General features: G+C 51.7%; 102 protein-coding genes and 3 tRNA genes (1 of these 105 running past the window's edge). 45 read left to right on the top strand and 60 right to left on the bottom strand.

Annotation, left to right across the window (positions count from 1 at the left end):
* Window positions 1-56: the beginning of a bifunctional 2-polyprenyl-6-hydroxyphenol methylase/3-demethylubiquinol 3-O-methyltransferase UbiG gene (ubiG, locus tag Q0796_RS03060; protein WP_298440177.1), read on the bottom strand. It extends 661 nt beyond the left edge of the window; 56 of the gene's 717 nt are visible here — the first part of the coding sequence; it begins with the start codon at window positions 54-56; its stop codon lies off the left edge, out of view.
* A gap of 186 nt (window positions 57-242) precedes the next feature.
* On the opposite strand from ubiG, the gene gyrA reads away from it, so the two are divergent.
* From gyrA to Q0796_RS03005, 11 genes are all read left to right on the top strand, one after another.
* Window positions 243-2864 carry a DNA topoisomerase (ATP-hydrolyzing) subunit A gene (gene gyrA / locus Q0796_RS03055; RefSeq protein WP_298440175.1) on the top strand — a complete coding sequence of 874 codons (2622 nt, stop codon included), beginning with the start codon at window positions 243-245 and terminating at the stop codon, window positions 2862-2864.
* Window positions 2865-2920: 56 nt separating this feature from the next.
* The gene (gene serC, locus Q0796_RS03050; protein ID WP_298440172.1) at window positions 2921-3988 is read left to right on the top strand and encodes a 3-phosphoserine/phosphohydroxythreonine transaminase; all 1068 of its coding nucleotides are present in this window, start codon (window positions 2921-2923) and stop codon (window positions 3986-3988) included.
* A 65-nt stretch (window positions 3989-4053) separates the two neighbouring features.
* Entirely contained in the window at window positions 4054-5160 is a 1107-nt protein-coding gene (gene hisC / locus Q0796_RS03045) for a histidinol-phosphate transaminase (protein WP_298440171.1), read from the top strand.
* Between the two features lie 10 nt (window positions 5161-5170).
* On the top strand, window positions 5171-6463 hold the full coding sequence (gene aroA / locus Q0796_RS03040; protein ID WP_298440169.1) for a 3-phosphoshikimate 1-carboxyvinyltransferase: 1293 nt from the start codon (window positions 5171-5173) through the stop codon (window positions 6461-6463).
* A gap of 143 nt (window positions 6464-6606) precedes the next feature.
* Window positions 6607-7299 carry a (d)CMP kinase gene (gene cmk, locus Q0796_RS03035; protein ID WP_298440167.1) on the top strand — a complete coding sequence of 231 codons (693 nt, stop codon included), beginning with the start codon at window positions 6607-6609 and terminating at the stop codon, window positions 7297-7299.
* 96 nt (window positions 7300-7395) lie between these two features.
* Window positions 7396-9066, top strand: coding sequence for a 30S ribosomal protein S1 (gene rpsA, locus Q0796_RS03030; RefSeq protein ID WP_298440165.1), 1671 nt, complete (start codon window positions 7396-7398; stop codon window positions 9064-9066).
* 67 nt (window positions 9067-9133) lie between these two features.
* The gene (gene ihfB / locus Q0796_RS03025; protein ID WP_298440163.1) at window positions 9134-9415 is read left to right on the top strand and encodes an integration host factor subunit beta; all 282 of its coding nucleotides are present in this window, start codon (window positions 9134-9136) and stop codon (window positions 9413-9415) included.
* A 73-nt stretch (window positions 9416-9488) separates the two neighbouring features.
* Window positions 9489-9794, top strand: coding sequence for a LapA family protein (locus tag Q0796_RS03020; protein WP_298440161.1), 306 nt, complete (start codon window positions 9489-9491; stop codon window positions 9792-9794).
* Window positions 9794-10942 (top strand): lipopolysaccharide assembly protein LapB, encoded by a 1149-nt coding sequence (gene lapB / locus Q0796_RS03015; protein ID WP_298440159.1) that lies wholly within the window; start codon window positions 9794-9796, stop codon window positions 10940-10942. Before Q0796_RS03020 ends, lapB begins: the two co-directional genes overlap by 1 nt.
* A 43-nt stretch (window positions 10943-10985) precedes the next feature.
* Window positions 10986-11681 (top strand): orotidine-5'-phosphate decarboxylase, encoded by a 696-nt coding sequence (gene pyrF, locus Q0796_RS03010; RefSeq protein WP_298440157.1) that lies wholly within the window; start codon window positions 10986-10988, stop codon window positions 11679-11681.
* Window positions 11682-11851: 170 nt separating this feature from the next.
* The gene (locus Q0796_RS03005; RefSeq protein ID WP_298440155.1) at window positions 11852-13612 is read left to right on the top strand and encodes an acyl-CoA dehydrogenase family protein; all 1761 of its coding nucleotides are present in this window, start codon (window positions 11852-11854) and stop codon (window positions 13610-13612) included.
* On the opposite strand, the gene Q0796_RS03000 is transcribed toward Q0796_RS03005, so the two are convergent.
* Both Q0796_RS03000 and dacB read right to left on the bottom strand, forming a co-directional pair.
* On the bottom strand, window positions 13609-13929 hold the full coding sequence (locus Q0796_RS03000; RefSeq protein ID WP_298440153.1) for a hypothetical protein: 321 nt from the start codon (window positions 13927-13929) through the stop codon (window positions 13609-13611). The two genes, Q0796_RS03005 and Q0796_RS03000, sit on opposite strands and share 4 nt — an antisense overlap.
* Window positions 13930-14077: 148 nt before the next feature.
* Window positions 14078-15481, bottom strand: coding sequence for a D-alanyl-D-alanine carboxypeptidase/D-alanyl-D-alanine-endopeptidase (dacB, locus tag Q0796_RS02995; protein ID WP_298440151.1), 1404 nt, complete (start codon window positions 15479-15481; stop codon window positions 14078-14080).
* A 422-nt stretch (window positions 15482-15903) separates the two neighbouring features.
* Here dacB and pssA point away from each other — a divergent pair, with 422 nt between their 5' ends.
* The 9 genes from pssA (at window position 15904) to Q0796_RS02950 (ending at window position 25060) form a co-directional block, all read left to right on the top strand.
* Complete coding sequence (gene pssA, locus Q0796_RS02990; protein WP_298440149.1) at window positions 15904-17256, top strand: CDP-diacylglycerol--serine O-phosphatidyltransferase; 1353 nt, start codon at window positions 15904-15906, stop codon at window positions 17254-17256.
* A gap of 60 nt (window positions 17257-17316) precedes the next feature.
* On the top strand, window positions 17317-18516 hold the full coding sequence (locus tag Q0796_RS02985; RefSeq protein ID WP_298440147.1) for a methyltransferase: 1200 nt from the start codon (window positions 17317-17319) through the stop codon (window positions 18514-18516).
* Between the two features lie 21 nt (window positions 18517-18537).
* Window positions 18538-19212 carry an ATP-binding cassette domain-containing protein gene (locus Q0796_RS02980; RefSeq protein WP_298440145.1) on the top strand — a complete coding sequence of 225 codons (675 nt, stop codon included), beginning with the start codon at window positions 18538-18540 and terminating at the stop codon, window positions 19210-19212.
* Complete coding sequence (locus tag Q0796_RS02975; RefSeq protein ID WP_298440143.1) at window positions 19205-21541, top strand: ABC transporter permease; 2337 nt, start codon at window positions 19205-19207, stop codon at window positions 21539-21541. The genes Q0796_RS02980 and Q0796_RS02975 overlap by 8 nt, the downstream gene beginning before the upstream one ends.
* Complete coding sequence (locus tag Q0796_RS02970) at window positions 21538-22593, top strand: lipocalin-like domain-containing protein (RefSeq protein WP_298440141.1); 1056 nt, start codon at window positions 21538-21540, stop codon at window positions 22591-22593. The genes Q0796_RS02975 and Q0796_RS02970 overlap by 4 nt, the downstream gene beginning before the upstream one ends.
* Window positions 22594-22663: 70 nt before the next feature.
* Window positions 22664-23854, top strand: coding sequence for an amino acid aminotransferase (locus Q0796_RS02965; protein ID WP_298440139.1), 1191 nt, complete (start codon window positions 22664-22666; stop codon window positions 23852-23854).
* Window positions 23855-23972: 118 nt separating this feature from the next.
* Window positions 23973-24305 carry an Hpt domain-containing protein gene (locus Q0796_RS02960; protein ID WP_298440137.1) on the top strand — a complete coding sequence of 111 codons (333 nt, stop codon included), beginning with the start codon at window positions 23973-23975 and terminating at the stop codon, window positions 24303-24305.
* Window positions 24306-24460: 155 nt separating this feature from the next.
* A tRNA-Cys gene (locus Q0796_RS02955) sits at window positions 24461-24534 on the top strand.
* A gap of 205 nt (window positions 24535-24739) precedes the next feature.
* A complete protein-coding gene (locus tag Q0796_RS02950; RefSeq protein WP_298440135.1) occupies window positions 24740-25060 on the top strand; it encodes a MarR family transcriptional regulator in 321 nt (106 codons plus the stop codon).
* 67 nt (window positions 25061-25127) lie between these two features.
* Here Q0796_RS02950 and Q0796_RS02945 read toward each other — a convergent pair whose 3' ends face one another.
* Genes Q0796_RS02945 through potA form a run of 4 tightly spaced genes read right to left on the bottom strand, consistent with a single transcriptional unit; the run spans window position 25128 to window position 28928 of the window.
* Complete coding sequence (locus Q0796_RS02945; protein ID WP_298440133.1) at window positions 25128-26168, bottom strand: extracellular solute-binding protein; 1041 nt, start codon at window positions 26166-26168, stop codon at window positions 25128-25130.
* Window positions 26169-26207: 39 nt separating this feature from the next.
* Entirely contained in the window at window positions 26208-26984 is a 777-nt protein-coding gene (gene potC, locus Q0796_RS02940; protein ID WP_363322300.1) for a spermidine/putrescine ABC transporter permease PotC, read from the bottom strand.
* Window positions 26985-26986: 2 nt separating this feature from the next.
* The gene (gene potB, locus Q0796_RS02935; RefSeq protein ID WP_298440131.1) at window positions 26987-27832 is read right to left on the bottom strand and encodes a spermidine/putrescine ABC transporter permease PotB; all 846 of its coding nucleotides are present in this window, start codon (window positions 27830-27832) and stop codon (window positions 26987-26989) included.
* On the bottom strand, window positions 27822-28928 hold the full coding sequence (gene potA / locus Q0796_RS02930) for a spermidine/putrescine ABC transporter ATP-binding protein PotA (protein ID WP_298440129.1): 1107 nt from the start codon (window positions 28926-28928) through the stop codon (window positions 27822-27824). Before potA ends, potB begins: the two co-directional genes overlap by 11 nt.
* A 406-nt stretch (window positions 28929-29334) precedes the next feature.
* Between potA and Q0796_RS02925 the strand changes: the two genes are divergently transcribed.
* Together Q0796_RS02925 and Q0796_RS02920 are read left to right on the top strand one after the other, a co-directional pair.
* Window positions 29335-29985: a hypothetical protein gene (locus tag Q0796_RS02925; RefSeq protein WP_298440127.1), complete on the top strand. Its 651-nt coding sequence runs from the start codon at window positions 29335-29337 to the stop codon at window positions 29983-29985.
* 21 nt (window positions 29986-30006) lie between these two features.
* Window positions 30007-30780: a glucosaminidase domain-containing protein gene (locus Q0796_RS02920; protein WP_298440125.1), complete on the top strand. Its 774-nt coding sequence runs from the start codon at window positions 30007-30009 to the stop codon at window positions 30778-30780.
* 77 nt (window positions 30781-30857) lie between these two features.
* Here the strand turns inward: Q0796_RS02920 and ttcA are convergent, their stop codons facing one another.
* The 11 genes from ttcA to ccoN form a co-directional block, all read right to left on the bottom strand.
* A complete protein-coding gene (gene ttcA, locus Q0796_RS02915) occupies window positions 30858-31796 on the bottom strand; it encodes a tRNA 2-thiocytidine(32) synthetase TtcA (protein WP_298440377.1) in 939 nt (312 codons plus the stop codon).
* A gap of 116 nt (window positions 31797-31912) precedes the next feature.
* On the bottom strand, window positions 31913-32842 hold the full coding sequence (gene uspE / locus Q0796_RS02910; protein WP_298440123.1) for a universal stress protein UspE: 930 nt from the start codon (window positions 32840-32842) through the stop codon (window positions 31913-31915).
* Between the two features lie 113 nt (window positions 32843-32955).
* Window positions 32956-33738, bottom strand: coding sequence for an FNR family transcription factor (locus tag Q0796_RS02905; protein ID WP_298440121.1), 783 nt, complete (start codon window positions 33736-33738; stop codon window positions 32956-32958).
* Between the two features lie 17 nt (window positions 33739-33755).
* The gene (locus tag Q0796_RS02900) at window positions 33756-34445 is read right to left on the bottom strand and encodes a sulfite exporter TauE/SafE family protein (protein WP_298440119.1); all 690 of its coding nucleotides are present in this window, start codon (window positions 34443-34445) and stop codon (window positions 33756-33758) included.
* A gap of 2 nt (window positions 34446-34447) precedes the next feature.
* Entirely contained in the window at window positions 34448-34612 is a 165-nt protein-coding gene (ccoS, locus tag Q0796_RS02895; protein WP_298440117.1) for a cbb3-type cytochrome oxidase assembly protein CcoS, read from the bottom strand.
* Between the two features lie 3 nt (window positions 34613-34615).
* Complete coding sequence (locus Q0796_RS02890) at window positions 34616-36982, bottom strand: heavy metal translocating P-type ATPase (protein ID WP_298440376.1); 2367 nt, start codon at window positions 36980-36982, stop codon at window positions 34616-34618.
* Window positions 36983-36989: 7 nt separating this feature from the next.
* The gene (locus Q0796_RS02885) at window positions 36990-37466 is read right to left on the bottom strand and encodes a FixH family protein (RefSeq protein WP_298440115.1); all 477 of its coding nucleotides are present in this window, start codon (window positions 37464-37466) and stop codon (window positions 36990-36992) included.
* Between the two features lie 72 nt (window positions 37467-37538).
* The gene (ccoP, locus tag Q0796_RS02880) at window positions 37539-38897 is read right to left on the bottom strand and encodes a cytochrome-c oxidase, cbb3-type subunit III (protein WP_298440113.1); all 1359 of its coding nucleotides are present in this window, start codon (window positions 38895-38897) and stop codon (window positions 37539-37541) included.
* 6 nt (window positions 38898-38903) lie between these two features.
* Complete coding sequence (locus Q0796_RS02875; RefSeq protein ID WP_298440111.1) at window positions 38904-39062, bottom strand: CcoQ/FixQ family Cbb3-type cytochrome c oxidase assembly chaperone; 159 nt, start codon at window positions 39060-39062, stop codon at window positions 38904-38906.
* Between the two features lie 10 nt (window positions 39063-39072).
* Window positions 39073-39684 carry a cytochrome-c oxidase, cbb3-type subunit II gene (gene ccoO / locus Q0796_RS02870; protein WP_298440109.1) on the bottom strand — a complete coding sequence of 204 codons (612 nt, stop codon included), beginning with the start codon at window positions 39682-39684 and terminating at the stop codon, window positions 39073-39075.
* A gap of 12 nt (window positions 39685-39696) precedes the next feature.
* Window positions 39697-41121: a cytochrome-c oxidase, cbb3-type subunit I gene (gene ccoN, locus Q0796_RS02865; RefSeq protein ID WP_298440107.1), complete on the bottom strand. Its 1425-nt coding sequence runs from the start codon at window positions 41119-41121 to the stop codon at window positions 39697-39699.
* Between the two features lie 382 nt (window positions 41122-41503).
* On the opposite strand from ccoN, the gene Q0796_RS02860 reads away from it, so the two are divergent.
* Window positions 41504-41944, top strand: coding sequence for a hypothetical protein (locus Q0796_RS02860; protein ID WP_298440105.1), 441 nt, complete (start codon window positions 41504-41506; stop codon window positions 41942-41944).
* A gap of 64 nt (window positions 41945-42008) precedes the next feature.
* A complete protein-coding gene (locus Q0796_RS02855; protein WP_298440103.1) occupies window positions 42009-43343 on the top strand; it encodes a family 1 glycosylhydrolase in 1335 nt (444 codons plus the stop codon).
* Here Q0796_RS02855 and Q0796_RS02850 read toward each other — a convergent pair.
* Window positions 43340-46531 carry a mechanosensitive ion channel domain-containing protein gene (locus Q0796_RS02850; RefSeq protein WP_298440100.1) on the bottom strand — a complete coding sequence of 1064 codons (3192 nt, stop codon included), beginning with the start codon at window positions 46529-46531 and terminating at the stop codon, window positions 43340-43342. The two genes, Q0796_RS02855 and Q0796_RS02850, sit on opposite strands and share 4 nt — an antisense overlap.
* 290 nt (window positions 46532-46821) lie before the next feature.
* On the opposite strand from Q0796_RS02850, the gene Q0796_RS02845 reads away from it, so the two are divergent.
* The gene (locus Q0796_RS02845) at window positions 46822-46998 is read left to right on the top strand and encodes a hypothetical protein (protein WP_298440098.1); all 177 of its coding nucleotides are present in this window, start codon (window positions 46822-46824) and stop codon (window positions 46996-46998) included.
* Window positions 46999-47071: 73 nt separating this feature from the next.
* On the opposite strand, the gene Q0796_RS02840 is transcribed toward Q0796_RS02845, so the two are convergent.
* Together Q0796_RS02840 and Q0796_RS02835 are read right to left on the bottom strand one after the other, a co-directional pair.
* The gene (locus tag Q0796_RS02840) at window positions 47072-48253 is read right to left on the bottom strand and encodes a DEAD/DEAH box helicase (protein WP_298440096.1); all 1182 of its coding nucleotides are present in this window, start codon (window positions 48251-48253) and stop codon (window positions 47072-47074) included.
* A 608-nt stretch (window positions 48254-48861) separates the two neighbouring features.
* Window positions 48862-49050: a hypothetical protein gene (locus Q0796_RS02835; protein WP_298440094.1), complete on the bottom strand. Its 189-nt coding sequence runs from the start codon at window positions 49048-49050 to the stop codon at window positions 48862-48864.
* 149 nt (window positions 49051-49199) lie between these two features.
* Between Q0796_RS02835 and Q0796_RS02830 the strand changes: the two genes are divergently transcribed.
* Window positions 49200-49658: a hypothetical protein gene (locus Q0796_RS02830; protein ID WP_298440092.1), complete on the top strand. Its 459-nt coding sequence runs from the start codon at window positions 49200-49202 to the stop codon at window positions 49656-49658.
* A gap of 119 nt (window positions 49659-49777) precedes the next feature.
* On the top strand, window positions 49778-50824 hold the full coding sequence (locus Q0796_RS02825) for a tyrosine-type recombinase/integrase (protein ID WP_298440090.1): 1047 nt from the start codon (window positions 49778-49780) through the stop codon (window positions 50822-50824).
* 7 nt (window positions 50825-50831) lie between these two features.
* Here Q0796_RS02825 and Q0796_RS02820 read toward each other — a convergent pair whose 3' ends face one another.
* Window positions 50832-52112: a site-specific integrase gene (locus Q0796_RS02820; RefSeq protein WP_298440088.1), complete on the bottom strand. Its 1281-nt coding sequence runs from the start codon at window positions 52110-52112 to the stop codon at window positions 50832-50834.
* A 140-nt stretch (window positions 52113-52252) separates the two neighbouring features.
* Here Q0796_RS02820 and Q0796_RS02815 point away from each other — a divergent pair, with 140 nt between their 5' ends.
* Together Q0796_RS02815 and fabA are read left to right on the top strand one after the other, a co-directional pair.
* Window positions 52253-53980 (top strand): S16 family serine protease, encoded by a 1728-nt coding sequence (locus Q0796_RS02815; protein ID WP_298440086.1) that lies wholly within the window; start codon window positions 52253-52255, stop codon window positions 53978-53980.
* A gap of 67 nt (window positions 53981-54047) precedes the next feature.
* Window positions 54048-54584 (top strand): bifunctional 3-hydroxydecanoyl-ACP dehydratase/trans-2-decenoyl-ACP isomerase, encoded by a 537-nt coding sequence (gene fabA / locus Q0796_RS02810; RefSeq protein WP_298440084.1) that lies wholly within the window; start codon window positions 54048-54050, stop codon window positions 54582-54584.
* Here fabA and Q0796_RS02805 read toward each other — a convergent pair.
* The 20 genes from Q0796_RS02805 to Q0796_RS02710 all read right to left on the bottom strand — a co-directional run bounded on the left by Q0796_RS02805 (window position 54581) and on the right by Q0796_RS02710 (window position 84160).
* The gene (locus tag Q0796_RS02805; protein ID WP_298440082.1) at window positions 54581-55060 is read right to left on the bottom strand and encodes a glutathione peroxidase; all 480 of its coding nucleotides are present in this window, start codon (window positions 55058-55060) and stop codon (window positions 54581-54583) included. The two genes, fabA and Q0796_RS02805, sit on opposite strands and share 4 nt — an antisense overlap.
* Window positions 55061-55212: 152 nt before the next feature.
* Entirely contained in the window at window positions 55213-55389 is a 177-nt protein-coding gene (rmf, locus tag Q0796_RS02800) for a ribosome modulation factor (protein ID WP_298440080.1), read from the bottom strand.
* Window positions 55390-55591: 202 nt separating this feature from the next.
* Window positions 55592-57595 (bottom strand): DUF3466 family protein, encoded by a 2004-nt coding sequence (locus Q0796_RS02795; protein WP_298440078.1) that lies wholly within the window; start codon window positions 57593-57595, stop codon window positions 55592-55594.
* A gap of 10 nt (window positions 57596-57605) precedes the next feature.
* Complete coding sequence (locus Q0796_RS02790) at window positions 57606-59516, bottom strand: ABC transporter ATP-binding protein (RefSeq protein WP_298440075.1); 1911 nt, start codon at window positions 59514-59516, stop codon at window positions 57606-57608.
* Window positions 59517-59522: 6 nt separating this feature from the next.
* Window positions 59523-59750: a glutaredoxin family protein gene (locus Q0796_RS02785; protein WP_298440073.1), complete on the bottom strand. Its 228-nt coding sequence runs from the start codon at window positions 59748-59750 to the stop codon at window positions 59523-59525.
* On the bottom strand, window positions 59743-61842 hold the full coding sequence (rlmKL, locus tag Q0796_RS02780) for a bifunctional 23S rRNA (guanine(2069)-N(7))-methyltransferase RlmK/23S rRNA (guanine(2445)-N(2))-methyltransferase RlmL (protein WP_298440071.1): 2100 nt from the start codon (window positions 61840-61842) through the stop codon (window positions 59743-59745). Before rlmKL ends, Q0796_RS02785 begins: the two co-directional genes overlap by 8 nt.
* A gap of 160 nt (window positions 61843-62002) precedes the next feature.
* On the bottom strand, window positions 62003-62542 hold the full coding sequence (locus Q0796_RS02775) for a cell division protein ZapC domain-containing protein (protein WP_298440069.1): 540 nt from the start codon (window positions 62540-62542) through the stop codon (window positions 62003-62005).
* Window positions 62543-62706: 164 nt separating this feature from the next.
* Window positions 62707-63735, bottom strand: coding sequence for a quinone-dependent dihydroorotate dehydrogenase (pyrD, locus tag Q0796_RS02770; protein WP_298440067.1), 1029 nt, complete (start codon window positions 63733-63735; stop codon window positions 62707-62709).
* Between the two features lie 58 nt (window positions 63736-63793).
* Window positions 63794-68641 (bottom strand): NAD-glutamate dehydrogenase, encoded by a 4848-nt coding sequence (locus Q0796_RS02765; protein ID WP_298440065.1) that lies wholly within the window; start codon window positions 68639-68641, stop codon window positions 63794-63796.
* Window positions 68642-68872: 231 nt separating this feature from the next.
* Window positions 68873-71224 (bottom strand): MMPL family transporter, encoded by a 2352-nt coding sequence (locus Q0796_RS02760; RefSeq protein ID WP_298440063.1) that lies wholly within the window; start codon window positions 71222-71224, stop codon window positions 68873-68875.
* Window positions 71225-71239: 15 nt separating this feature from the next.
* Window positions 71240-72184 carry a YCF48-related protein gene (locus Q0796_RS02755; RefSeq protein ID WP_298440061.1) on the bottom strand — a complete coding sequence of 315 codons (945 nt, stop codon included), beginning with the start codon at window positions 72182-72184 and terminating at the stop codon, window positions 71240-71242.
* 104 nt (window positions 72185-72288) lie between these two features.
* Window positions 72289-73650, bottom strand: coding sequence for a DUF1329 domain-containing protein (locus tag Q0796_RS02750; RefSeq protein WP_298440059.1), 1362 nt, complete (start codon window positions 73648-73650; stop codon window positions 72289-72291).
* Window positions 73651-73663: 13 nt separating this feature from the next.
* The gene (locus Q0796_RS02745) at window positions 73664-75745 is read right to left on the bottom strand and encodes a DUF1302 domain-containing protein (protein WP_298440057.1); all 2082 of its coding nucleotides are present in this window, start codon (window positions 75743-75745) and stop codon (window positions 73664-73666) included.
* A 307-nt stretch (window positions 75746-76052) separates the two neighbouring features.
* Complete coding sequence (locus Q0796_RS02740) at window positions 76053-76280, bottom strand: DUF2835 family protein (RefSeq protein ID WP_298440055.1); 228 nt, start codon at window positions 76278-76280, stop codon at window positions 76053-76055.
* Between the two features lie 9 nt (window positions 76281-76289).
* Window positions 76290-78893, bottom strand: coding sequence for an aminopeptidase N (gene pepN / locus Q0796_RS02735; protein WP_298440053.1), 2604 nt, complete (start codon window positions 78891-78893; stop codon window positions 76290-76292).
* Window positions 78894-79069: 176 nt separating this feature from the next.
* Window positions 79070-80443, bottom strand: coding sequence for a sodium-dependent transporter (locus tag Q0796_RS02730; RefSeq protein WP_298440050.1), 1374 nt, complete (start codon window positions 80441-80443; stop codon window positions 79070-79072).
* 211 nt (window positions 80444-80654) lie between these two features.
* A complete protein-coding gene (prc, locus tag Q0796_RS02725; protein ID WP_298440048.1) occupies window positions 80655-82697 on the bottom strand; it encodes a carboxy terminal-processing peptidase in 2043 nt (680 codons plus the stop codon).
* 34 nt (window positions 82698-82731) lie between these two features.
* On the bottom strand, window positions 82732-83397 hold the full coding sequence (gene proQ / locus Q0796_RS02720) for an RNA chaperone ProQ (protein WP_298440046.1): 666 nt from the start codon (window positions 83395-83397) through the stop codon (window positions 82732-82734).
* Window positions 83397-83687: a hypothetical protein gene (locus Q0796_RS02715; protein ID WP_298440044.1), complete on the bottom strand. Its 291-nt coding sequence runs from the start codon at window positions 83685-83687 to the stop codon at window positions 83397-83399. The genes proQ and Q0796_RS02715 overlap by 1 nt, the downstream gene beginning before the upstream one ends.
* Window positions 83687-84160 (bottom strand): GAF domain-containing protein, encoded by a 474-nt coding sequence (locus tag Q0796_RS02710; protein WP_298440042.1) that lies wholly within the window; start codon window positions 84158-84160, stop codon window positions 83687-83689. The genes Q0796_RS02715 and Q0796_RS02710 overlap by 1 nt, the downstream gene beginning before the upstream one ends.
* A 170-nt stretch (window positions 84161-84330) precedes the next feature.
* On the opposite strand from Q0796_RS02710, the gene Q0796_RS02705 reads away from it, so the two are divergent.
* From Q0796_RS02705 to Q0796_RS02695, 3 genes are read left to right on the top strand one after another with little or no spacing between them, the layout of a single operon-like run.
* Complete coding sequence (locus tag Q0796_RS02705) at window positions 84331-84933, top strand: paraquat-inducible protein A (protein ID WP_298440040.1); 603 nt, start codon at window positions 84331-84333, stop codon at window positions 84931-84933.
* Window positions 84920-85525 carry a paraquat-inducible protein A gene (locus Q0796_RS02700; protein ID WP_298440038.1) on the top strand — a complete coding sequence of 202 codons (606 nt, stop codon included), beginning with the start codon at window positions 84920-84922 and terminating at the stop codon, window positions 85523-85525. The genes Q0796_RS02705 and Q0796_RS02700 overlap by 14 nt, the downstream gene beginning before the upstream one ends.
* A complete protein-coding gene (locus Q0796_RS02695; protein WP_298440036.1) occupies window positions 85515-88121 on the top strand; it encodes an MlaD family protein in 2607 nt (868 codons plus the stop codon). The genes Q0796_RS02700 and Q0796_RS02695 overlap by 11 nt, the downstream gene beginning before the upstream one ends.
* Window positions 88122-88130: 9 nt before the next feature.
* Here the strand turns inward: Q0796_RS02695 and Q0796_RS02690 are convergent, their stop codons facing one another.
* Window positions 88131-89360, bottom strand: a complete 1230-nt coding sequence (locus tag Q0796_RS02690; protein ID WP_298440034.1) for a spore maturation protein — start codon at window positions 89358-89360, stop codon at window positions 88131-88133.
* A 63-nt stretch (window positions 89361-89423) separates the two neighbouring features.
* On the opposite strand from Q0796_RS02690, the gene rsmF reads away from it, so the two are divergent.
* Together rsmF and Q0796_RS02680 are read left to right on the top strand one after the other, a co-directional pair.
* Window positions 89424-90836: a 16S rRNA (cytosine(1407)-C(5))-methyltransferase RsmF gene (gene rsmF / locus Q0796_RS02685; protein WP_298440032.1), complete on the top strand. Its 1413-nt coding sequence runs from the start codon at window positions 89424-89426 to the stop codon at window positions 90834-90836.
* A gap of 193 nt (window positions 90837-91029) precedes the next feature.
* A complete protein-coding gene (locus tag Q0796_RS02680) occupies window positions 91030-91455 on the top strand; it encodes a DUF2057 family protein (RefSeq protein WP_298440030.1) in 426 nt (141 codons plus the stop codon).
* Between the two features lie 189 nt (window positions 91456-91644).
* Here Q0796_RS02680 and Q0796_RS02675 read toward each other — a convergent pair whose 3' ends face one another.
* From Q0796_RS02675 to apbC, 9 genes are all read right to left on the bottom strand, one after another.
* The gene (locus tag Q0796_RS02675) at window positions 91645-92412 is read right to left on the bottom strand and encodes a YchF/TatD family DNA exonuclease (RefSeq protein ID WP_298440028.1); all 768 of its coding nucleotides are present in this window, start codon (window positions 92410-92412) and stop codon (window positions 91645-91647) included.
* Window positions 92413-92498: 86 nt separating this feature from the next.
* Window positions 92499-92825: a PilZ domain-containing protein gene (locus Q0796_RS02670; RefSeq protein WP_298440026.1), complete on the bottom strand. Its 327-nt coding sequence runs from the start codon at window positions 92823-92825 to the stop codon at window positions 92499-92501.
* Between the two features lie 20 nt (window positions 92826-92845).
* Complete coding sequence (holB, locus tag Q0796_RS02665) at window positions 92846-93742, bottom strand: DNA polymerase III subunit delta' (protein WP_298440024.1); 897 nt, start codon at window positions 93740-93742, stop codon at window positions 92846-92848.
* Window positions 93739-94356: a dTMP kinase gene (tmk, locus tag Q0796_RS02660; RefSeq protein ID WP_298440022.1), complete on the bottom strand. Its 618-nt coding sequence runs from the start codon at window positions 94354-94356 to the stop codon at window positions 93739-93741. The genes holB and tmk overlap by 4 nt, the downstream gene beginning before the upstream one ends.
* A complete protein-coding gene (mltG, locus tag Q0796_RS02655; RefSeq protein ID WP_298440020.1) occupies window positions 94353-95366 on the bottom strand; it encodes an endolytic transglycosylase MltG in 1014 nt (337 codons plus the stop codon). Before mltG ends, tmk begins: the two co-directional genes overlap by 4 nt.
* A complete protein-coding gene (gene pabC, locus Q0796_RS02650) occupies window positions 95363-96163 on the bottom strand; it encodes an aminodeoxychorismate lyase (RefSeq protein ID WP_298440018.1) in 801 nt (266 codons plus the stop codon). The genes mltG and pabC overlap by 4 nt, the downstream gene beginning before the upstream one ends.
* Complete coding sequence (dcd, locus tag Q0796_RS02645; RefSeq protein WP_298440016.1) at window positions 96163-96747, bottom strand: dCTP deaminase; 585 nt, start codon at window positions 96745-96747, stop codon at window positions 96163-96165. The genes pabC and dcd overlap by 1 nt, the downstream gene beginning before the upstream one ends.
* Window positions 96748-96771: 24 nt before the next feature.
* A complete protein-coding gene (gene udk / locus Q0796_RS02640) occupies window positions 96772-97416 on the bottom strand; it encodes a uridine kinase (RefSeq protein ID WP_298440014.1) in 645 nt (214 codons plus the stop codon).
* Window positions 97417-97474: 58 nt separating this feature from the next.
* Window positions 97475-98584 carry an iron-sulfur cluster carrier protein ApbC gene (gene apbC / locus Q0796_RS02635; RefSeq protein WP_298440012.1) on the bottom strand — a complete coding sequence of 370 codons (1110 nt, stop codon included), beginning with the start codon at window positions 98582-98584 and terminating at the stop codon, window positions 97475-97477.
* A 145-nt stretch (window positions 98585-98729) separates the two neighbouring features.
* Here apbC and metG point away from each other — a divergent pair, with 145 nt between their 5' ends.
* Together metG and Q0796_RS02625 are read left to right on the top strand one after the other, a co-directional pair.
* A complete protein-coding gene (gene metG / locus Q0796_RS02630; RefSeq protein WP_298440010.1) occupies window positions 98730-100787 on the top strand; it encodes a methionine--tRNA ligase in 2058 nt (685 codons plus the stop codon).
* A 272-nt stretch (window positions 100788-101059) separates the two neighbouring features.
* On the top strand, window positions 101060-102856 hold the full coding sequence (locus Q0796_RS02625; RefSeq protein WP_298440008.1) for a sodium:proton antiporter: 1797 nt from the start codon (window positions 101060-101062) through the stop codon (window positions 102854-102856).
* A gap of 16 nt (window positions 102857-102872) precedes the next feature.
* Here the strand turns inward: Q0796_RS02625 and Q0796_RS02620 are convergent, their stop codons facing one another.
* From Q0796_RS02620 to Q0796_RS02610, 3 genes are read right to left on the bottom strand one after another with little or no spacing between them, the layout of a single operon-like run.
* Complete coding sequence (locus tag Q0796_RS02620; RefSeq protein ID WP_298440006.1) at window positions 102873-103352, bottom strand: hypothetical protein; 480 nt, start codon at window positions 103350-103352, stop codon at window positions 102873-102875.
* A gap of 30 nt (window positions 103353-103382) precedes the next feature.
* Window positions 103383-104138: a Nif3-like dinuclear metal center hexameric protein gene (locus Q0796_RS02615; RefSeq protein ID WP_298440004.1), complete on the bottom strand. Its 756-nt coding sequence runs from the start codon at window positions 104136-104138 to the stop codon at window positions 103383-103385.
* A 7-nt stretch (window positions 104139-104145) separates the two neighbouring features.
* Entirely contained in the window at window positions 104146-105141 is a 996-nt protein-coding gene (locus tag Q0796_RS02610) for a 2-hydroxyacid dehydrogenase (RefSeq protein WP_298440002.1), read from the bottom strand.
* A 244-nt stretch (window positions 105142-105385) separates the two neighbouring features.
* Between Q0796_RS02610 and Q0796_RS02605 the strand changes: the two genes are divergently transcribed.
* Window positions 105386-105721: a hypothetical protein gene (locus Q0796_RS02605; RefSeq protein WP_298440000.1), complete on the top strand. Its 336-nt coding sequence runs from the start codon at window positions 105386-105388 to the stop codon at window positions 105719-105721.
* A gap of 36 nt (window positions 105722-105757) precedes the next feature.
* Window positions 105758-106570, top strand: coding sequence for a DUF1853 family protein (locus Q0796_RS02600; protein WP_298439998.1), 813 nt, complete (start codon window positions 105758-105760; stop codon window positions 106568-106570).
* Window positions 106571-106652: 82 nt separating this feature from the next.
* On the opposite strand, the gene rplT is transcribed toward Q0796_RS02600, so the two are convergent.
* The 4 genes from rplT to thrS all read right to left on the bottom strand — a co-directional run bounded on the left by rplT (window position 106653) and on the right by thrS (window position 109804).
* Window positions 106653-107012, bottom strand: coding sequence for a 50S ribosomal protein L20 (gene rplT / locus Q0796_RS02595; RefSeq protein ID WP_168659782.1), 360 nt, complete (start codon window positions 107010-107012; stop codon window positions 106653-106655).
* A 23-nt stretch (window positions 107013-107035) separates the two neighbouring features.
* Window positions 107036-107233, bottom strand: coding sequence for a 50S ribosomal protein L35 (gene rpmI, locus Q0796_RS02590; protein ID WP_168659781.1), 198 nt, complete (start codon window positions 107231-107233; stop codon window positions 107036-107038).
* 93 nt (window positions 107234-107326) lie between these two features.
* Entirely contained in the window at window positions 107327-107872 is a 546-nt protein-coding gene (infC, locus tag Q0796_RS02585; protein ID WP_298440375.1) for a translation initiation factor IF-3, read from the bottom strand.
* A 3-nt stretch (window positions 107873-107875) separates the two neighbouring features.
* The gene (gene thrS / locus Q0796_RS02580; RefSeq protein WP_298439990.1) at window positions 107876-109804 is read right to left on the bottom strand and encodes a threonine--tRNA ligase; all 1929 of its coding nucleotides are present in this window, start codon (window positions 109802-109804) and stop codon (window positions 107876-107878) included.
* A 286-nt stretch (window positions 109805-110090) separates the two neighbouring features.
* Here thrS and Q0796_RS02575 point away from each other — a divergent pair, with 286 nt between their 5' ends.
* From Q0796_RS02575 to Q0796_RS02565, 3 genes are read left to right on the top strand one after another with little or no spacing between them, the layout of a single operon-like run.
* Window positions 110091-110963: a fructosamine kinase family protein gene (locus Q0796_RS02575; protein ID WP_298439988.1), complete on the top strand. Its 873-nt coding sequence runs from the start codon at window positions 110091-110093 to the stop codon at window positions 110961-110963.
* Window positions 110947-111705: a pteridine reductase gene (locus Q0796_RS02570; RefSeq protein WP_298439986.1), complete on the top strand. Its 759-nt coding sequence runs from the start codon at window positions 110947-110949 to the stop codon at window positions 111703-111705. The genes Q0796_RS02575 and Q0796_RS02570 overlap by 17 nt, the downstream gene beginning before the upstream one ends.
* 3 nt (window positions 111706-111708) lie before the next feature.
* Window positions 111709-111915 carry a CPXCG motif-containing cysteine-rich protein gene (locus Q0796_RS02565; protein ID WP_298439984.1) on the top strand — a complete coding sequence of 69 codons (207 nt, stop codon included), beginning with the start codon at window positions 111709-111711 and terminating at the stop codon, window positions 111913-111915.
* Window positions 111916-111933: 18 nt separating this feature from the next.
* Here the strand turns inward: Q0796_RS02565 and Q0796_RS02560 are convergent, their stop codons facing one another.
* Window positions 111934-112548: a riboflavin synthase subunit alpha gene (locus tag Q0796_RS02560; RefSeq protein WP_298439982.1), complete on the bottom strand. Its 615-nt coding sequence runs from the start codon at window positions 112546-112548 to the stop codon at window positions 111934-111936.
* Window positions 112549-112593: 45 nt separating this feature from the next.
* On the opposite strand from Q0796_RS02560, the gene Q0796_RS02555 reads away from it, so the two are divergent.
* The 4 genes from Q0796_RS02555 to Q0796_RS02540 all read left to right on the top strand — a co-directional run bounded on the left by Q0796_RS02555 (window position 112594) and on the right by Q0796_RS02540 (window position 115235).
* A complete protein-coding gene (locus tag Q0796_RS02555; protein WP_298439980.1) occupies window positions 112594-113943 on the top strand; it encodes an MATE family efflux transporter in 1350 nt (449 codons plus the stop codon).
* 52 nt (window positions 113944-113995) lie between these two features.
* Entirely contained in the window at window positions 113996-114940 is a 945-nt protein-coding gene (locus Q0796_RS02550) for a DUF3080 family protein (protein ID WP_298439978.1), read from the top strand.
* A 96-nt stretch (window positions 114941-115036) separates the two neighbouring features.
* A tRNA-Val gene (locus tag Q0796_RS02545) sits at window positions 115037-115112 on the top strand.
* Window positions 115113-115159: 47 nt separating this feature from the next.
* Window positions 115160-115235, top strand: a tRNA-Val gene (locus Q0796_RS02540).
* Window positions 115236-115343: the final 108 nt, after the last annotated feature.

Here is a 115343-nt window from a genome sequence, read left to right as displayed (position 1 = left end):
GCTAATTGTTCAAATTTTGCCACTTCTTGAGGATCAACGTTTGTATTGTTATTCATATTGTTAGCGCCAATTCTTTATTAGTTAGGTCTAGCGCGATTATATCCGCGCCAGAAGGTTGGGGGAATCGTTAATCCGGCCTACTAATGCGAAATCCTTGTGTTATTATCCCAAACCACTGTTTTATCCGGTAGCACCGGGGCGGATTCCGTTGGGGAAACCGCTGTGAGGGGATCGCGCATTTTATGACTGATCTGGCCAAAGAAATCACGCCAATTAATATTGAAGAAGAGATGCGTACGTCGTATCTCGATTACGCAATGAGCGTAATTGTTGGGCGTGCTTTGCCTGATGTACGAGACGGCTTGAAACCTGTTCACCGTCGCGTACTGTTTGCAATGAATGAGTTGGGCAACGACTGGAACAAGCCCTACAAAAAATCTGCCCGTGTGGTGGGTGACGTAATCGGTAAATATCACCCACACGGTGATAGTGCCGTATACGACACCATCGTACGTTTGGCTCAGCCATTCTCTTTGCGTTACACCTTGGTTGATGGCCAAGGTAACTTCGGCTCCGTTGATGGCGACTCCGCTGCAGCGATGCGTTACACCGAAGTTCGCATGGACAAGATCGCTCACCAGCTGTTGGCTGATCTGGATAAGGATACCGTTGATTACGTACCGAACTACGATGGTACCGAACACATTCCAGCGGTATTACCAACACGTGTACCAAACCTGCTGGTCAACGGCGCGTCTGGTATTGCTGTTGGCATGGCAACGAACATTCCGCCACACAACTTGAACGAAGTGGTTGAAGGCTGTTTAACGCTGATCGAACGACCTGAAACCAGCATCGATGAACTTATCGAAGTGATCCCAGGTCCAGACTTCCCGACCGGCGGTATCATCAATGGCCGCAAAGGCATTTACGATGCGTACCGTACTGGCCGTGGCAAGATCTACGTTCGCGCCGTAACGGAAGTTGAAACCGATAAAAACGGCCGTGAAGCGATCATCGTTAACGAGATCCCTTATCAGGTAAACAAAGCCCGTTTGATCGAAAAGATCGCCGAGCTGGTTAAAGATAAGAAGATCGAAGGGATCAGCGGCCTGCGTGATGAGTCTGATAAAGACGGCATGCGCATCGTGATTGAACTGAAGCGCAACGAAGTGCCAGAAGTGATCTTGAATAACCTGTATTCGCAGACGCAAATGCAGACCGTGTTCGGTATCAATATGGTGGCACTGACTAACGGTCAACCTAAGGTATTTAACCTTAAAGAGACCTTAGAAGCCTTCATTCGTCACCGTCGTGAAGTGGTTACCCGCCGTACTGTGTACGAACTGCGTAAGGCTCGCGATCGCGCCCACATCCTTGAAGGCTTGGCGATTGCGCTGGCTAACATCGATCCGATCATCGAACTGATCCGCAACGCTGCAACCCCAGCAGAAGCTCGCCAAGGCTTGCTGAGCCAAGGTTGGGATCTGGGTAACGTTGCCTCCATGCTGGAAAAAGCAGGCGATGACGCTGCGCGCCCAGAGTGGTTGGAACCAGAGTACGGCATTCGCGAAGGCAAGTACTTCCTGACCGAAGAGCAAGCAAAAGCGATCTTGGATCTGCGTTTGCACAAGCTGACTGGGATGGAGCATGAAAGCATTCTGGGTGAATACCGTGAACTGCTGCTTCAAATCGCCGAGCTGCTGCACATCTTGGGTTCGACCGAGCGCCTGATGGAAGTGATCAAAGAAGAGCTTGAAGAAGTTAAGCAAAACTTTGGTGACGAACGTAAGACCGAGATCAGCGCCTCTTCTGCTGACATCAACATGGAAGACTTGATCACTCAAGAAGATGTGGTCGTGACCCTGTCCCATGAAGGTTACGTTAAGTACCAGCCGCTCAGCGATTACGAAGCTCAGCGTCGTGGGGGTAAAGGCAAAGCCGCAACCAAGATGAAGAATGAAGATTTCATTGAACGTTTGTTGGTGGCCAATACCCACGACACGATTCTGTGTTTCTCTAGCATCGGTAAAGTGTACTGGATGCGCGTATTCCAGTTGCCGTTAGCGTCTCGTACTGCCCGTGGCCGTCCGATCGTTAACTTGCTGCCTCTGGGTGAAAATGAGCGGATCACCGCCATCTTGCCTGTGGCCGAATACGACGCTGAAAAACACATCTTATTTGCTACCGCAAAGGGAACCGTTAAGAAGACCTCTTTGGCTGCGTACAGCCGCCCATTGTCTTCCGGTATTCGCGCCATCAACCTGTCTGAAGATGATCAGCTGATTGGCGTTGACATCACCAGCGGTGATGACGAAGTGATGCTGTTCTCTAACGCCGGTAAAGTGGTTCGCTTTAATGAATCAAACGTACGCTCTATGGGCCGTACCGCTACCGGTGTTCGTGGTATTTCACTGGACGATGCCGATCAGGTGGTGAGTTTGATTGTACCGCGTGGTGACGGTGCCATCTTAACCGTAACTGAAAACGGTTACGGTAAGCGTACCGCCCAGTCTGAGTACCCAACCAAGAGCCGTGCCACCAAAGGGGTTATCTCCATTAAGGTGAGCGAGCGTAACGGTGAAGTGGTCGGTGCTGTTCAGGTAAGCGAAAACGACGAAATCATGATGATCACCAACGGTGGTACTCTGGTTCGTACGCGGGTTTCTGAAGTTTCTGAAGTTGGCCGAAACACCCAAGGTGTGATTCTGATCCGTACCGGAGAAGATGAGCAGGTTGTGGCGTTGCAGCGTATCGATGAAATCGAAGAGAGCGATGAGCCGTTAGAACACGACGGTGAAGCAGCCGAAGGGGATGAAACCCCAGCGGCGGTAGATGACGCTACCGACACTGACGCAGAGTAACCTTTGCAAAATAACGGGCGCCTTAATGGCGCCCGTCTTGTTTCTAGGGAAAGAGGATGACCACTTATAATTTCTGTGCGGGCCCAGCCATGTTACCGACCGAGGTTATGGCACAAGCCCAACAACAATTACGCGATTTTAGCCAGCCAGGTGTATCGGTTATGGAGTTGTCGCATCGCAGCGCCGAGTTTATGCAGGTGGCGGAAGAGGCCGAGCAAAACTTGCGGGATTTGATGCAGATCCCCGATAACTACGCGGTGTTGTTTATGCACGGTGGTGCTCGAGGTCAGTTCTCGGCGATCCCGCTTAACTTGTTATCAGAAACGGGCACGGCGTTGTATCTGGAATCGGGCCAGTGGTCGGTATCAGCAGCAAAAGAAGCAGCCAAATTTGGCCGGGTTGAAGTGCGTGATATTCGCGATGCCAATAGCAGCATTGATCTGGCCAAAATTGGGGCGACTGCGGGTTATGACTATGTGCACTATTGCCCGAACGAAACCGTCGACGGGGTAAGCATTACCGCCGTGCCAGAATGTGATTCACCGTTAGTGGCCGATATGTCGTCGTGCATCTTAGGGCGTGATCTCGACGTGTCTAAATTTGCGCTGATCTACGCCGGCGCGCAAAAAAATGTTGGCCCTGCGGGACTGACGCTGGTGATTGTTCGCCGAGATCTGATTGGCCAGGCCGCGGCACACACTCCGGCCATCTTAGATTACCGCTTAGCCCAAGAAAACGATTCGATGTACAACACCCCACCGACCTTTGCTTGGTATCTGGCGGGGGAAGTCTTCAAGTGGATAAAAGCCAACGGTGGCGTGACTGCCATGAGTGCACGAAATCAAGCCAAAGCGGCTGCACTGTATCGGTTTATTGACGCAAGTGACTTTTATCGAAATGGGGTGAGCCCGATATTTCGTTCAGAAATGAATGTAACGTTCCAACTGCAAGATGCCGAGTTGAACCAACGATTTTTAGCGCAAGCGGAAAGCCACGGTTTGATGGCATTGAAGGGGCACCGTTTGGTTGGCGGTATGCGTGCCAGTATCTATAACGCCATGCCAATGGCCGGCGTAGAAGCACTCATCGACTTTATGGACAATTTCGCCCAGTCTCACCAATAAAAAGCCAGTCTGCCTCGCCTATCGGCAGTGCAGACTGCCAATAGAACGACAACGAGGACAAGGATTTGGCTATCGATATCAAAGCTCTGGCAAACCAGGGCGTTAACGGACTACACCCTTACCAACCGGGAAAGCCAGTTGAAGAGTTAGAGCGAGAGCTGGGGATCAGCAACATCGTCAAGCTGGCTTCCAATGAAAACCCACTGGGACTGAGCCCCAAAGCACAGGGCGCCATTGCGGCAGCCACCGCTGAATTGGCGCGCTACCCCGATGCCAATGGGTTTTATCTTAAGCAAAAGCTGTCGAGCTACTGCAACGTTAATGCCGATCAAATCACGCTTGGTAATGGCTCGAACGAAGTGTTGGAAATCCTCTTCCGTACTTTTATCAGCGGCGATGATGAAGTAATTTTCGATAAGCACGCCTTCATCGTTTACGCGCTGTTAACCCAAAGCATTGGGGCTACTGCCGTTGCCGTCCCGTCGGTAGAATGGGGGCACGACTTAGATGGTATGTTGGCCGCCATCACTCCCAAAACTCGGATGATCTGCATCGCCAACCCAAACAACCCAACGGGCACTTACTTGTCGCCACAACGATTGGCGGAATTCTTGGCGAAGGTGCCTGAAAATATCATTGTGGTGCTGGATGAAGCCTACTTTGAGTACGTACCACAATCTGAACGTGCAGATTCAGTTGCTTGGTTACAGCAGTACCCTAATTTGGCCATTAGTCGCACCTTCTCGAAAGCGTTCGGTTTGGCCGGTTTGCGTGTTGGGTACCTTTTGTCTAGCCCAGAACTTGCGGATCTATTGAATCGCGTGCGCGAACCGTTTAATTGCAATATGCTGGCCTTGGCTGCTGCAGAAGCAGTATTAGATGATACCGATTACGTTAATCGCGCGGTGGCACTCAATAAAACTGAGATGGCACGGTTAATGAGCTGGTGTGATAGCCAAAACATTGCCTACATCCCTAGCCACGGCAACTTCCTAACCATCGAAATCGCTGAAGCCCAAGCCGTTTATGAAGCATTACTGCATCAAGGGGTGATTGTTCGTCCGATTGGCGGCTACGGCATGCCTAACCACCTGCGGATCAGCATCGGTTTAGTCGCCGAAAATGATCGCTTTATGAACGCACTGCACCACGTTTTATCCTCAAAGAAGTAATAGGAACTGCATGAAGCAACTTACCCTCGATCCTATCGCCAGCGTTAGTGGCGACATTCGTTTACCAGGCTCTAAAAGTATCTCTAACCGCGCCTTGCTGTTAGCCGCATTGGCGAAGGGCACCACGGTGTTATCAAACCTGCTGGATTCCGATGATGTGCGTCATATGTTGGCGGCGTTGAAGTCTCTAGGGGTGCAATGGCGGTGGTTAGATCAAGCCAATGGTGAAATTGAGATCGAGGGTAAGGCCGGCGCGATTGCCGCATCCGCTCAACAACTTGAGTTGTATTTAGGCAATGCCGGCACCGCCATGCGTCCGCTAGCTGCGGCGTTAACTGTCGGCGAGGGCGTCTATACCCTTACTGGTGAGCCGCGCATGGCCGAGCGACCGATTGGTCATCAAGTCGATGCATTGCGAACTTTGGGGGCTCAGATCGATTACCTCGGTAACGATGGCTACCCACCATTGCAGATCACTGCCGGTCAGCTTCGCGGTGGCGAGGTCGACATTGATGGGTCAATTTCGTCGCAGTTTTTAACGGCCTTACTGATGACCGCGCCACTGGTTAATGAGGATGTCATCATCAATGTGGTTGGTGATTTAGTCTCAAAGCCTTACATCGATATCACCATCGCGTTGATGGCACGCTTCGGGGTAAAGGTCGAGAATAACCAGTATCAGCAACTGGTGGTGCGAGCTGGGCAGCAATACCTCGCTGCCGATCGCTTTTTAGTGGAAGGCGACGCCTCGTCGGCTTCCTACTTTTTAGCGGCCGGTGCCTTAGGTAATGGTCCAGTTACCGTGCACGGTGTTGGTAAACTGAGCTTACAGGGCGATAAGTATTTTGCGGATGTGCTTACGGCCATGGGCGCACAGGTCGAATGGCATGACGATCACATCACCTGTTCTGGTGCCGCATTAACTGGCGTTGATTTGGATCTAAACCACATCCCAGATGCCGCGATGACCATTGCCACAACGGCATTGTTTGCCCGTGGCACCACCACCATTCGTAATATTTACAATTGGCGGGTAAAAGAAACCGATCGTTTGGCTGCCATGGCAACGGAGCTGCGTAAAGTGGGCGCCATCGTGGAAGAGGGTGAAGACTACATCTCGGTAACCCCAGCACCGCTACACCATGCTGAAATTGACACCTACAACGATCACCGCATTGCGATGTGTTTTTCGATGTTGGCGATTGGTGGCCAGCGGATCACCATTAATGATCCCGATTGCACCGCAAAAACCTTCCCCGATTATTTCCAACAGCTGGCCCGGTTAAGTCAATCAACCGAGTAAAACTTCATAAGTTGGCTAAGCTGAAGCAAATTTGATTTTGGCGCGCGCAATTGCATGGCAGTTGTGTATAATGCGCCACGATTTTTCACGAGCGCTGCATCTCTTTGATGTGGCGTTTAATATTTTGTATTTGGAGGATAACTATGCCTGAACAGGCACCGGTTATTACCATCGATGGTCCAAGTGGCGCAGGCAAAGGCACCATCTGCCAACGCTTGGCGGATCGTCTTGGTTGGCACTTGCTCGATTCTGGCGCAACCTTTCGCGTATTGGCGTTAGCGGCTCTGCACCACAATGTTGATCTTGGCAACGAAGATGCACTGGCATTACTTGCCGCTCATTTGGATGTGCAATTTAACCCTAGCGATGATGGCGTGCGCGTCATTCTCGAAGGCGAAGACGTAACCCCAGAGATCCGCAGCCAAGAATGTGCGGATGCCGCCTCCAAAGTGGCGGTTTTCCCCCGCGTACGTGAAGCATTATTACGCCGACAACGAGCCTTCCGCCAATCCCCTGGATTGATCGCCGACGGGCGTGACATGGGGACCGTGGTATTCACTGATGCTGAAGCGAAAGTTTTCTTAACTGCCAGCGCAGAAGAAAGGGCAAAACGCCGCTTCGCTCAGTTGAAGGATAAGGGCTATGATGTTAGCATTGACCGCCTTTTGACAGAGATCCAAGATCGTGACTACCGCGATGCTAACCGTAAGGTGGCACCGTTGAAGCCGGCCGAAGATGCTCTGGAAATTGACACTACGTCGTTAACCATCGATCAAGTTGTTGATGCGGTATTTAACTACGTAGTAACCAAAGTGGATTGCGCCAAAACGGTGTGATCCCAACTGACCGTCTGCCTCAAGGATGAAGCGGGCAAAGGACACAACCCCACGTCCAGGATGGCCGTGGACGACCTAAATAAAGTTTGTATATTCATGACTGAATCATTTGCTCAACTGTTTGAAGAGTCCTTGCAACAACTGGAAACCCGTCCAGGTGCAATCGTTCAAGGTACCGTAATTGCAATCGAGAACGGCATCGTTCTGGTTGACGCTGGTCTTAAATCTGAGTCTGCTATCCCAGCTGACCAGTTTAAGAACGCCAAAGGCGAGCTGGAAATCGAAATCGGCGCTGTTGTAGACGTAGCTCTGGACGCAATCGAAGACGGTTTCGGTGAGACTCAACTGTCTCGCGAAAAAGCTAAGCGTCACGAAGCTTGGGTACGTCTGGAGAAGGCATACGAAGAGCAAGAGACTGTTATCGGTGTTATCAACGGTAAAGTTAAAGGCGGTTTCACTGTTGAGCTTGACGGCATCCGTGCCTTCTTGCCTGGTTCTTTGGTTGATGTTCGTCCAGTACGCGATACCGCGCACCTGGAAGGCAAAGATCTGGAGTTCAAGGTAATCAAGCTGGACCAGAAGCGTAACAACGTTGTTGTTTCTCGTCGTGCAGTTATCGAGTCTGAAAACTCTGTTGAGCGTGAGCAGCTGCTTGAGAACTTGGCTGAAGGCCAAGAAGTTAAGGGTATCGTTAAGAACCTGACCGACTACGGCGCGTTCGTAGATCTGGGCGGTGTTGACGGCCTGCTGCACATCACTGATATGGCTTGGAAGCGCGTTAAGCATCCTTCTGAAATCGTTAACGTTGGTGACGAAATCAACGTTAAGGTTCTGAAGTTTGACCGTGAGCGTACCCGTGTTTCTCTGGGTCTGAAGCAACTGGGTGAAGATCCATGGGTTTCTATCGCTAACCGTTACCCAGAAGGCGCACGCCTGACTGGTCGCGTAACCAACCTGACCGACTACGGTTGCTTCGTTGAAATCGAAGAAGGCGTTGAAGGTCTGGTACACGTTTCTGAAATGGATTGGACCAACAAGAACATCCACCCATCTAAGGTTGTTAACCTGGGTGACTCTGTGGAAGTTATGGTTCTGGACATCGACGAAGAACGTCGTCGTATCTCCCTGGGTCTGAAACAGTGTAAGTCTAACCCTTGGGAAGACTTCTCTCAGAACTTCGCGAAAGGCGATAAAGTTACCGGTAAGATCAAGTCTATCACTGACTTCGGTATCTTCATCGGCCTGGAAGGCGGCATCGACGGTCTGGTTCACCTGTCCGACATCTCTTGGGCTGCTAACGGCGACGACGCTGTTCGTGACTTCAAGAAGGGCGATGAAATCCACGCTGTAGTTCTGTCTGTAGATCCAGAGCGTGAGCGCATTTCTCTGGGCGTTAAGCAGATCGAAGAAGATCCGTTTAACAAGTACCTAGCTGACAACAAAAAAGGTGCTATCGTTATTGGTACCATCACTGCAGTAGACGCTAAAGGCGCTACCGTAGAGCTGGGCGAGAACGCTGAAGGTTACATCCGTGTAGCTGACATCTCTCGTGACCGTATCGAAGATGCGAGCACTGTCCTGAACGCTGGTGAGCAGGTTGAAGCGAAGATTATGGGCGTAGACCGTAAGAACCGCACTATCTCCCTGTCTATCCGTGCGAAAGACGAAGCTGAAGAGAAAGAAGCAATCGAAACTCTGAACCAGAAAGAAGAAACTGTGTTCTCAAGTGCGATGGCTGAAGCCTTCAAAGCTGCACGCAACGACTAATCGCCTGCAAAGTGGGGGGCATTAGCCTCCCACAGGCGACTGTATTTGGCTATTCAGGAGAGCGAGGATGACTAAATCCGAACTTATTGAACGACTTGCCAGCAAGCAGTCGCACCTTTCCGGCAAGGATGTGGAAGGTGCCATCAAAGAGATGATCGAGCAGATGGCGAGTTCTTTGGAGAGCGGGGATCGTATCGAAATCCGCGGATTCGGGAGCTTCTCACTGCACTATCGAGCACCTCGTGTTGGACGGAACCCGAAAACGGGTCAATCTGTTGAGCTTAACGGCAAATACGTTCCACACTTCAAACCCGGCAAAGAACTGCGCGAGCGCGTTAATAACGCTTAAGTTTGTTGTTCTAAAACCCCGCCCACAAAGCGGGGTTTTTTCTTATCTGTTAGTAGCTTGGCGTTGATTTTTGTTGGATAATCCGAGTTCTTCACTCTGGGTTAAAGGCAAAGTTGTGAAAGCATTCTTAATTACCGCAGTTATCGCTGCACTGTTCATCATCACCATGGCATTTGGTGCTCGTAACAACCAGTTGGTTGAGGTTAACTACTTCATCGCCCAAGGCGAGTTCGCCTTATCTTGGGTTATTGGCGCAGTGTTCCTCTCCGGTTTTGTGATTAGCTGGCTGCTGGCATTCGCTATCATCATTCGTCAAAAAGTTGCGTTACGTGGCTTAAAAGGGCGTTTGAACAAACATACGGAAGCTAACCAAAACTGATGCTTGAACTGCTTTTTTTGCTTCTGCCGATAGCAGCAGCCTATGGCTGGTACATGGGCAAAAGAAGCACACGCATCAATCAGCAGCGCAGCAGTGAAAGCCTATCGAAAAACTATTTCGAGGGGCTTAACTTTCTGCTTTCTGATCAACCGGACAAAGCGGTTGATCGGTTCATCGAATTGCTTCAAGTCGATTCGGAAACCTTCGATACACACCTCTCTTTAGGCAACCTATTCCGCAAACGCGGTGAAGTTGACCGCTCTATTCGAATTCACCAAAATCTCATTGCCCGGCCAAGTTTGTCATTAGCGCAAAAAGACATGGCGATGATGGAACTGGCTAAAGATTATTTGGCTGCGGGCCTGTTTGACCGTGCTGAAGAGATCTTATTGCAGCTGGTTAAAGATCCTGATCACAGTGACGAAGCTGAAAAACAGCTCCTGTCGGTGTACCAAGCAACCAAAGAGTGGTGGAAAGCCATTCATTTGGTGAAACGCTTTAAACGTGCCCGGCGTAAGCAGTTGGCGCCCCAAGTCGCCCATTTCTATTGCCAATTAGCGCAAGAGTCCAAGTCAGAAAAAGAGCAACAAGACTTTTGGCTGCAAGCACTTAAGCAAGATGAATGTTGTGGTCGTGCTTACTTAGCTCAATTTGATTTGGCCTGTGAGCAGCGACGGTTCAATGATGCGATTACCGCACTGGGTAGCATTGCCCAATTGGCCCCAGAGTGGTTTGCAGAAACGCTACCGCGAGCACAGCAACCTTTTACCGAGACGCAGCGCCGTGACGAATACGCCGAACTGTTGCAGTTGGTCTTGGAGAAACAGCCATCGGCAACCGTGACCTTAGCGTTGGCCGAAACCATGGCGCCAGAACAAGCAGAGCAGATGATCCTTGCTCACTTAAAGCGCCAGCCAACAATGAAAGGCTTCCATCGGCTGATGCAACTGCATGCTGATGCGATGGCATCGGAATCTAGCCGAGACAGTTTGATGTTGTTGAGCGACTTAGTTGGAAAGCAGATAAGATTGCGGCCTAAATACCGCTGTATACAATGCGGGTTTCCTGGCCATAGCCTTTACTGGCACTGCCCATCATGTAAATCATGGGGGCAAATTCAGCGGATCCAGGGACTCGATGGCGATTAAAACCAGTCAATAAAGAACTGGGATCACCCTACGGAGAATAACAATGACAAACGATCCAAAAATTTTGGTGGCGTTAGATTTTGATGACCAGCAGCAAGTGCTGGCATTGGTCGCTCAGCTGGATCCCAGCAAGTGTCGATTAAAAGTCGGCAAAGAACTGTTTACCTTATTTGGCCCTGAATTAGTTCGCCAGCTTATCGCCAAAAAGTTTGATGTGTTTCTTGATTTAAAATTTCATGACATTCCCAACACCGTTGCGAAAGCCGTTACCGCGGCCGCGGAGTTGGGAGTTTGGATGGTAAACGTTCATGCCAGCGGCGGTGGCAACATGATGCGTGCTGCAGCGAAGGCATTGCAGCCGTATGGTGACAAGGCTCCGCTGTTGATCGGAGTTACCATGTTAACCAGCATGACCGAGCCCGAGCTAGCAGAGCTGAACATCGATAAATCCGCCAATGATCACGTGTTATCGCTGGCCACATTGGCACAGCAGTGTGGGCTTGATGGGGTGGTGTGTTCGGCAAAAGAAGCCAGCTTGTTGAAACAGACCTTGGGGCAAGAATTCAAACTGGTGACGCCTGGGATCCGGCCCGCTGGGGCAGATAACGGTGATCAGCAGCGGGTAATGACCCCTCAACAAGCGATCAGCGCGGGCTCAGACTATTTAGTCGTTGGCAGGCCAATCACTCAAAGTGATGATCCCATCGCAATGCTCGATAGCATCAACGCAACGATTTAATCAATAAGGAGGGCAGTGCCCTCCTTTTTTGTGTGCATCCGTTGAGTTATCACTCTGTATCAAAATGCAATAGTCAGGCTGAGGGTCAAATCAGTGCTTGATTTGACCGCTTGTCAGTCTAAAATCAAACAATCGTTTAAAAAGGCCGTTTACATTTAGAAAGGGATCCTATGACCTACCAAGCGCCCCTGCAAGATATGCAATTTGTTCTGATGGATGTGTTCAAGGCACCGCAGCAATGGCAGCAGATGCCGGCGCTGGCCGAGAGCATCGATGCTGATACCGCATTAGCGATTCTGGAAGAGGGCGCAAAGATCAGCGGGGAATTGCTGGCTCCGATCAATCGCCAAGGCGATGAGCAAGGAGTGCAGCTGGAGCAAGGGCAGGTTATCACCCCAGATGGGTTTAAGCAGGCGTATCAAACCTACGCAGAGTCCGGTTGGGCTGGGTTTGGTGGCGCACCAGAATTTGGCGGTATGGGGATGCCCAAAAGTTTGGGGGTGCTGTTCGAAGAGATGTGTTATAGCGCCAATAACTCGTTCAGCTTGTACCCTTCGTTAACCGCTGGGGCGGCACTGTGCATTTTAAGTCACGGCAGCCACGCGCAAAAACAAACCTATTTGCCAAAGTTGTACAGCGGTGAGTGGGCCGGTGCAATGGACATGACCGAGCCGCAGTCGGGATCGGATCTTAGTGGAGTTCGCACCAAAGCCGAACCGCAGCAAGATGGCAGCTATAAAATTTCTGGCACCAAGATTTTCATTACTGGTGGTGATCAAGACCTAACGGAAAACGTGGTGCACTTGGTGTTAGCCCGCCTACCCGATGCCCCAGCGGGCTCTCGAGGTTTGTCACTGTTTATTGTGCCTAAACACTTGCCGAATGACGACGGCAGTGTGGGCGAACGTAACGGCGTTAATGTCGGTGCCCTTGAACACAAAATGGGGATCAAAGCCTCTGCAACCTGTGTGATGCATTATGAAGAGGCAACGGGCTTCTTGCTGGGTAAAGCAAACCGCGGCTTAGTTGCAATGTTCACCATGATGAATTACGAGCGCCTATCGATCAGCTTACAAGGGATCGGTTGTGCCGAAATGGGCTATCAGATGGCCGCCAATTACGCTAAAGAGCGCAACCAAGGCAAAGGGGCAAGCCAGGCGACCACAGCCAACAGCGACCCCATTGTGGTGCATGGTGATGTGCGGCGGATGCTGCTCACCATTGCTGCGATGACTGAGCCAAGCCGTGCCTTGGCGGTAATGACCGGAATGGCGCTGGATAAAGCTAAGTTTGCAACCGATGGAAAGAAAGAAGCTGAACAGATGGTGAACTTATTAGTGCCACTGTGTAAGGCATTTTTCACTGATCTTGGTTTAGAGAGCACTGTTCATGCCCAGCAAGTATTTGGTGGCCACGGCTTCATTCGAGAAACTGGGGTAGAGCAGCTGGTTCGGGATGTGCGTATTGCCCAAATCTATGAAGGCACCAACGGCATTCAAGCCCTTGATCTGTTGGCACGTAAAGTGTTACCTAACGATGCCGCCGCGCTGAAAGCGTTACAAGCGCAAGCGCTAGAGGTTACCGCTGTCGTCGCGCCAGAACATAAAGCCTGGGCTGAACAGGTAGACGCGGCTTTCAACCGCTTAATCGATGCGGCGATAACGATTAAAAATAGCGACAACAAAGCGGATGCGGTTAATGCAGCCGCGGTGGATTACCTGCACGCCATGGGGTACGCCACTTACGGTTACCTGTGGCTGAAGATGTTGAATGCGTTGCCTCAATCGGAGCAAAGTGAGCAATTCAAACAACGTAAGAGCGCAATCGCAGGATTCTACTTTGGGCGGATGATGCCACGTTTCGATGCTCACTTAGTGAGCGCTTTGGCACCAACGGATCTGACGATGTCATTAGATAACGAGCTGTTCTAACGGCCTCGTCGGGTTAATTTGCTTGCTTCTATTGTGTGGATGTTGGAGGCAGGCTTGCTGGCATAACGATCAGCAACCTGTTTCCAATACTGTTGCGGCAAATAGAACAGATAGTAATTTTCTTTGATTGAGTCGGTAACAAAACCCATGCCGTGCCGAGTCAGTTCGGCATGAATGTCTGCAATGAAATCCTGCCTTATCGTCTGTCGACCGGACAGCTCTTTAATATCAGCTCGTTGCAGGTACACCCCTTGCTGCTGATCACCGAAGCGGTCAATCATCCAAACCGCAAACTCTTTCGCGCTTTTCATTGACATATCGCACTCCCCAGAGCCAAGAAAACTTCCATTTCAATGCTCTAGTTATAGTCAATATTGAGCTAGGCCAAGGGGAATAATTACCAATAACAATGTTGCAAACTGATCTATGGCAGCCCGACGAACCGTGCGAAGGCTGGCTTGTTAGCTAGTTATTTTGGAAGCAGCGAAAGTGAATACACTGAAACAAAGCCTGCTCAAACTCGGTGATCTGCTGCTTAGTTTGTTCACGGTTACCGTTGATGCCGTTAATGAATTGCACCACCACCAAGTTGTCTTTGTCTGCGGTATCAATAAAGCCGGCAATGTTAGCAACTTGCTGAAAACTTCCAGTTTTTGCACGAAGTTTGCCACCTAACTGCGCCGTACCTGCGCGATAACGCAAAGTGCCACTTTGGCCTGCAACAGGCAGCATCGCCATTAGCGGTTGCAAGCGTTCATCTTGTTGCCAGAGGTTAAGCAGCGCGGATAAGGTGCGTGGGCTGATCAAGTTGTAACGGGATAAACCGGAACCATCGTAAAGATCACTGCTGCCCAAATCCAATGGCAGTTGCTTAGATAAGGTTTCTTCTAAGGCTCGTATACCGGCTTGAAAGCTGCCGATCTGGTAAGTTTTCGCCCCCATGGTACGCAGTAAACTGTCGCTAATGAGGTTGTCGGAACGGCTGAGTACCCGCTGGAGCAGTTTCGGTAATGTCACCGAGTGGTGCTGCGCAACTTGGCTGGTGATCACCTGATCTTGGTCACCGCGCTCCAGCAGGGCGATGTTGAGCTCTGCTAGTTGCTGTTTAATTACCGCGCTAACGTAGTGTTTGGGCTGATCGAGCGCCAACGCCAGAGTGGTTTTTTTATCGGTACAACCACTGAGCTTATAAACCTGCTTTTCCACATACAGCTCAAGTGGGCACAGCGGCCCCATTGGTAAGTTTCGAATCTCAGAGCGGATCACCAAAGGAATGTGACTGGCTTTCTTAACGGTGACGGCTTCAGCGTGGGGCTCTAGCGCAACCCGAACGCAATTACTGTCGAGCATCACCGCCGATGTTGGCGCGGCAAAACATACCCCTAAATCATCCCATGGCCAGCCACGCGCTCGGTCGTAACCGCTAAATAGTTGGTCATCAAAAATCAGCCGGCCTTTAATGGTATGAATACCGACCTGTTTCACCTGTTGCAGTAAACGGTATAGATCGGCGCGGGTAAAGGTGGGATCGCCACTCATCTGGATAACCAAATCCCCTTCGGCAACGCCGTGGCTGACTTCACCAACGTACAAGCGGGTGTAATAACGAAACTCGGGGCCAAGTTCCAACCACGCGGCGGTGGCCGTCAGTAACTTCAAGGTCGAAGCTGGCAACATCAGCTTGTCGGCATTGTGCTCGGCTAAGACACTGCCGTCTGCCGCACGTAAAATAAAGCCCATTTCGCTGCCTTGGGGGAGCAGGGTGGCAAAATCCCCATAGTTACCCCAGCTGCCAGTGCTATAAATCGCTAGGGTTGCGGCAATCGCAAAGTGTTTTAGCTTGTGCACCAAAGTTGTGTGTCCGTTCATTAATCAACCATACTGAATGTGATCGCCAACCATCAGGAGATAATCTCAATGAATCAAGATCTTCGTTATGCGCTGCTGGCAACCGTCGCCATTATGACATCGATTATTGTACTGTCTGCTATTGCGGTGCAATTTGCCTAAAACTCCTCATTGTTTCAGCCACGTTGTCACCAAGTGGTATTTGGCGTGATGCCAATCACGTTCTGCTTGGTGCGCTCCTCAGTTGCCTAATCGTGCCACAGTCTGTGGCAATTTGGTGCTTGCCCCCACGCCATCCGTCTGTTTTACTAGCGCGCTATATAACAGCATTTTGCAATTAACTTAATATCAGTGCTGATATTTTATGCAGTTAATCGATGCAAATAATGTAGTGGACGGAGTCATCCCAGCGACCTCTGGTTAACGGGAATCATAGAAAACGTATGCAACTGGCAACCCAATCAATTCAACAATGGTTAGATCGCATTAGCGGCGTAACCGTGCCTGCGGGCAACATCGAAGTGATCACAGCGACGGCGGAGTATCGCCAACGCCTTATTGAGCTGATCCAATCTGCCACTAAACGCATCTATATTGCGGCACTTTATCTGCAAGACGATGAAGCTGGCCGTGCCATCTTGACCGAGTTGTACCAAGCCAAACAGCGTCAGCCACAGTTAGACGTGCAGGTGTTGGTGGATTTCCATCGCGCCCAACGTGGTTTAATTGGTAAAGGCCCTCAGGTTGGTAACGATCAGTTTTACCGCGACTGGGCGGAAAAGTTTGCCCCAGTTGAAATTGGCATTCATGGGGTACCGGTAAAAAGCCGTGAATGGTCTGGGGTGTTACACCTGAAAGGCTTTGTGATTGATGACGCGGTGGTATATAGCGGTGCCAGCATTAACGATGTTTACCTCGGCTGGAACGATCGCTATCGTTATGATCGTTACCATGTGATCCACAACCCTGAACTGGCCAATTCAATGGTGCAGTTTATGGCAGAGGATCTGATTGGTCACGATGCGGTGGTATCGCTGCTGCATACCCCAATTCCCACGGCGAAAGCGTTACGCCGAGATATCCGTAAACTGAAATTCAAATTATCACGCACACATTATCAGTTGGATACTCAGCCAACTGACGACGGCGTAGTGGTGTACCCGCTTCTTGGCCTTGGCCGCCACAGCAACCAGCTTAATCAAACCATCGTTAAGCTGTTGCGCAGTGCCGAGCGCAAAGTCTTTATCTGTACGCCTTATTTCAATTTGCCAGCCCCACTGGTTTCAGCGATTGGAAAGCTGTTGAAGCGCGGCGTAGAGGTGACGATTGTGGTGGGGGATAAGACCGCAAATGACTTCTTCACCCCGCCGGATCAGCCCTTTTCTGCCGTGTCGGCCTTGCCTTACCTGTATGAGCAAAACCTGAAACGTTTTGCCCATCGCTACCAAAAATTCATCGACGGCAATAAGCTTAATTTGCAGTTATGGAGCTGTGATGATCACAGTTACCACCTGAAAGGGATGCAGATTGACGACAGTATGTATCTGCTTACCGGCAACAACCTGAATCCACGAGCTTGGGCTCTGGATCTGGAAAATGGCTTGTTGATGCACGATCGCCAAGGGGCGATGTCTGCTCAGTTCAATAGCGAACGGGACTGCATCATGAACAACACCGTACGGGTTGCTCACTTTAGCGAAATTGAGAAAAGCACCAATTACCCGCCGAAGGTGGCGAAATTGTTGCAACGGATCCGGCGGGTAAAAGCGGATCTGCTGCTTAAACGGATCCTCTGATCAAGTACATTTTAACAAAGGCAGCGTAAGCTGCCTTTTTGTTTTGCATAGGAGCGCGGTGTGCAGCAACGCCTAACAGCCCTTTATCAACTGCTACAGCGCTATCGCGGGATCTGGATTGAATCAACCTACTTCAATCCCCAACCAAGTTGGCTGCAACAGCATCCACCGTTAGGCCAGTGGTTGTTAGGGTTAACTGAGCAACAGGTTGAGCGATATGATGGCGCCCAACAGCAGCTGCTTAATGATGCAGCCAAGCTGATCCCAGAGCTAAAATCGTTATCACCGCTTGCTGATTTCGACTTGCGCCAGCACAGTTTGGCGACCCCGATTCGAGCTCGCCAGTTTGCTCACATCCCTGGACGGAAATTAGAGCAGATCAGTCACTTTGTCGCGGCGCTCCCACCCTATAGTGGCAAGTTACTTGAGTGGTGCGCGGGCAAGGGGCATTTGGGGCGAATGTTTGCCAGCCAGCAAGCGTGCCAGATCACCAGCTTGGAATACGATCAAAGCTTGTGTGATGCCGGAGCAGAATTAGCCCAGCGCAGTGGCCATCAACAACAGTTTGTTTGCCAAGATGCACTGACTACGGCGGCGGGGAGTCATGTTGAATCCGAGCAGCGGGCGGTGGCATTACACGCTTGTGGCGATCTGCACGTATCCTTGTTGCAGCTTGGTGTTCGCAAAGGCACCGAACAGCTCGCGATCAGCCCTTGCTGTTACCATTTAACCAACAACAGTTGCTATCAGCCCCTGTCAGCTACAGCAAAGCAGTTTGATCTGCAGTTAACGCGGGATCAGCTTCGGCTCGCTGTGCTGCAAACCGCAACGGCACCGCAGCGGGTAAAACGCCTACGTGGTACTGAAGTCAGTTATCGATTGGGATTGCAGTGGTTATTGGCGCAGCTTGGCCACAGCGACAAGCGTCTGCCGTCGTTCGGTAAACAGGTGCTTAGTAGTGGCTTTGCTGGGTTTATCCATTGGGCGCTACCACAATTGGCGGTAGCTGATGCCGTTAGCGATGAGTTGCTTGTACAGGCAGAGCAGATTGGTGAGCACGGTTGGCAAAGGCAGCGTCGATTGGACTTGGCCAGACAACTGTTTCGACCCGCAATCGAAGCTTATTTGGTTTTGGATCGCGGTTTATATTTAACTGAAAACGGCTATCGGGTTGATATCTTTCGATTCTGCCCAGCCCATTTGACCCCGCGAAATATCTTAATCTTTGCTGAACGACGTTACGCTGATCCAAATGGCTGATTCGTGTCGTAAAGTCTAATTATGATTAGACTTGAACGGCTCACCTTCAGCCGCAACGATGGCGACAAACAACGGCTTATCTTTGATGGCCTTAATCACGAGTTTAAACAAGGCAGTCAAATTGCCTTGCTTGGGGATTCCGGTGCCGGCAAAACCACGCTGCTGCGCTTGATAGGCGCTCTGATCCCATTGCAGCAGGGCAAGATCTGGATCCGTGATACTGAGTTATCGGCTCTGTCTGAGACCGAGCGCGCTCTGCATCGACGGAAACAGGGGGTGGTGTTTCAAGATTGCCAACTTCTGTCGACCTTAACGGTTCGTGACAACATCCTACTGACCTACAAGCTAGCGGGTTTAACTGGCGATCCCGAGCTATTCCAATCGCTCACTGCCGATCTGGGCATCGCTAAGTTGTTAGATCGCTACCCGCAGCAGCTGTCTGGGGGTGAACAACAACGTGTTGCCATCGCCCGGGCGTTGATCCACCAGCCGCAGCTGGTGCTGGCCGATGAACCCACCGGCAACCTGGATGAAGGCAACTCACAGATCGTTGCCACGATGCTGCGAGAGCTGACCCAGGCTCAGGGGGCGACATTGCTGATGGTGACTCACAGTCAAGGACTGGCCCAAAACTTTGAACAGCGCTGGTTTTTGCGCAATGGCCAATTGCAGCCACTGGACAGCATCCATGAATAAGCTGTGGTGGCGTTTATGGTTGGGAGAGTGGCGCCATCACGCCTTGCTTTATACTTGGTTGTTATTAGGCTTGGTGCTTGCGGCGGGGCTGCTTAGTGGCGTGGAGGTACTCAATCGCGCCGCCACCAGCAGTTTTAGCGAAGCGGAAGGCAACGGTAGCAAGGTCGCCGCCTATCGAGTGCATTCTCTTAATCCTGGCTATCATATTCCGCACGCGTTTTGGCTCAAGCTACGCTTGCAAGGCATCGCCGCCGAGCCAGTATTAATTGGCCGCTTACAACACGCCAATGGTGACTGGTTGCCCGTCAGGGGGCGATCTCTTCCCAGCGTTAATGGCGACAACCAGTGGCACACACTCGCAACCGAGCAAACCGCACAGCGACTGGGCTGGCAACCGCAACAGTTAGGCACAACCACCGATCAGCAATCGATACCGGCGCTAAAAATCGTGGCAGGGCTAGGCAGTTGGTTGTGGATGGACATTGCCCCAGCGGCAAGGCTATTGGGTAGCGGTGATAAGGTCTCATATCTGGAGATCGCGTCTCTTAGCAGCAGCCAACAGCAATGGCTCCAAAATCAGCTGGAAAGCGATTGGCAACTGCAACCGCAAGATCAGCAACAACAACAGCAACAGCCGCTGTTGGCCGCCTTCAGTATGAACCTCACTGCGCTGGCGATATTAAGCTTTTTGGTGGGCATATTACTGGCCTATCACGCGCTTGCCAGTTTGGTTGGGCACCGCCGCTACCGTTATCAGATCTTGCTGCAACTGGGGATCACCAAAAACCAGCTGGTTCAGATCACCGCATTAGAGTTAGTGCTGCTGAGCGCCTTCGCCGGGATCACCGGTAGCCTGTTGGGGGTGACCTTAGCGCAGTGGCTCAGTCCCGGAGTTGAATTAACGCTAACTTCCTTATACCAATCCGAATCGGTATTTGAGATCCAATGGCACTGGCTTTATGGGGCTTACTGCTGTGGCTTGATGTTACTCACGCTGTCGTTGCTGCTACTGGGTACCATCACCCCGTGGCAACGGTTCTATCCGTATCGATTTATGGTGTTAGTGCCACTGTTGGCGCTGGTGGTGTGGCTTACGGTTAATGCCAGCAGTCAATTGCAAGCGCTGCTGTTATCGGCATTAACGCTATTGCTGGCCATGTTACTGATCCCAACGCTGCTTAATGGCGTGGTGAAACGATTGCAGCGCGCATGGCCCAATGCGCCGGTTACGGTAAGTTGGGGCTTAGCGGATCTGCGTCAAAGTCGTGGCAGTTTGACCATGGCACTTATCGCTATTTCGCTGGCGCTTGCCACTGCCATCGCCACTCGGATCCTGACCGGTTCTTTCGCCATCGCGTTAGAGCAACACCTGAACCAACGCTTGTTTGCGGTGGCTTACATTCGTGGGCCATCGCAACAGCTGACGCAATGGCAGCCGTTGCTTAATCAAGTGGAACAACTGACCGACCTAAAAACCTTGAGTCAACGCCGAGGCGAGAGCGCAGGGCGCACCACTGCCATTAAAGTGGTGTATTCCCAAATGGTGCCAACCGACACCTTCCACTTTAAGGACGCCAGCACTGATTGGTGGCAAGCCGCCAGCGATGGCCAGTGCCTAATCAACGAGCCCATGGCGTTGCAACGGCAATTAGGCCTGGGGGAGTCCATTACAGTGCACAGCGGAGCGGCCACCATTACCTGCGACATTGCCGGGATCTACTACGACTATGGCAATCCAAGTTGGGAGATCACCCTAGAGAGAAGTTTTGCTGAAAGCGTGATGCCGCAACTGCCGCTGCTTGGGTTGGGGTTTAAAACGGCGCAGATGGGTTATAGCCAGCCGTTGGCGCTGCAACTTGAAGCGTTAGGTATTCCTGCGGCGGCGATCCATTGGCAGCAAGATCTGTTAAAAACCGCTCGCAGTATGTTTAACCGTACTTTCGCCATCACCGATGCGTTAGCGTGGTTAACGCTGGCGGTGGCGTTGATCTCTTGGCTCGCCAGCCTAATGGCACAGCGGCGGATATGGGCACCAACCAATGCGCTGCTGGCCACCATGGGGATGACACCGCGGCAGTTGTTTGCTGCTCGGATCGGCCAACTGACGCTGCTCCTCTCTATTGTGTTAACTTTTTCATCGCTGCTAGGAATGGTGCTTGGTTGGCAACTGTTGGCGCGGGTTAATCCGCTGACCTTCGGTTGGAGCATGCCAATCTACCCATTAGCAGGACAATGGTGGCTGTGGATAGGAGTCGTAATGGGGCTGTCGTTAGCACTCGCATTGATGCCAACTCGCTCTAGCAGTCACGCCACGGGAGAGCGAGTATGATTCGGGTGTTGTTTTTCGCGGTGGTGCTAATTTCGGTGTTAGTGCTGGTTGGCTACCAGTCCCCCCCAAGCAATCATAACGCCATGGAGGAGGGCACCAAAGTGGTGCCGGGTTACCCAATAAGCTTTCCCCTCGATCACGGCCCGCACAACGATTACGGCCTGGAATGGTGGTATCTCACAGCGAACCTAACGGACGAAAACGGTGAACATCATGGGCTGCAATACACCCTGTTTCGTTTTCGTGGCCCTCAAGGCGAACAAGGCCCTTGGTGGCAAGGCCAGTGGTATATGGCGCACCTAATGTGGGAACACCAAGGTAAGCACCAAGCGTGGGAGCGGTTCGGTCGCGGTGCGGGCCAAGCGGGAGTAGAGTCGCAGCCATTTGCCGCCTGGCTCGATGATTGGCGTCTTGCCAGTGTTGGCGAGTCCTATCAGCCACTGTCGTTACAGGCGGGCAATGAAATCGTTGCCTTTGATCTGCTGCTAACGGATTCACCACTCATTTTGCATGGCGATAATGGCTATAGCGATAAAAGCGGCGATGGCAGTCTCGCGTCTTACTACTACACCTTGCCCCGGTTACAGCTGTCAGGGGCGTTAACTGTCGCCGGCCAACGCTTAGCGGTCACCGGCACCGCTTGGCTTGATCGAGAGTGGTCTTCAGCGTTGCTGGATCAGCGTTTTAGCGGCTGGGATTGGCTGGCGCTTAATCTGGATGATGGCAACAACCTGATGTTGTTCTGTTTGCGCGGCAGTGGCTCCAACCCAAGTAATTGCGAAGCCACCTGGATGAGTGCCGACGGCGACAGCCAGCATCTCGATGCGGATCAATTTCAGCTGCGCCCACTTCAAACCGTACAAATCGATGACGGCAGTTACCCTGTGTCGTGGCAGGTGATGGTGCCATCAAAGCAGCTTGACCTTACCGTTATCAGTCGCAGTCAAGATCAGCTTAATCGACTGACCACAACCTACTGGGAAGGGCCAGCTACCGTAAGCGGAAGCCACAACGGTTATGGCTTTATTGAAATGACCGGACGGGGGCAGTAATTTTGATTAACGTTGGCAATATAGCGATGGTAAAGTAGCGATCGCGAATTCCCACAGAAGTTGTAGAGCCATGTTTGAGAAGATAAAACTAGCCCCAGCCGATCCTATCCTCGGTCTTAATGAATCCTTTAAAGCAGACAGCCGCGACGGCAAAATCAACCTGGGTGTTGGTGTCTATAAGGATGACTTAGGGCAAACCCCGATCCTTAAGTGCGTTAAGCAAGCCGAAGCGCTGATCCTCGAACGCCAGAAAACCAAGAGCTATTTGGGGATCGATGGCCACATCGCTTACCGTCAGCAGATCAAAGGACTGCTGTTTGGTGCGGAACATACCGTACTTCGCGATGACCGCGTGCGTGCTGCACAGGCGCCGGGCGGTACCGGTGCGTTACGCATCGCCGCCGATTTCATCAAAGCCAACCTTGGCGAGAAAACCGTGTGGATCTCGAACCCAAGCTGGGCGAACCACAAGCAGATTTTCAACACGGCTGGATTAAACACCGATCAATACCGCTATTACAACGCTGAAACCAAAGGACTCGACTTTGCTGGCATGCTGGCCGATTTGGATGCTCTTGGGCCCAATGACGTAGTGGTACTGCACGCGTGCTGTCACAACCCAAGCGGCATCGATCCTACCTTGGAGCAATGGCAGCAGTTGGCCGCCAGCGCCAAGAGCAACGGTTGGTTGCCGTTGTTCGACTTCGCTTATCAGGGCTTCGCCACCGGTGTTGATGAAGACGCCGCCGGTCTGCGCTGTTTTGCCGAACAGTTGGGTGAGCTGATCATCGCCAATTCGTTTTCTAAAAACTTTGGCTTATACAACGAGCGCATCGGCGCCGTCACCGTTGTTGCCGTTGATACTGATGCCGCTGAGCGCGCATTGTCGCAAATCAAGCGAGTGATCCGCGCTAACTACTCCAACCCACCAAGCCACGGCGCTGAAGTGGTTGCCACGGTTTTGGCGGACGAGCAGCTGCGCGCTTTGTGGTTACAAGAACTGGCCCAGATGCGTGAACGCATCAAGCTGATGCGTACCGCTTTAGTGGAGCAGTTACAGCAGTCTGGCGTGGAAGGCGATTTCAGCTTTATTGAGCAGCAAAATGGCATGTTCAGCTTCTCTGGTTTAACCCCAGAACAAGTAGCGCGACTGAAACAAGAGTTCGCCATCTACATCGTTGGCTCTGGCCGCATCAACGTGGCGGGGATCACCAACGACAATCTGCCGCATCTGATCGCGGCGATTAAAGCGGTGTCTTAATCGGTTTGTTGCGGGCAATAGGGAGCCTTATGGCTCCCTTTTTATTGCCTTTTTGACTGGCAAAGGTGGCGTAGCTCAACAACACTTAGGCCAGCTATGGATTCAAGGAGGGATCATCGTGACGGAGATATTGGATCAAAACAAAGTGGCGCAGATGGGCGCCGATGCCGGTGAAGATATGCTGCCGATGTTGTTGCAGATTTTCGTTGAAGAACTCGAAGCCAGCCACGCAGAGTTAACGGGTTGCGAACATACCGAGCTGGCTGGGGTAGCCCATAAGGTGAAAGGCTCTGCGGCGACTTTTGGGGCGCTGGCATTGCAGCACGTTAGTATGCAGTTAGAGTATGCGGCCAAGGGGATTGAGCCGGCGGACACTGAGCAGCTTAAACAGCAATGCCTAGAGACCATGACACAAACGCTGTCGGTGTATCGTACGGAGTTCGCCCTTTAAGTGTTGATGATTTCAGCAATCACATTTTAAAACATGAGCTTAGTCATACTTCCCATGTTTCGATGCCGATTTCATATTGCGGCTTAGCAGTGAGTCTGGTTTAATGCGCTCCGTTGTTTAGGCAACAGGTCGCAGCCTATTGCGACATGAAATTTGGCGCGTTGGCAGAGTGGCTATGCAGCGGATTGCAAATCCGTGGACCTCGGTTCGACTCCGGGACGCGCCTCCACATTATCGAGAAAGGCTCAAACTTCGGTTTGAGCCTTTTTTGTTTTTGATGCAAATCAAACTCTTTTCAGTTAGCTCTGCTGCAGCCGCTGGTGGAAAGAGATCTGTGATCTCATCGTCATTGGTCAGGCTGCGTCAAAATTACAATGGTCGCTATCACGCGCGAGTTTTGGTTTTACGCGTGGTTAAACCGATGGGATGACACAATGGAACTGTTACGCGTAGAGAAACTTGCCACCACGGCTAAGCAGTTTGACTTAGATTTAAACATCAATCAGTTATGGGCCTTTGTGATGGTCTGTCGCAACGAAGGGATCTCCTCTAGCGAACTGATGAAGGCGACAGGGTTAACCAAAGCCACCGCAAGCCGTGCTTTGCGTTTGTTGGCTGATAAGGTTGATCCCAAACGGGTTGGGTATCATTTGGTTGAGTTACGCCATGATCCGAAGGATTACCGAGTGCGCCGGGCATTTCTGACGGAGAAAGGGCAAGCGTTTAAACTTGCGCTGCAACAGGCGATGATTTGAGGTTGTCAGGTCGAAATCGAGTGACAAAAAAGGGAGCCTTATGGCTCCCTTTTTAAAGCGTGAAGGCTTACATGCCAGCGCGCAGCTTATCCCAGTAATCAGAGTAAAGCTGGATGGCGTCGCCAACGTCGGATTGGAACTCACCAGCTTCAATCACTTCGGCCGGTGGGAACACCAGTGGGTTACCGGCAAAATCTGGGTCCATCAGTGCTTTGGCTGATTTGTTTGGGGTAGGGTAGCCAATTTCAGCGCTTACCCGTGCAGCCACTTCAGGGCGCAGCAGGAAGTTCAGCATCTTATGGGCGGCTGCTACGTTTTCAGCACCGGCTGGAATGGCTAAGTTATCCATCCAAAAAATGGCGCCTTCGGCTGGGTAGATCATGCTGATGGCGGGATCTTCCTTTTGCGCTTCGTAGGTAGAGCCGTTCCAGATCATTCCTAACGACACATCACCGGCCACGTAAGGGCTGCCTGGGTTGTCTGAGTTAAAGGTCAGTGCATTTGGCATCAGCTTACGCAGCAGCTCGTAGGCTTCTTTAATCTGCTGAGGATCGGTGCTGTTGCTGGAGTAACCCAGAATCCGCAGCGCCATATGGAACACTTCCCGTGGATCATTCATCAGCATCAGTTGACCCTGCCACTTCGGATCCCACAGATCTTGCCAAGAGGTAATGCTGGCCGGATCGATGTCGTCAGTGTGAATGCCAATGCCGGTCGCGCCCCAGATGTAGGGCACGGAATAGGTGTTCGCCGGATCGTAGGCTTTATCCAGCATGGCTTGGTCGAGGTGTTTGAAGTTGCTCAGCTGCGACTTATCGATCGGCTGCAATAAGCCAGCATCGGCCATTTTTTTCACGTAATAGGTGCTAGGCACCACAATGTCGTAGCCTTTGCCGCCCAGTTGGTCGACTTTGGAGAACATCATCTCGTTTGAATCGTAGGTGGTGTAGATCACCTTGATGCCGGTCTCTTGCTCAAACTCTTGCAGCAAGCCTTCCGGAATGTATTCAGACCAGTTGTAGAAATACAGTACGTCGTCTTTGGCGGCGGCCGCAAAGGCAGTAGAAGCCAGTACTGCAGCCATCAACAGAGATTTTAAGTGGTTCATCAAATTACCCTTGTATTTTATGCAGCGCTTAACGGGTGCTTAGGCGCTGTGTTTTTGTTTTAACAGAAATTGTGAGATCGCGACCATAACCAGCGATAACACCAACATCAGCGCAGCAAGCGCATTTACCGCAGGCTTAACGCCCACTTTCACCATTGAAAACACTTTCAACGGCAAAATTTCAAAACTTGGTCCGGTGACAAACGAACTAATGATCACATCATCCAGCGACAAGGTGAAGCTTAGCAACCAACCGGCCGCGACGGCAGGAAAGGCCATCGGCACCAAGATTTTTGAAAATATACGCCACTGGCTGGCGCCGAGATCGCGGGCGGCTTCAATCAAGAAAGGATCAAAACCAGAAAGGCGACTGTAAACGCTGACCACCACAAACGGCAGACAAAAGGTGATGTGGGCGATCAGTAACGACCAAAAACCAAGACTGATCCCTAGGGCCACAAACAGCGCCAGCAGCGAGACGGCCATTACGATGTCTGGTGAGGCCATCACCACAAATAACATACCGTTCAGTGCGGCCTTGCCGCGAAAGCGGTAGCGGTGCAGGGCAACGGCAGCCAAGGTACCGATAATGGTGGCGGCGGTGGCGGCGACAACGGCAACCAATAACGAATTCATGGCCGCGTCCATCAGGCTGCTGTTGTGCCACATTGAACTGTACCACTTGGTGGTGAACTCACCCCAACGAATGCCACTTTTGGTGCTGTTGAAGGAGTTGGCCACCAACACCACAATTGGCAGATACAGATAGAAGAACAGCAGTGACAAGAAGCCCCACTTAGCGATGTTTTTCATCATGTTCAGGCTTCCTTCACACCACGAACGGCGCGGTAATACGCCCATAACAGCACGGCCATAATGGCAATCAAGCTGACGCTAAGCGCCGCGCCAAATGGCCAATTGCGCGCCACTAGGATCTGATCTCGGATCACGTTACCAATAAGCAAATTACCGGCACCGCCAAGCAGATCGGCAATGTAGAACATGCCCAGTGCCGGCAAAAACACCAATAAGCAGCCCGAGATCACCCCTGGTAAGGTGAGGGGCCATACCACGGTGCGGAAGGTGTTCACCTTGCTGGACCCCAGATCTCGTGCCGCTTCTAAGTAACTGGTTGGCAACTTTTCGATGGCGCTGAACAACGGCAAAATCATAAACGGCAGCAAAATGTACACCAACGCAATGATCACCGCGGTTTCGGTGTACATCATCCGGATCGGGCTATCGATGATCCCCAGCTCCATGAGTGCCTTATTGATGATGCCACGATTACCCAAAATCACTTTCATCGCGTAAGTGCGGATCAATGAGTTGGTCCAAAAGGGCACCACAATCAAGAACAGCAGTAAGCCTTGCACCTGTTTCGAACAGGTGTTGATCAGCCACGCCGCAGGGTAGCCAACAAGCAAACACAGCAAGGTGGTGATCCCAGCTAAATAGATTGAGTGGCCAAGCACTTTAGCGTACAGCGGATCAATTAGTTTAGCGTAGCTATCCAGGCTGAACTCGGGCCGCACTAACTCTTTCAAATCGTGGGTTAGGAACGATGCCACCAACACCATCAGATTGGGAAACAGCACGAACAGCACGAGCCAAGTGGTTAATAAGCCAAGGCTTACCCACTTGAACTTATCGTTAGCCTTCATAGGGCAATACCACTTCCCAGCTTGGTACCCAAGTAATGGCCACTTGCTGACCTAAACTGTGGTCAAAATCGGGGTCATCTTCATCAAAGAACTCAGAGATCTGCAGCTGCTTGCCGCTGTCGAGTTCAATCACCGAGTCCAACGTCATGCCTTTGTAGTTACGCTCTAACACTTTGCCGTGTAACCCTTGTTGCTGCTCGCCGTCTTTCACTTCCACCAAACGCATATCTTCAGGGCGCAGCAGTACGTGCACCTGTTGACCCACGCTTAATTCAAGATCACTGTGAACGGTAAACTGGCGCTGTTCGATGCGTACTTGGTACTGATTGCCAGTGGGATCGGCGATGACGGTAGCGGCAAAGATGTTGGACTCGCCAATAAACTTGGCCACAAACAGATTGGCTGGGCTTTCGTAGATCTCTCGTGGGCTGCCTTGCTGCTGGATCACGCCTTCGTTCATCACCACGATGCGATCAGACATCGAGAGGGCTTCTTCTTGGTCGTGGGTAACAAACACAAAGGTGATGCCAAGCTGGCGTTGCAGCCGCTTTAGCTCATTTTGCATCTGTTTACGCAGTTTGTAGTCCAGTGCGCTTAGGCTTTCATCCAGCAGCAATAGCCGCGGCTTATTCACCACCGCCCGAGCGATAGCAACTCGCTGCTGCTGGCCACCAGAAAGTTCTGCTGGCATCCGCTGGGCGTATTCTTGCAGCTGCACAATGTTCAGCACTTGTTGCACCCGGCTGGCAATCTCGGCTTCGGCGACTTTCTTAGTACGCAGGCCGAAGGCGATGTTATCGAACACCGACATGTGCGGAAACAACGCGTAGCTTTGAAACACGGTGTTGATGTGGCGTTGCTCTGCAGGCAATTTGGTAATGTCGTCATTACCTAAGTAAATGGTGCCCGCATCAAGGTTTTCTAACCCAGCGAGGATCCGCAGTACCGTTGTTTTGCCGCAGCCTGAAGGGCCAAGAAGTGTGACGAATTCGCCATCGTAGATGGTCAATTCGAAATTGCGAAGAATGGATTTGTCTCGATACGCTTTATCAGCGCCGTGCAAACGGAGAACCGTTGAAGGAGTGTCGTTGCTCATCAAATCTATCACGCGGCGCAATTGCCGCCTCAGCTATGGCTAAAAAAAGGAGCTCGGATATTACGCGCATGTGGTTAAGTCCCAAAGTGTTTTTTACCTTTAATATGGCAAAATGCTGTGTCTTTGAGCAACCATTCGCAGTTTGTAAGATTGGCGTTGTTAAGATGTTGACAACAACTTTATTTTAGCTTGGTTTGACGATTTTTCGCGCTGGCCGGTTGGTTTCGCTGAAGCACAACGCAGTTCTGGCAGTTGCCTCATTGTGTTGGGCTTTTTGTCTGTTAGTGTTGGCGGGTATACTAGGGCTTTGCTTACTACTGTAGTTACTGACTTAATGTTCAAACTCGACCTACTCGCGGATACGTTAAAACAATCTTTCTTGCTGGCACGCAGCAGCATTCAACCTATGCTGGGGGCCGCAACCTTAGTGCTGGCCATTCTGTTTGGTGTGGCACTGCTGGGGTATCAACTGATTGTTGAGTACTGGGGGGTGGATCCAAACTCAGAGCAAGCGATTAACGATGCGTCGTTCCCGTTGCAACTGGTGATACTGATCATCGCTGCCCCCTTTGAGGCCGGATTGGCTTACATGGGCTGGCGTAAAGTGAATCAGCTACCCACTACGTTGGGCCAGTTGTTTGGCCCCTGGGCTATTGCCACCCCACTGATTGTGATTGCGATCTCTTCCAGTATGTTGGCGAATCTCGGCTTGTCGCTGTTTTTGCTGCCGGGGTTGTATTTGATGGCCGTATTAAGCTTTGCCAATTTATATTATCTATTCCGCCGTGGCTCACCGCTTAAAGCGATGTGGGAATCGGCACTGGTGGTACACCAAAATCTGCTGCTGATTATGGTGTTCCATGTGGTGATGGGATCGCTCATTGTCGTGTCTGCCGTACCATTTGGCTTAGGCTTGATCTTAACCATCCCAATGTACTTTTATGGTAAAGGGCTGCTGTTTAACCAGCTGTTCCCGAACTATAAGCCCAATGGCAGCGATACCCCTGCCGCAGAAGCAAGCCCTTCTCAGGATAAATCGAGCAGTTTTGAGGCCTAAAACAAAATGAAAACCGGACGCATGAAACGCATTACCCTGGCGTTATCTGCCGTTGCCTTTGGCTTGGTGATTATCGCCAGCCAAATTCCAACGCAGAAACTGGGGCTGGATAGCTTACCGTTAAAGAAAAATCCCGCTCGCAGTGACGCGCCAGATTTTGCCGCCATGGTGGACGTTGCCGCCAAAAAAGATCAGTTCTTCTCTTATTTACGCCCCAAAGTAGAGCAGCAGAATGCTCAGATCGCCGAGAAGCGTGAATTTTTGCTGCAACTGCAGCGCAAATTGCAGCAAAAGCGCAGTTTATCGAATGCCGATCGAGACGAGCTAACCGAGCTGGCAACCCAATACAAGGTGCAACTGCGCAGCATTGATGCAGCCGCGCTCACGCTGTTGTTAGCTCGAGTGGATGTGGTGCCCGTTGATATGGTGTTGGTGCAGGCCGCCAATGAATCTGGTTGGGGCAGCAGCCGCTTTGCGATTGAAGGCAACAACTACTTCGGCCAATGGTGCTTCAGCCAAGGGTGCGGTTTGGTGCCTAACGCCCGCAGTTCCGGCTTGAATCACGAAGTGGCGCGTTTCACCGATACCGATGCGTCAATCGCCTCCTATCTGCATAACCTCAACACCAATGCTGCCTATAAAGAGCTGCGCGAGGTTCGTAATTGGCTGCGTCAGGCCGATCAACCGGTAACCGCCGCGGATCTGATCCCATCGTTAACCGCTTATTCCGAGCGGAAAAACGAATACGTTGATGAGCTGCTGCAGATGCTGAAGCACAACGAACGCTTGCTGTAAGTAAAAGCGGCCATCGACCGAGACAAAAAACGCCCGCAAATGCGGGCGTTTTTATGGTGGTAACAACCTAATGGTGTTTACGGCTGAAACACTTGCACCACATCAATGCCTTGTTCGCGTTTGCGATCCAGATTGATGTTGCCGCTGTTTTCAATATCAAGGAAATCAAAGGCGGGCAGATCGGCTTCGGCCACTTGGCCTTCAAACTTGGCGTTCGGATCTTGTTTTAAACTCACAAAATCAAACTGCTCCCGATCGACCATTTGCGATGGGGCGGTGTTTTGCATCGCCGTAAAGATGGTTTCAATCCGGCCTGGGAATTGTTTGTCCCAATCCACCAGCATCTCTTTTACCTGCTTACGTTTTAGGTTCTCTTGGCTGCCACACAGGTTGCACGGAATGATCGGGAACTGTTTGAGTTCGGCGTATTCGGCAATGTCTTGCTCGCGGCTGTAGGCCATTGGGCGGATCACCACGTTAGCGCCATCGTCCGACAGCAGCTTTGGTGGCATCGCTTTCATTTTACCCGCGAAGAACATATTCAAGAACATGGTCTCAACGATGTCGTCACGGTGATGGCCCAGCGCAATCTTGGTGGCGCCAATTTTTTGAGCAAAACCATAGAGGGTGCCACGGCGTAAACGCGAGCACAAAGAGCAGGTGGTTTTCCCCTCTGGGATTTTATCTTTAACGATGGAGTAGGTGTCTTTTTCCAGAATATGGTAAGTCACGCCGGTACTTTTTAGGTAGTTCGGCAGGATCTCTTCTGGGAAGCCTGGCTGTTTTTGATCCAGATTAACCGCCACCAGTTTAAAACTGATTGGGGCACGCTGCTGCAGGTTCTGCAAGATGTCGAGCATGGTGTAGCTGTCTTTGCCGCCAGACAAGCACACCATCACCACATCGCCGTCTTCGATCATGTTGTAGTCTTCGATGGCGCTGCCCATCTCACGACGAAGTCGTCTCTGCAGTTTGTTATGGCGTAATTTCTGTGTTTGGCTGAGCTCTTCCACCAGCAACCCTCTTGTTCGGTAATGATCAGGGCGGGCATTTTACAGCATGAGCGCCACGGGTAAAGACCCGCGCCATTACTGGGCGGGCCTTTTTCATGTTTCTGCTGGTGAGGCTTGGATCAGCGGTTCACTGGGCTCACAAAGCTGTCGGGTTTCTCGGTCAGCAGATCGCAATTGAGCTGATCGATAACGTGTTCGGCGGTATTGCCGATCAACGCAGCGGAAAGCCCAGAGCGGCCAATGGTGCCAATCACAACCAATTCCGCATCCATCGCTTGGGCGAGATCTGGGATCACATCTTCGGGCATCCCTTCAAGTACATGGCAATGCTCGGCGTTGATGCCGTGCTCGGCGGCCATTTCGTGAATGCGGCGTTGGTGGTGCTCTTGCAATGTTTTGTTGTAAGCGTGGGCATCAAAATCCGGCAACTCGATGGCGATGTTCACCGGTGTGCCAGGGTAGGCGTTAACCAAATGCACCTGGCCCTTAATGAGCTCGGCCAACACTTGGGCGCGCTTAATCAGCTTATCGTTCAGCAAGCGGTGCTCATTGTCTTCGGCAGCCACGTTTACGGCGACCAAGATCACCCCATCGTCTGGCCATTCGTGCTCTTTAACTAACAGCACTGGCATCGGCGCTTTACGCATCAGCGACCAATCGGTGGGGGTAAAGATCACCGACTTGAGTTTGTCGTGCAGATGAGTGCTTTTGAGGATCAGGTTGCAGTTGGCTTCTTGCGCATGCTCGATGATGCTCTCGAAGGGACGATTGTGCCAAGAGAGTTTGGTTTGTACATTCAGCCCAGCTTCACGCAGGGGCAGGGCCAATTGTTCAAGCCAGCGTTGGCGCTGTTCCACAATGCCATTGCGGAGGGTTTCTCTGTCTTCAGCAGACAGCATCGAGGTCATCTCGTAGGAGAAGTCGAAGATGCTCATAAACAGAGTTAAATGGCTTTGGCATGTTTGTGCCATTAACTCGGCACGCTTGAGCGCGGGTTGGGTGTCGCGGCTGGGGTCAATTACAACAAGGATATGGGGGTAATCGCTCATTTCAGTTTCCTCATCAAGCGTTATTTACCTTGATGTTGGCATGAAATGAGCGATTTATCTTGTTCTAGATCAGCATTACTGTCGTTAATGAATGGAAATTGAATTGGCTTCGTTTAGCACGAGCTGCGGTTCACGCCGGCAATTTCAGTTAACGCATCAACATTGTGGATATTGATGTATTTTCCTTTCACTTCAATCAAGTTGGCCTTTTGGAATCGGCCTAATAAACGACTGATGGTTTCGACCGTTAAGCCCAAGTAATTGCCGATGTCGCCACGGGTCATGGTTAGGCGGTATTCTCGGCTCGAGAAGCCGCGACTGCCAAAGCGAGACGCTAAGTTCGTCAGAAACGCCGCCAAGCGTTGTTCGGCGTTTTTCTTCGACAACAGCAAGATCATTTCTTGATCGCTGACAATCTCGTTGCTCATCAAGCGCATCATCTGCTGCCGCAGCGCCGGTGATTGAGCAGAGAGGGCATCAAGATGGTCGTATGGGATCTCACACACCATGGCCGTTTCTAACGCTTGGGCAAAACTTTGATGCTTGCTTTGATGGATCCCATCAAAGCCCACCACATCGCCGGCCAGATGAAACGCGGTGATCTGTTCTTCACCGGATTCGGTAATGGTGTACGACTTGATTGAACCAGAGCGAATGGCGTACAGCGATTTTAATGGCTCGCCAGACTGAAACAGCAGATCGCCTTTATGGATCGGCCGTTTACGCTCAATGATATCGTCGAGTTTGTCTAAATCCGTAAGGGATAAAGAGAAGGGGATGCACAGGGTTTTCATGCTGCAGTTATGGCAATGGATCTCATTACCCAAACCGAGCTTACGCTCTCCGTGCGATTTGTTGCAGTGGATCTCTCCGCTGCCTGATTGCTCAAACGTCATCCTGACTTACCCACCAGTTAAAGCAATTGATTTAGCGCAATATATGACATTTGCGCGCCATAAGCAATTAGGACTAAACCACTAATAATTCTTAGTTTTTTCTTTCTTAAAAGAGTCGCTAGTAAGTCTGATGCTGCGCCCATCGTCACCAAGGCTGGCAGGGTGCCCAGACCAAATCCCAACATAATTTGAGCGCCATTGAGCGCGCTGCCTGATGCCAGTGCCCAGGTTAAGGTGGAGTAGACCAAACCACAGGGCAGCCAGCCCCACACCATACCTGCACCAATGGCCTTAGCCGGAGTGTCGATGCGATTAAGGCCACGGCGCAGTGGTTGCAATAAACGCCAAAACGGCTGGCCTAATCGTTCAATTTGACTAAGCCAACTGAGCCACTGGGCCACATACAACCCCATCAGCATCAGCATCAGCCCTGCAACCGCTTGCAGAACGCTCACCATATCATCAAGGTTGCTGATGGCGATAACAGCACCACTGGTGAAGCCGACTAACGCTCCAGCGATAATGTAGCTGCTGATCCGGCCCAGGTTGTAAGACAGGGTAAAGGTTAAGCGGCGCTGCAGGGTTAACCGCTGGGCGGCAGGTAACCCTTGGCTAAAGGCACCAACCACGCCACCGCACATGCCAAAACAGTGTCCGGCACCCAGCAAGCCAACCACTAAGGCGGCGAAAAAATCGTACTGCGCCATGGTTACTGCTTCGGTGGCTGGGTTTGGTTGTCTTCATCAAACAAAATGGACGATCCGGCTCGATCTAAATCATCATATTGCTTCGAACGGACAGCCCAGAAAAATACCGCAACGGCGATAGCAACAAAGATCATGGCGATTGGGATCAGCAGGTAGATGATTTCCATTTTCTATTCCTTTAACAGGCGCAGGCTATTGCCTAGCACCACCAGCGAGCTGAGTGACATTCCGGCCGCTGCCGCATAAGGCGCCACCAGGCCACTGACGGCCAAGGGCACAATAAGGCTGTTGTAACACAACGACAGCACTAAATTCTGCTTAATGATGCGGTTGGTGCGCTTGGCGGTGGCGATCCCCGCCAAAATTGGCGATAAACCCTCGCCCAGCAGGATCAGATCCGCATGACATTTGGCCAAGTCGGTGCCGTTGCCCATGGCCACCGACACATCGGCTCCGGCCAATACCGGGCCGTCGTTAATGCCATCGCCACACATGGCAACCACCTGATGTTGCTGCCGCTGCTGTTGTAAGTAGGCCAGTTTTTGTTCTGGGGTTACTCCATGCTGGGCATTATTCATCGCCAGTTCGCTGGCCAAGGTTAGCGCCGCAGGGTTGGGATCACCCGAAAGCATTTCACAGCGAAACCCCTGTTGCTGCAGCATACCGATGCTGCTGTGCGCGTCGGCTCGTACACTATCACTTACGCTGAACTTGGCGATTAGACCATGGTCTGCGGCTAGATAGATGCCGTTATCGTCATCGGCGCCGGTAAAGCCTGCGCGGCCAATGCGATAGTGGTTGCCCGCAACGGTGCCCTCGATCCCTTGGCCAATTTCATTGCGGTTGTGTGTGGCCACCAGATTAACATCAAAGTAGGGGCGAAACGCGCTGGCGTAAGGGTGGGAGCTGTGACTTTCCAGTGCCGCTGCAATCGCTAGGACTTCGTCTTGGCTCAACGTACTGTCAAAGCATTCCACCGCAGTAACGCTAAAACGACCGTGGGTTAAGGTGCCGGTTTTATCAAACAGCAAGGTGGTGAGTTTGGGCAGGGTTTCCAGTACCCGTGCACTGCGTACCAACAAACCGTGTTTGGTCATCTGCGCGGTGCCACAGGTAAGCGCAGCGGGGGTCGCCAGTGCCAAGGCGCAGGGGCAGGTGGCCACCAGCACCGATAAGGTGATCCAAAAAGCATCATCAGGGTTGGCAAAATGCCAGTAGCCATAGGTTAGGGCGGCGATAAGCAGCAACGCTGGCACAAACACATTGGCGATGTTGTCGGCCAAGTGTGCGATGGCCGGTTTGCTGGCCGCGGCGGCTTCTTGCAATCGCATTAGGGTGTTGATCCGCATCTGCGCCCCCACGGCCGTAACGTTGATGTCCAGCGGTTGCCCCAGATTCACCGTGGCCGCGTAAACACTGTCGCCCTGTAGCTTGGTGACTGGGTGTTCTTCACCGGTCAGCATCGCTTCATTAAGCTGGCTGCTGCCGCTGATCACGGTGCCATCGGCCGCCACGCTTTCGCCTGGCAGGATCCGAATGGTGTCTCCGGCCTTCAGTGCCTTGGCGGCGATCTGTTCAACACTGCCGTTGCGGATCCGCAACGCGGTTACCGGCACCAATTTTTGGCGGTTGCTGCTGTGTTCGGATGCTTTGCGGCGGGCGCGTTGCTCGGCTAAACGGCCAAGCAACAAAAAGAAGGTAAACATCGACACCGACTCGAAATAGACTTCGCCGTTGCCGCTAACAGTGGCAGAGATGCTGGCACCGTAGGCTAATAAAATGGCCAGTGACACCGGCACATCCATGTTGATCCGCAGCCCAAATAAAGCCCGGACAGCACTGAAATAGAACGGCTGGGCACTGTAAAGCACCACAGGGGTGGCAAACAGTAAGCTGATCCAGCGGAAAAAATCGCGGTATTCGGTTTCCAGATCGTAGAAGTAGCCGGTATACAGTGCGACGGCAAGCATCATCACCTGCATGGTGGCTAAACCGGCAAGGCCAACTCGCAGCAGCAAAGTTTGGCTGTTTTTGGCGTTTTCTTGCTCTTGTTGATCTAACTGAAACGGCGCTGCGCGATAACCGATGGTGCTGATCTCGGCCAGCAGTGACGACAAACTTTGTTGGCTGTCATCCCACACCAGTACTGCTCGCTGAGTGGTGGTGTTTACGTCGATGCGGATCACACCGTTGATGCGATTTAGGTGTTTTTCAATCAACCAAGCGCAGGCGGCGCAGCTGATCCCATCGATGCTTAAGAGCACTTCATTGTGATCGCCGGAGTGCGAGACGAACTCTTGCTGCACCTCGGTTAAATCGTAAGCCGTAAGGCTGGCAATCTCGGTCGGCAGATCCTGTCGCTGGCCGCTGTCAGTACGGTAGCGGTAATAGTCGGTTAAGCCTGCGGCCATGATGGCGTCGGCGACTGCAGCGCAGCCTGGGCAGCACATCGGCTGCGCTTGGCCATTGATCTCAGTACAGAATTGACTGTTAGCCGGAACCGGCTCAGCGCAGTGAAAACAGCTTTGTGACACAATAGCGACCTTAGTTGAGCCAGTAGGATTGTTCGAGCGGCAACGCTAATTTGGTTTGCAGCCGCCAAGCGCCATCGTAGTTGTCGATTTGGATGCGCCATTTGCCCTCAACTGGGGTGCTGGTAGTGATGCGGTAAACCCCGTCGCCATCGGCTGTTACGATCTGTTCAAAGTCGTTAGCCGCAATGGTGGCGTGGTGAAAACGAATAGTGATGGCAGTGCCAAGAGGATCGCCGCCATGCTGGCTAAAGGCGATGGTGTTGCCGCTTTGATCCAAACGAAACACTAAACCGAGTTGTTTCGCAGAGCGGATTCGGCTGAGATCCTGGTTAATCCCTTTGCCTTTTTTGTAGTAATCGTCAGCCACCAACGAGAATTGCGAAGTGCTGGCAAGATAGAAGGTGTAGATGGACGCGCTGACGGCGCACATCGGTAGCACGATTAAAAACCATGGCCAGAACTGCTTGTACCAAGGTTGAACTTTCATTCGGTTGTCCTTTCCGTAACTCAAAAATGTAGCTGAGGCAAAAAGCCCCGCAAAAGCGGGGCTTATCGGCGTTTACTCGTTACTTAAACTGTAAACGTAGGCGCTGATAACGTGGACTTTGTCCTCGCCCAGTACCTTATCCCACGCTGGCATGTTACCAGCCTTACCGGTTCGACCGTGCATAATTGTGGTCTTAATGTCGGCAGTGCTGCCGCCATAGATCCACTCGCTGTCGGTCAAGTTAGGGAAGTTACCCATCCCTTGAGCGTTAGCACCATGACACACGGTACAGTTTGCTGCGAACAGCTTCTTACCGGCGGCCTTAGCATCCGCATCGCTGGCCAGTTCTTCCATTGGGCGAGCAGCCAACGCAGCAAAGTCTACGCCGTCATCGCTGCCGCTGGATGCACCGGCTGGTGCGCCTGGACGGGCTTTCACCGGAACGATGGTTGGGTTGATCTGAGCAACCTTACCCACGGACAAGCTGTAGACATAGGCGGTAATCAAGTGAACTTTATCGTCACCCAATACTTTGTCCCACGCTGGCATCTTGCCAGAACGACCATTGATGATGGAGTGGGTGATGTCTGCGCGACCACCACCGTATAACCACACGGTGTCGTTTAGCGCAGGCGCGCCCAACGCTTTGTTGCCTTCGCCGCTCATACCGTGACAGGCAAAACAGCCTTTCTGGTAAGAAGCAAGACCGTCTGACGCCATTAAGCTGTCGTGTGGAGTGCCGGAAAGACTGCGTACGTACTCAACCAAGGCTGGTACTTCCGCGTCGTCAATTGGCAAGCCACCTTTTGCTGGCATCATGCCGTTACGGCCATGCATCAGCGATTGCTTGATGGTTGCAGGCGTACCGCCATACAGCCAATCGGCGTCGGTCAGGTTAGGGAAGCCCTTGCTGCCTTTCGCGTCAGAGCCGTGGCACAAGGCACAGTTCTGTAAGAACAAGCGTTGGCCAATACGACGAGCTTCGTCGTCACCCGCCAGATCTTCAACCGAACGCGCTGCGAAGGCTTCGAAGATAGGGCCGTACTTGTCATCGGCCTGCGCCACTTCACGGTCGTACTGCACCATTACGTCAGTGCCATCGGCTTTGGCGTAATCGGCCGCTTGCTGTGATTCAGCCAGGTTGAGAACTTCCTGGTTAGAGGAACTCCAGTTCAACACCCCTTTGAAGTTACCAAAACCTGGGAACAGGATCAGGTAGCCAACCGAGTAGATGATGGTGATAAAGAACATCACAGACCACCACTTAGGCAGTGGGTTGTTGATCTCTTCAATGCCATCGAAGGAGTGTCCCATGGACTCGCCTTCTTTTACTTCGGTGTTGTTCTTCAAACAGTAACGAAGCAGGAGAAAACAGCCAAGCAACACCACAGTGGTGCAGAACATGACCATTATGCTTAAAAATGTATTCATCCAGTACTACTCCTTATCGGCGCGATCTGCCTCATCGGCAAAAACCAGATCAGCGGCGTCATCAAAGCTGCTGCGGTTCCGCTTAGAGTATGCCCACCCGATAATGCCGATCATCACAATGAACAGCACCAAGGTGTAGTAAGCGTGAAACGTTCCGATAGTCATCATGAGTTCCTTATTTCAGACCGGTACCGAGAACCTGTAAGTAGGCAATCAGTGCGTCCATTTCAGTTTTACCCGCCAAGGTAGCGGCATCTTTTTCCAGCGCTTCGTCGTTGCCATAAGGCACGCCGAAGTTATCGCGGAACAGTTGCATCTTCGCTACCGTATCGCTGCTGTCGACTTCCGCGTCCATCAACCAGGGGAACCCAGGCATGTTGGACTCAGGCACAACGGCGCGAGGGTCAATAAGGTGTACACGGTGCCAGTCGTCTGAGTAACGGCCGCCAACGCGAGCCAGATCAGGACCAGTACGCTTAGAGCCCCACAAGAATGGGTGCTCCCATACACTTTCACCGGCAACACTGTAGTGGCCGTAACGCTCGGTTTCGGCACGGAATGGACGGATCATCTGCGAGTGACAACCAACACATCCTTCACGGATGTAGATGTCACGGCCTTCCATTTGCAGAGCAGTATAAGGCTCAAGACCATCAACAGGAGTGGTGGTTTGATCTTGGAAGATCAGCGGCACAATCTGCGCAACGCCACCAAAACTGATGGCGATAACGATCATGATCGCCAGCCAGCCAACGTTCTTTTCAATGGTTTCGTGATTGAATTTCATCTGCGCTACTCCTTAAGCCGCTTCAGCCTGCGGTTCGATAGAACCTTGTGGGGCACGAACGGTCATGAAGACGTTGTACGCCATCAAGAACATGCCAGTCAGGAAGAATACGCCACCCAAGAAACGCACGAAGTAGAACGGTTCCGAGGCTTTCAGCGCTTCTACGAAGCTGTAGGTTAAGGTGCCGTCAGCGTTCACTGCACGCCACATCAGACCCTGCATCACACCGGAGATCCACATCGCAACGATGTACAGCACCGTACCAATGGTCGCTAACCAGAAGTGGATGTTAATCAACTTAATGGAATACATCTGCGGCTGGTTAAACAGGTGTGGGATCAAGTGGTAAATCGCACCGATGGAGATCATCGCTACCCAACCCAGTGCACCGGAGTGTACGTGACCAATGGTCCAGTCGGTGTAGTGAGACAGCGCATTTACGGTCTTGATGGCCATCATTGGGCCTTCGAAAGTGGACATGCCGTAGAACGACAACGACACAATCAAGAAGCGCAAAATTGGATCGGTACGCAGCTTATGCCAAGCACCAGACAACGTCATGATGCCGTTGATCATGCCACCCCACGATGGAGCAAACAGCACCAAAGACATCACCATGCCCAAAGACTGTGCCCAATCCGGCAATGCGGTGTAATGCAGGTGGTGAGGACCAGCCCAGATGTACAGTGCAATCAATGCCCAGAAGTGAACGATGGATAAGCGGTAAGAGTAAACCGGACGACCGGCTTGCTTAGGAACGAAGTAGTACATCATCCCCAAGAAACCCGCAGTCAGCAGGAAGCCTACGGCGTTGTGGCCGTACCACCACTGCACCATGGCATCCACCGCACCGGCATACACCGAGTACGACTTCATGCCCGATACCGGGATCGCCATCGAGTTAACGATGTGCAGTACCGCAACGGTAATGATGAAGGCGCCAAAGAACCAGTTAGCCACGTAGATGTGGCTGGTCTTACGCTTAATCATGGTACCAAAGAAGGTGATGGCGTAAGCCACCCACACCACGGCAATAGCGATATCAATCGGCCATTCCAGTTCGGCGTATTCTTTGGACGAGGTCAGCCCCATCGGCAGGGTGATGGCAGCAGACACAATAATCGCTTGCCAACCCCAGAAGGTGAAGGCGGCCATCTTGTCAGAAAAGAGCCGGGTCTGACAGGTTCGCTGTACCACGTAATAGGAAGTTGCAAACAACGCACTGGTGCCGAAGGCGAAGATCACGGCGTTAGTATGCAAAGGGCGAAGGCGGCTGTAGGTCAGCCATGGGGTGTTAAAGTTAAGTTCTGGCCAAATAAGTTGGGCTGCAATAAACACCCCAACCGCCATACCTACGATACCCCAGATAACGGTCATAATGGCAAACTGTCGTACAACGGTGTAGTTGTATTCGGTCTGCGGTAAAGTCTGGTTCATATTAATGCTTCCACTGCAAAATCTGCATTTGAGATGGCCTGACGAAGAGTGGAACTTTATCGCTAAAGCGCACTCGAAATAATTTCCGTCTCGTGACATCCATCAAGGCACGGCCATATTACTTGAGACAGGTCAAAAAACCCAGATGATGATCGGGCAAAAAACCTGATCTGAATCAAGTTTGTACGTTCTGAGAGACAAAAATGTAAACTGGTTGTTTTTTAAGCTGTAAATCACTGTATTTAATGGTGATAAATAAGTTATCTAACAATAATTAGACTCTGGTCTAAATCCTGAACAGTGACGCAAGCGATTGCAGTTTTGCGTCGATGTTAACTTAAGTTGCTCGTATGATAGCGGCTTGCGACAACAGGAGGTACGCATGCCAGCCCAGATCAATGCAGTGTCGATTCTGCTACTTTGTGCCGCTCTTGGCGGTTGCAGCCAAGAACCAAGCCCTGCCACAGCCGCCGCAAGCGCGCAAAGCGCGGCACCGTCCGCCGACTTATGCCAGTTCCAGCAGGGCCCCTGCCTACGTACAGACAGCCAGCTGCAGCTTACCCCCGCCCACGCGCCCAGCGAACAGCCGCTGCAGATGAACATCACCTTGCCAGAGGGCTATCACATTGTAGAGGCTCGAATTGAAGGGCGAGACATGTTTATGGGGGTGATCCCGGTGCAGTTTAATGGCAATCGCGCCACCACCATTTATGGCAGCTGCTCCAGCGATTATATGGTTTGGCAATTGTTCGTCAGCGCGGAAAATGGCCAAGGTCAGCAGATAAATCGCGTGTTTGACTGGCTTGCGGATAACAACCGCTAAAGCTTATCTATCCTTGCTGTAGTTGCGGTGTTGTTAATGCCGCTATTTACGCAAGGAGTGCGTTGTGTCTGATCCTCTTCCTCTATTTGAATTTTCCAAGTTCGCGGGCATTCACGATCCCCGTTTTCACATCGGTACCGCCACTGCGGCTTTTCAAATCGAAGGCAGCGGCCACACTCAGGGGCGTGCGGCCAGCATCTGGGATCAATTCCATGGCGCTGGGCACAGCATCGCCGGCGATGGCTGCGCCCACCTGCAGCACTGGCGTGATGATCTCAAGTTAGTAAAAGAGTTGGGGTTTGATAGCTACCGCTTGTCGCTGTCGTGGCCACGGTTAATCAATGATCATGATGGCCATGTGGCGGCTGCTGGGGTGGCGTTCTATCGGCAATTGCTGCAGCAGTTGCAACAACTTGAATTGCGAGCGGTGGTGACGCTGTACCACTGGGATCTGCCCGAATATTGGCAACAGCAGGGGGGCTGGTGCAATCGGCAAACCGCCATCGCTTTTGCCCAATACGCCAAAATGGTGGCCGAAACCTTTGGCGATCTGATCGACACCATCTATACCATCAATGAACCTTGGGTGGTGGCCATGCTGGGGCACCGCAGTGGCGAACACGCCCCCGGTATTCAGGATGAACAAGCGGCTTTCCATTGCGCCCACCACCTGTTACTGGCCCATGGGCTGGCTGTGAATGAGATCCGCGCCCACTGCTCGGCTAAGGTTGGCATTGTGCTTAATGGTGGCCCCTGTGATCCGGTTACCATCAGCAGTAATGATCAACGGGCCGCGCAGTACGCATACCAAGAGGGCACCGAACTGTTTGCCTCGCCGCTGTTTAATGGCAACTACCCCGAATTGGTATTAGCGCGGCATCAGCAACATTTGCCTGCAGGTTGGCAACAAGATCTGCTGCAGATCCAGCAGCCACTCGATCGCTTAGGGTTAAATTACTATTGCCGTTATCGCATCAGTGAACAACACGGCGAGCAGCCCGGCTGTGCGCCGTTAAGCACGATGGGGTGGGAACAATCGGCGCTGGGGTTATACCGCTGGCTGACCAAATTGCAACGTCAGCACCCACTGCCGCCCATTGAGATCACCGAAAATGGCATTGCGTTAGAGGAAACCTTAACCGAAGCGGGCTTGCGGGATCCGCAGCGTTGGCACTACATCTGCGAGCATCTAAAAGCGGTGGATGCCGCCATCTGTGATGGCATCGATCTGCGTGGCTACTTTGTGTGGACGCTGATGGATAACTTCGAATGGGGCCACGGCTATAGCCAAACCTTTGGCATTGTGCATGTGGATCGTAACACCATGGCCCGAACCCCCAAAGCCAGCGCCTTAGCGCTGCAAGCCAGCTTGAAGCAACGCCAACAGAACAGCGATTAAGGCTTATCGATGTGGTGCAGATGCACATCCAACTGTGGGAACGCCATCACCACCTCGGCACGACGGAACTGAGCGTCAATGGCTGTATTGAGTTGATCCCGCACCACCGAGAGATTGTCCAGTTGCCCAAGAAACACTCGCAGCTCGAACAGCAGCGCGCTGTCGCCAAATTGACTGAACAGTGCCAGCGGCTCTGGGCTTGTCAGCACGTCATCATGCTCGGCGGCGACTTGCAATAACAGCTGTTTAACCAAAGCCACGTTGCTGCCGTAGGCCACGCCAATGGGAAGCACTAAGCGGGTGGTGCCATCGGACAGTGACCAGTTAATCAGTTGATCGGTGATCAACGATTTATTGGGCACCACTATCTCTTTCTTATCCCAGTCCATGATGGTGGTGGCGCGGGTGTTGATCTTGGTGACGGTGCCGGTCAGGTTATTGATGGTAATGGTATCGCCCACCCGAACGGGGCGTTCAAACAACAAAATTAAGCCCGAGACTAAGTTGGCAAAGATCTCTTGCAAGCCAAAGCCCAGACCAACCCCAAGCGCGGCCACAAGCCACTGCAGTTTCGACCAATGCAGCCCTAACGTGGACAGCCCCACCGCTAACCCCACCACGATCAAGAAATAACGCAGCAGCGACGTGATCGCGTAACTCGCCCCCTTAGATAAGTTAAGGTGCTGAAAAACCAATAACTCCAATACCCCAGTTAGATTTTTCGCCGCGAAGAAGCACAGCAATAACACGGTGAGTGCGGCGAGCGCCGATTGCAAAGTGACTTGCTCTAATGCGCCGCCGGCATCGGCGTTGATCACCTCCCATACCACCACGTTCTGCATCCACTGAAAGGCCAGCTCGGTGTTGGTTAACACCGCCGTAACCAACACAATGAACAGCAAAAAGCTGCCGATGTTAAGCACCAAGGCCGACTGGGCATTAAGCTCTGCTACGGGTTGGTTTTGCTCAATAATGGCGTCGCTGCCATCTTCTTGCTGCAGCTGTAACCGCTCTTGCGCCCGTTGATACGCCAAGCGGCGTTGTTCAATGCGCAACCAACGTGCGCCCAATTGATGCACAAAGAGGGTGGCGGCCAGTAATAAAAACAGCGCGTGAAAATAGTACATGGTGATCCACGCGGCATAAAAGTAGCCACTGGCGGCAAGGAAGATCGACGCTAACATCGGCAATATCACCGCAATAGACACCAGTCGCCAGCCAAACTGTTGCCACGGCAGCGGCAGTTGCGCTCGAATCGCCCGATGATGCAATAGCCGTAAATAAGCCGCCATCAGCCATAAAATGGTGGCAATGAACGTCAGCCTTAGGGCTGAGCTTTCCGCTTCCTCGGCCACCATCTCAACCAAAGCCATCGCCAGTAACAGCAGGTATAACCCCCAACGAAACCGTTGCAGTGTGGTTCGTAAGGCATCACTGGCGGCGCTGGACCAATGAAAATGCTCCTCAAACACCCCTTGGTGACATAACCGAATGGCCATTGACCAGGTAAATAACAACACCATTGGCGCGAGCAGAATGTGGTAAAGATCGAGCGTGGCGAAATAGGGGTAGTGCAGGTAGGTCCAAACAAAGGGCACCATGATCCAGCCGATGATCAGCCCCGAATACAGGCAAGCAAAACCTACCTGCATTAACGTAAACCGAAATCTATCGCGGATCACGTGGCCAAGGGACGATTGGATCTGTTGTTGATAGCGTGTCGCCAAGTGGGCAATTTTTAATGCTAACCCCAAGCCAACAACGGCCAACAGCGATAGCCACAACAACGATTGCCGTTCTTTGGCAAGGTAAGCTTGCACCGCCACGATCCGCAGTGGCCAATTGTTGACCCCGAAGAATTGATTTAAAGGCTGGGGTAACAGCTGCCACAAGGCGGCACGGCCTTGTAAAAACAGCTGCTTTTCACGCAAGAACGCTTTCTCCGAGGCGATCTCTTGGTTGACCTGTAATTGCAGCGCATCAAGCTCGGTCAGTACGGCAATGTATTGATCGTAATCATCAATCAGCAGGTTAAGCAGTTCCCCCTTAAAGCTGTTGATGGCGGCGACGGCCTGTTGCTCGGCCTCATTATTGAACAGAGGCTTCTCGCTACTGCTTAATTGGCTCAACAACTGCGACAAGGTGAACCGGGTTAGGTGGGCAGCAGCGAGGGTAGGGGTAACGTCTTTGCTGTCGTCCAACAATGGCAGCCGTTTTAGCTGGGCGCGAATGGCATCGCTGAACGCCGGGCTGCGTTGCAGCCAGCCGATGTTCTCTTTGATTTGCGCGAGGGTTTGCCCGGTTTGCTGGCGAATGCTTTGCAGTCGCTGCCGTTGCTGCTGTGCCAACACCGAATTAATGCCAAGCTCATCGTAATCCTGCGCCAACTGACTGATTTCATCTAACCGCGTGATGATCTCGGCTCGGCCATGGGCGTATTTTTTTGTCAGTCGCTTGGCGCGATTAAGCATCCGCTGGCCGGATTTCTCACTGGCCGACAGCAGCCGCTGCTGAATGGTGTCGATGAGCAGATCGACATCGCGCTGACGGTGCTCATACAGTTGTTGATCTACTTTACTGGCTTCTTGGCGCACCACTAACGAGCTTTGCTGTAACCGCAATAACTGCAATCGCGCTCGACGCTCTGCCACGGTGGTTTGCGCTAACCAAAGGTTCACCAGATCGTCGGCCTGAGTTTGGCTTAAGCTTTGCTGCGCGACCTTTTGCTGCTGCTCAACTCGGGCAATGTCGTTGGGCAGCTGTTGTTGCGACAGTAATAATGCTTGGCGAGCATCGCTAAGTTGGGTTAGCGCCTCAGCGATTTCGCTGGCACGGGCTTTGTTATTGGCCAACAACACTTCAAGTTGATCAATGCTGATGTCTTGCGCTAATGCCGGGGTTGGTTGCTGTTGTAACTGCTCCAGTTCAGCCAGTGCGGCAGCCCGCAATGCCGGATCCGTTTGTTGCTGCAGTGCATTAGTTTGGCTAAGCCAATTGTTCAGCTGATTTAAGGACTCAAGAGTTTGTTCAAGTTTGCTGATCTCTTCTTGATTACCGTCAGGATCACCTTGTAACCGCTCTAATTTGGCGGTTACCTGATCAATATCGACCGTGCCATCGGTTTCCGCCAATGCCGGCATGAACAGTAAACTCAGCAGTAACCAGCAGACAGCAATAGGTTTTTTCACCAACACCTCAATGTGACAATTGCACGATTTATGGATCTTTTAGTGTAGTTGCTGGCCAAGCCAGCCATCCCTTTAGCCGAAAATAGCACAGCAATTAATGCCATGTCGTGATGTCCGTTTATTCAAGCCAAGGGGGCCGCTCAAATCTAGAAAAGGCACCACGTATCAGTCACTACCGAGGAAAAAATAACTAATGTCACAAGCATTTTTTCTTGATTGAGGCAAAGACGGTGTAAGCGCACTATAGCCCCATCAGCTCAGTGCCTTTTTTGCTTATTCAGGAGCCCATCATGACCGCACAACTGAACCAATTTCGTATTCTTCTCAGCCGTGCGTCTGCGGCATTGTCGTTCAATGCGGGCAAAAAGCACCCCGAGCAACAGTTATCTGATCTGCCGGATCACGTCTTGCGCGATATCGGTTTTAACTGCGAAGGTCGTTGCCCTCGCGGTGAACATATCCATTAAAATGGGCAATTTGCGATTAGCAGCGCACAAAAAAACGAGCCAAATGGCTCGTTTTTTTGTGCTTAATTGCCGCTTAACGTTTCGCTTTAGGCACGTAATTTAAGATGGAAACCGGCACCACTTTTCGCGGTGCAAACGCTTCGATATCACGACGTTCAATCAAATGATTCAGTCGGCTTTCAATCATGCACAGATTTTTAAAATCGTCTTTTGAGACCAGCGAGACCGCTTCACCTGTGGCGGAACCACGGCCGGTGCGGCCGATGCGATGTACGTATTCATCCGCAGGGAAGGGCAGATCGTAGTTCACAACCCGATCAAGATCATCAATATCAATGCCGCGAGCAGCCACACCAGTTGCAACTAAGTAATTGATTTTACCTTGTTTAAATTTGGCTAGAATCGACTCTCGGATCTCTTGAGTACGCCCACTGTGTAAGCATTCGGCTTCGATACCACGCTTAGCGAGTTGGCTTACTAGCTTTGCTGCACCGTGTTTGGTTTCAATAAAAATCAGCGCTTGCTGCCACGGCGTTGTTTGGATCAAATGGCTCAGTAGCGCCGACTTCTTATCTTTATCAACCGTGATCAGCCACTGGTCGATATTGGTTTTACTGGCATCCTTAGCGGCGATGCGGATCTCAACCGGGGACTCAACGGCATTTTTGGCTAAGGCTCTAACTTTTTTAGACAAGGTTGCCGAAAACAGCAGCGACTGACGTTCGCTTGGCAGGCGCGACACAATGTCGTCAATCTTATCGATAAAACCCATATCCAACATTTTGTCCGCTTCATCCAGCACCAAAGTTTGCACTTCGTCAAAGTGAAGTGCGCGCTGTTGGTACAGATCCATCAAGCGGCCGGGCGTTGCCACCACGATATCAACGCCATTCAACAACGCCTGTTTTTGCGGCTTACTGTCTACGCCGCCATAAAACGCCACGGCTTTAAGCGCTAAATTGGCACCGTAACGGTTAAAGCTGGCTGCAACTTGGCTGACCAGTTCTCGAGTAGGTGCCAGCACCAAAGCACGAAAACGTTTTTTACGGCCACTTGGTTGCTGACAAAGCTGCTGCAAAATTGGCAAGGCAAAGGCCGCCGTTTTACCGGTTCCGGTTTGCGCGGCAGCAATTAGGTTGTTGCCAGCAATGATTGCTGGGATCGCATCCCGTTGGATTTCAGTTGGGGTTTGGTATTGCTGAGCACTCAGTGCATCAATGATTGGCTGATCCAACCCAAGGCGGGAGAAAGGCATTGTTTGTCTCAAAAGATAAATCGACCGAGCGGCCGTGAATGAGGCAAGTATATCAAATGCGTTGCCAAGTCGGTGCGATGAAAACAGCGCCCACCTTGATTTGTTGTCGATCGCCTTTAACCAGGGCGACGGCGAGAGCCCGCATCAAAGGAGCCAAAGTGAATGTTCGACAAAGGCCGTCTTGGTGCCAGTGAATGATGTGATTGGATCTTTCCAAGCGATGTGGTTCAACATCCGTTGGTGTGAATGTGCGATAGCTGATAAATGGTTTCGGCGAGAGAACAACGCATCGAGTTTATAGAAACAAGGGTGTTGGATAACGTGGCTTTCAATTACGGCCATTGGAAGCGTGGATCTAACAGCAGCAAGAGCCTGATTATCTACGAACACAATCCATTTAACATAATATACATTGTGCGCAGTGGCGTGTGTTTATCAACAACGGTAGAACTGGCTGAGAAACTAATGCCGATAAATAGGATTATCGGCATTGTGCTGCTTATGCTGAATACCGGATCTGCAGCTGTTCAGCGTTTGGCTTGGTTGGCTTGGTATTGATCCCAAGCGCTTGCCATTGGCCACGCGGTTTCAGGCAAAGCTGTTGAGCATCATCGTTGTTGCTCCAATGCGATCTGGGCCAGCTCATCTAACAACTGCTGTTTACTGAGTTGCGACTGATTGTGATCTTGCTGGTTGCTGTCGATGGCATACAGATCGTAATGCAGATTATCAATTTGCCGTACCCCAAAACCTAACTCAGCGGCTTGCTGCGCCAACAAATTAAAAGATAAGGTCATGCTACCTCCGTTAAATTCCGTAAGAAGCCAAACAGCTCTGCCGTACTGATCCTCGATTGCGTTCACAGCACACCTTATCTTAGCTGCTGCAAATCGGTTTTGATCTTGCTAGGCATGTTTCGCGTCAATCAATGTCACATGTGACATTGATGTTTTTTGTCCTTTTTGTGTGGCATAACGTTATAATTACGGAAATATTAACAATGCCACATGTGACCATGAAGCCTCTCGATCTGCACTTTATTGAATTCCTGCTTAGCCGCACCGATCCATTTTTGCTCAGTTACAGCAATCAGTCCGATATTGGCGCTTGGCGTAGCCAGGTGCATGCAACACGATTGCCGCAATGGCAATCGCTGAATTGCTCGGTTCAACTGAATAATCAAATCACCGCTTTTATCGCTGATGACTTTGGCTTAGATAAACTGCCCATCTTGCGCCGTCGTTACAGCAGTTTTTGTCACCGGCAACGCAAACAAACGAAGGCCATTGATATTGATGCCGCCGCCTATACTGCGCTGACAAAGGTAATTTCCCAGTATCAGCTCAGCAGTTATTCCGAAGCGATCCTATGGATGGCTCGCGAGGTTTCAACGCCACAGGAATGATCGGCCATGGCTCAGTTCGCATTTGTGCGATCAAATTAGATCAACTAATTGCCGTTAGTTGATCTAATTTATAAGACCCAGTATCCTTACGCAACTCAATGTTATACAAGATATTTTAGTTGAATTCGCTATCCGTACAACAACTGGCCGAGCAGCGACAACTGCCCTCCTTTACCGCAACGATCAACCAGCAGGATCTGGATCGCTTAGCGCAGATCCATCGTGCCCGAGTCTCCGACAAGACTTGGCAAGCCCGACAATCCGATCTGCGTCAGTACCAAATCTGGTGTCGCTGCCACGGGGTTAGCCCCAAGCAAGCCACCAGTGCCGATCTGTGTTTATGGCTTAGCCATATGGCGACCGATGATTGTTTAAACCGACTGAAGTATCAGCACAGCAACAATGAATCCACCTTGTATCGCGGTAAAGCGTTAGCCATTCGTAGCATTCGGCGGCGCCATAGCAGCATCAAATGGTTTTTTGATCAGTTGCTCGACAGCAACCCCGCGACCGATCCCATCTTGCTGGATCAACTGGCAGGGATCAGCCGCTTGCTGCCATCAAAGCCCAAACGGGCTGGGGCATTGCGTGCCGATTGGTTGCCGATGGTGGTCGACAGCATTGACGATCACCCCTTTGTCATGCTGCGAGATAAACTGATTATTGCGCTGGGGTTTGCTGGGGCGATGCGGGTAAGCGATTTAGCCTCATTGCAAATCGAGCAGATCCGCATCTACCCCAACGGCGCGATTTTAGGCTTTGAACAACGTAAACGGCGGCAGGAATACAGCCAGATCCACATTGTGTTGGGAAAAAACAGCAACAGTTGCCCCGTTGCGTTACTCAGCCAATACCTTAATGCCGTTAACAGCGTGAGCGGCCCCCTACTTCGCCGCGCTAATCGCAATGGCGCGGCAGGAACCAGTGGCCTGCACCCATCTTCGATTGCGCGCATTATTCAAAGGCGTTGCGCGAGCGCCTTGATGGGCAACAACCACATCAGCGGCCACTCGTTACGCCGTGGTTTTATTGATTCAGCCTTAGCCAAAGGTGCGCCAATCAGTGAAGTGATGAAGGTAAGCGGCCACAAAGATCCAAAAACGTTGATGTTGTATCTGGATGATTGTGGCCAATTTGATAACCACGCAGGCAACGGGCTTTACTAAGCTGCCGTTACTGCAGGTGATCAAGGGGCTTTGTTTTCGCACTTTGGTGGCGCTCTACCCGCGAAGTGTGCAGATATTTACTGGTGGTATCGATGCTATCGTGGCCGGCATCGGCCTGAACATGGGATAACGGGCGGCGTTGTAAGTTAATGTCGTGGCTGATCCCGGTATGGCGCAAACTGTGGGCCGAGAGTTCACGCATCTCGCGAGCGTCTTGATCAAAGCCATCTTGCATCGCTAATTCGGCCGCGCCACTGATCACTTCGTCCACCAATTCGCGAATTTGCCGCACCCCTAAATTGGCATTACGCACCCCTTGATCTCGGCCTCGTCCCGCCGCTTTATGGCGAATAAACAGCGGCGTCATCTCTCGTGGCCCCGGCAGCTCAGACAGCCCAAGTTGAGTTCGATATTGAGTAAGCGCGGCCAGTAACTGATCTGAAACCGCCACGGTCCGACTTTTTCCCCCTTTCGATACCGGCACAAAAAAGCCCCACACGCCGGTTTTACTGTCGCGTCGAAACTGCCCCATCACCGGCGCAAACCCCGGTCTGGCGGCCACTTCGGAAACACGCAAATAGCAGCTATACAGTAATTGGATTAAAAAGCGGCTTCGACCGAAAGCGGCAGGCTGCTGCTGTGACTGTTGATTGGCAAACTGCAATACGTAAGACCATTGCAGATCCGTAAATGATTTCAGCGCGTCGTCATCTTCATGCAGCCCTTTGATTCGAGATTCGCCCTTAAAGCGCCCGCTGCGAAGCAAGCTGGCCGCCGGGTTGCGCTCGGTATAATCCATCTCAATCAGGTAACTGAAAAAAGCCGATAACAGCGCCAGCTTGGTTTTGATTGCCGCCGGTGCTAAGCGATATGGACGAGGTGTGCCATTTTCATACTTGCCCAAAAAAGGCAGCCAATCAACGTTGGGTAGCCGCTCATCCTTGCCCTTAAATTGGGCCACATTGCGATAGCCGATCCAGTCTTGTGGTGGGCTTTGGCAAAACTCGAGATAGCGCCCCAATAAGCGCCGATCGACTTGCTCGACGCTTAACTGTTCAACGTGCCAACACCAAATGAGGAATGTGGTGAGCTCACTGCGATGGCTTTTAAAATTATTCTCATTGTGTTTTTGCTCAACCAGCCAATCGATCGCCAGTTCGTAGAGTAAGCCGGCATCGGCAGCCACGGTTAAAGTAACCTTAGCGATCCGAGCGTTGATATCGTCGTTACTTTGTTCAAATTGTGCCAGTGTGTCGAATAAGGGCTGTGGTTTTAATAGGGAATTCATGAAAAACACCATAACTGTATATTTATACAGTATACGGTAAAAATGGTACTTCAGCCCACTGTTTCCGCCATTAGTCGCGATAAACGCTATGATATAATGCCAGTTTTTAAGCCCTTCCAACCCCCAGTGGAGCACCTCTTTTGCACCCTTTGCGATTAGCGCCCGAGTTATTGAAACCCAACTTTGCCATTACCTTACCGCCGCTCGACCCACAGCAGTCGCCGTGGCTGTTGGGCCAGCAACGCTGTATCTCAGCTTGGCAGTTGTTCCAGCGCTGTGATGATCAGCAGCTCTACCTGTCGAGCATCTCTGGTTTTAATTCAGAGCAATTGATCAATGCATTAGAGCACCACTACCCGATTGCACCAAACCCGGGCAGCCTTGTTGCGGTGGAGCACAGCGATGGTCAGCAGCTGCATAAGTACAATGCTGAGCAGATGGCGCAAGCCGAAGCGGATCCACAGGTCACGGTGTTGCAGTCGTTAGCGCGGATCAAATACATCGATCAGCCGTTATCGAAAAAAACGCTGATCGGCACCATCGATAAGCAAGGGCATTATTTTCCTGGGCTCTTAGCCAGTTGCGAACTGCTGGTGCTGCCAGCGGAAAGCATGGCGGAGAAACCAAGCCGCTGGGGCATTGTTAAAGAAGCATTGAAGCGCGGTTATGTCGCCTTTAGCGGCAGCGCCATTAAGGTACCGGTAACCTGTAAGGTGATCATTGTTGGTGATGCACTGACCTACGATGCACTGCATGGCTACGATCCAGAATTTGCCGATCACGTAAGCTTACTGGCCGAGATCCAGCCGGAATGGTTTGTGGATGACGACCAAGATCCACAGCAGTGGGCCAACGCCGCCAACCTTGTGTGCCAGCAATATCGTGGCCAGCCCTTAACCCAAAGTGGCTTGCAACAATTAACGATTCACGCCAGCCGGATCTGCGAACACCAAAAGCGTTTATCGTTGGCATGGCATCAACTTGGGCAATTGTTTGCTCAGGTGCAAAGCGACACGGTGGATGCCGACGCGCTGATCGCAGCGTTGGCTTCGATGCGTCAGCGTCACAACAGCATCGAGATCTATTCCCAGCGTAACATCGAAGAATCCTTAGTTCGGGTCGACACCAGCGGCGAACGCATCGGACAGATCAACGGTTTAACCGTGGTGGATTATTTAGGCCACAGTTACGGCGAGCCCGCGCGGATCACCGTATCGGTGCACTATGGCGACGGCGAAGTGGCCGACATCGAGCGTAAATCCGAATTGGGCGGCAACATCCACGCCAAGGGGATGATGATCCTGTCCGCCTGCTTATACCGCTTATTTGGTCAAGACGAACCCTTGCACCTCAGTGCCAACATCGTATTTGAACAGTCATACCAAACCATTGATGGTGACAGCGCTTCACTGGCGGAATACTGCTGCTTAATTTCAACCATTGCAGAAGTACCCGTAAAACAATCTTTGGCCTTAACCGGCGCGGTCGATCAGTTTGGCAATGTGCAGGCGATTGGCGGCATCAACGAAAAGATCGAAGGCTTTTTCCACCTGTGTCGCTACCGTGGCCTAACCGGTGAGCAAGGGGTGATTGTGCCTACAGCGAACTTGTGTCAGCTCAACCTGCATCAAGATGTGATCGATGCCATCGAAAATGAGCAATTTCACCTGTATCAGGCCGATAAAGTGGAAGACGCGTTAGAGCTGCTTACTGGCGAAACCGTTGGCGAAGCCAACGACGATAACCGTTTTGATGACAAGACCTTATACGGCAAAGTGCAGCAACGGTTAGATATGATGGCCGGCGGCTCTGATATTCCACCCAGTTTTTGGGCACGAATGTTGGCTCGATTGCTACGCCGCAGCTGATCGGAGTTGTTTAGCGTACACGTGTTCGCTAATCTGTAGCCTCTTTTGGGTTAGAGTAGAAAGTGACATGGGCGTAGCCGAAGCAATTTCACAAGTGACAGCACAATTTAGCAAAGACGAACTGGTTAAAAGTGGCCACGGGCAACTGTTCTCGCAAGAGTCCCCTCGCCTGCCTAAAGACAACATGCTGATGATCGATCGCATCGTTCACGTAAGCACTGAAGGCGGCAAGTATGGCAAAGGCGAGTTAATTGCTGAATTTGATATCAATCCTGATCTTTGGTTCTTTAAGTGCCACTTTGAATCCGATCCGGTCATGCCGGGTTGCTTGGGCTTAGACGCCATGTGGCAGTTGGTGGGCTTTTTCTTAGCTTGGCAAGGTGCCGAAGGTAAAGGCCGCGCTTTGGGTGTGGGTGAGGTTAAATTCACCGGCCAAGTGCTGCCAACCGCTAAGAAAGTAACCTACCACCTGCACTTTAAGCGCTTGATCAATCGCAAACTGGTGATGGGCATGGCCGATGCCACCATGTCAGTTGATGGCCGCGAAATTTACGCCGCCACCGATCTGAAAGTAGGCGTGTTTAAAGACACCTCTAGCTTCTAAGACAGTAGCTTCTCGATATCGCCAGCGATCTGCTCAGGTTTGGTCGTTGGCGCATAACGCTTTACCACTTCCCCTTTGCTGTTCAATAAGAACTTTGTGAAGTTCCATTTGATCCGCGATCCCAGCACCCCCCCTTTTTGCTGCTTCAACCAGCGATACATAGGCAAAGCCTCTGCGCCGTTCACATCCACTTTCTTAAACAGTGGAAAGCTAATATTGAAGTTCAGATCGCAAAAGTTTTTCACTTCTTCGTCGTTGCCTTTCTCTTGCTTACCAAACTGATTGCAGGGAAACGCCAACACACTGAAGCCTTGTTCACCGAATTGTTGCTGCAGCTTTTCTAAACCTTGGTATTGTGGAGTAAAGCCGCAAGCACTTGCTGTGTTCACCACCAGCAATACTTGCTGTTGCCACTGCGCGAACGATACGGTTTCGCCATTGTTAAGCTGCGCGTCAAACTGATAGATGTTGCTCATCCTAAGCTCCTAATTAAAAACGAGTTGTCCTTATACTACTGCATTTTCAGGTGATGTCTTTAACGGTAAGTCAAATCGACTTTTAAGGGGGAAGCTAAGGAGCGACCGGCAACAAAAAGCCCTCTGTGCAGAGGGCTAAGGTGGATGGATATCTATTTATTAAACAGTCCGGTTATTTTGCCATCTATGGCTTCTCGCCAGCCGCCAAGCCATTGCATTTTGACGTCAACGGATTGATATGGGCACACCTCTTTAGAGCGGCCAGTCAATCCAGCTTGGTAACCTCGAGCAAATGCTCGTTCCATTTTGTCCCGTTTCTGTCGCTTCATTGGCGTTCCACCCTTTGCTTCAGTAATGTTGATATCACACTAGGCATTTCAGCCTTAAACAATATTTACCCGTATCTGCAACAAGATCAACCTTAGGATCACGTTCGACCTAGCAGTTATTGGTTAACTGCATGAGAAAGTTAGATTACTTTTTTATAAAAAAAGAGGGCCGAAGCCCTCTTTGTGTTGTTCTGAACACCGATTAGCTGCGACGACGTCGCAACCACATCAGTGGGGCCAGCAACAACGACCAAGCAAAGCCCAAACCCGCGCCTTTGCGTTCGTTGGCTGCAGGGGTAATACCAGTGATGACTGGAACATCACAAGACTCTGCATCGGTTTTACGTAAGATAACCGCACGAGGCACCTGATCGGTGGCGTATTCACCATTGGCGGTTTTTTCTACCACCGGCTTGCCTGCGTCATCGGTTACGATAACAGTACGGAAGCCTTGGGAATCACCGTCTTCATCAAACACCTCAACACGTTCGGTTTTCAGGCGTGGCAGGGTCACTAACGCGACCGCTGAAATGTTGCCTTGGTCATCGATCTGGCTGGCATCAACCACTTCCACCTTGGTGTTGTAGGTAACCTCTTCCGAGAATGAGGTGCTGTCCGTGACCTGACGCTGGCTAAAGTTGCCATCACCATCGGCATCAAACAAACCACGAGAGCCACACGTCAACAGTTCATTGATGTTCTTAAACTCATCGGTTGGAATGTCGTAGATAAACCCGTGCACCTTACGCGGCAACTGTGTGGTGCGATCCACTTCAACGTAACCAACAATTTGGTTGTTGTTGTTGATGTCGCGGCCACGTGAAGACAGATCAGAGCGAGCATCAAAGAAATCGTTTGGCTGAGTAAATTGCAGCTCAGCGCCCGCTTCTACGTCTTCAAGTTGCACATAACCAAATTTTAGGCGCTCAAAGCCACTGATGTACTGGCGGACAGTGCCCACCGCATAGTTGGCACTGTTGACGTCTTCTAAGATGGAGGCGCTGATCTCATCGCGATCTTCTTTGCTTGGGCCAACAAAGGCGATCTCGTTGCTGGGGGTCCAAAAGGTCGCCCACATGTCGCCGTCAATCAGATCAGGCTTATCATTGATGCCGTCTTTGCTGCGGAACCCACGGCCAACCACAAAACCACTGTCGTTTACCCCTAACCCTTGAGAGGCATAAATGGCGTTGTCGTCGTCTTCTGGCACATAGCCCAGCGGCAATTCAACCGCATCCGTTACCGTTAAGTTACTGGCGTTTAAATCCCAACGAATGGCACGGTTTTGGTAAACGATGCTGCCGTTGTTTTTAAGGTTTTGCACACAGGCGTCGTTAGGACGGTCACCGTCATCTGCAGGTTCATCAACACACTTTTGTAAGTTGTCTTTTGAAGTTTGCGATAACTCGACGCTACCAATACCCACCAGATAGTTACCGTTTTCAGAAATGCCACTGACAACGCTGTATCCGCCCACATTTAACACGGTGCCCGCGTTATCACCGGTGGTGGTGTAATCAAGGCCGCCAGGTGGGTCAATCAAGCCGTAAGCAGAACCGTCACCATTTTGAATAAAGGCACGGGTTTCAAATTCACGGAAATAGTAATTATCGGGTTCGCTGGCGTTTTCCGGATCCGCATCGGGGTTGGCCACAGTCTGCTGCACTGCAGAGGTTACCCCAAGGCGCAGATTGGTGATTGCCGTGCCCGCACCGTAATAGTACGCGTCTGTACGTGGAGTGTTCGCGATTAAATCGTCATCATCTTCATCCGGATCAACACTTGGGTTCAGAATTGGCTGCTTATCTTCTAACAGCGGTACGAATTGGGGTTCGCTATCGCCTGCGCCAATTTCAAACAGGAAGTTGTTGCCGGCAAATGGGCGAATAATGGCATTCGATGAGTTACCAGCATCGGGTAAAATCGCATCGCCGACATCATCGATAATGTTATCGTTTTCAGCGGTAGAACCGTCGTTCACCCCTTTTGAAACGGCCAGCAAGGTGCCGTTGCTCAGCAAGGCCGAACCGTAGCCGTTCTGGGTAAATGGCAAGCTGCCTTTAACAGAAAAGTTGTCGCCACTGGCGTCAATATTAACGATTTCATAGGCACCAAATACGCCATCATCGGCATTGGCTGCCCCCATCGCTAACGCTGCAGACACCGCTACGGCAATTTTTTGTGCCTGATAAAACTTTTGGCTCATTGTGTCCCCTTTAAGCCTGATCCCTAAGCGCTTCGAGTTCTTCCCAACGCTCAAGGTCCCGCTCTAATTCTTGTTCTTTGTCTGCCAACAATTTCAGCTTGTCGTTCACCACTTCTGGATCACTTGCGAAGAAGGTTGGATCAGCGGTTAATTCTTGTAACGCTTCAATTTCAGCTTCTAAAGCCTCAAGTTGCGCTGGCATGCCATCCAGCTCGCGTTGAAGTTTGTAGGATAGCTTCTTAGGTTTGTTAACAGAAGCGCTCTTTTCCGGTTTTTCTGGCTCAGAAACAGTAGCTTGCTCTACTTCTTCGCTCGGGCGATAAAATTGCGCCCCCAGATTTACTGCATCGTGATAGCCGCCGATGTATTCACTCCATTGGCCATCTTGGCCGTACCACCAGGTGGAGGTAACGGTATTGTCGATAAATTCACGATCGTGAGAGACCACCAACAAAGTGCCATCAAATTCAGCCAGCTTGGCCTCAAGCAGCTCGAGGGTTTCGACATCGAGATCGTTGGTCGGTTCATCCATTACCAGTAAATTTGCTGGTTTTAGAAAGAGTCGCGCTAATAATAATCGATTCTTTTCACCACCAGACAGGGATGACACTGGGCTGCGTGCCCGTGCTGGGGCAAATAAGAAATCTTGCAGGTAGCTTAAAACGTGTCGATCTTTGCCGTGCACGGTTACGGTGGCTTTGCCATCAGCCACGTTATCTTGCACGGTTTTGGCTGGATCCAGCGCCAAACGGTGCTGATCGAAGTAAGCAACTTCAAGCTTGGTGCCCTGCTTAATCGTGCCTTCTTGTGGCTGGATCTTATCCAACAACAGCTTGATCAAGGTTGATTTACCGCAACCGTTAGGGCCAATCATGGCAATACGTTCGCCGCGCATCACCGAGGTGGTGAAGTTTTTGGCGATGGTTTGGTGTTCGTAACGGAAGCTCATGCCTTCAACGTCAAACACTAACTTGCCGGATTTCTCGGCCTGATTCATGCTCATGTTGGCATTACCCAGGCGGTTGATGCGGGCGCTGCGAGTATTACGCAACTGCTTTAACGCACGCACTCGACCTTCGTTACGGGTACGACGCGCCTTTACCCCTTGACGGATCCAAGTTTCTTCTTTGGCCAGCTTTTTATCAAACAGAGCCGCTTGCGCCTCTTCAACCCGCAGTGCTTCCTCTTTACCGTCTAAATAGGCTTGGTAATTGCCAGGAAAACTTAAGATCTGGCCGCGGTCCAAATCGACGATACGGGTGGCCATGTTGCGGATAAAACCACGGTCGTGACTGATGAAGATGATGGAGCCATCAAAGCCCTTTAATAGGGTTTCGAGCCATTCAATGGCGTCGATGTCTAAGTGGTTGGTTGGTTCGTCGAGCAATAACACCTGTGGCGCTTGCACCAAGGCGCGCGCTAATGCGGCTCGACGCTGCCAACCACCACTGAGCTCAGCCATTGGCTGATCACCGTTAAGCTCTAAGTGACTAAGGGTTTCTTCAATGCGGCTTTCAAATTGCCAGCCGTTGTGCAAGTCCATCGCCTCTTGCGCGTGGCCCATTTTGGTCAGGTTCGCTTCAGAGGGATCTTGCTCAACCAACTTACTGGCGGCTTCGTACGCTTCAATCACTCGGCCAACTTCAGCCAAGCCTAAGGCAACGTAATGGAAAATGGTGCCCGATTCTGCCCGTGGGGGATCTTGCGGCAAGTAGGCAATGTGCGTATTGGGATTAACGCCTAGGCTGCCGTCGTCCAGCAACTGTAAGCCAGCCAACACCTTCATTAAGCTGGATTTACCAGCGCCATTGCGACCCACCAAACAAACACGTTCATTGGGCTCTAGAACAAAATCGGCATTGTCTAATAATGGAATGTGGCCGAAGGCCAATTGGGCCTTGTTGAGGCGGATAAGACTCATTGGACTTTACTCTCCGGTAAATTGCTTGAGCTGCGCTAAATCAAAAGGCCAACCCAGTTCGGCATTGTTGTCGAGGCGGATCACTGGGATCCGCACACCATAGCGAGCCACTAAATCGGGATCGCTAATGATGTCGACTAACAAAAAATTGATGTGGGCTTGCTTAAGCAAGCCCTCGGCCTGTTCACACAGATGGCAACCATCGGTGTGATACAGCGTAACCGCATTAGCCATGGCGGATCAGCCAAGCGTTGTGGATGTGCTTGTTGCGGGCAAAATCTTGCGAGCGGGTTTTATCGGTGATGTTTTCGGCGCTCAGACCCAGTTGCTGCAGCCCGTCTAAATCCATCTTAAAGCCACGTTTGTTGTTGGAGAACAACACTTGGCCACCTGGGCGCAAGATACGCTGTAGTTGCTCCATCAACCAAAGATGATCACGCTCGATATCAAAGGTTTTCTCCATTCGCTTGGAGTTAGAGAACGTTGGCGGATCGATAAAGATAAAGTCGTACTTCTCTGTACATTGCTCTAACCACGCTAAGCAATCTGCGTGTTGGAAGCGGTGCTGACGACCACGGATGTTGTTTTCTTTAAAGTTTGTTTCCGCCCAGCGCAGGTAAGTCTTCGACATATCTACGGTGGTGGTGGACTTAGCGCCACCAATGGCGGCGTGCACAGATGCACTGCCGGTATAGGCAAACAGGTTTAAGAAATCTTTACCGTTGGCGTTTTGCTGAATGTAACGACGCGCCAAGCGGTGATCAATGAACAGGCCGGTATCCAAGTAGTCGGTTAAGTTAACCACAAACTTGGCGCCGTACTCTTGTACCACCATTTCGTTGCGCTGTTCGGCCATGCGCTCGTACTGCTCTTTGCCGCGTTGTTGCTGGCGTGTTTTCAGTACGATTTTGGCCGGATCCACATCCAATACCGTTGGCAAATTCAGCAACACATCAATCAATCGTTGCTGCGCTTTCTTGGCATCAATGGTTTTTGGCGGCGCGTATTCTTGCAGTACTACCCAATCGTGGTAGCGATCGATGGCCACGTTGTAATCAGGCAAATCGGCATCGTAGACGCGGTAGCAATCCAACTCTTCTTTCTTTACCCATTTCGCCAACTGCTTCTGGTTTTTACGCAGGCGGTTAGCAAAATCTTCACCGAAGGCACGGCCACTGCCGCCATCGCTGATCTGGTAGTTCGCCAGATTCACTTCCAAGGCGCCGTTAAACAGCTTGTACTGCTTGTCGGCCTTTAAGCGCAGGGCAGACAGCAGCATCGGCTCGCTGCACAACAAGCTCACGTGCCAATCTTGCCACTGGGCTTTGAACTGGCTGCCTAACGAGGCATACAGGTGCAAAAGCTCTGGCAACTGGCCAAGGCGTTCACCATAAGGAGGGTTGGATACCACGAAACCTGGGGTGGCCGGCGGTGGTGGCATGGCGGTGGCATCACCGCCTTCAAACTGAATGAATTCAGACATACCAGCGGCGGCGGCGTTGGTTTTCGCCATGGTGATCACGCGCCGGAAAACATCACGGCCAATGAAGCGAGTCTTGCAGTTGTTGCAACCACGGTTCGCACGAACCTTGGCTTCGGCTAGGATCTCTTGCCACTGTTGGCCCTGATGCCCTGCCCAGCTTTCAAAGCCCCAGCTTTCACGGTACAGGTGTGGTGCGGTATCCGTTGCCATTAAGGCTGCTTCAATCAATATGGTGCCCGAACCACAAAACGGGTCGATCAGCGGCTTGTCCATCGCATTGGTCCAGCCGGAGCGGATCAAGATAGCGGCAGCAAGGTTTTCCCGCATCGGCGCACGACCGGTGTCGCTACGGTAACCACGCTGGTGCATCGGTGCGCCAGAGAAGTTGATGCCCACCAGCAGTTTGTCGGCGCGCAATGCACAGTCGATTTTCACGTCGGGTTCGGCTTTGCTCACCGATGGACGCACACCACTGTGCTCCATAAAGGCATCAACAATGCCGTCTTTCACTTTCAGGGCACCAAAGGCGCTGTTGCGAATGTCGCGGTTGCCACCGTGGAAATCAACCACAAACGTGGCGTGATTACTGAACACGGCTGGCCAGTATAGGTTTTTAACGTTGCTGTACATCTGCTCGGCAGTCTTGGCCGGCACTTCAGCAATCACGTTAACGATTCGGCTGGCTAAGCGGCTCCACAAACAGATCCGGTAAGCAACGGCCAGTTCGGCGTGGAAATGAACCACGGCTTGACCTTCATGAACCTGCTCTGCACCCAGTGCAGTTAACTCATCCACAAGGAGGTATTCGAGCCCTTTTGGCACGGCGGCGTAATAACGCTTCATCTGTTCTCGCACTTCTAACCAGCAAAACCCTCATTATACTGGTTTTGCGCCGACATATCGCCGCCGATGGGTGGGAAAATCAAAAGCTTTATTGGGGTACGAGGAAGGATTGTAGCGAGCAGGTTAACCGCAACGGTCATTTTCGTTGCTGGACACGTTATTAGGCTGCGACGATTGCAACCGATTTTTGCTTAATGGCCGGCATCAAACGATCGTTCATCACCTTAATCAACGCAAATTGATCCAGCGATTTAATTGGATTCAATTGGCATTGGGCGTCGATTAACATTAACAACGACCATTGATCGTTGGCATCGACAATCACAAATTGCGATCGTTGCTCTGAGGTTTGTAACGAAATTGTTTTTAATTCTTTGGCGTAAACAATGGTGGCACTGCTATTAAAGAACCAGCTTTTTGGCATCATTGGGATCGCAAAGAATTTCGCGGCCACCATATTCAATGCAGCCTGCATCAATACCGCGTCACTGCAGTGGAACTGACTGGGCAATAACTCTAAGCAGCGAACGTAATATCCCGCGTGCTCGGCAGTGAATGGGCGCTGGAAATGACAGTCTGGATTGAGCTGCTTTGCTGGGATGGCGCACGTAAACACCCACTCGGGCCCAAGAGCCAAAGCAAGCTGTTGCTGTGTTTCATCAAAAAACCAATACCAATCTTGGTCAGGCATTAATAGCATCGTGGCAAATCCATTTTACAGACAAAACTATATTAGTCTAAACATTCACCACTACGCAATAGGATTATCTATTTCAAATGGGAAACAAAAAGATCCTTTGCGATCAAAAGGATCTTTTTTAATCGATTGTAAGCGATTGCCCATAAAGGGAATAATATATCGCTCTAACGATTGCGCTTTAAATAAGCATTGGTGATCGATTTAATTAATTCAGGTCCTTCATAAATAAAGCCTGTATAAATTTGCACCAATTGGGCGCCGGCATCAATCTTATCCATCGCGTTCTGTGCGGACTCGATCCCACCGACACCGAGAACCGGCACCTTATCACCCAGATGCTGGCTCAGTTTGCCAATAATCTGCGTCGAAAGCTCGGTCAGTGGCGCCCCAGATAAGCCGCCGGCCTCTTTGTGTTGCGGCAGCTGCTCTACCCCACCACGGCCTAAGGTGGTGTTGGTGGCGATAACCCCATCCATGTTGTTTCGCAGTAACGCGTCACACACGTCTTTTAACTCGGTATCGGTAAGATCTGGGGCGATTTTCAAAGCCACTGGTACGTACTTACCGTGTTTGTCGTGCAGCTGCTGTTGCCGCTGTTTTAACGACGACAACAGATCATCCAGCATGTCGCCGTACTGCAGCTGCCGCAGCCCTGGGGTGTTGGGTGATGAGATGTTCACCGCGATGTAATCAGCAACCTCATACACTTTGTCCATGCAGAACAGGTAATCCTCTTTGCCCTGCTCATTTGGGGTGTCTTTATTTTTACCAATATTCACCCCAATCACGCAGTTACCTGGGTTACTGGCTTTGATGTTCGCCACCAGGTTATCAACGCCTTTATTGTTAAAGCCCATGCGGTTGATGATCGCGCGGGCAGGCTTTAATCGAAACGCCCGAGGCTTATCGTTACCCGGCTGTGGTCTCGGGGTTACGGTGCCCACTTCCACGTGGCCAAAGCCCATGGCGGCGAACCCATCAATGCACTCGCCATCTTTATCCATACCAGCAGCAAGGCCAACGGGGTTGGGAAAGGTGATCCCCATAAAGGTGATTGGCGCCGATGGGATCTGTTGGCGGTAAAAACACGCCAGCGGGGTATTGGCGGTGGTGCGAATGCCGGTAAGCGCTAAGTGGTGAGCGGTTTCAGCTTGGGTTTGAAACAGCACTTTTTGAGCTAAACGGTAAAACACAGCTTTCTCCTGTTATAAAAAAGCCTCGGATATACCGAGGCTTTTCTGCTTTTTATTGTTATGCGCTCTCGGCAACGTTGCCGCAGCGAACGATTAGCAGACTCAGCTCTCGTAGGGCAACTGAGAATTTGGCGAATTCGTGACTCTTACTGGTCCGGAATTCCGCCATCATGTGTAACCAGCGGTTGAGCGAAATCTCATTTTCATCCACCCATTGGTCGATGATCGCTTGGGCATCGCAGGCGCCAATGCAGTTGCGTAGCACCGTCAGTGTTAGCTGGCGTTGCAGCAGATCCAGCTCTTCACGGAATCCGGCTCGTGCTAATGCTTGCCAGTGGTTGGCCACTTGTTGCTCGTTGATCTGCGCTAAGAACCAGTGCATATCGATACGAGCCCCCAAACGGTAGTAAGTTTCGGCGGCTAATAATACCGGCTTGTCGTCTTGATCGGCAATCTCAGCCAGATCCAGTGCCGAGAACAAGGTGCTAGAGCGGGCAATAAATTGCGCCAACGTCTGCGGGATCCCTTGTTCACTTAACCGCTCTGCCCGTTGCTGCAGATCTTGCGCTTCTTCAACCGCCAGCAGCGAATCAAAGTTATCCGATAACTGTTCAACTACCGGGCGGAAGAAGGCCACATTCGCTGCAATGTCGTTATTGCCACTGCGATGACGCAAGAACCAACGCGTTGCACGGCGTACCGTACGCTGCAGCTGGTACATCATTTGGTATTGCTGGGCACTGTCAATGCTGCCGTCACAACCGATGATGTCGGCTTTCACTTTGTCGAAACCAAAAATTTGCTCAGCGATAGTGTAACTGATTGCAATTTCAGGGATTGAGGCGCTGGTCTCATCCTGCATTCGCTGGATGAAGTTGAAGCCCATGTTGTTGATCATGTCGTTCGCCAAGGTGGTCGCGATGATCTCGCCGCGCAGCGGGTGATCCTGCATCCATTGGCTAAAACTTTGCTGCAAACGTTCTGGGAAGTAAGCCACCAAACGCTTAACAATCACTTCATTATCAGTAACTTGCGGGTCAACCAATTGTTCTTTCAGTACCATCTTGGCGTAAGCCACCAGTACCGACAATTCGGGGCGCGTTAAGCCTTGGCCTGCGGCCATGCGTTCAGACAGCTCTTCATCGGTTGGTAAGAATTCCAAGGCGCGATCCAAGCGGCCCATCTTTTCCAAGTAATGAATAAAGCGGGTCTGCTCTTTCATGTTGGCGACATCGCGATCTTCGGTGACCGAGATAGACAGGGTTTGGTTGCGGCAATCTTCCAACACAATCTCAGCAACTTCGTCGGTCATCTCCACCAGCAGCTTGTTACGCTGTTTGATGGTGAGTTCGCCTTCAGCCACTAAGCGATTCAGCAAAATTTTGATGTTTACTTCGTTATCGGAGCAATCAACCCCGCCAACGTTATCAACAAAATCGGTATTGATGCGGCCGCCCTGTTGGGCGTATTCGATCCGGCCCAGTTGGGTTAAGCCGAGGTTTCCGCCCTCGCCGACAATCTTCGCGTTCAGTTCGTGGCCATTGATGCGCACCACGTCGTTGGCACGGTCGCCCACATCAAGGTGGGTTTCGCCCGAACCTTTAACGTAAGTGCCGATGCCGCCGTTCCACAGCAGATCCACTTCCATTTTCAGCAAGTTGTTGATCAGCTCATTTGGCGTCATCTGTGCTTTTTTGGTGCCAAGCATCGCTTTGATTTGCGGTGTTAACTTAATCGACTTAGCCGAGCGGTTGAAGATCCCGCCGCCTTCAGAGATTAAGTTGATGTCGTAATCGGTCCAGCTTGAACGCGGCAGTTCAAATAAACGCTTACGTTCGATGTAGCTGGCGGCGGCATCTGGCTCTGGATCGATGAAGATGTGCATGTGGTTAAACGCCACCTGCAAGCGGGTGTGTTCAGACAACAACATGCCATTACCAAACACGTCGCCAGCCATGTCGCCAACGGCGGTACAGGTGAAGTCGGTGGTTTGGCAATCAATCCCAATTTCGCGGAAGTGGCGTTTCACCGACTCCCACGCACCGCGAGCGGTGATCCCCATCTTCTTGTGGTCGTAACCGTATTGGCCACCAGAGGCAAACGCGTCGCCTAACCAGAAGTTGTACTCTTCAGAAATGCTGTTGGCGATATCCGAGAAGGTGGCGGTGCCTTTATCGGCGGCCACAACCAGGTAGCTGTCGTCTTCATCGTGACGCACCACATCCATCGGTGGCGTCAGTTCGCCATGAACGATGTTGTCGGTGATGTCCAGCAAGCCGCGGATAAAGGTGCGGTAGCAGCTTTGCCCTTCCGCCAGCATCGCATCACGCTCTGTTGGCAGCTGTTTACACACAAAGCCACCTTTGGCGCCGGACGGCACAATCACGGTGTTCTTTACTTGCTGCGCTTTCACCAAACCCAGTACTTCGGTGCGGAAGTCCTGACGACGATCAGACCAGCGCAAGCCACCCCGAGCGACTTTACCGCCGCGAAGGTGCACCCCTTCCACTTTGGCCGAGTAGACGAAGACTTCGAACTTCGGCACTGGGGCTGGGATCTCTGGGATCAACTCCGGCTGGAACTTGATAGACAGGTAGTCTTTCGGCTGACCTTCGTTGTTCTTTTGATAGAAGTTGGTACGCAGCGAGGCATCAATCAGCTCAGCAAAGCGACGAATAATGCGGTCGTCATCCAAGTTGGCAACGTCATCGAGCTTGGTTTCAATCTCAAGGCGCAGCTTGGCTGTATCATGCTTACCGCGCGCTTTTGGCTTAAAGCGTTCACGGAACATCTGCATCAGCAGCTGGGTGATCTCTGGGTAACGCTCTAAGGTTTCAGCGATGTACAGCTGCGAGAACGTCATCCCGATCTGGCGCATGTAGCGGGCGTAGGCACGCAGTACCGTCACTTCAATGCCAGATAACCCTGCGCTTAAGACCAGCGAGTTAAAGGCGTCGTCTTCAAAGGCGCCATTCCAGGTGCTGGCCAACGCGTCTTCAAAACGTTTTTGATAGCTGGTGATCGGCTCTTTGACGTCGCGCTTAAAGGTCATTGAGAAATCAAGTACCCAGAATTCAGCGCCGTCAGCGCCAATCACTTTGTAAGGGCGCTCACCAATCACGCGCAAACCGAAGTTTTCCAACATTGGCAGAATGTCTGACAATGGGATCGGTTCATCTTTATGGAACAGCTTCAATGACACCAAACGCTGGGCCGAACTGGCTTCCTGTGGCTGGTAGAACAACATACCCAGCTTGTTGTCTTCGCTGAGGTTCTGCAGTTGTTCAATGTCCACCAGCGCGGCCGACGGCAACACGTCTTCTTTATAGCTGCGGGGGAAGGCATTAATAAATTGACGGGCTAATGCCTTACCTTTGGCTTCGCCGCGGCTCTCAACCAAGGCGCTGTCCAGTTTGTCGTCCCACGTGCGTGCCAGTTCAATCAAATTGGTTTCCAACTCGTTTATATCAACGTCCATTTCATTATTGGCCACCTTCACTTGGTAGTGGGTACGAGCCAACTGCGATTCAGAGAAGTAAGTGGTAAATTCAACCGGATCTTCCGTTTGAAAATATTTCGCTAACAACTCTTGTGTCCGCACCCGCAACTGGGTGTTGTAACGCTCTTTGGTGGTGTAAACCAAGGCGGAAACAAATCGACCGAAAATATCTTTGCGGATAAACAAGCGCACTTTATCGCGATCTTGCATGTGCAAAATGCCAATGGCGGCATCGTACAACTGCTTCACGGTTGCTTGGATCAATTCATCTCGAGGGTAAGTTTCCAAGATGTGTTGCAGTGCTTTGAAATCGTGACTGAACGGCGCCAAGCCAGACAGTTCCAACACACTGGCAAGCTTCTGCTTCAGCAGTGGGATTTGATCGGTGCTTTTGTTGTACATGGTTGAGGCGTACAAACCAATAAAGCGATGTTCACCCACTACTTGGCCGGCGTCGTTAAAGCGTTTAATGCCGACATAATCGATGTAGGCTGGGCGATGCACTCGACTTTTGGAATTGGTTTTGGTCAATACCAAGTAATTGGGTTGCAGCGCGTCTTTACGGGCGGCTTCCGGTAACTGCGACAGCAGCAAGCCGTTATGCTGGCTTGGGCGCACACGTAAGGTACCCAGACTGCTCTGGTGATCCGGACGCAAGGCCAAATCCCCTTCGACTTTCTCCAGATCGTAGTAACGGTAACCGAGAAAGGTAAAGTGGTGATTAGCAAGAAATTTTAAAAACTCTAATGTTTGCTGTTTCTCGCTATCGCTGCTCACCAACGGGCCTTGCTCGATGGTGTCGGTCACCTCTGCCAGCTTGGCTTGCATCTGCTGCCAATCTTCCACCGAAGCCACAATGTCTTCGAGCATCGAAGTGAGTTCGTCGGAGATCTCCTGGCGACGCTCTGGATCTTCCTGATTTTCAACTTCCACCAAGAACACCGAAACCCGTTCGTGCTCGGCAGTCGCGTCTAAAACTGAAGCAACGTCAATGATCTTACCGTCGCGGTCACGTTTGATGGCAATGGGCGAGTGAATGATCAGGTGAGGGGCAATGCTAAAGCGCTGCAGGGCGATGGAGACGGAGTCGACCAAGAACGGCATATCAGGCTGAACCATTTCAACAATGGTGTGAGCACTTTGCCATCCGTGGGTGCTTTGAATTGGATTGTAAACTTGATTAAAACTGGCGCCAGAAGGCGTGTTGTTCAAGTTGCGCCATAAGCTTAAGGTTGCCCCGTAAAGCTCACTGTCATTGCGCTGATTAAGATCTGCTTGGGAGAGTGTGGCAAATAGAATTCTTGCCAAAGATTCCAGTAACTGAGCTTCTTGTTCTTCGTTCTTCTGATGTACTAGAGCTACAACGTTGTCCAACATCACCGATGGACGGATTTGCAGTGTCGCCATGATGGTATTTCCTTTCACACAGCCTGATATTTTGTTCTCTTTCTTCCGTTTCAAACGCCGCAAACGGCATTTGCAGCGAAGCATATCACCAAAAGCGCCACTGTGTGAGCCATATCGCATCATAAGATTTGCTTACTGCGATCGGATGTATCCATTGATGAAAACTAAAGCATTTATATGCTGCGTTTATGCAAAAAAAGGCCACCTTGCGGTGGCCTTTATTCAATTGCACTAGCTGGCGGGTTTTTCTCGCCAAAGAAGTTTGACCAGTGCGGGTAATAATAAAATGGCTGCAAGCATATTCACTAGGAACATGAAGGTAAGCAGGATCCCCATGTCCATCTGGAATTTAAGATCGGAGAACACCCAAGTACTTACCCCTACAGCTAAGGTAATGCCGGTAAACACCACTGCGTTGCCCCGTTCAATCAAGGCTTGCTTATAGGCTTCGGCCACCGGCACGCCTTCACGCAGCAACGGCGCCATTGTCGATAGGATATAGATGCCGTAATCGACACCGATACCAACCCCCAGTGCAATAACCGGTAAGGTGCTTACGGTTAGGCCAATTTCCAAATAGGTCATCAGTGCTTGCGCCAATACCGAAACTAAGTACAGCGGCAAGACCACCGCAATGGTTGCGAGCAAGGAACGGAAGCTGATTAAGCACAACACAAACACCGCGCCGTAGACGTACACCATCATTGGCGTTTGCGCTTCTGCAACGGCTTCGTTGGTGGCCGCCATTACCCCAGCAGGGCCAGACGCTAACTTAAACTGCAGTTTATCGCTGTTGAAGTTGGCCGCTTCGGCTTTCACCGCCGCCACAACCCGATCTAAGGTTTCCGCCTTGTGATCCACTAAGAACACGTAAATAGGCATCACCGAACAGGTGTTATCAAGCAGGCCCGATGTGGTTGGTACCTGAGCCACCGCTTGCACCAGAGTCGGTGTGGTCCGTGGTAACACTCGCCACTTAGGGTTGCCTTCGTTAAAGCCACCGTTTACCTGCTTGGCAATCGACGCCAGTGACGTGGCCGATTGCACCCCTTCGATGTTTTCAATGCGCCATTGGAAATTATCAATCTCGGTCATGGCTGAATGATAAGTACAGGCTTCAGGGAAGGCTTCCACTAACACCGTTAGTACATCGGTGGTGATGGTAAATTTGTCGGTAATGAAAGCGGTATCTTGGTTGTAGATCGATTCCTCTTTCAGCGCTGGCGCGCCCGCATGCAGATCGCCAATCTTCATGGTTTGGGCTTGTTGCCAACCAAACGCAAACAGTATTGCCGCAACCACAATGACCGCAACCGAGCGCTTACCGTCAGCAAACTTGGCCATCCAGTCCCAAACAGGGCTGACATTAGCGCGGCTTGCTTTGACTCGAGCAAGATAACCGTGACTGAACTTGGCGTAAGACAGCAATACGGGCAGCAAGATCAAGTTGGTTAGGATAATAACGGCCACCCCTAACGAAGCCGTAATGGCCAGTTCACGGATGATGCCGATATCGATCGCCAGCAACGTTAAGAAACCCACGGTATCGGATAACAGAGCAACCATACCCGGCACCAGCAAACTGCGGAACGACGCTTGGGCCGCGACTTTGGCACTGGCGCCTGTGGCGACTCGGTGGCCAACGGCGTTGATCATCTGCACCCCGTGGCTGACCCCAATGGCGAACACCAAAAACGGCACCAGTATCGACATTGGATCCAAACCAAAGCCCAATACGGTCAGGCCGCCCATCTGCCACACAACGGCCACTAAGCTGCAAGCCAGAGGGAAGAAGGTCAGCAACAAGCTACGGGAGAACGCAAAGACCATGACCGCGGTGATTGCGATGGCGATCATAAAGAACAACAGTACCCCTTTGGCACCATCAGCCACGTCTCCGGACATCTTGGCAAAACCGATGATGTGGATCTTAATTTGATCGGTTTGGAACTGCTGGCGGATCTCTTGTTCCAGACGCTCAGCAAAAGCCAATACGTCCATCGGTTTTGTGGTGGCACCACCGGGGATCTGCTCCTCAACGGGGATCGGTTGCCACTCAAGCAGTTGCGCGGTCACCATGGCGGCACTGGAATCCGCCGACACCATACGGCCCACCACATTGGAGCGGTCTACGTTGGTGCGCACCTGATCAACGCTGCGCTGGCTGCCATCAAAATTGGCTGGGATCACCGGCCCGCCACGGAAGCCATCTTCAACCACTTCAGTAAAACGGGTGGATGGACTGAACAGGGATTTCACCTGTGTACGATCGACCCCTTGAATGAAGAACAGCTGATCGTGAACCAATCGCAGTGCTTCGAAAAACACCGGATTGTAAATATCACCGCTGGTGTCCTCAATCGCGACCATGATGCTATTGGCGCCACCAAATTGGTCGCGATGCTTCATGTAGGTCTGCATGTAGGGGTGATTAAGGGGAATATTTTTGGTAAAAGCCGCATCCATACGCAGCTGTGACGCTGAATAGCCTAACCCGAGCGTAAGCAATGCAAAAATCAGCAGCACCGCCCCTCGGTGACGAAACAATAGGGTTTCGATGGCATTGGTCCATTTATCTAACATTGTTCTTCCTTGCTACTACAAACCAAGCCAGCGTACGCCAGCACTGCCGGCCACAATGACCCGCCCATCTTTTTGCTGCGCTACCGCAACCAGATCCTCGCCTTTCGCTTCGATCTTGGTTTGGTAGGTTTGACCGTCATCCGTGCTGGTCAACAGGTAGCCGTTATTCGCCACCATCACAATGGTGCCGTCCCGAAGTTGGGTCGCGCTATTGATGGTGCTCGACACCTTGGTGCGAACCGACTGCCAACTTTGGCCTTGGTCGGTGCTGCGGAAAATATTGCCGCGTAAACCAATGGCAACCCACGCGCCACTTTTGGTTTCGAGCAGATCAAACAGTGAGCCATCGTAAAAGGGTTCTTGATTCTGCCAACTGGCGCCACCGTCATCGGACAGTGCGATTAAGCCCATCTCGCCCACCATCACCAGTTTGCCGCTGCGCAGCGGCACAATGCGATTGAAATGGGGCAACATGGCGCTGCGCTCATCAAGATAGAGTGCTTCATCTTCCGCTTTCAGCTCGTCAAGGTAGAGCTGATCATCCGGATGCAAAAGTTCATTGAAGTAGAGGCTGGTCCAGCTATTGCCACCATCGCTGCTGCGGTAGGTTAACCCGTAAGCGCCAACGGCGATGATGTTGTTTACCGACAGAGCAATCACATCCAGCAGCGGCTTATCTAAATCCGGAAACTGCTGTTTTAGCTGCCAGGTATAGCCACCGTCGGTGGTGGTTAAGATGGTGGCATCGTGGCCAACCGCCCAACCATTTTTACCCTTAAAGGTAACGGCCGTCAGCAACGCTTGGCTTGGGGTCGACAGCTGCTGCCACTGATCATCAATAAACGCCAGCAAATGACCACGATCGCCCACGGCAATCATCTTAGTGCCGTTGTAGGCCATATCGAGGATCGGGGCACTGGTTGCCTTAGAGGCGATGTATGAGGTTGTCTCGGCAACCACAGGTGGCACCAAGCACAAAGAAGAGAGCAAAATTGAAGTTATTATTTTCGCTTGCATAGTTCCCACCAACAGGGCGCCCGAAGGCGCCCTTAAATTCGACTCAATTAACGACGGCCAGAACGGCGCAGTGCTTGAGGCGTAAACTTTTTCTTCGACAGCTTCACATCGAAATCAACAACGTCACCTTGGTTATCCAACCCCATGGCCAAGTAACGGCGCGAGTTCAGATCGTAAAACGTTTCCAAAGTGGTCCACATCAGCGGTTTCTCGTAGTAGTTAATGGCGTGCGCCATGCCCACTCGATACAGCTGATCACGGTTGTCGTACATGTCGGTTAGCGCGATCTGCCAGCTGTCTTCATCCAGATAGAAGGTGCGGGTTTTGTAGGTGTGACGAACGCCCTCTTTCAAGGTTGCCTCGACTTCCCAAACACGGTGCTTTTCCCAACGCACCAGATCCATGTTGATGTGACCCGGCTTCACGATCTGATCGTAATTTAGGGTGTCACTGTGCAACTTGTAATCGTTGTATGGGATATACAGCTCACGCTTGCCCTTTAAGGTCCAGTTGTAACGCTCTGGCGAACCGTTGTAGAGATCGAAGTCATCGGTGGTTCGCAGGCCGTCAGATACGGTTCCTGGGGTATCAAACGCAACGTTAGGAGCGCGGCGAACACGGCGCTGACCTGTGTTATAGGTCCAAGCCTGACGCGGCTGTTTGTTCTGATCCATGGTCTCGTGTACCAACAACGCAGTACCCGCCAAGCGCGATGGCGAGGTCACCACCTGCTTGAAGAAGATGATCATGTTGTCGTCGGCCATTTTTTGCGGATCCACTTTCGGATCGCCGTAGACAAAGATGATGGTCTCTTCGGTTTCAACCAGAGTGTATTTACCCGATGGCGTTGGTGCCGCTTGGTTACGCTGCAAAGAAGCCGCTTCACCACGGTAACGCAGAATGTGGTTCCAAATGGCTTCGACGCCACTTTCTGGGATCGGGAATGGCACCCCAGCCGATGCCCCTTTAATGCCGTTACCGCCTTCCACCAGCTCAGCGTTGGTGGCGTTATCTTTTACCGCATCGTAAATAAACTGCGGGTAAGAGGCGCTACGGTGAGTTGGGTAAACGTTCAGTTTAAAGGTGTCTGGGTACTGTTCCAGCATCGCCTTAACCCCTGGGGTCAGGTAATCGCTGTACTCGGCCATGTTGCTGGCGGTTACGGTGGTTAGGATCGCATCGGCAGCATAAGGATCGGGGTGGAATTGACCCACCTGATAACCTGCTGGTGCGGTGGTGATGCCACCGGTCCACGCGGGAATTGAACCATCGGCGTTGCCGGCCATCTGGGCACCGATCGGGGTAAGCTCGGTACCAAGCTTAGCCGCTTCTTCTGGCGAGACTTTGGCTTGAACGCCACAGGCAAAGGCCAAGGTTAAGGCAGATGCAATTACGGTGTACTTCTTCATGTTCACTGCCCTCTTAGATCGAGAATTTCAGGTTGAACGATACAAAATCTTTGTCTTCAAGGGCGTTAGTAGAGCCCTTACCATCAAAGAAGGTGTTGTAGCTAAGATCCCAAGACCAAGTAGACAAGTAATCAGCGGAGAGAGTGAATGCCGCTGATTTGCGTTCTTCGGTAAACAGGAACAACGGATCTGGGGTGGTACCTTGAACGTCGTGGCTAAACACCACGCGCGGCGACAAGTTCCAACCAAACAAAGCGTTTTGGTAATCGGCTTTGGCTACGATGCGGTAACCCCAAGCAAAGTCATCGGGGAAGGCGTCTTCCTCGGCACCCGCATGCAGCAGCTCCAACACATCCAAGTTATCTTCGCGGCCTTGGCTGCCGGCACGCTCAGTACCTGGGCCATTGAGTCGTAACTGCTCGTGGCTCGGCATGTCGTGGATCCACACCCCACCCACTTCGGCCAACATCACAAAGTTGGTCGAGCCTAAGGTTGGGCCAAAGATGTGGGTAAAGGTCATCTGTGCTTGGGTGGTATCCACCAAGATGTGGCCTGGCGCTTCTTCCCCTGGCTGCAAACGTTCACCATTTGGTTTCAGGTATTGCGACAGATCAGTAAAGGCACCGGTGATCCCAGCGTTAGATAACTGCTCTGGCATGGCCGCAAACAGCAGCTCAACGTCATCAATTTGCAGTGGTTCATCTTGACGGTGAGCCACTTCACCGGCAACGGAGGTTTCTCCCACCGTTGTGTTGAATGACATGCCGTATAACTTAATGTCTTCTTGGTAGGTCAACTTCGCTTTGGTAAAGGTGTTCAAGTTCAGCAGATCTTGACGGTTTACACTGCGACCTTCTGCCGCCACGGTGGCAAGGTATGCCACGTCTTCCCCAATTGCCGCTTGACGAAAATCAGAGGCCGTCCCCGCGCTGATTGGTCGACGGCTGTGGTAGTTCATAAAGTAGAAACCAAACTCGGTATCGTTCAGATCCGGCGCGTAGTAACCCACTTTTAAGCCGTATTGGCCTTGGTCATCTGGCTCAGCAGTGTGATCAATCAAAGCCACTTTGGTGGAGTAATCCAAGGCGCGCGCACCTAAGGCCGCCAATGCCGCCGCATCACCGGCACCGGCAGCGGTTGCCGCGCTGGCCGCCAGTAAGTTGTACTCGCTGATCAGGTGATCCAAGGTGATGTCGGGGTTGCCAGTAAAGCCCAATTGAGCGTTATTGTTGTAACCGCCCGCACCCGCAAAATCGTTAGACGCGAAGTAGGTGCCCGCGGCAGGCAGACGCGTTTCTTCCCAGCGGTACTGGTAGAAGGCATCAATGTTGAGGTTTTCGGTTACCCCTAAGCTGGCCCACAACATCCCGACTGGGATAAACGCTTCTTTCAGTTCCGAGCCTGGCGCTTGCAAACGGGCCAGATCCACGGGGTTTACTTGGTTGATGCCGTGGCTGATTAAGGTACTTTCACCCCAACTCACAACCTGATCACCAAGACGAACCGAGAATGGCATATCGCCAATATCAAAATCAGCAAACAGGAAGTAATCCAGCATTCGTACGTCAGAACAGGCGTATTCCGCAGCGGTATCGTCTGCGCAAATGTCGTACTTTTCGCCAGTCATTGGATTACGGTAATCAAAGCTGCTGTTCTCTAAGCGGTTGTCGTAGAAATACAAACCGCGGGCAAACAAGCCAAAATTATCGTAAACCAACTCCAGCTCGTGAGTGCCTTTAAAGGTCTCGCTGAAGGTATCACCTTGATCGTACAGCTGGTTACCCAGATCGCCGTTGGCAGAGAAACTGCCGCGGCGTTTAAATACGTCCGGTGAATCTAAGAATTCGTTAAAGCCGGTAACCAAGCCATTGCTGGTTTGAAAACCGTAATCTTGCCATTGGAATAAGTTACTTTTTGCAACTTTGTCGAGATCGCGTTCTTCAACACGCCAGGCTGCACCTGCAGTCCAAGTTGAATCAAAACGGCCTTCGACGTCTCCCCATTGGAATGAAACGGCTTGAACTGGCGTCGCCAGTACCGTGCCGACGATTGCCGCCAGCGCCGTTTTTTGAAAGCGCAATGCATTAGATGTCATTTTCGCTTCTCTCCCTTCCCTGATTATTGTGATTGTTAAATTCCCTTTATAGAGAATTAATCCCATTGTTAACGCAACACCCCCGCCACCGCAACATCTTTGCAGCATTAAACCTCTCCAGATTTAACCACTTAGCCACCGATTTAAACGCCCATTTGAAACTGTCGTTTTCAACTGGTTGAGGCAACCGACTTCACCCCACTGGCCAGACCAACTAAAGCATTGATAAATAACGGATATATTTTTTAAGGCGATAAAAAAAAGGCCCCTCTCGGGACCTTTCTTATGTTTTAAGTTTTTACTCTAGTCAGTTTTCTATTTTTACTAACTGTTGCACTTGATGGTTGTCGTCCAAGCTCAACAGGAACCGACCTTGCAGCCCGCTGGCCGTTAACAGTGGCCGAAAATGACGCGCGTGGATCTGCAGCGTTTGCCCATTTTCGGCATAGCATTGCACCATTTGCGCGTGCCCGTGGTAATACTGCTGAAACGCAGACCAGCTGACATTCAATCGAAAAACAAACTGACTCGACATAACAACTGATTACAGCAGTGCCTTCGACACTTTTTCGTACAAATCGCGGCTGAGGTTAGGCAGATCCGCCAAGCGTTGCAATTGCGCTTTCACCAACAGCTGGCGTTCACCGTCCAACTCTTTCCACCCCAGCAACGGGGTAATGATCCGCGCGGCGCATTGTGGGTTAATGTCGTTTAACTGCAGCAGCTGATCGGTCAAGAACTGGTAACCGCTGCCATCAATGGCGTGGAACTGGTTTCGGTTGCCACTGGCAAACGCGCCGATCAACGCGCGCACTCGATTGGGGTTAGAGATATCGAACATTGGGTGCGCCATGGCCGCGTCAATGTCGGCTAACACATCCGCCTTTGGGGCCATTGCGATCTGGCTGAACCACTTATCCATCACTAACGGATCTTGCTGCCACTGCTGCTCAAAGCTGGCTAAAGCATCAACCACCGCGGGCAGTTGCGCTTGGTTCATGGCATTAAGCGCGCTGAGGCGATCAGTCATGTTATTGGCTAAGGCAAATTGCTGCGCGCACAACTCTTGGGTGGTGGCTTTACCCGCCATAGCCAGCAGGAACAAACAGGCATTTTTAAGCGCACGGCGACCAACCGCTTGACCATCTTGCTGATAATCACTGTCGCTGCAGTCGCGGTAACGCGCTAACAGTTCATCTTCAAGGTCAGCACCTATCTGCGCCAGCAGTTGACGACGGGCTTGGTGCAACGTTTCCACTTCGATGTCGATGCGCAGCTGTGCCAACGCGGCTTCCGCTGGCAGTGCCAACATCAATGCCACTAAGGCCGGATCTTGCTTATCGTCCAACAACACATGGCGTAAGGTGTCGATAGCTAAGTTGGAAGCCCGTTGCTGCTCGGCATCGGCCAGTGCAAACAACTCTTTGGTCAACAGACGTTGGCCTGCATCCCAACGAGCAAAATCATTCCCTGCGTGCGCCGCTAACAGGGCCAGTTGTTCAGCGCTGATCTGCTGTTCCAATTTGATTGGCGCAGAGAAGTTTTCAAACAGTGAAGCCACCACGGGGCCATCCACTTGTTCAAACACCCAGGTTTGCTCGGCCTCGGTCAGGTTTAACACCTTGTCGATGCTGCTGCCATTAACCACTAACGGTTGGGCAACGCCTTGCGGGTTAAGCAACTCGACTGCTACAGGAATGTGCAGCGGCAGCTTGTCGGCTTGATCGGCGGTGGCTGGCGTGTGCTGCTGTAACGTTAAGCGGTATTCGCGTTTGGCTGCGTCGTAGCTTTCACTGGCGCGAACCACTGGGGTGCCCGATTGGCTATACCAACGGCGGAACTGAGTTAAATCAACGCCGGATGCGTCTTCCATCGCAGCCGCAAAATCATCGCAGGTAACGGCTTGGCCATCGTGGCGATCAAAATAGAGTGCCATCCCTTGTTGAAAGCCCGCTTCGCCTAACAAGGTGTGCATCATCCGGATCACTTCTGATCCCTTGTCGTACACGGTAACGGTATAGAAGTTGTTCATCTCGAGCACTTGCTCAGGACGAATTGGGTGCGCCATTGGGCCTGCGTCTTCCGCAAACTGGTGATTGCGCATTACCGTTACCGCATCAATGCGGTTAACCACTGGCGAGCCAAGATCCGAGGAGAACTCTTGATCACGGAATACGGTTAAGCCTTCTTTTAGGCTTAACTGGAACCAATCGCGGCAGGTCACGCGGTTACCGGTCCAGTTATGGAAGTATTCGTGGCCGATGATCGATTCGATCCGATGGTATTCATCGTCGGTGGCGGTTTGTGGATCCGCTAACACGGCTTTGGAGTTAAAGACGTTCAGGCCTTTGTTTTCCATGGCGCCCATGTTGAAAAAATCCACGGCGACGATCATGTAGATATCCAGATCGTACTCAAGATTGAAACGATCCTCATCCCACTTCATGGCGTGCTTAAGCGATGCCATGGCGTGTTCACCACGATGCAAATTGCCCCGATCAACAAACAGTTCAAGAGCCACTTCTCGGCCACTGCGGGTAGTGTAACTGTCGGCCAACAGGTCAAAATCACCCGCCACTAAGGCAAACAAGTAGCTTGGCTTCGGGAACGGATCTTGCCATACCGCAAAATGACGGCCGTGGTCGAGATCGCCGCTATCGATTTTATTGCCGTTTGACAGCAGGTATGGATACTGCGCTTTATCGGCTTCAACTCGAGTGGTGTATTTCGCCAGCACATCGGGGCGATCTAAGAAGAAAGTAATGCGGCGAAAGCCTTGGGCTTCACACTGAGTACAGAAAGCGCCACCGGATTTGTACAACCCTTCCAGTGCGGTGTTGTTGGCCGGATCAATCTCCGTAACGATGGTCAGCTCAAACTGCGCCAGATCAACGTCGATGATTAATTGATTGTCGGCGTGACGAAACCGTTCGGTTGGCAATGGATTGCCATCAATGGCCACCGACACCAACGTCATGTGCTCGCCATCGAGTTGCAACGTCTTGCTGCCACTCACCAACTGCTTTACTTGGGATGTGGCCGTCACGAGGGTGGCGTGTTCATCCAGTTTAAAATCAAGGTGCAGCTGTTCGATGGTGTATTGCGGCGCTTGGTAATCAGAACGCAGCTTTGCTTGCATGGCCGACATGGGCACAGTCTCCTTACTTTCCAAAGATAAAGGGATAAAACCCTTAATGCGGTCAGTATACCAAGGGCTTTGTTTTCTGCGGGCGCTACAATCGCAAAAGAGTTTGAGTGGGGATAAAACCAACAAAAACCGGCCGTAATGGCCGGTTTTCTACCGCATTGCGTGCAGACAGGTGGTTAAAAGGAAACTAAACCAGACAGTTGCAAGAACACCAACACAATGGCTATCGGCGCCACGTAACGCACACACACACGCCAGAAGGTGTAAATCGCAGCACTGCTATCAATGGCTTGCTCGGTAACGGAGCGCTTAACCACATAGCCAACAAATAACGCAGTAAGCAAGCCGCCGACCGGCAACATGATGTTCGAAGTGGTGAAATCAAGGATCCCAAACATGGTGGTTTCGTTGCCAAACAGCGTAATTTTGGTCCACTCGGCACCACTGATAGAGAATACGGTGGTTAAGCTCAGCAACCAGATCACGGCACCAGACACAACAGCCGCTTGCATTCGTTTAAAACCACGGTTTTCCACTAACCAAGCAACGGAAGATTCAATCAGCGCCAACGCTGACGTTAATGCCGCCACTACCAGCATAAGAAAGAACAAGCCACCGAATATCTGACCACCGGGCATGCTGCCAAAGGCGATAGGCAGGGTTTGGAAGATTAGCCCTGGGCCTGCGCCGGGTTCTAAGCCGTTGGCAAACACAATAGGGTAAATCGCGATCCCCGCTAATATCGCCACCACGGTATCCATTACCGCAATATAAATTGAGGTTTTCACTAAGGAAGTGCCTGCAGGCAGGTAAGCGCCGTACATGGTCATGATCCCTGATGCCAATGATAAAGTGAAAAAGGCATGACCCAGCGCAACTAAGACACCATTCCAACTTAACTTGCTGAAATCCGCATTAAACATAAATTTGAGCGCGGCGGGCATGTCGCCATGTTGCGAGGCGTAACCCACCATAACCAGTAACAGCACAAACAGGGCTGGCATCATCCAATTGACCGAACGCTCAAGACCATCCTTCACCCCTAAGCCAACAACCAGGGTGGTGGTTAATACGACCGCGCCACTCCACGCCATCAATTCGGCTCCAGAGGCGTTGAGACCTCGAAACAGGGAATCGATTTGTACAGCGGTTTGATCCGTAAACATGCCGTTAAAGCCGTAATAGGTGTAGGCCAGTGCCCAACCTGCAATCACAACGTAAAAAGAGAGGATCAAAAAGCCCGTTAACGAACCAAACCAGCCAACGATCGACCATTTGCCGCTGCCACCGGATTGTTGCGAAACCAAACGCGCTGAGCGTGCTGGCGCTTGGCGGCCAACTTTACCGATCAGCACTTCCGACATCATCACTGGAATGCCGATAAGCAAAATACAGGCGAAGTACACCAGAACGAATGCCCCGCCACCGTTTTCTCCCATGATGTAGGGAAATTTCCAAATGTTGCCGAGTCCGACTGCGGCACCAGTGGCCGCAAGCATATAGCTCATACGACTGGACCATTGTTCGTGTTTTACCGTATCCGTACTCATGCCTTCCCTCTAACTTGTTATTTTTTTGTTATAAGCAGGCATTTTGTATCGCGTATGCATCTATGTATGCAAGTGATTAGACGTTGCAAAAGTTAAATTTACTGTCTAATGCAAGTGGTCGGCGCAGTGGTTTATTTTGTCTGCTGGCGGTTTATGCAAACAAAAAACGCCGCTAAGTTAGCGGCGTTTGTAAGAACAATCAAAGTTAGCCTTACGAGGCTTTCTTTTGTCTGGCGGTTAAAGCGTAATCAACCAAGTCGATGGTAATGGCGCTGGCCTCTTCCAACATGTAGTCAGGTAACTCCATATCTTCGGCGTCTTTTAAGGCTTCCACAGCCTCTAAACCTTGCTGTTTTCGACGTGTATTCAGACGAGATAAGGCGCGTTTATCATCTTCAGCTTGCTTCGCTTCGCGTTCCGACTTAACCAAGCTGACCCAGTTTTTGTCTTTATCCAAACGGTAACGAGCAATGTCGCCTTTCAGCAGATTAAATTCATAATCTTGCTCTATCCGGCTCTGATGACGACCATCAAGGTAATTAACCAGATCGGTGTCGATCATCTCAAAGTTACGGTAACGTGCGCTTGGGATCGAATCCCACGGCAAGGCGTTATCTTCTTGAGATTCACCATACTCTCCCTCAACCACAAAGCTTGGGAAGGTCAGATCCGGTAACACCCCTTTAAGCTGAGTTGAACCGCCATTGATGCGGTAAAACTTAGAGATGGTGTAGGTAACGTTACCCATTGGCTTGTCGTATAAATCGTAAATACGACCCAGTGGACGATGCTGCTGCACCGTACCTTTACCAAAGGTTTGCTCACCAATGATCACCGCACGACCATAGTCTTGCAGCGCTGCGGCAAAAATCTCTGACGCAGAGGCACTGTAGCGATTCACCATAACCGTTAACGGGCCATCGTAAGCCACACGGGCATCACTGTCGCCGTTCACGCTGATCTTGTTGCGTTGATCCCGAATTTGCACCACTGGCCCTTGGCTAATGAACAAACCGGTTAGCAGACTGGCTTCGCTCAAAGAGCCACCACCGTTACTGCGCAGATCCACAATAATGCCTTCAATCGACTCTTGCTTCAGCTTGGCGATCTCTTTAGCCACATCACCGCTGACATCCATGTAAAAACTTGGAATGTCGATGACGCCAACTTTGCGGTCACTGCCGCCCATTGGCACGGTGCGTACTTCCGATTTCACTGCTCGGTCTTCAAGGCGAACTTCGTCACGAACAATTTCGATCTCTTTCGGCAGCGCATTATTGCCATCTTTCGATGCCAACACTTGCAGTGTTACCACAGAGTCTTTCTTGCCCTTAATCAGTTCAACCACGTCATCCAAGCGCCAGCCGATAACATCAACCACCTTCTCGCCCTCTTGGGCAACGCCGATGATTTTGTCGTCGGGTTTCAGCTCGCCCTGCTTATCCGCTGGGCCACCGGTAACCAGTTCACGCACCACGGTGTAATCGTCGTCCACCATCAATACGGCACCGATCCCTTCAAGGGACAGGTTCATTTCAGTTTTGAAGCGATCAGCGTTACGCGGTGATAAGTAACTGGTGTGCGGCTCTAACGTGTAAGCAAAGGCGTTCATCACAGACTGAAATACATCTTCGCTTTGAGTCTGACTGAGTCGTTTAATGGCATTGTTGTAGCGCTTAGTCAGCATTTCGCTGATTTCAGGCCACTCTTTGCCGGTCATCGACAGGTTAAGCGCATCGTGCTTCACCCGTTGACGCCAGATCTCATCCAGCTCTGCTTCACTGGTGGCCCAAGGGGACTCAGTACGGTCGTAGACGTAACGATCGCCAGCTTTGGTAAAATCCATCGGTTCGTCAAGCAGCGATAACGCGAACTCTAACCGTTGGTAGCGACGTTTGGTCGACAGCTCGTACAGTTCATACGCCTCGGCCAACTGGCCGCTGCGAATGGACACCAGCAGATCCGATTCAAGCTTGCTGAACTTGGCGATGTCGCTGGCCAGCAAATTGGAGCGATTGGCGTCCAATTGCTTTAAGTAGCGGCTGTAAACCGCCGCAGCAAACTGGTCGTCAAACGCCACCTGACGGTAATGAGAGCGAGTAAAAAGATCAGTTACGCGTTTACTGGCTATTTTGTGTTGAGCCTCTTGGTCCAGTTCTGGCAGTTCTTGCACACTCAGTGCAGGAGATACCGCCAGCGCTTGGGCGCTAAGCACCACACCAGCCAAAAACGCAGCAATCTTATTTTTTCTCATCTACTCGCAACTCCTTATGCCGCCTCACTCCGTATTAGATGCGGATGTGATCGGCTTTCACTTTAACGGTCAGACCGGACTCTAAACGGACTACTACGTCGCCCTTAGACAGATCGGTAATTACACCTTTCGCTGGGGTACGACCTAAAGTCACCATCACGGTCATGTCTACTGACAACTTATCTGCTGAGACTTTTTCAAGTGGCTTAGAGTTCCGCTCGACAGACTCTTTTTTCATTTTAGAAGGTTTTGCTTTAGCAGCTTGCTCAGCACGAGCTGGGCGAGGCTTTTTCGCAGGGCGTTTTGCCTTGCGCTCAGCCGCGGCCTTTTCTTGACGCATCTCTTTAGCGCGATCTTGGCTATCTTTCAGCGTTTTTTCAGCGTGCTCAACGTGTTCTTGCTCCAGCTCGCCACAATCGTTGCCGTCTAGGTCAACACGCTGAGCGCCAGACTTAGAACCGCGCAGGTAGCGCCAGCTGTTGGTGTAACGACGAATGGCTTGACGCAATTGAGTCTTGCTGACTTTCTCGTCGCCTTCCAAGCGCTCAGCCAATTCTTGGAATAAACCAATTTTCAGCGGCTTTGCGTCACCTTCAAGGGTAAAGCACTGCGGAAACTGCTCTGCCAAATAGGCAATAACTTCTTTCACGTCCTTCAGTTTTGGAGTGCTTTCCGGAGTGGTGTTTTGTTCAGTGGTCATCAAAAGTCTTCCTGGCCCTGTTCTGGGTCAAAATGGTTAAATAGTGCTTCGACGAATGCGTCAACCATATCGTCATCCAACTCTAGGAGCTGGGGATTGTATTGCCAATTTGGCCACACGGATTCAAGCATTTGCTCTAACCGTGTCACCTCAATATCGTGATCTGCGTGATCATAAACCGCATGAAACAATTGGTTTATGTGTTCCGCAGCAAGAGCTTCCTGCCCCTCCCATTCACCTACTTCGTTGGCATCCATTAAGTAGGTGTGGATGTGAATCAGCTCTTTCATTAATGCTGCTCTAGGTGTTGCTCTAACACGTTGACCAATTGCTCGATGCCACGGGCATCGGTATCGCTAAAGCGCGACAGCATTGGACTGTCGATATCTAACACCCCAACAACCTTACCGCCACAGCGAATGGGTACTACCAATTCGGATTCACTGGCACTGTCGCAAGCGATGTGGCCAGGAAACGCATGTACATCACTGATGCACTGGGTAATACCGGTAGCCGCGGCAGTACCGCAGACGCCTTTACCTATTGGGATCCGCACACAGGCAACCTTGCCTTGGAATGGACCGAGTACCAGCTGCTCTGGGGTATCAACCCAATAGAAGCCAGCCCAGTTAAGATCGGGCATTGAATCGAAAATCAGGGCAGATATGTTTGCTAGATTTGCGGTGAGGTTCGGTTCGCCAGCAATCAAACTTTTCGCTTGTTCACTCAGCAATCCATAATCGAGGGTTTCAGCGGACAACATGTTCGAGACTTAGAGTAATTATCAGCTTGCCATTAACCCAGTTTCCCCCGCTTGAGTCAAGGTAAAAGCCCTTTGTGGCGGCCAAATGCACAGATTATTGCCGCTATTGCCTCTTAGGCAGTAGTGGTAAACTGTTGTTACTTGTGCTGCTATCGAAAACGGACGTTGATTTGCCAGATTGCACTTTACTTTGCCCTACCTGTGATGAACAGGTAAAACAGCGAGCCATTCCCCAGGGCATTCGCGCCCATTGCCCTCGCTGTGGCAGCCGGGTGTATGATCAGCCCTATTGCGATAACAACACGTTGCTGGCGTTAACCCTCACAGCATTGGTGCTGTTTTTCCCGGCCAATTTATTGCCAATTGTCGAAATTGATGTGGTGGGTAACATTCGTGCCACCACCATCTTCGGCGGCGCGATTGCGGTGATTGAGCAAGGCTACAGTTTGGTGGGCTTAGCCGTGTTGATCACTGGGGTGATCGCCCCGCTGCTGTTGCTGTGTTCTGTGCTGGTGCAACTGCTGCTACTGCGCTCAAATCGCCATCCACAATTGTTACGCTGGTTGCTGCTGCGTCATAGTTTGCTGCGCAAACTGTCGATGGTTGAGATCTATCTGATCAGCTATTTAGTGTCGATGTTTAAGCTGTCCGATTTCGCCAGTCTCACGTTCGGTTGGGGCAGTGGCGCGTTGTTGCTGCTGTTTGTGATGATGTTTTACGTTCAATACGAATACAACCCCAAGCTAATGTGGCAACGCTATGAGCAGCAATAATACAGAACTGCGGCTGTGTTCCGGTTGCCGCTTAACCACCGCCGCCCCCAGCCATTGCCCTCGCTGTGGCACCGTGCTGCATAAACGCCAACCTCGGTCGTTAGAAACCAGCATGGCGCTGTTGCTGACCGCGTTTATCTTTTTATTCCCCGCCAATGCATTACCAATCACCCAAACCATCAATCAAGGGGTGAACACCTACGACACCATCTACAGCGGCACGCTATCGTTGATTGATGCGGGGATGCCGGGGATCGCCACCATCGTGTTCGTGGCCTCGGTGTTGGTGCCAATTTCGAAGATTGTTGGCTTGGCGGTGATCTTAGGTACCATCAAATTACGACTACCGCTATCGCGTCGCCAACTCACCACTGCTTTCCATGTAATTGAATTCATTGGCCGCTGGTCGATGTTGGATCTGTTTGTTATTTCGATTATGGTCAGCGTAATCAACATGGGGCAGCTGCTGTATGCACTGCCCGCCCCCGCTGCGACCTATTTTGCCTTGGTGATTTTATTTACCCAGATGGCGGCGCAACGTCTCGATACCCGTTTGCTTTGGGATTTAGAAAAGGAACAGGATGACCACTGAAGTGCAAGCCCCGGTGCTTAAGCGTAAAAAAAACCTCTCACCCATTTGGATCCTACCGATATTGGCCGCCGTTTTAGGTTTATGGCTATTGGTTAATTACATCCAAGAACGGGGCAGTGACATTACGGTTCAGTTTCCTAGCGCCACTGGCATTGAAGCCAATAAAACCATGGTGCGCTACCAAGGGATCATCGTTGGCCAAGTGATCAAAGTGCAACTGGCCCGCGACAGCAGCTCAGTGGACGTGCAAATTCGCATGCAAAACTCTGTTGATGATCTGCTGCGTGAACAAACGCACTTTTGGTTGGTGAGCCCTAAAGCATCGTTAACCGGTATTGATGGCTTGGATGCACTGTTTTCCGGTAACTACATTGCCATGCAACCCGGAGAAGGCGCACGCAAAACCCATTTTGTTGGCGATGAGACGGCCCCAGCCTTATCGGTACACAGCGATGGCTTAGTTATCCATATTGCGGCGCCCGAACGGGGCAGCCTCAATATCGGCAGCGGCATATTCTTCCAGCAAGTCAAAATCGGTCAAATAGTCGACTTTACCTTGCAAGACGATGGCAGCGGGGTGGTATTTGATGCGTTGATCACCCCAGAACATCAATTTTTAGTTCGCCAAGACAGTCGCTTCTGGAACGTGTCTGGCGCCAAAGTGGACGCCAATCGCAGTGGCGTTAAGCTGCAGATTGAAAGTTTAGCCACCCTTCTAGCCGGCGGCATTGCGGTGTCCTCCCCCAGTGACAGCGTTGCGGCCGTTGCTGAGCAGCAATTCACCCTGTTTGCCGATGAAGCCGATGCCAGCCCGAAGGTGCGAGTCCGTTTTAGCGCAGACAGCGCCGACGGTTTAGGTGTCGGCAGCTCCATCCGTTACCGCGGCATCGAATTAGGCCAAATTGACGATGTGATTTTAACTGATGGCGGGGTCGAATTAAGCGGTTGGGTTGATGCCCGGCACCGCCCATTGCTGACCACTGGCAGTCAGTTCAATCGTGTGGGTGCCAGCATCGGCCTTGATGGGATCAGCAATCTTGATACCGTGGTGTTTGGCGACTTTATTCGATTGTGGCCCGGCACTGGTGAACCTAGCCAGCAATTTACCCTGTTAGCGCAGCCACCAGAACAAGCCAGCCACGGCCGCTACTTCACCCTAAGCCAATCGATCCTGCACGGCGTGAGCATCGGTGCACCACTGCGCTATCGTGGCGTGGTGGTCGGCGAAGTGCTTGCTGTCGAGCTCACCAGCAGCGGCGTTGATATTAAGATCTTTATCGAACGGCAACACCAGCACTTGGTTCGCACCAATAGCCGCTTTTGGTTACAAGGGGCGGTGGCGGTTAAAGCCGATTTTTCAGCCTTAACCATCAAGGCCGCGCCGATGTTGGATGCCTTAAGTGGCGGCATCGCCTTTAGCAGCTCCAGTGCCCGCGACGAAGCGCCGGCTGGTCAGCGTTTTACGCTGGCCGACGATAAAGCTCAAGCGCTGCAAGCCAAACCCCAGACACTGCAGTTAACAACGGATTCCTTAGTTGGCTTAAACCCCGGTGCACCGGTGTTTTACCGCGATTTAGAAACCGGCAAAATTGAGAGCATCAAATTGGTGGATCAACAGCTGCAAGTCACGGTGTCAATTAACGACCAATACCGATACCTGATCGGCCCGTCGATGCGCTTTTGGCACTATTCTGGGGTGGAAGTAAAGGGATCGTTGGCGGGGTTAACCGTTCGCACCAATCCCTTGGTATCGATGATCCGTGGCGGCTTGAGTTTTGGTCATCTGGATCAGCCACTGCAAGCTGGGGCACTCGTTGATAACACCATCTACCCATCTCAAAGTGAGGCGCTGGACGCCAGCCAGTCTGTTCGTTTAACGCTGGTGGCCGATGGTCGCATCGACAGCAATACCGCCATTCGCTATTTAGGCCATCAGATCGGCAACGTGACCGCGGTTGAGTTAAGTGAAGATCTACGCCAGCAAACCATTCAGGCCGAACTCAAAGAGCCTTGGGCCAAGCAGTTTCTCCGGCGCGATGCCCAGTATTACTTAGTGCAACCAAAGGTGGCACTGTCTGGGATCCGCAACGTCCAAACCATTCTCTCGGGCAACTACATCGCGGCTCTGCCAGGCCAAGAGCACAGTAAGCAATCGCAGTTTACCGTGGCCACCGAAGAACCGCTGCAACTGCCCTATGGCGATGGCTTACGGTTGGTGTTAACCCAATCACGCTTAGGCTCACTGCACATCGGTAGTCCTGTGCTGTATCGCCAAATTCGGGTTGGCGAAGTGATCCATACGCGCTTAACCGATCAAGGTGAGGCGGTCGATATTGAGATCCAATTGATGCCGCGTTATCAGCACTTGGTTAACGCCAGCTCTAAGTTTTGGAACGCGTCTGGGGTCGACATCGATTTTGGGGTGTTTAGCGGCGCAGACATCAAAACCGAATCTCTGGAAACCATCTTGGCCGGCGGTGTGGCCTTTGCCACACAACACGCCACCAACAGCAGTAATCGCCTTAGCAGTGGCCAAAGCCTGCAGCTGTATGGCGAAGTGCGACCAGGCTGGTTAGCGTGGCAAGCGAAGTTGTGATCGCACTCGTTAACCGAAGAACCAGTAACTAACCGCAATGGCGGCGCAGATCCCAGCCAGATCCGCCGCCAAGCCACAGCTTAAGGCGTACCGGCCATCGCGGATCTTGACCGCGCCGAAGTAAACCGCCAGTACGTATAAAGTGGTTTCTGTCGACCCCTGCATCACCGCTGCCAATCGGCCCGCAAAAGAATCTACGCCGTGGCTGTTCATGGTTTCGAGCATCATCGCGCGGGCACCGCTGCCACTAAAGGGCTTCATCAGGCCCGTTGGTAACGCATCCACAAAGCGACTGTCCCAGCCCACCGCTTCCACCAACCAGCGCACGCCGTAGAGCACGCCATCCAATACGCCAGATGCGCGTAAACTCGCAATCGCCAACAGCATCGCCACCAGAAACGGTACGATCTGCACCGTGGTTGTTAACCCCTGCTTGGCGCCATCAACAAATAGCTCAAACAGCGGCAACTTTTGCCAAAACCCTACCGCGATGATGGTGATGATCAGCGCGAAAATACTCAAATTGCCCCACAAAGAGGAGCCCTGTTGCAGTTGCTCCGTGCTGTAGCCTGCCAGCATCACCACCACGCTAACCAGCAGCGCCATCATCGCGCCAAACCATGCCAATAACACACTGTCCCACAACTTAATGCGCTGCACTAAACACACGGTAAGCAAGCCAACCACCGTTGAGGCGCAAGTGGCCAAGAGGATAGGAATGAACACCTCTGCGGGCGCGGCCGAGCCCTGTTGGGCACGATAGAGCAGCACCGCCATTGGAAACAGCGTTACCGACGAGGTGTTCAACACCAAAAAAAGAATTTGGGCATTGGTGGCGATGGCAGGTGTTGGGTTTAACCGCTGCAACTGCTCCATCGCTCGGATCCCAATGGGAGTGGCGGCGTTATCCATGCCTAAGGCGTTAGCCGCCATGTTCATCGTGATCGAACCCAAGGCCGGATCGCCACGGGGAACATCGGGCATTAAGCGACTAAACAGTGGCGCTAGGGCTTTGGATAACAACTTAATCAAACCGGCGCGCTCGCCAATGGCCAACAACCCTAGCCACATCGCCATCATGCCCGCCAGACCAATGGCAATATCAATCGCCAGCTTAGCCATGTCGAATAACTGCGTTAACCACAGGGCAAAGATCTGGTCGTTTCCCAACCAAAGCCACTGCCAAACACAGGCTAACGCTGATAATAAAAACAGCGCCCCCCAAAGACGATTTAACACCCTGCTCTCCTTCGCTTGGCTATGGTATAGTTTGCGCCGTTTTTTTCCCGCAGGAACCACGCTATGGTCCAGTTTCCTCAGGCATTTCTCGATTTGATCGAGCAACAGATGCCCACCCATCTTACCCTTGATGACTTTATTCGGTACAGCGAGCAACCGCTGCGTCGCTCAATTCGAGTTAACACCCTTAAAATTAGCGTGGCTGAATTTCACCAACGCATGACCGAGAAAGGCTGGAAGCTAACGCCGGTACCATGGTGCCAAGAAGGGTTTTGGCTGGATGGCGAGCAGGATGAAAAGGCCTTAGGCAACATCCCGGAACATCTTGCGGGTTTGTTTTATATCCAAGAAGCGTCGTCGATGATGCCTCCGTTTGCGCTGTTTCAGATGGCCAACCAACCGGAGCAAGTGCTGGATGTGGCTTCGGCACCGGGGTCAAAGACCTCTCAGATCGCCGCACTGATGGAAAACAAAGGCCTATTGGTGGCCAATGAATACTCGGCTTCACGGGTAAAGGTATTACACGCCAACTTGCAACGCCTTGGGGTTCGCAATGTGGCGTTAACCCATTTTGATGGTCATGTATTTGGCCCAACCCTACCGGAGCAGTTTGATGCCATCTTGCTGGATGCTCCCTGCGGTGGCGAAGGCACGGTGCGAAAAGATCCGGACGCGATGCGAAACTGGAGCCTCGCTTCAATTGACGAGATCGCCACGGTACAAAAGGGATTGATGGAATCGGCTTTTGCCGCGCTAAAGCCCGGCGGCGTAATGGTCTATTCCACCTGCACCCTCAACCGCCAAGAAAACCACGATGTCTGTCATTACTTGCAACAACAATACCCTGAGCAAGTCGAATTCTTATCGCTGGCGCAGCTGTTCCCCGGTGCTGCTGACTCTTGCAGCCCCGAAGGTTTTTTGCATATTTGGCCGCAGATCTATGATTCAGAAGGCTTCTTTGTTGCTGCGATCCGTAAAACCGGCAGCATCGACAGCACCTACATCAAACCACGCTTGGGTAACTTCCCCTTCAAACCCGCGAAGCCTGAAGTGGCCACCGAGATCAGCACCTACCTTGAACAGCAGCTGGGGCTTAGCCTTGGCGATGACGGTGTGGTAATGGCGCGGGATGCCGAGCTCTGGTATTTCCCTAAACCGTTAATGCACTATCTGGACAAAATTCGTTTGCAGCGCTTAGGTATTAAGCTGGCCGATGTGCACAAAAAAGGCTTTCGTACCACCCACCAAGCGGCCATCAGCCTGCCTGTAGATCCGGCCCGTATGGTGGCGCTGGATCTACAGCAAGCGGAACAATACTTAATGGGCCGCGATGTCGCTATGGGGGAAAATGGCGGTAAAGGTGAAGTAATTGTCTGTTTGGATGGCACACCACTGGGACTGGCGAAATGGATCAACAGCCGTTTGAAGAATGGCCTGCCACGAGAATTAGTGCGAGATAAGATCAGCCACTACTGATACTGAGAATAATCAGCCAGTTTTAATTTAGGGTTAAGCTGCGGCTTAACCCTTTGAGGTTGTGTCGATTGCATTTTAACTGCCGCACCCAGCTTCGAATCGATTGATTTTCACTCGCACAGTGAACGACATTACCCTCTTGGGCGGTCTTGTTATAGGTATTCATTTTCGATGCTGTAACGAGGATCCGCACATGAAACTGATCATCACCGCTCTGCCCCTGCTCTTTGCGTCGTTAGCCTTTGCTGAACAACTGCAGATCGCCCCCAATGTTCGGGTACTTAGCCACAACGGCATGGATGTACCGGCGTATCAACAAAGCTTGGATCTGCAAGCCGGTCCTCAGGTGCTGTTTATTCGCTACGAAGAGTTGTTTGATTATTCATCGGAAGATCATGAACTGATCCGCTCTGGCGTGCAGATCATCAAGTTTGATGCCGTTAAACAGCAAAGTTATCGTCTCTTTGCAGCCGGCTCCCAACGCTTTGACATTGTTGATGCCCAGCACTTTGCTGATGCACCAACCTTCATCTTAACCGATCAAAGTCAGCAAGAGATACAGCATGGCTACTGGTCAAAAGAGCAGCTGTTAACGGAGATACTATCCAATTACCGCTAGTTACAACCAATGTTCTGCGGGCTGCAAAATCTGCTGCAATAAAAATAGGGGGCGTTGGCCCCCTATTTTGGTAAAAGCAAACTAAGCTTATTTGCTATCACCTTGTGTGAGAAAACTTCATCTCAAAGTTCCCCTAAGCCTGCGACAACCGGAATAGTTGCGGGCTTTTTTTTGCCTTGCAAACTGCCATTAGCGGGCGAGCGGAAACAAACGATGGTAGTTATCGCTGGTGATCTGGCACAGCTCTTGGTAGCGGATCTGCTTTAAATCGGCGACAAATTGCGCCACTTCACGCACGTAAGCTGGCTGATTGGTTTTACCGCGGTACGGCACCGGAGCCAAGTATGGCGAGTCTGTTTCAACCAGCAACCGATCCAGCGGCATGTTTCTCACCACATCGCGGATCTGCTCGGCATTGCGAAAAGTAACGATCCCTGAAATAGAGATGTACATCCCCAGTTCAATTGCCGCTTTTGCCATTGGCCAATCTTCGGTAAAGCAATGCAATACCCCATTAACGGGGCCATGTTCGCGCAAAATATCCAGAGTATCTTGCTTGGCTTCACGAGTGTGGATGATCACCGGCTTATTCAGCGCTTGAGCAATCTCGATATGATCGATAAAGGCTTGTCGTTGCTGCTCTACGTTGTCTTTGTCGTAGTAATAATCCAAGCCTGTTTCACCAATCGCCACCACCTGTGGATCGGCCGCATGCTCGGCTAGCCACGCCTTATCGTAACCGTCTTTCACATCCAGCGGGTGCACACCACACGAGATCGCCACGTTGCTATAAGGAGCCGCAACGGCCTTCATTCGCTCGTAACCCCGTTGGCTGACCGACACACACAACATTTTTGCAACGCCAGCGGCTTGTGCCGCAGCCAATACGGGTGCCAAAGAGGCGGGATCGTCGTTTTCTATTAGACGATCAAGATGGCAGTGAGAATCGATTAACACAGACAGTTCCAACAATAACTAAAGTGGGGCACAGGGTAATGGCATTCGTTGTGGGGATCTAGTTACAGCGGCACATTCGAGCGGTGTTACATGGTTGAGGTCAGTTGTTCTGAGCCGGCTTCGCCCACCAACTCTTTCTCAATTCGAGCCTTATGGGGGTTGTTTTCGATTTGGAAACCAAGCCCCACACCCGGCGGGCGGCCACCTTGTGATCCCAGCGGATTACACCACACCACTAAACCATCAAAGGTATGCCACTCGTTATCCCCTGGTAGGCGATAGCGAGCGGTAATGATTTCACCCAATTGGTACTCTTTGCTGGTCACAAAGAACAAACCACCATGGCGAATAAACGGCATATAAGCACGGTACAGCTGGGTGGTGGTTTCAAACTGGGCCTCAAGCGCGACCATAAACATCCTTGTTATATCGATTAACCCGCATGTTGGCGGATCTCGGTGATCAATTGTTGCAGTACTGCCGTTAGGTTAATGCCTGTTTGTCGTTGTAACCAAGCGATTTTTTCACTAACCAATTGCACTGAATGATAGTTACTGGCTAACCATTGCGGTCGGCTTCGACCAATAAACAGCAACTCAAAGTACAAGACTTTCAAGACCATGGGTGCCTGCTCTGCAGATACCGCTGCTAATTGTGGCTCAAGTAAACCACTTTTCAAGCTGGCTCGCCAGCTCTTACGCCATTGAGTCACTTGGTTAACATCTTCTTTTTTAAGCCATTTTTCTAGCTCAAACGGCCCACCTAAAAGCGCCTGCCAATAGGGCCAACTGCCTAATGTCTGGGCTTGCGGCCCTAAGTAATCGGCGGTTTGCTGCCAACTGGGCATCGGCACCAACAACTTTTGGCAGCGGCTGGTAATGGTGGGCAGCAACTTTTCAGGGGCACTGCACAACAGCAGCAGGTAAACCCCAGGCATCGGCTCTTCTAAGGTTTTGAGCAACGCATTGGCTGCAGCCCCGTTAAGCCGTTCAACCTGATGTAAGGTGATCACGCGAGCACCACCTTGGTGCGCGGTGCTTTCCAGTTGTGTGATCAGGCCACGGATCGCTTCCACTTTGATCTGGGTGCCATCGGGGTGAATGTCGATCCGATCTGGATGATTACCACTTTTTAGCAGCTGGCAACTTTTGCACATCCCACAATGACTTTGGCTATCGCAAAGTAGCTGCGCCAAAATTTTCTCGGCCAGCAGCTGCTTCCCTGTGCCCTCCGGCCCCTGCAGTAACAGCGCATGCCCCAAGCGACCCGATTGCTGCCGCTGTTGCCATTGCTGCCACGGTTGGCTTAACCAAGGGGCACGGCTAATCAAAGTTGTTGCTCCAGTACCTTAACGATATCGGCCTGCACCTGATCCATTGGCGCCGAGGCATCAATGGTAAAGATCCGCGCATCCGTTGCCGCCTCGGCTTGGTAACAGTGTCGAGCTCGCTCGAAGAAACTCAGCTGTTCTTGCTCAATTCGATCTAACTCGCCACGCGCCCGCGCACGGGCTAAGCCGATGGCCGGATCAATGTCTAAGTATAAAGTTAAATCCGGTTTGAACTGCCCAAGGGTGAGCTCTGACAGCGCCGCCACTTGCGGCAGCAGTTCACGACCACCACCTTGGTACGCAATGGAGCTTAAATTATGGCGATCGCCCAACACCACTGCACCGCGTGTCAGCGCTGGTTTAATCACGGTCTCAACCAGTTGCGCACGGCAAGCGTACACCATCAGCAATTCGGTAATGGGTGCCATTGCTTCTGGTCGAGGTCGCTTCCAGATCTCGCGGATCTCTTCAGCCAACGGCGTACCGCCCGGTTCGCGCGTATTCACGATTTCGCGCCCAGGAAAACGTTGCGCCAAGAAGCGATTCACCAGTGCCACGGCACTGCTTTTACCTGCGCCTTCTAGCCCTTCAATTACGATGTATGTGCCGTTCATTGTTTCTGTTTTCTCAAATAAGCTCGTACCGCACGATTGTGAGCTTTCAAGTTGGTGTTGAAAGCGTGGCCGCCATTGCCGTCAGCAACAAAATACAGATAGTTGCTGCTGGCTGGATCCGCTGCGGCTTGCAGCGATGCCAAGGATGGATTGGCGATCGGCGTTGGCGTTAAGCCATCAATGCGATACGTGTTGTATGGGGTTTTCGTTTTTAAATGCTTGCGGGTAATGTCGCCTTGATAGGCATCGCCCAAGCCGTAGATCACGGTGGGATCGGTCTGCAAGCGCATGCCGCGCTTCAGCCGATTAACAAACACCGAAGCCACGAGTTTTCGTTCAGCCGCGACCGCGGTTTCTTTTTCGATGATCGAGGCCAAGGTAAGCAGTTCATAAGGGGTCGCCAGCGGCAATGGGCTTTGTCGCTGTTCCCACACCTTCGTTAACGCCTGCTCCATGCGCTTGTGAGCGCGTGTCAGCAATTCAACATCGCTGCTGCCCGCAGTAAACGAGTAAGTATCTGGATAAAACCAGCCTTCTGGGTTTTGATCATCCAGTGCCAACTTATCCGCCAACTGAGCCGAAGTGGCTACCGTTTGGCGCAAACGAGGGTGTTGGCTAATTTGCGTTAGCCACTGTTCGATGGTGCCGCCTTCCACCAAGGTGATGGAAAACTGCGCTTCGATGCCACTGCCCAATAAGGTAAACGCTTGTTCCGGCGTCATGCCCGGCTCCAGCCGGTAGGTGCCCACTTTAAGCGCGGACAGTTCTGGCCGAGCCTTTAAGGCCAAACGCAACCAGAGATCGGTTTCCAGCCAGCCTTGTTGCTGCCACTGTTGCATTAGTTTACGCACACTCTGCCCTGGCTTAATCACCACTTCGGTGGTGCTGGTTAAGCCTAAGGGCGAGACCAACGCCTGTTTGCTTTGCTGGTAAACAAACACCGTACCGGCTGCGGTGATGGTAAACACCAGCCCCAAACCTACCGCTAATCGTGTTAACAGTCGCTTCATAATTGTTCCTGCAGCGAATGCGCCAAATCCATTGAATCCATTGGTTTACCGTCAATCTGTTTAATCGGCACTGCGCCCATCAAACAGTTGCTGATAACGCCTTGCTGCGCCTGAGCTAACTCGGCAAGATGCAACGGTCGCACTTGCACTGGGTAGCCCAGCTGCACCACGGCAGTAATGAGTTGCTGCCGCATTACCCCAGCAATGCCGCTGTAACTGAGCTGCGGGGTAACAACCACGCCATCAATCAGCACAAACAGGTTTCCGGCGCTCGCTTCAATCACATTAGCAAAGGGATCCAGCAACAGCAGATCGTCGCAATCGGTGTTGCTCAACGATTGTTTGATCAGCACTTGTTCGGCTCTGCCAAGGGTTTTGATCCCCACCAGCGGTCCGCCAAACGGCAAGGTCACATCAGCAACCATGACCTCAATTCCCTGCTGTTGCCACACGGAATAATGTGCTGGCAGCGGGCTGAGTTGAATGATGCAGTTGGGGGTTACCTGCCATTGGCCTTGATAGCCGCGACCAGACGCACCACGGGTAAAGCTGATCCGCACACAGCCCCTTTGGGCTTGCTGAGCGATATCCGCTAATTGCGATTCAAGGGCTGGCCAATCGGGATCAAGAAAGCCTAAGGCAAGATTGGCCTGTTGCAGGCGCTGACGATGCAACGGCCACAAATGCAGGTGGCCGTTGTTAACAAGGATGGTGGTGAAGTGACCGTCGCCTAGGGTCAGGCCTCGGTCCGCCAGCGATATGTCTGTCGCTGGCGTGCCATTAAGCCAAAACGTCATCAGTCGTCCTGGCTGATCCGGCTTGCTACCGCGCCAGTCTGACCACGGTACTTGGCATCAGAGCGAGCATTGTACGGGCGAGCGCAATCGCGGCTTAACTGTTCAAAGTTTAACGCGCCAATGGCCATCCGTGGGCTTAACGCCAACGGTAATTTACCGCTGTTGAAAAACTCCAACACGATGTTACCAGACCAGCCGGGATCGATCCGGTGCGCGGTGACGTGCACCATCAGCCCTAAACGGGCTAAGGATGAACGGCCATCCAACCAACCAACAATGTTGGCCGGCAAGGTAACCGCTTCATGAGTGATCCCCAGCGCCAATTCCCCCGGATGGAGAAAAAACTGCTGCTCATCACCAATCACCAACTCGTCGCTCATTACCTGATTCAATTGCGCTTGCACGGTTTCCCGGGGGCCGGAAAGATCGATGTGCGACGCGGTGTGATCTTTAAACACACGAAATTTATTGCCCAAGGAAACGTCTAAGCTCACGCCGCTGATTTTGTCATCAGCGGGGCGCGGCTCAACCACTATTTTCCCGAGGTCTAGGTGTTCAATGATCTCTGAATCGGTTAGGCGCATCCGTATGTCCTTGTTATTTTTGTTTTAGTCAGCATTTACAAGCTGACGGATTTTGGCCTTGAGGATATCAATAGCGATGCGGTTTTTACCACCACGAGGCACAATAATGTCTGCATGTTGTTTGGATGGATCAATAAACTGCAGGAACATTGGTCGTACTGTGCTTTGGTATTGGCCGATCACCGATTCCATCGAACGCCCGCGCTCTTCAACATCGCGGGTCAGGCGACGGATAAAACAGATATCCAATGGCGTATCCATAAACACCGAAGCATGCATCTGCTCACGCAGCGCTTGGTTGGTCAGCAGCAAGATCCCTTCTAGGATGATCACCTTCTTCGGAGTAACCGAATGGGTTTCTTGCATGCGCGTGTGCTCAACGTAGCTATACGTTGGCACTTCAACTGATTTGCCCGCCTTTAACATCTGCAGATGATGTACCAACAAATCGTGGTCTAAGGCGTTTGGGTGGTCGTAGTTTGTCTTAACCCGCTCTTCCATGGTCAGGTGAGATTGATCTTTGTAGTAGGCGTCCTCGTTGATCACTTCAATTTGATCAGTGCCCAGATCACGCGTCAGTTCTTCGTAAATAGTACGAGCAATCAAGCTCTTACCTGATGCAGATGCACCCGCGATACCGATGATGACGCATTGCTGTTCGGAAGTCATAGTGTTGCTATCTCACACAGAAGTTAAGGTAAAGGGGCCAAAAGGCCCCTTCTATTCATTATTCGTTAGTGATCTCAATGCTCAAGCCCTGAGGCTGAGAGCGATGGATCAGGGCTGCCGCCACGTTACGGGCGATGGTGCGATACTCTGCAGAGATCTCACCGTCAGGCTCAGCGACAACCGTTGGCTTTCCGCTATCTAAATGCTCTCTAACTGACACATTTAGCGGCAATTCGCCCAAAAGCGGCACATTGTACCTATTTGCGGTTTCGAGTCCACCGCCCTGACCGAACGGATGTTCTTTACTGCCACAATTTTGACACAGGTGGTAACTCATGTTTTCCACAATGCCCAGCACCGGCACATGCACCTTGTTAAACATGGTGATCCCTTTGCGGGCATCCAAGGTGGCGATCTCCTGTGGGGTAGTCACAATCACCGCTCCGGAGACAGGGAATTTTTGCGACAGGGTTAATTGAATGTCGCCGGTACCCGGTGGCATATCAATCACCAAGTAATCCAATTCTGGCCAGTTGGTTTCGTTCATCAACTGCTCCATCGCCCCAGCGGCCATTGGCCCACGCCACGCCGAAGCGTTGTCGTCGGTCACCAAAAAGCCCATCGACATCACCGCCATGTTATGAACATAGGCCGGTTGCATGGTCTTGCCATCATTACTGCTTGGGGAAAAATCAGTGCAGCCCAACATGGTTGGAATGGAGGGGCCATAAATGTCCGCATCCAGCATGCCCACGCGGGCGCCTTCGGCAGCCAATGCTAGGGCAAGGTTCACTGCGGTTGTGGATTTACCCACCCCACCTTTACCGGAACCCACCGCAATCACATTGCGGATCTTCGGGTGCGGCGCGGCACTGCCGCCGTGCACTGCGGCCACATTCAACCCGATTTCGCACTCGACTTGATCGATGCCATCCAGCTCAGCCAAGTGGTTGGTCAGCGCCATCACCAAATCATGGTATTGCGACTGACAGGGGTATGGCATCAACAACCCCACTTGCAGGCAGCGGTCGTCAATGGCCAGCGCGCGCAAGATATCTAAGTCGATCAAGTTTTGATTTAATAGCGGTTCATTGAAGCTTTTTAGGCGGTCTAAAACCAGTTGAGATAGAGACTCAGGGAGGGTGTTGTGCAGGACAAAATCGGTCACAAGCCAGTTCCTATGTTTAGCAATAGCTGCAAGTGTACCAAAAGGTGAAGACAAAGCGCGCATTAGCGCCGCTTGCGGGTGAAAAAAGTGAAGTCTTAAGTTAGACTTGCGGCTTTGATCCGTACCAAAACAGAAACGAGAGACGATGTCAGTCGAGAAGAGAAAAATTCTGGTGACCAGCGCGTTACCGTACGCCAATGGCTCCATCCACCTTGGCCACATGCTGGAGCATATTCAAACCGACATCTGGGCTCGCTTCCAGAAACTGCGCGGCCATCAATGTATTGCGGTTTGTGCCGATGATACCCACGGCACACCTATCATGCTTAAAGCGCAGAAGATGGGGATCACGCCAGAACAGATGATCGCAGAGGTTTCCAAAGAGCATCAAGCCGACTTTGCTGACTTTCTGGTTAACTACGACAACTACCACTCTACCCACTCGGACGAAAACCGTAAGTGGTCGAGCGAAATCTACAATCGCTTGAACGACAGTGGCTTCATCAAAACTCGCGTGATTGAACAGTTGTTTGATCCTGAGAAGCAGATGTTCCTGCCAGATCGCTTTGTCACCGGTACCTGCCCTAAGTGTAAGGCCGAAGAACAGAACGGCGACAACTGTGAAGTGTGTGGGGCAACCTACTCTCCTGTTGAATTGATCGCGCCTAAGTCAGTTGTTTCTGGTGCCACCCCAGTAATGAAAGACTCCGAGCATTACTTCTTCGATTTGCCCCAGTTTAAAGACGTATTGCAGCAGTGGACCACCTCCGGTGCCCTGCAGTCTGAAATGGCCAACAAATTGAACGAATGGTTCGAGCAAGGTCTGCAGCAGTGGGATATCTCTCGCGATGCCCCTTACTTCGGCTTTGAGATCCCAGGCACCGATGGCAAGAAGTTCTTCTACGTCTGGTTGGACGCGCCAATTGGTTACATGGGCTCGTTCGATAACCTGTGTCAGCGCCGCGATGATCTGAACTTCGATGAGTTCTGGAGCAAAGATTCCACCACCGAGCTGTACCACTTCATCGGTAAGGACATCATCTACTTCCACAGCTTGTTCTGGCCAGCGATGCTGCACGGCGCCGATCTGCGTAAGCCAACCAACGTCTTCGCCCACGGTTACGTTACCGTTAACGGCGCGAAGATGTCGAAGTCTCGCGGCACCTTTATCAAGGCCCGCACTTACTTGGATCACCTGCACCCAGAATACCTGCGTTACTACTACGCGGCGAAACTGAACGATCGCATCGATGATATCGACTTGAACCTCGAAGACTTCGCCCAGCGCGTGAACTCCGACATGGTTGGTAAGCTGGTTAACATCGCTTCCCGCACCGCAGGCTTTATCGCCAAGCGCTTCGACAGCAAGTTAGCCGATAACGTTGAAAACCCAGCGTTGCTGGCGGAGTTCCAACAGGCGCAGCCAACCATTGCGGCACTGTTTGAAGGCCGTGAGTACGGTAAAGCAATCCGCGAAGTGATGGCCTTGGCAGACAAGGCCAACGCCTACATTGCAGACATGGCCCCATGGGCGATGGCTAAGCAAGAAGGCATGGAGCAAAAGACCCACGAAGTTTGCTCTATGGGCATTCACTTGTTCCGCATCCTAATGACTTACCTGAAGCCTGTGTTGCCACAAATGGCTGAGAACGTAGAAGCGTTCTTAAACAGTGAGCTGACCTGGGATGGGATTAATGACACCCTGACTGGCCACCAGATCAACAAGTTCAAAGCGTTGATCCAACGTATTGAACCGGCCAAAATCGATGCCATCATCGAAGCAACCAAGGCGGATCTGGCGCAGGAACAAGCGGCAGCACCGGCAGAAGAAACCACCGCTTCGGGTAATGACGAGCTGGAAAAAGATCCGATTGCCGACACCATCGACTTCGACACTTTTGCCAAAACCGATCTGCGCGTTGCCCGCATCGCCAAAGCAGAGCACGTTGAAGGCGCTAAGAAGCTGATTAAGATGACCTTGGACATTGGCGGCGAAACTCGCCAAGTGTTTTCTGGGATCAAATCGGCTTACAAGCCAGAAGATCTGGAAGGTCGGTTAACCATCTTGGTGGCCAACCTTGCCCCACGTAAAATGAAGTTTGGCCTGTCGGAAGGCATGGTCTTGGCAGCAGGCCCAGGTGGGGAAGATATCTACCTGTTCAGCCCAGATGCCGGTGCCGTACCTGGTCAGCGCATCATGTAAATTAGGCCCTAGTGCTTAAACCAAAAAACCGAAGCCTTGGGCTTCGGTTTTTTTATGTCTGGCTGGTTCGGCAGTTCACGAACCGACGGCGGTGGCACACTCGCGTTCAACGCTTCACCGGCGTCGGTTGGCTCCAGCATAGATCGTTTCCGCCGTCTGGTAACCCCGAATTCGCTCATTTGCTGCGGCTTGAATTGGCCGACTCACCTACCCTTCATCAACCGCTGTTAGGAAACCATATTCGCCTAATGGGCAGGTTAACTGGAGTCATCATGTCGCCGCTGCTGCATCTGTGTTTATTGGGGCTACTGAGCATTCTGTGCCAGTGGTTAGCGTTTCGTCTGCGACTACCGGCCATTTTGCCGCTGCTGCTGACCGGCTTAATGCTTGGGCCGGCTCTGGGGCTGTTGCAACCGGATCAACTGCTTGGCCCCTTGCTGTTCCCAATAGTCTCGATGGCGGTGGCTGTGATCCTATTTGAGGGAAGCCTCAGTTTGCGCTTTGATCAACTGCGCGGCCAAAATAAAATGGTGCGTAATTTGGTGCTGCCAGGCATGGTTGTGACCTTCGCCATCGCCACCGTTGCGGCGCATTATATTTTGGCCTTGCCACTGCCGGTTGCCGCTTTACTTGGCTCCTTAGTGGTGGTTACTGGGCCAACGGTCATTACCCCGCTGCTGCGTAGCATCCGTGTTAATCCCAAAATCGCCACCATTCTGCAATGGGAAGGGATCTTAATTGATCCCATCGGTGCCTTGCTCGCGGTCTTGGTGTATGAGTTTCTCAGTGCCAGCCAAGGCGCTGCCGCCCTGCCCCATGCGCTGTCCATCTTTGGCTTTACCATCGCGACCGGCCTGGTGATTGGTGCACTTGGCGGCTATCTGTTGGCTTATGCTCTGCGCCACCGTTGGCTGCCCCATTACCTTGAAACCATCGCCGTATTAACCTTGATGCTGGCGGCTTTTGGGATCAGCAATGAATTAATGCACGAATCTGGGCTGCTTACGGTAACCGTTATGGGGATCTGGCTGGCCAACAGCGACGACCTTGATTTAGAGCGAATCATCGAATTTAAAGAAACCTTATCGGTGTTACTGATCTCAGCGTTATTCATTTTATTAGCAGCTCGGCTTGAACCAAGCGTGATTGCGCTGATTGATCTGCAAGCATTGGCTTGGTTGGCAGTATTGATTCTGATCGCGAGGCCCATCGCGGTGTGGTTGTGCGGCCTTGGCAACCAACTCCATTGGCGTGAATTGCTGTTGCTGGGCTGGATCGCCCCACGAGGGATTGTCGCCGCCGCGATCTCGGCACTGTTTGCCTTAAAGCTGCAGCAACTGGGCATTGCTGGGGCAGACAAACTGGTGGCCTTGGTGTTTTTAGTGATTGTGACCACGGTGGTGCTGCAAAGCGTGTTAACCCCAACCGTGGTGAAGTGGCTTGGCCAGCAAGCGCCGCCCTGCAATGGCGTGTTGATCTTTGGTTGCAATCCGCTGGCGCAAGCCATCGCCGCAGCCTTAACCGAGCACAAGATCCCCGCACTGCTATGCGACACCAACTGGGATAATTTAAGCCACGCCCGCATGCAGGGCTTGCAGGTTTATTATGGCAATCCGATGTCCGAGCACGCTCAAAGCCAATTGGATCTGTCGTTAATCAAGCGATTGATGGTGCTGTCACCCTATCGCCAGCAAAACACGGAGATCGCTTATCACTATCAAGATCTCTTGGGTAAACCGAACATTTATCGACTGGCCGAGCCCAATACGATCCAAAGCCCAAGGAAACAGCAGCGCCACCACCACCAATCACTATTTAATGGCCAAACGTTGTTGGAGTTAGAACGCAGGCTCATGCAGGGGTGGGCCATCAGCAGCACCACTTTGTCGCCCGAATTTGTGTGGCAGCAATATCAGATGCAAAACCCCTATGCGGTACCGCTGCTGGCTCTGCCCCCCAAGGGGCGGGTAAAGATCTTTAGCCAAAGCAGTGACTGGTTACCACAGCCAGAGTGGGAAGTGATGGCGTTGCTGCCGCCGAATGAAAAAAACGGCCATGGGGCCGTTTAATTACATCGATGCCACCTTAGCAGCCGCTGAAGCCGTAGCGGTCTATCAACATCATCGGCGCGTTGCTGTCTGCGTCTGTGCGGTACTGCAATTCAATTCCTAAGCCACTAGCAAGTAACTTACTGGTGTGTGGCAACATGCATAACGATTGCTGCATGGCAGCGCTCATCACTTCACCATACTCTCCGCCACTTTGCTGATTGGCATAACGGTACATCTGCACGAATCGAGCGCTACGCTGGCTGCGCTCGACCTGTTGCAATAACTCGTGCTGCTGCACTTGCTGTGCAAGCACAAAATGCAGATCCGCCGTTTCAGCGCCCAGTTCAAAGTAAAAGCGACTGTGCGCCGGCCCCACCGCCCATTGCTGCTGTTGCAGTTGCTGGTTTAACAATACCACTAATTGCGGCAACGCATCAGCACCATCATTGGCGTTCGCCGTTGGGCTGGCACCAACCAACATCACTGACGCAGCGACGGCTGGCAGCAATGACATAAACATTCCTTTGTCGTGTCTGCGCATTAACTACACCGGATTAGGAGTATCAACGAAGTGAACATCCAGAAAAAACTTACTGGCTAAATGATCACCCAAGGCCTGAATGCCACCACGCTCGGTGGCGTGGTGGCCAGCGGCAAAGTAATCGATCCCCTGTTCTACCGCACTGTGGTAAGTGCGTTCGGACACCTCACCCGAGATAAAGGCATCAAGGCCAAAACTGGCGACCTCATCAAGGTAATCCTGAGCCCCGCCACTGCACCATGCTAAGGTCTTAATCGGCCGATTATGGCCGGCGATGTGCAACGGCTGGCGCCCCAGTTTATGGCCCAGATACTCAGCTAATTCGGCCCCGCTCATGGCCGTTTCAAACTCACCGCGCAGCACAAGATCGGTGTCGTTACCTTCGTGCAGCGGTCGAACATTGCTGATCCGCAGTAAACGCGCCAGCTGAGCGTTGTTGCCCAGCTCAGGGTGAACATCCAAAGGCAGGTGGTAACCGATCAGGTTGATGTCGTTACACAGTAACGCCTTCAAACGGCGCTGCTTCATGCCGGTGATCACCGCCGGTTCACTTTTCCAAAAGTAACCGTGGTGTACCAGCACGCAATCGGCCCCTAGCTCAACCGCTTTATCCAGCACCCGCTGATCTGCGGTTACCGCTGTCACAATGGTGTGGATCTCATCCCGACCTTCAACTTGCAGGCCGTTAGGGGCGTAATCCTTTAGCTGCCATGGTTTTAACAAGCCATCCAAATAGCTGAGCAGTTCCTGTCTTTGCATATTCTACTTATTTTAATTCGTTGCCACTGGTGTTGCCTTGGAAGTATTGCTCCAAGTTATCCAATGTGGTGGAGGCGATCTGCTCAAGGGCTTCTTTGGTGAAGTAACCTTGGTGACCAGTTACCAAAACGTTAGGGTAACTCAGCAACAGGGCGAATACATCATCGTTAGGCACTCGGCCAGACAGATCGCGGAAGAACAAATCGCCTTCCAGCTCGTACACATCCAGACCCAGGTAACCCACCTTGCCCGACTTCATCCCATCCAGCGCGTCTTGGGCATTCACCAAACCACCGCGGGAAGTGTTGATCAGCATAACGTTGTCTTTCATCTTAGCGATGCTGTCTTTATCGATGATGTGGTAGGTGTCATCGGTCAGTGGGCAGTGCAGGCTGATCACATCACTGCGTGCGTAGATGGTGTCTAAATCGGTGTATTCACCCAGTGCTGCAGCGTGTTCATTCGGGTATGGGTCATAGCACAGCAGCTCACAGCCCAGCCCTTTCAATGCCCGCATGGTGGCAACACCAATTTTACCGGTGCCGATGATCCCAATGGTGGCCTTGGCAAAGTTAAAGCCCAATAAACCGTCCAGATCAAAGTTGTGCTCTTTTACCCGCACGTTCGCTCGGGTAATTTTACGGTTAAGCGCAAACATCATCGCCAACGCGTGTTCGGCAACGGATTCTGGCGAGTAGCTTGGAACGTTGCAAACCCGCACCCCAAATTCATTGGCGGCCTGCATATCAACATTGTTAAAACCGGCACAACGCAGTGCGATCATTTTTACACCGTGCTTAGCCAGCTGTTCAATCACATCACGATCAACAATGTCATTTACGAAACAGGATACGGCGTCAAACCCTTCAGACAGTTTCACGGTACGCTGACGTAAGCGAGTTTCGAAGTAGGTCAGCTCAATGCGGCTGTCTTGATTCGCCTCTTCTAAAAAGCGTTGGTCGTATGGTTTTGTTGAAAATACGGCCACTTTTTTGATTTGCATACGCTTTTCTCCTTTTGTTGATGCTTGCTGTGGTGGCGATAAGCGCCAGTTGCCACTTCAATCTTAAATCTAAGGCAGCGATTTCGCCTCAAAACCGTGATCAATGTAAAGCTTGCCACCCTAAGGATTTGATCCGCCGCACTGATAAACCCAGTGTGCTGCTTTTGTCGCCGCTGAAAGTTGAACCCTGAAGCGCGAGCAGGTAATATTGCCCGCTGAATTTTAAGCTAAACAGACCGATCCCATGTCAAAACTGAATAAGGAAGAGGTGATCGCGCAGTTCACTGCCGCGTACCTTGCCAAACATGGTAAAGAGCCTACCATCGAACAAAAAGGCAGCTGGTTTAAAGTAGACGATGGCAAATCCGTTCGCCTCGCTGGCTTGGCCGAGATGGCCGCTGAACTTGCTGGTGCAGCACCAACCGCTGCCGCAGAAAAAGTAGCAGTAAAAAAAGAAGCCAAAGCAAAACCTGCTGCTAAAAAAGCAACCGTGAAAGCCTCAGGCAACGGTGGCTTAACGCCAAAGCAGTTATGGGCACAAAAGATCGGCAACGGCGGCAAACTGCCACGCGGTCTATAACGTCCAAAATCGCCGACCGCAATGGTCGGCTTTTTTATGCCCTTTAAACATCCTCTCACTCGTGACTTAGCCTGGATCCTCAGCGCTCCCCCGCTTTATCAGCAAGGGTCCTTTATTGACGGCCAATTTCTGACGGAGTTCGCTCGACCGCTCTGGCCTCAACTGGCCCAATTTGAACAGCAACTGACGCCGCCCTTTGTTCGCCAACACCGTCGCCTAGGCAGCTATTACGAGCAGCTGTGGTACACCTTGCTGCACTGGCATCCGGATTATCAGCTTCTGGCCCGCGATCACACCATCTGGCAAGATCAGCGCACCAAAGGCGCCTTAGATTTAGTACTGCGACATCTGCCCAGCGGCAACATTGAGCACTGGGAGCTGGCGATTAAGTTCTACTTAGGTGATGACGATGGCCGTGAGCCCAGCAATTGGCTAGGCCCTGGCAGAAAGGATTGCTTAGCCAACAAATTAGAGCACATGCTGACGAAGCAGTTACCGCTCAGTGCCACCACCGCCGCCAAGCAACAGTTGCAACAACAGGGATGGCGAGTCAGCAAACAGCGGATCCTATTGCAGGGTCGGTTGTACTTGCCCACCGCAGAGTTTGAGCTTCCGCCCCACCTTGCCACGGCGGCGCCATTAGGGCGTTGGTATGGTCAATCGTCGCTGCCACCGCGGCCATGGCGATTGCTGGCTAAAGGGGATTGGCTAGCAGGGCGAGATTGGCGCCTGTTGCCCAAATGGGGCTTTCCTAAGGCGCTTCCGTGGCCACGACACCTGTACGATCCAAGCCGTAACGAACACGCGTTTGTGGTGGAAGATCAATGGCAACATTTGCCTAGGATCTGAATTTCAGGCAATAAAAAAGGGAAGCTCAATGAGCTTCCCTCTTTCATTTGGATAACTAAGTTATCACCCCAAGGGGCAATACTTACTTAGCCAGAGCTTCTTTCGCTTTTTCAACCAAAGCAGTAAATACTACTTTGTCGAATACAGCGATGTCAGCCAGGATCTTACGATCGATTTCAACAGACGCCTTTTTCAGACCGTTGATAAAGCGGCTGTAAGACATGCCGTTCTGACGAGCAGCAGCGTTGATACGGGCGATCCACAGCTGACGGAACGTGCGCTTTTTAACGCGACGGTCACGGTAAGCGTATTGACCAGCCTTGGTAACGGCTTGGAATGCTACACGATAGATACGGCTACGGGCACCGTAGTAACCTTTAGCCTGCTTTAGTACTTTCTTGTGACGAGCGCGAGCTGTCACACCACGTTTTACACGAGCCATTCTTTAACTCCTAGACCAGTCAATTATGCGTACGGCAGCATGCGCTGCACGGAAGCCACGTCGGTTTTAGCAACCATTGCGCCAGCACGCAGATGGCGCTTACGCTTAGTGGATTTCTTGGTCAGGATGTGGCGCAGGTGTGATTGCTTGCGCTTAAAACCACCAGAAGCGGTTTTTTTAAAGCGCTTTGCAGCACCTTTATTGGATTTCATCTTCGGCATTGAAGAAACTCCGCATTGTTAAGTTAATGAACTGTAAGGCGAATAAAAACAGCCGAGACCTAAGCCCCGGCTGGCTTTACTACTTGTAGGCTCTTACTGTTTCTTTTTAGGTGCGATAACCATAATGGCTTGGCGACCTTCCATTTTCGGGAAAGCTTCAACTTGAGCAATCTCTGCTACATCGTCTTTAATACGATTTAACAGGTCAAAACCCAATTGTTGGTGCGCCATTTCGCGACCACGGAAACGAAGTGTACATTTCACTTTGTCCCCTTCTTCCAAGAAGCGAGTCAGGTTGCGTAGTTTTACCTGATAATCGCCTACATCAGTCCCAGGACGGAATTTAACTTCCTTAACCTGAATCTGTTTGGTTTTCTTGCGCTGTTCGTTAGCAGCTTTACTCTTTTCGTACAAGAATTTACCGTAATCCATGATGCGGCATACTGGTGGCTCAGCATTCGGGCTGATCTCAACTAAGTCGAGGTCTGCGCCTGCGGCCATTTTTAAAGCAACATCCAAAGTTTGGATGCCAGCTTGCTCGCCTTCCGCATTAATCAGACGTACTTCGCGTGCGCGAATTTCGCCGTTGATACGGTTACGGTCCTTACTTAAAGGAGCTTGTTTCTTTCCGCCTTTAATCGCTTATTCCTCCAGCATATTAAGACTACGGGTATTAACCTCTTGGGAAACCGCCTCGGCAAACTGCGCGATGGTCATCTTTCCTAGGTCAACACCATTTCTTGTACGAATTGCGACTTCACCATTTTCCATCTCTTGGTCTCCACAGACCACGAGATATGGGACTCGCTTCAAAGTGTGTTCGCGGATTTTAAAGCCAATCTTCTCGTTTCTCAAGTCGGCTTTGGCACGAATGTTCTGTTTGTTCAGTAATTCTACGACTTCACGCACATAATCGGCCTGATTATCAGTGATGTTCATTACTTGAACTTGAGTCGGGCACAGCCAAGTCGGTAACTTGCCAGCAAACTCCTCAATCAAAATACCAATGAAGCGTTCCAGCGAACCCAAAATCGCACGGTGGATCATCACCGGGATCTTACGGCTGTTGTCTTCGGCAACGTAAGTTGCGCCCAGACGTTCTGGTAGTGCGAAATCGAGCTGCACGGTACCACACTGCCATGCACGGTCAAGACAATCATGCAGAGTGAATTCAATCTTAGGGCCGTAGAAGGCACCCTCGCCAGGCAGCAGCTCGTACTGAATATCGTTTGACTCCAGTGCGTCAATCAAGCCTTGTTCGGCACGATCCCACATTTCGTCAGAACCAACACGCTGTTCAGGGCGAGTCGACAGTTTCACTGCGATTTCATTGAAGCCGAAGGTGCTGTAAGTATCAAACACCATCTTGATGCAGTCGGTCACTTCTGCCTGTACCTGTTCTTCGGTACAGAAAATGTGGGCGTCGTCTTGGGTGAAACCACGAACGCGCATCAAACCATGCAGTGCGCCTGACGGTTCGTTGCGGTGACAGCAACCAAATTCTGCCATGCGCAGCGGCAGATCACGGTAAGACTTCAACCCTTGGTTAAAGATCTGTACGTGGCCTGGGCAGTTCATCGGCTTAATCGCGTACTCACGCTTTTCAGACGTGGTAGTAAACATGTTGTCGGCGTATTTGTCCCAGTGACCTGAGCGCTCCCACAACGCGCGATCCATCATCAATGGACCCTTTACTTCGTCGTACTGGTACTGGCCCAGCTTTTGACGCACGAACTTTTCCAGCTCTAGGTAGATGTTCCAGCCGTCGTTATGCCAGAACACCATGCCTGGGGCTTCTTCTTGCCAATGGAACAGATCCTGCGCTTTACCGATTTTACGGTGATCACGCTTGGCAGCCTCAGCCAGACGATTCAAATAAGCTTTCAGTTGCTTTTTGTCGCCCCATGCGGTGCCGTAGATGCGTTGCAGCATCTTGTTGTCGGAGTTACCACGCCAGTAAGCACCGGCTACGCTCATCAGCTTGAAATGCTGACAGTGGCGCATGTTCGGTACGTGAGGACCACGACACATGTCGAAGTACTCTTCGTGGTGGTACAGACCCGGACGGTCGTCTTTACTGACGTTCTCATCCAAGATCTCCATTTTGTAGGTTTCGCCACGGGCTTCAAAGGCGTCCCGAGCTTCCTGCCAGCTTACGGTTTTCTTGATCACGTCGTAGTTGGTTTTGGCCAACTCCTTCATGCGTTTTTCAAGCGCTTCCAGATCTTCATCGGTTAAACGATGTTCCAGATCGATGTCGTAGTAGAAACCGTTGTCGATGGTAGGACCAATCGCCATTTTCGCTTCCGGCCACAGCTGCTTAACGGCATGGCCGATAAGGTGGGCACAAGAGTGGCGGATGATCTCTAAACCGTCGTCATCACGCGTGGTGATGATCTCCAGCGATACGTCTTTTTCAATCAGTTCGCAGGCGTCAACGCGCTGACCATCAATGCGACCGGCCAAGCAGGCTTTGCCGAGGCTGGTGGCGATGTCTTTGGCGACATCCATTACGGTTAAGGCGTTGTCGTATTGACGCTGACTACCGTCAGGAAGGGTAATAATCGGCATGATTAACTCCATCAGTGGTGACCCATACCAAGGGCCACATGAGTGATAAAAGGGGATGTTTGACTGTCTTATTCGCCGGGTTCTGGGCCTTACCAAAGCCAGCTAACCACCGCGAATCGTCAAAGTTTACTGATGAAAAACAGAATCAACAAGCACAGCACCTACTATTGTCTAGTTCGCCCGCCCATTTTGCTAAATTTTAAGACAAATGTTGTGCAAATCGGGTTTGTTTTAACACCGATTATGATAAAACCAAGACAGCTAAGCACGCACGGAGGTTTCTGCTATGTGGAACGCAATCGGGTTGCAAGTATCTGATGCACTTGGACGTGAGTTTCAAATCAACGACAAGCTCAGTATCAGTGGCGGCGATATTCATCACGCGTATAAGATCGCCGATCATCACTGTTCTTTATTCGTGAAATACAACGACAAGCACAAGGCAGAGATGTTCACCTCTGAAGCTCGTGCATTAACGCTGTTACGGCGCGAGCCGGGGTTAGTCATTCCAGAAGTGATCACCACTGGTACCACCGCCCATCATGCTTTTATCGCGCTGGAGTATTTAGAGCTGGGCAATGGCAGCAACGCTCAGTGGTACCAGTTTGGGCAAGATCTCGCGCGCTTACACCGCAACCACTGTCAGTCCCAATACGGTTTTGACGAAGACAACTTCATCGGCACCACAGTGCAGCCAAACCGCTGGCAAAGTAACTGGGCCGAATTCTTTGCGGAACAACGCATCGGCTGGCAATTAAAATTGGCGCAGGAACATGGCCATAATCTGGGCAACTGCGAACATTGGGTTGAAGCGTGCGCAGAAAAACTGCGTGGCCACAAACCACAAGCATCGTTACTGCATGGGGATCTCTGGCGTGGCAACATGGCCTTTGTCGATGGAACTGGGGTGCTGTTTGATCCCGCTAGCTACTATGGGGATCGCGAAACCGATTTGGCCATGACCGAGCTGTTCAGCCCCCTGCCCGCCGATTTCTATCATGGCTATCAAGCTGAATGGCCGTTACCCAATGGCTATCAGCAGCGCAAACCGATCTACCAGCTCTATCATCTGCTAAACCATTTGAACCTCTTCGGTGGCAGCTACTTGCAGCAGTGCCAAGCGCTATTACAGGAACAGTTTTGTGAGCCACAACGATAACCCCAAGGTGGTTTTGATCACCGGCAGCGCCAAACGGGTTGGCGCTGCCACGATTCGCGCGTTTCATCGGCGTGGTTACCACACCATCATTCACTGCCGCCACGCCTTGGAGGACGCCAACGATCTTGCCGAGCAACTTAATCGCCGCCGCGCTCACAGTTCGGTGGTGATCCAGCAAGATCTGAATGCCGAGCATGGGGCTACCCTGTTGGCACGGCAGGCGTTATCACAGTTTGGCCGCATCGATGTGTTGGTAAATAACGCGTCCAGCTTTTATCCCACCCCCATTGGGGAAATTAGCGAACACCATTGGCACGACTTGGTTGGCAGCAACATGAAGGCACCGCTGCTGTTAAGCCAAGCCTTGCAACCCACCTTAAGTCAGCACCGCGGTGCCATTATTAATTTAATTGATGTGCACGCCAGCACCCCGCTGAAACAGCACACGCTATACTGCATGGCCAAGGCCGCGTTAATGATGATGACAAAATCGTTAGCGCTGGAACTGGCACCAACAGTGCGAGTGAATGGGGTCGCCCCCGGTGCGATTTTATGGCCGGATCAGCCCCCCAGTACCAGCACACAGCAACAGGTACTAGCACAGGTGCCACTGGGGCAGCTTGGTGATGTGGATGATATCGCCAAGACCATCGTATTTCTGGCCGATGATGCGCCCTATATAACCGGCCAGATCCTCGCCGTTGATGGAGGCCGCTCCCTCGGCGCATTAACCGGAGCCTAACCGATGAAACTTGGCAGCCAGGTTCACGACATCAGTTGCCCCCACTGTGGTGCCCAAACTCGGGTTGCCTTTGATACCAGTGGCGGAGAATTGCAGTTTATTGACGATTGCACCGTTTGTTGTAATGCCATCAACTTGCGGGTGCAAATTGATGATCAGCACCAACTAATGCGGTTATTTGTTGATGCCGATGATGAGCAATACTACTAAAGCTCCTAACTTGTGGATTTAACCCAATTGCTTCGCTGCCAACACCCGCTCAACCGTATCCACAATCGTTTGGGTTTGGCTGTCAATTTCGATGTTGAGTTGATCGCCAAGTTGGCGTTCCGACAGGTTAGTTAAGCGCAGCGTTTCGGGGATCAAGTGCAGTTCAAAACCATCACTGAAGGTGTCGCCAACGGTGAGGCTACAACCATCAATACCAACAAAGCCTTTATGCAAAATGTACTTCATCCACTGTGGCGGCAGTTGCAGTCGCATGCGGCAGTTGGTGGCGGTTTGCTCCAATTCGGTTAGGGTGGCCATGGTGTGCACATGGCCTGAAACAAGGTGGCCGCCAATCTCTTTACCAAACACCAACGAACGCTCAATGTTAACCGGATCCCCAACCTGCAAATTGATCAGGTTGGTCTTGTTCAACGTTTCTTCCATCACGTCGAAAAACACCTTATTATCGCGCAACTCCGTCACCGTTAAGCACACGCCGTTATTGGCGACGCTGGCACCTATCTCTAGGTTTTCACATAACCCCTTTGGTAACGACACCACCAAGGTTCGCAACTGTGGTTTTTCAATGATCTCCACGACCGGAGCGCAGGTTTGCACGATGCCTGTAAACATAAATTATCTCGAACTACTTAACGACAATTAGAATGGCTGTACAAAATGCATAACTCTGGCTATCAAGTCAAAAAACTGGTGCAACTGGCGCTGCCCGTTTTAGCGGCGCAGATCGCGCAAACCATGATGGGTTTTATCGATACTGTAATGGCTGGGCAGATCAGCGCGGCTGATATGGCGGCGGTTGCTGTTGGCACCAGCATCTGGTTACCCACCATCTTATTGTTTGCTGGGATCTTGATGGCAACCCCTGCCCTAATTGCCCAATATCACGGCGCGCAACAACAGCAAAAGCTGCGGCCATTGGTGCATCAGATGCTGTACCTTGCCACTGTGTGTTCGGTGGCCGCCATGTTGATTTTAACCAACGCCACTTGGGTACTGAATCAAATGGATTTAGAGCCTAAATTGCAAAGCCTGACCACCGGCTACATCGACGCCATCTTATGGGGCGCGCCCGCATTTTTGCTGTTTATGGTGGTACGCAGTTTCACCGAAGGATTGTCGTGGACCAAACCATCCATGGTTATCGGCTTCATTGGGTTGCTGATCAATATTCCCGCCAACTACGTCTTTATTAATGGTCACCTTGGCGCCCCAGCCATGGGCGGTGCCGGTTGTGGCGTTGCCACCGCCATTGTGTTTTGGGCAATGGCACTGATGATGTGTGCCTACGTGCTGTGGGGCAAACGCTTTGGCCATTACCAGCTGCACAAACAATTTGGCAAGATCGACTGGCAGCAACAAAAAATGCTGTGGAAACTGGGACTGCCCGTGGCCTTGGCGATTTTCTTTGAAGTGACTCTGTTTGCCTTTGTGGCCGTGATGATCGCCCCGCTTGGCGCCATTGAAGTGGCAGGACACCAAGTGGCCGCCAACTTTTCCAGTCTGATCTTTATCATTCCGCTGTCAATCGGGATTGCCGTGACCATCCGCATCGGCTATTACTTAGGCCAAGGAAAGCCGCACATCGCGGCGATGGTCGCCAAGATTGGCATGATAATGGGCATCGTGGTTGCGGCCATTACCGCAGCAATCACCGTGATTGGCGCCACGCGGATCGCCGATCTATACAGTAACGATCAGATGGTACTCACGCTGGCCGTTGAATTGATGCTGCTGTGCGCCATTTACCAGATCTCCGATTCCATCCAAGTGGTCGCCAGCGCCTGTTTACGCGGTTATAAAGACACCATTCCGCTATTATGGATCTCATTCGCCGCCTACTGGATTGTCGGCATGAGCATCGGTTATCTGTTTGGTTTAACCGATTTAGTGGTACCAGCGATGGGTGCCCACGGTTTTTGGATTGGCTTTATCGCAGGATTAAGCAGTGCCGCGGTGATGCTGTTTGCACGCTTGAAGGTGGTACAACGTCGGCATGTGGTGGCTTAGGCAACTTACCCTCTTACTGTTGATAACTGCGCTGGCCGGCTGCCAGCGCAGTGTGATTGATTACGATGACTACCTTGCGCGGCTAGAACGGGTGCTGGATCGCCAACGCACAGCGGTCACCTTACCCCTACCGGCACAACCCCAACGCCACCGACTGGCGCCACAGGAACAACAACGCTACGGACTACTGGACAGCTACGCCTTAAAACCCTGCGGGGTTATGGCGCTTATCGGTGAGCATAATGCCCAGCTTGGCAAAGTTGCTCCCCCGTCACAGCAGCTAATCTACCACCATCAATTGGCTTATCAGCTGCATAAATGCGATCCCAGCCAATTAAGCGACAGCGGCGTAGCACTGCGCCAACAAGTGTTAACCAACAAACAGCAGCGTTTGCCCAGCTACAGCGCCCGCTTACTGTTGCTCTCTGATGAGATCTGGCACAACCTCGATGCCAGTGCCCCCGCCAACATCACTCACAACCCGGAATTGCTGCAGGCGGTGATCGGCCTAGTCACCCTAAAACAGGTGTTGGCCGACAGCCAACGCACCATTGCCCAACCCAGTGCCCAACTGGAACAACAACTGGCGGTATTACACCAGCAGCGACAACCGCGGCAGATGCACCGCGCCATGATTGAATCGATACAAGGCTTAACCCAAGCCACCGAGTTACTGCAACAAGCGGATCCCAACAGCTGCAGCCCCAAGCAATTCGATATTTTGTTCAACATCTTGCACCGGATCTACGGCAAACGGATCCAGCCACAACTGGCGCAACTGCAACGCTTGGATCGCACCATCACCCCCTCGCTGCAACAACTGTTATCGCCCTGGCCGGATCTGCCCTATTTTCACTTTTACCTAAGCGAAGAACCCCAAAGTTTGCGCGGCCAATACCAGCAAGCAATCAGTGCCCACACCACCGCATGGCAGCAGCTGCTGCAGCAATGTGATGCCTCGGTAAATGGAAAAAGCTTCGCAATGTCACGCAGTTGAGCAAAGTAACAGCAGTTGAGCGCCGCAGCGGCAAATTGCCCTTGCCACTCACTTAGCCGCCGTTCTAATATAGCCACCGCTGCTTAGCAGCAACGTGCGTCCTTAGCTCAGTTGGTAGAGCGCCGTCATGACATGGCGGATGTCACTGGTTCAAGCCCAGTAGGACGCACCAATTATCTTCAATCAATGTGCCTTTGGCCTGTTGATGCAATAAATAACGCGTCCTTAGCTCAGTTGGTAGAGCGCCGTCATGACATGGCGGATGTCACTGGTTCAAGCCCAGTAGGACGCACCAAACACAAAAAAGCCCGCTCATTTGAGCGGGCTTTTTTTGGCTGTGTATTAGTTAACTGTTGGCGTTGCTGCGCGGTAGCTATTGTCGCCTGCGGCGAGCTTCGATGGC

Origin of the sequence: uncultured Ferrimonas sp. (assembly GCF_947489035.1) — a bacterium.
GTDB lineage: Bacteria > Pseudomonadota > Gammaproteobacteria > Enterobacterales > Shewanellaceae > Ferrimonas.
The sequence above is the reverse complement of the archived record's forward strand: the minus strand, read 5'-3'. Positions and strand labels throughout refer to the sequence as shown.

Bases quoted from the DNA above. Each gene is read 5' to 3' on its own strand.
- Q0796_RS02680 (WP_298440030.1), top strand. From the start codon at position 91,030: ATGAAACTGATCATCACCGCTCTGCCCCTGCTCTTTGCGTCGTTAGCC.
- rpsA (WP_298440165.1), top strand. From the start codon at position 7,396: ATGACTGAATCATTTGCTCAACTGTTTGAAGAGTCCTTGCAACAACTG.
- Q0796_RS02700 (WP_298440038.1), top strand. From the start codon at position 84,920: ATGAGCAGCAATAATACAGAACTGCGGCTGTGTTCCGGTTGCCGCTTA.
- Q0796_RS02730 (WP_298440050.1), bottom strand. From the start codon at position 80,443: ATGAGTACGGATACGGTAAAACACGAACAATGGTCCAGTCGTATGAGC.
- dcd (WP_298440016.1), bottom strand. From the start codon at position 96,747: ATGCGCCTAACCGATTCAGAGATCATTGAACACCTAGACCTCGGGAAA.
- tmk (WP_298440022.1), bottom strand. From the start codon at position 94,356: ATGAACGGCACATACATCGTAATTGAAGGGCTAGAAGGCGCAGGTAAA.
- Q0796_RS02845 (WP_298440098.1), top strand. From the start codon at position 46,822: ATGACCGCACAACTGAACCAATTTCGTATTCTTCTCAGCCGTGCGTCT.
- rpmI (WP_168659781.1), bottom strand. From the start codon at position 107,233: ATGCCGAAGATGAAATCCAATAAAGGTGCTGCAAAGCGCTTTAAAAAA.
- Q0796_RS03000 (WP_298440153.1), bottom strand. From the start codon at position 13,929: ATGTCAATGAAAAGCGCGAAAGAGTTTGCGGTTTGGATGATTGACCGC.
- Q0796_RS02790 (WP_298440075.1), bottom strand. From the start codon at position 59,516: ATGAGTCTTATCCGCCTCAACAAGGCCCAATTGGCCTTCGGCCACATT.
- rplT (WP_168659782.1), bottom strand. From the start codon at position 107,012: ATGGCTCGTGTAAAACGTGGTGTGACAGCTCGCGCTCGTCACAAGAAA.
- Q0796_RS02605 (WP_298440000.1), top strand. From the start codon at position 105,386: ATGTCAAAACTGAATAAGGAAGAGGTGATCGCGCAGTTCACTGCCGCG.
- Q0796_RS02945 (WP_298440133.1), bottom strand. From the start codon at position 26,168: ATGAACCACTTAAAATCTCTGTTGATGGCTGCAGTACTGGCTTCTACT.
- dacB (WP_298440151.1), bottom strand. From the start codon at position 15,481: ATGAACGGACACACAACTTTGGTGCACAAGCTAAAACACTTTGCGATT.
- pepN (WP_298440053.1), bottom strand. From the start codon at position 78,893: ATGTCGGCCATGCAAGCAAAGCTGCGTTCTGATTACCAAGCGCCGCAA.
- fabA (WP_298440084.1), top strand. From the start codon at position 54,048: ATGGGCGTAGCCGAAGCAATTTCACAAGTGACAGCACAATTTAGCAAA.
- Q0796_RS02920 (WP_298440125.1), top strand. From the start codon at position 30,007: ATGAAACGCATTACCCTGGCGTTATCTGCCGTTGCCTTTGGCTTGGTG.
- gyrA (WP_298440175.1), top strand. From the start codon at position 243: ATGACTGATCTGGCCAAAGAAATCACGCCAATTAATATTGAAGAAGAG.
- Q0796_RS02745 (WP_298440057.1), bottom strand. From the start codon at position 75,745: ATGACATCTAATGCATTGCGCTTTCAAAAAACGGCGCTGGCGGCAATC.
- Q0796_RS02560 (WP_298439982.1), bottom strand. From the start codon at position 112,548: ATGTTTACAGGCATCGTGCAAACCTGCGCTCCGGTCGTGGAGATCATT.
- serC (WP_298440172.1), top strand. From the start codon at position 2,921: ATGACCACTTATAATTTCTGTGCGGGCCCAGCCATGTTACCGACCGAG.
- Q0796_RS02830 (WP_298440092.1), top strand. From the start codon at position 49,200: ATGTTTTTTGTCCTTTTTGTGTGGCATAACGTTATAATTACGGAAATA.
- Q0796_RS02775 (WP_298440069.1), bottom strand. From the start codon at position 62,542: ATGCTATTAATGCCTGACCAAGATTGGTATTGGTTTTTTGATGAAACA.
- proQ (WP_298440046.1), bottom strand. From the start codon at position 83,397: ATGACCACTGAACAAAACACCACTCCGGAAAGCACTCCAAAACTGAAG.
- ccoO (WP_298440109.1), bottom strand. From the start codon at position 39,684: ATGAAATTCAATCACGAAACCATTGAAAAGAACGTTGGCTGGCTGGCG.
- prc (WP_298440048.1), bottom strand. From the start codon at position 82,697: ATGAGAAAAAATAAGATTGCTGCGTTTTTGGCTGGTGTGGTGCTTAGC.
- Q0796_RS02875 (WP_298440111.1), bottom strand. From the start codon at position 39,062: ATGACTATCGGAACGTTTCACGCTTACTACACCTTGGTGCTGTTCATT.
- Q0796_RS02760 (WP_298440063.1), bottom strand. From the start codon at position 71,224: ATGTTAGATAAATGGACCAATGCCATCGAAACCCTATTGTTTCGTCAC.
- ccoS (WP_298440117.1), bottom strand. From the start codon at position 34,612: ATGGAAATCATCTACCTGCTGATCCCAATCGCCATGATCTTTGTTGCT.
- potC (WP_363322300.1), bottom strand. From the start codon at position 26,984: ATGATGAAAAACATCGCTAAGTGGGGCTTCTTGTCACTGCTGTTCTTC.
- Q0796_RS02555 (WP_298439980.1), top strand. From the start codon at position 112,594: ATGCATAACTCTGGCTATCAAGTCAAAAAACTGGTGCAACTGGCGCTG.
- metG (WP_298440010.1), top strand. From the start codon at position 98,730: ATGTCAGTCGAGAAGAGAAAAATTCTGGTGACCAGCGCGTTACCGTAC.
- Q0796_RS02565 (WP_298439984.1), top strand. From the start codon at position 111,709: ATGAAACTTGGCAGCCAGGTTCACGACATCAGTTGCCCCCACTGTGGT.
- Q0796_RS02970 (WP_298440141.1), top strand. From the start codon at position 21,538: ATGATTCGGGTGTTGTTTTTCGCGGTGGTGCTAATTTCGGTGTTAGTG.
- Q0796_RS02620 (WP_298440006.1), bottom strand. From the start codon at position 103,352: ATGTCATTGCTGCCAGCCGTCGCTGCGTCAGTGATGTTGGTTGGTGCC.
- Q0796_RS02950 (WP_298440135.1), top strand. From the start codon at position 24,740: ATGGAACTGTTACGCGTAGAGAAACTTGCCACCACGGCTAAGCAGTTT.
- cmk (WP_298440167.1), top strand. From the start codon at position 6,607: ATGCCTGAACAGGCACCGGTTATTACCATCGATGGTCCAAGTGGCGCA.
- potA (WP_298440129.1), bottom strand. From the start codon at position 28,928: ATGAGCAACGACACTCCTTCAACGGTTCTCCGTTTGCACGGCGCTGAT.
- Q0796_RS02900 (WP_298440119.1), bottom strand. From the start codon at position 34,445: ATGGCGCAGTACGATTTTTTCGCCGCCTTAGTGGTTGGCTTGCTGGGT.
- Q0796_RS02885 (WP_298440115.1), bottom strand. From the start codon at position 37,466: ATGAAAGTTCAACCTTGGTACAAGCAGTTCTGGCCATGGTTTTTAATC.
- Q0796_RS02905 (WP_298440121.1), bottom strand. From the start codon at position 33,738: ATGACGTTTGAGCAATCAGGCAGCGGAGAGATCCACTGCAACAAATCG.
- Q0796_RS02715 (WP_298440044.1), bottom strand. From the start codon at position 83,687: ATGAAAGAGCTGATTCACATCCACACCTACTTAATGGATGCCAACGAA.
- Q0796_RS02750 (WP_298440059.1), bottom strand. From the start codon at position 73,650: ATGAAGAAGTACACCGTAATTGCATCTGCCTTAACCTTGGCCTTTGCC.
- rsmF (WP_298440032.1), top strand. From the start codon at position 89,424: ATGGTCCAGTTTCCTCAGGCATTTCTCGATTTGATCGAGCAACAGATG.
- Q0796_RS02805 (WP_298440082.1), bottom strand. From the start codon at position 55,060: ATGAGCAACATCTATCAGTTTGACGCGCAGCTTAACAATGGCGAAACC.
- ccoN (WP_298440107.1), bottom strand. From the start codon at position 41,121: ATGAACCAGACTTTACCGCAGACCGAATACAACTACACCGTTGTACGA.
- mltG (WP_298440020.1), bottom strand. From the start codon at position 95,366: ATGAAGCGACTGTTAACACGATTAGCGGTAGGTTTGGGGCTGGTGTTT.
- aroA (WP_298440169.1), top strand. From the start codon at position 5,171: ATGAAGCAACTTACCCTCGATCCTATCGCCAGCGTTAGTGGCGACATT.
- Q0796_RS02625 (WP_298440008.1), top strand. From the start codon at position 101,060: ATGTCGCCGCTGCTGCATCTGTGTTTATTGGGGCTACTGAGCATTCTG.
- Q0796_RS02835 (WP_298440094.1), bottom strand. From the start codon at position 49,050: ATGACCTTATCTTTTAATTTGTTGGCGCAGCAAGCCGCTGAGTTAGGT.
- pyrF (WP_298440157.1), top strand. From the start codon at position 10,986: ATGACAAACGATCCAAAAATTTTGGTGGCGTTAGATTTTGATGACCAG.
- Q0796_RS02600 (WP_298439998.1), top strand. From the start codon at position 105,758: ATGCCCTTTAAACATCCTCTCACTCGTGACTTAGCCTGGATCCTCAGC.
- Q0796_RS02965 (WP_298440139.1), top strand. From the start codon at position 22,664: ATGTTTGAGAAGATAAAACTAGCCCCAGCCGATCCTATCCTCGGTCTT.
- Q0796_RS02860 (WP_298440105.1), top strand. From the start codon at position 41,504: ATGCCAGCCCAGATCAATGCAGTGTCGATTCTGCTACTTTGTGCCGCT.
- Q0796_RS03005 (WP_298440155.1), top strand. From the start codon at position 11,852: ATGACCTACCAAGCGCCCCTGCAAGATATGCAATTTGTTCTGATGGAT.
- Q0796_RS02615 (WP_298440004.1), bottom strand. From the start codon at position 104,138: ATGCAAAGACAGGAACTGCTCAGCTATTTGGATGGCTTGTTAAAACCA.
- uspE (WP_298440123.1), bottom strand. From the start codon at position 32,842: ATGAGCGATTACCCCCATATCCTTGTTGTAATTGACCCCAGCCGCGAC.
- Q0796_RS02785 (WP_298440073.1), bottom strand. From the start codon at position 59,750: ATGGCTAATGCGGTTACGCTGTATCACACCGATGGTTGCCATCTGTGT.
- pabC (WP_298440018.1), bottom strand. From the start codon at position 96,163: ATGACGTTTTGGCTTAATGGCACGCCAGCGACAGACATATCGCTGGCG.
- udk (WP_298440014.1), bottom strand. From the start codon at position 97,416: ATGACTTCCGAACAGCAATGCGTCATCATCGGTATCGCGGGTGCATCT.
- Q0796_RS02575 (WP_298439988.1), top strand. From the start codon at position 110,091: ATGTGGAACGCAATCGGGTTGCAAGTATCTGATGCACTTGGACGTGAG.
- Q0796_RS02765 (WP_298440065.1), bottom strand. From the start codon at position 68,641: ATGGCGACACTGCAAATCCGTCCATCGGTGATGTTGGACAACGTTGTA.
- pssA (WP_298440149.1), top strand. From the start codon at position 15,904: ATGCAACTGGCAACCCAATCAATTCAACAATGGTTAGATCGCATTAGC.
- rlmKL (WP_298440071.1), bottom strand. From the start codon at position 61,842: ATGAAGCGTTATTACGCCGCCGTGCCAAAAGGGCTCGAATACCTCCTT.
- Q0796_RS02840 (WP_298440096.1), bottom strand. From the start codon at position 48,253: ATGCCTTTCTCCCGCCTTGGGTTGGATCAGCCAATCATTGATGCACTG.
- Q0796_RS02820 (WP_298440088.1), bottom strand. From the start codon at position 52,112: ATGAATTCCCTATTAAAACCACAGCCCTTATTCGACACACTGGCACAA.
- lapB (WP_298440159.1), top strand. From the start codon at position 9,794: ATGCTTGAACTGCTTTTTTTGCTTCTGCCGATAGCAGCAGCCTATGGC.
- Q0796_RS02980 (WP_298440145.1), top strand. From the start codon at position 18,538: ATGATTAGACTTGAACGGCTCACCTTCAGCCGCAACGATGGCGACAAA.
- ccoP (WP_298440113.1), bottom strand. From the start codon at position 38,897: ATGAATACATTTTTAAGCATAATGGTCATGTTCTGCACCACTGTGGTG.
- Q0796_RS02610 (WP_298440002.1), bottom strand. From the start codon at position 105,141: ATGCAAATCAAAAAAGTGGCCGTATTTTCAACAAAACCATACGACCAA.
- rmf (WP_298440080.1), bottom strand. From the start codon at position 55,389: ATGAAGCGACAGAAACGGGACAAAATGGAACGAGCATTTGCTCGAGGT.
- ihfB (WP_298440163.1), top strand. From the start codon at position 9,134: ATGACTAAATCCGAACTTATTGAACGACTTGCCAGCAAGCAGTCGCAC.
- Q0796_RS02710 (WP_298440042.1), bottom strand. From the start codon at position 84,160: ATGTTGTCCGCTGAAACCCTCGATTATGGATTGCTGAGTGAACAAGCG.
- thrS (WP_298439990.1), bottom strand. From the start codon at position 109,804: ATGCCGATTATTACCCTTCCTGACGGTAGTCAGCGTCAATACGACAAC.
- Q0796_RS02925 (WP_298440127.1), top strand. From the start codon at position 29,335: ATGCTGGGGGCCGCAACCTTAGTGCTGGCCATTCTGTTTGGTGTGGCA.
- Q0796_RS02670 (WP_298440026.1), bottom strand. From the start codon at position 92,825: ATGGTCGCGCTTGAGGCCCAGTTTGAAACCACCACCCAGCTGTACCGT.
- Q0796_RS02740 (WP_298440055.1), bottom strand. From the start codon at position 76,280: ATGTCGAGTCAGTTTGTTTTTCGATTGAATGTCAGCTGGTCTGCGTTT.
- potB (WP_298440131.1), bottom strand. From the start codon at position 27,832: ATGAAGGCTAACGATAAGTTCAAGTGGGTAAGCCTTGGCTTATTAACC.
- Q0796_RS02975 (WP_298440143.1), top strand. From the start codon at position 19,205: ATGAATAAGCTGTGGTGGCGTTTATGGTTGGGAGAGTGGCGCCATCAC.
- Q0796_RS02795 (WP_298440078.1), bottom strand. From the start codon at position 57,595: ATGAGCCAAAAGTTTTATCAGGCACAAAAAATTGCCGTAGCGGTGTCT.
- Q0796_RS02695 (WP_298440036.1), top strand. From the start codon at position 85,515: ATGACCACTGAAGTGCAAGCCCCGGTGCTTAAGCGTAAAAAAAACCTC.